Here is a 115343-nt window from a genome sequence, read left to right on the forward strand (position 1 = left end):
ATCGCTCGCGCCATGGGCGAAGCTGCGCACCAGCAATCCGTGGTAGCCGGCGGCCAGAAGCCTTGCGGCGAAGGCCTGCGTCGGGGCTTCGCCGGCGGCCTTCATCCGGTCGCGCCAGGTGGGGTCGGCAAGGGCTTGCAGGGTCATACCTTCGGCCCGCAGGGCGGTGGCGTCCCGGCTGTCGAAGACATTCCCGATGTCCGCCTCATAGGCGACGAGGGTGGTCGGTTGCAGCGAGCCGACCTGATTGGCCTCGCGCAAGGCCGTCATGATCGACAGCGACGCATAGAGGGCCGGCGTTCCCTTGCGGTTGAAACGGCCGCCATAAAGCTCGGCGCCGCGCCCGGACAAGGGCTCGCGCGCATAGATCGGGTTCAGCGCCCGGTAGAGTGATCCGCGATACTCCATCTGCGCTTCAAGCGTGCACGCCGGCGTCGACCGCGTCGATATAGTCGAGCACCTCGTCGGCCCGGCCGTCGCGCACAAGCTGCATGGCCGTGAGGCCGGAGAAGCCCGGCAGCGGTTCCGACCGGTACCACGCATAGGCCATGAGCGCCGAGCCGAACCGGGGCTCGACTTTGTTGACGATCTCGGTCATCTCGCGCAGGCGCCGCTGCGTCTTGTCCGAACGGATGCGGTCCTTGCGCTGGATCGCATCCTTGCCGAGCCCCGCCGTGCGCGCGATCTCCTCGCTCGTCGTGCGCAAGGCGCTGGCGATCTTGCGTGGCGAGAACAGTCCGTCATCGGCATATTGAGCCAGACCCATCTGCTTGCCTCCATTCGGGAATGCCAATTATTATGACGCAATATAGCGTCAGAATTTCCGGATTTCAATGGTTCGTGGCGGACGGCTTCGGCAACCCGCATATGCGCTGTCGTGCAAACAATCGTTCCCTGCCGGCAAAGACAAGCTTTTACACAGGGCCTAGCTTTCCGGCTGCACGGTGCAAAAGACACCGGCAGTCCGCTCCGCAAGAAAGAGCGGGCCGTGTCAACGAGGCTCGGGAACGTCTCGGAAGCGCACATATCGCGACGAGGCTTCGCGCTGCGAGGGGAAAAACCCATGTCCGGAAAGATTTCGATGGAAGAGGTCGATACGCTCGACTTCTCGACGACGGCTGTGCCGCCGAATGCGCGCATGCCGAAATTCGGCCTGACCATGGCCTGGTGGGCCGTGTGCAGCGCCCTGTTCTATATCGTCGTCGGCGCGGCGCTCGCGCTCGGCTTCGGCAGCAAAAATGCCATCATCGGCATGGTGCTGTCTGTGATCGCCTATTCGGCGGTCAATGCGGTGCTGAGCCGCTATGCGATCAGGACCGGCCTGTCGGTCGCCCTGTTCTCGCGCGTGCTGTTCGGCAATGTCGGCGCGGGCATCGCCACGCTCATCTTCTGCGCCACGGCCATCTACTATGCGGTGTTCGAGGGCTCGGTGATCGCGGTCGGCATCAACACGGTGTTTCCGTCCGTCGCTTATCCGGCGGCGGCGCTGATCGTGGTGCTCTACAGCGTGCCGCTGATCTTCGGCAGCATCCAGAGCTGGCTCGACAAGTTCAACGGCGTGCTGCTGCCCTTCTACATTCTTGGCCTGATCGTGGCGGTGGCGCTCGCCATCGGCGAATATGGCTACAGCGACAAATGGCTCAATCTCGGGCCCGAAGGCGGCGCGCCCGCTTCCGGCTGGTGGTCCTGCTTCGTCGCCTATATGGGCGTGTGGGTGCTGATGATGTTCACCTTCGACTATGCCCGTTTCGGCCGGCAGGAGGATGCGGACTATCACGCCTGGTTCAACTTCGGCACGCCCTTCTACCTGATGGTCTTCGTGGTGAGCGGGCTGTTCGGCATGTTCATGGTCGCCACGGTGCCCGATGTCGGCGCGACGGAGGTTTCGGTGCTGCTGGCGCTTCTCAAGCTGATGGGCATCTGGGGACTGGCGTTCGTGTGGATCACCCAGACCCGCATCAACACCGCCAATTATTATCTGGCGGCGGTGAACATGGAGGCGCTGGTCGCGGCCTTCGGCAGAATGCCCTTCGGCCGGATCGGCTGGGCGATTGCCGTCGGCGCCATCGTCTATGTGCTGATGCTGGCCGACGTCTTCGCCTATCTGCTTCAGGCACTGGCCTATCAGGGCATATTCGTCGTCGCATGGGTGGCGGTCGCCATGGCCCATATTCTCAGCGATCGCTACGACCGGCTTTCCGGCGGCACGGTGGAGTACAGGTCCGAACAGGTGCCGGCCTTCAATCCGCTTGGCCTCACCGCATGGTTCGGGGCGGCCGCCATCGGCATCCTGCTCCACGTCTCGGGCGGAAGCTACGCGGATTTCTCCGCTCCGGCCACGGCAGTCGTCGCGTTCGCGATCTACGCGGCGGGTCTGCGCAGCGCCAGGCGATCCTGGTTCTTTGCGGCAGGATGACAACACACCGCACCTGCCGGTTCAGGCCGGCGGGTGCGCCCGGGCACAAGACAGGGTGCACACAGATGCAAGACTCGGCAGCATGGCGAAACTAGCGTATTCCTATGACGAGACTATTGCAGGAGACGATAGCTCGGGGTTCCGGGGAAATTTGTTCGACGGCGGCGCGATATTGCGCCTGACCACGGAATGGGAGGTTCGAATGGACATCAGATATTCCACCGCCGATGCCAGTCCTGCCGCGCGCAAGCGTTACTGGAACGAAGCCGTATCGCAGACCTATTTCTCGCTCGACCTGACCTTCAGGAACGAGCCCCGCTTCGACGGCTCCCTCAACAACTGGAACCTCGGCACGCTGTCGCTGTCGCGGCTGGCATCGGACGGCCTGCTCTACCGCCGCCACAAGCACCATCTGCTGCACGAGCGCGACGAGAGCTATCTGATCACCGTGCCGGAACGCGCCGACGTGCATTTCCTGCAGGATGGCCGCGAGGCGCATTGCAAGCCCGGCCAGATCCTGGTCGAGCGCAGCCATCTTCCCTATGATTTCTCCTATGCCGAGGCCAATGCGCTGTGGGTGCTGAAGGTGCCGGGCAGCGTGCTGCGCTCGCGCGTCGTGCTGCCGGAGCGGCTGGCGTCGCTGAGCTTCGACGCCACCTGCGGGGCGGGCGCATTGTTCGTCGACATGATGCGTCTGGTCGCCGCGCGGCTGGAGGAGATGGACGATCAGGCGCGCACCATGTCCGGCCGCCATCTGGTCGACATGCTGGCCATGGCGGTTTCCGCCGACGAAAAGATGCTCAACGCCAACGCGTCCTCCGTGCAGATGGCGCATCTGTATCGCGTGGAGAATTTCATCCGTCTCAATCTGGCTTCGCCCTCGCTCAGCCCTCAAACCATCGCCGACGCCTGCGGCATTTCCGTGCGCTATCTGCACCAGCTTTTCACCGGCTTTGGCCGCTCGGTCAGCGAATGGGTGAAGTTGCAGCGGCTGTTGATGTGCCGGCAGATGCTGTGCGATCCCGCCTGCCGGAAGAAGGTTTCGGAGATCGCCTATGAATGGGGCTTCAGCGATCAGGCCCAGTTCAGCCGGCTCTATCGCGCCGAGTTCGGCGAAACGCCAAGCGGGACGAGAGAGCGAAGCCGCATGACATCGCCCTGACTGACAGTGCCGGCATAACCAGCTGAGAGCGCTGCCGGCGCGCCCTTCCCATTACATTGCCAAAAAGGAGAACACGATGCCCAGCTTGCGTGTGGCGGTCGACGTCGGAGGTACGTTCACCGACGTCTGTATCATGGACGAGAAATCCGGAAGCATCCGGATCGAGAAGACCGCCTCTACCCCCGATCCGATCGACGGCATCCTCGGCGGCGTGGCCAAGGCGGGCGTGGACATGGCCGATGTGGCGCTGTTCTCGCACGGAACCACGGTTGCCACCAACGCGCTGATCACCCGCCGCCTGCCGCGCGCGGCCATGGTCTGCACCGAAGGATTTCGCGACGTGATTGAGATCCGCCGCGCCAACAAGGAAGACCTTTGGGACACCTACAAGGACGTGGTGCCGCCCTACATTCCGCGCCGCGACCGGCTGACGGTTCCCGAACGCGTCGATGCCGCCGGCAAGGTGGTCAGGCCGCTCGATGAGGCAGCCGCCCGCGAAGTCGCCCGCATCCTGAAGCGCCGCAACGTTGCCGCCGTGGCGGTGTGCTTCATGAACGCCTTCGTCAACGGCGCCAATGAAAAGCGCATGAAGGAAATCCTGCAGGAGGCAATGCCGGACGTTCCCGTCTCGACTTCGTCCGAGGTGCTGCCGGAAATCTTCGAGCATGAGCGCTTTTCCACCACCGTCGCCAATGCCGTCCTGACCCCTGTGGTGGTGGACTACACCAGACGGCTCGGCCAGCGCCTGCAGGAGGACGGCTACACCCGCGACCTGCTTCTGCTGCACACCGGCGGCGGCGTGATGACGCCGAAGAGCGTCGAGGATTTCGCCGCCCGCCTCGCCGGGTCGGGCATCGCGGCGGGCGCCATCGCCAGCCGCCAGATCGCCATGCTGTGCGGCTTCCGCAACTCCATCGGCCTCGACATGGGCGGTACCTCCACCGACGTGTCGCTGGCCTATGACGGGCAGTCGCGCGTCACCAAGGACTGGTTCATCGAATATGGCTATCCGATCCGCTTTTCCTCCATCGAGGTGCTGACCATCGGCGCCGGCGGCGGCTCGCTGGCCTGGCGCGACGAGGCCGGCTCGCTGCGCAACGGCCCGCAATCGGCGGGCGCCAATCCGGGACCGGCCTGCTATGGCAACGGCAACAGGCAGCCGACCAACACCGACGCCAACGTGGTGCTCGGCCGTCTCGGCACCAGCCTTGCCGGCGGCAAGATCACGCTCGATCCGGCACTGGCCGCGCAGGCGGTGACGGAAGGCGTCGCCGAACCGTTCGGCCTGTCCATTCATGCGGCCGCCGACGCCGTCATCAAGGTCGCCAACGCCAACATGTCGGACGCCGTGCGGCTGATCTCGATCAGCCGCGGCTACGATCCGCGCGACTTCGCGCTGGTCGCCTTCGGCGGTGCGGGCGCGCTGCATGGCGCCGCGATTGCGAAGGAACTGTCGATCCCCGCCGTGATCGTGCCGCCCAATCCCGGCGTCACCTCGGCGCTCGGCTGCCTGCTCGTCGACATGCAGCACGACTTCTCCGAAAGCTACATCAAGGCGGCTTCCGAAGCGGATGCCGCGACCATCGAGGCCGATTTCGCCCGCATGGAGAAGGATGCGGTGGAGCGGCTGGTGCATGAGGGCGTCGAGCCCGGCGACATCGTGCTCCAGCGCAGCGTCGACATGATGTATCAGGGCCAGTGGCGTTCGCTGGCGGTGAATGCGCCGACCCCTGTCACCAGCATCGCCGATCTGGTCGAGGCGTTCCATCGCGAGCACAAGCGCGAATACAATTTCCGCCGCGACGAAACCCCGGTCAGCCTCTACCGCCTCAACCTGAAGGCCACCGGCATCGTGCCGAAGGCCGAACTGCCGAAGCATGAGCCGACCGGCGTCACACCCGCGCCGCTTCATCGCCGGCCGGTCTGGTTCGGGCCGGACGAGCCGCATGACACGCCGGTCTATGACCGCGACGACCTGCCGGCGGGCTTCAGCTTCGAAGGACCGGCCATCGTCGAGCAGCTCGACTCCACCGTGGTGGTGCCGCCCGGCACGAAGGCGGAAGTCGACCAGTATCTCAACATCATCATCCGCGTCTGAGAGGAACCAAGATGCTGACCAAGCCAACTCTCGATCCCGTCACCTTCGAGGTGCTGAAGAACTCCTTCATCACCTCCGTCGACCAGATGGCGGAGCAGATCCTGCGCACCTGCTATTCCTTCGTCATCTACAATCGCGACTTTTCGAGCGCCCTGCATGACGCGGAAGGCAACTGCGTGGCGCAGGGCAACCAGGACATCGCCGTGCATGTCGGCACGCTCCACTTCACCTGCAAGGAGGTGATCCGCGCCTTTGCCGGCGACATGCATCCGGGCGACGTCTACGCCATCAACGACCCCTATGCCGGCGGCACCCACTTCAACGACGTGCGCCTGATCCGGCCGATCTTCCACGATGGCGAGGTCATCGCCTTCTCGCAGTCGAACGGCCACTGGTCCGACCTCGGCGGTTCGGTTCCGGGCTCCTTCGACGTCAGCGCCACCGACATGTTCAGGGAAGGCATGCGCATCACCCCGGTGCGCCTGTTCGCAAAAGGCCGCTTCTGCGAGGACGTCGCCCGGATGATCGCTTCCAACACCCGTGACCCGGCCTCGATCATCGGCGATATCCACGCGCAGGCACAGGCCACGCAGGTGTGCGAGCGCGAAATCCTGCGCCTTGTCGCCAAATATGGCGTCGACACCATAAAGCTCGGCATGGCCGCCGTGCAGGATTATGTCGAGCGCGCCATGCGCCAGCGCATCGAAGCCCTGCCGGACGGCGAGTGGGAAACGCAGGATTTCATCGATCAGGACCCGGCCGGCGAAGAGGGGCTGATTCCGATCAAGGTGAAGCTGACGATCAAAGGCGACCGCGTCAGCTACGACTTCAGCGGCTCTCACGCCACCATCGGCTCGATCTACAATTCCGCCTTCGGCTCCACCTTCTCGGCGGTGGCGGCGGGCATGAAGACCTTCTTCCCCGACCTGCCGCTGAACAGCGGATTCTACCGCCTGTTCGACATCACGGCTCCCGAAGGCTCCATCGTCGATGCCAGATGGCCGGTGGCGGTAACGGGCTTCCTGATGCCGTTCGAGAAGATCATGAACGCCATCTACGAGATGTGGTCCAAGATCCTGCCCGAGCGCGCCATCGCCTGCGCCTTCAACCTCGAATATCTGCTGACCGGCGGCCGCGATGCGCGCAGCCCCGAAAAGCCGATCTTCATGTTCTACGACTGGCTGCCGGGCGGCTGGGGCGGGCGCAATGGCCGCGACGGCTGCAACGTCACCACCGCCTGCTTCGGCACCGGGCTGATGGCGCAGCCGGTGGAAGGTCAGGAGCGTGCCAACCCGATGATGACCACGCGCTTCGAGGTGCTGACGGATTCCGCCGGCCCCGGCAAATGGCGCGGCGGTGCCGGCGTGCAGAAAACCTCCGTCATGCTGGAGGCCGAGAACACGGTGATCTCCTACATCTGCGACCGCGAGCGCGCCGTGGTGTGGGGCATCGAAGGCGGCCTGCCGTCCATGCCGCACGGGCTGACGCTGCGCCGTCATGGCTCGGACAAGCCCGAATGGCTGGGCTCGGTGTTCTCCAACGTCGCCATCGGGCAGAACGACGAGTTCGGCCGCCCGACCGCCGGCGGCGGCGGCTTCGGCGATCCGCTGGAGCGCGATCCCGAGCGCGTGTTGCAGGACGTCATCGACGATTATGTCTCGGTGGAGCGCGCCGCGCTGGACTACGGCGTGGTCATCACCCCGGTCGATCCCGAAATCTGCGAATACGAGATCGATGCGGAGGCGACGAAGAAAGAGCGCGAGCGCATCCGGGCCGGACGCAGCGGCTGGATCGCAACCCCGCCTGAAGAGGTGGCGGCCCTGTTCCAGGCCGGAAAGATCAATGCGCTCGATGCGGTGCGGCGCTATGCGGTGATCCTCGACTGGGACAAGGGCACGCTTCTGCCGAAATCCACGGAGCAGTTCCGCGAGATGTACCACAAGCGCACCGCCTCCCGCTGGGCGGCAGCCTGAAACAGCCTCTCTCCATTCCGCCGGACTTCACGGTCCGGCGGCAGGATTTACGGGCGGCAGGGATGCCGCCTGCCGCGTCGGGGACGCCGCTCCGGAGTTTCCCCCGACCTGCGCCAGCAGATCAGGTCTGCATGCTCTTATCCTGCATGATGGAGACATGTTTCCCTGCGGTGAAGCTGTCCTTGCGGAGGAGGAAGCCAGCCCCGTCACCGGCGGCGCATGCCACCCGGTACGATCGCTGCCCGACGGTTTTCTTTTCCGCCGTCGCTCTCGCCGCCATCGTAATCTTCTGGCTCTGATCAACGGGTCATGACCCTACGCTGAACTATCTCGGCCTCAGCGCCGCAACCCCGCCGCCAGATGCAAGGCTGGGCCGGGACGGGTGCGTTCCGCATGAGGAACAGCACACACGAGATGTGAAGCCCATGCAGCGGCTGGCGGAGTTGGCGATTGTCACTCTCAGCTAGCGGGGCAACAGCGCCGCGCTGGCGTCGCGCCTCGGTGATCCATGTTGCGGCCGCTCATCGGAAACAAGGGCAAAATCACGCCCTTTTGAAAAAATGAAACTTTACATACATTCTTGTTTGTATATAAGAGCGCCCGAAAGGTGTCGTCATGCGCAGGACCAAGGAAGACGCGGAACAGACCCGAACGGCCATCCTCGATGCCGCCGAGCGCGTCTTCATGGAGCGCGGCATCGATGCCGCGACGCTGGACGGCATCTCACGCGCTGCAGGCGTCACGCGCGGCGCCTTCTACTGGCATTTCAAGGACAAGACCGATCTTCTGAGCGCGTTGCAGGCGCGCAGTTCGCTGCCGCAGGAAGAACTGCTCGCTTATGACGAGACCAGCAGCACCGACGATCCGTTCGAGTTTCTGGAAGCTGCCGGCATCAAGGCCCTGACCGTCTTCGCGGAAGATGAAAGCTGCCAGCGCCTGTTCAGCATTCTCTCCAGCCATACCGGCCGGGGGCAGAGCGCCGACTGGATGGACGATGCCAATTGCCGCCTGTTCAGGCTGATTTCGCGCCTGACGCGCATCGCTGCGGATCAGGGCAAGCTCGGTCCCCACTTCACGCCGGACGAGGCGGCATGCGTGCTCATGGCCAGCATGAACGGGCTTCTGGGCGAATGGCTGCGGGCCAAGAAAGTCTTCCCGCTGAAGGAGCTTGGCTCCAAACTGTTGCGCAGTCAGCTCGCCATGCTGAGGGCATCCGAATGATCCCGCTGATCTTCTCGCTACCCCCTCCGCCGGCATCGGATCTGCCCGGCTAGCCGGAACAAAAGGCGCTGTCGCCAGCGCAAACACATTCTCCCAAAAACGGTTTCATCAGAGAGTTCCCATGCGAAACAGGCTCACAGGAAGCGCTGCAACGGGTGTCTTCGCTTTGGTTCTGAGCGGGCTTGCCCCGCTTGCATCCATGGCGCAGGAGCAACCGCCGGCGACGGTAACGGTCATGAAAGCCGAACCGCAGGATTTCACGGTGACCGCGCGGCTGCCCGGCCGCGTCAAGGCATCCACGGTCGCGGAGGTGCGCCCGCAGGTGTCCGGCATCATCCGCGAGCGGCTGTTCGACGAAGGTGCGCGGGTCGAGGCGGGCCAGCAGCTCTACAAGATCGAGGACGACACCTATGTCGCCGCCGTAGCCGCGGCGAAGGCGACTGTCGCGCAGGCCCAGGCCAACTATGATCTGGCGGTGCGTGAAGCCCGCCGCGCCGACGAACTGTTTCAGGCAAAGACCGGCTCCGAACAGCGCCGCGACAGCGCCAACGCCACGCGCGATGCCGCCGACGCCGCGCTGCAGCTCGCGAAGGCGCAACTGATGAGCGCCGAGATCGAACTCGAACGCACCAATGTGCGCGCGCCGGTTTCCGGCGTTATCGGACTGTCGCAGACGACCACCGGCGCACTTGTCGGCGCACAGCAGGCGACTGCGCTGGCCACCATCCGCACGCTCGACCCGATCTATGTCGACGTCACCCAGTCGGCCAACGACCTGATGCGCTGGCAGGGGTCGCGCAAGTCTGAAGAGCCCGGCGCGGATGCCGCAACCCTGATCCTGCCGACCGGCGGCGCGTTCCAGCACAAGGGAAAGCTCAGGGCGGCCGAACCGCAGGTGGAGCCGATGACGGGCATGATCACCCTGCGCGTCACCTTCGACAATCCCGAACACACGCTGCTGCCCGGCCTGTATGTGGAGGTGGAGCTGCCGCAGGCTGTCGCCGAAGGTGCCTATCTGGTGCCGCAGAACGCCGTGATGCGCGACACGACCGGCGCCGCCCATGCCTGGGTGGTCGAGGACGGAAAGGTCGCCGTGCGCAATCTCGCGGTGCTGACGGCTTCAGAAAACCGCTGGGTCATCACCGGCGGCCTGAAGGAAGGCGATGAGATCATCACTTCCGGCTTCCAGAAGATCGGCCCCGGCGCGCCCGTGGAAATCGTGCGCGAGAAGATTGAAGCAGCCGTGCAGCCGGCCGAAGGAAACTGACCCATGGCCCGCTTCTTCATCGACCGGCCCATCTTTGCATGGGTCATAGCCATCATCATCATGGGCCTTGGCCTGCTTTCGGTATCGCGGCTTGCGGTGTCGCAATATCCCTCGATTGCCGGCCCCTCGATCGTCATCAGCGCGGTCTATCCCGGCGCCTCGGCGGAGACCGTCGCCGATACGGTCGTCCAGATCGTCGAAAAGGAAATGACCGGCCTCGACGGGCTGCGCTACATCAAATCGAGCACCACCTCGACCGGCACCGCCTCGATCACGCTGACCTTCAACATCGGCACCGATCCCGACATCGCGCAGGTTCAGGTGCAGAACAAGCTCGCCCAGGCGGAAGCCAACCTGCCTGAAGCCGTGGTGCGCCAGGGTGTTACGGTGGAGAAGTCGGCGACCGGCTTCCTGATGGTGATTGCGCTGATCTCAGACGACGGCGCGCGCCGCGACGTCGATCTCGCCGACTATCTGAACTCCTACATGGTCGAGCCGATCGCCCGTCTCACCGGCGTCGGCAAGGTTCAGGTGTTCGGCTCCGAATATGCGATGCGCATCTGGCTCGATCCGCAGAAGCTCAAATATTACAATCTGGCGCCTTCGACGGTGGTTGCGGCCATCAACGCCCAGAACGCGCAGATTTCGGCGGGTTCCTTCGGCGCCATGCCGGCGCCGGAAGGCCAGCTGCTCAACGCCACCATCACCGCCCAGTCGCTCCTGAAAACGCCCGAGGATTTCGAGGGCATCGTGCTGCGTGCCGATGCCGATGGCGGCCTCGTGCTGCTGCGCGACGTGGCGCGCGCCGAACTGGGCACCGAGAATTACGAGATCACCGGTTTCTATAACGGCAAGCCTTCCTCCGGCATGGCGATCCAGCTCGCTTCCGGCGCGAACGCGCTGGATACGGCCGAACTGGTCAAGGCCAAGATGGAGGAGCTTGCCGCTTCGCTGCCGGCGGGCGTCAGCTACGTCATCCCCTACGACACGACGCCATTCGTTCTGATTTCGATCGAGGCGGTGCTGCACACGCTGGGTGAGGCGATCATTCTCGTCTTCTTCGTGATGCTGCTGTTCCTGCACAATTTCAGGGCCACGCTCATTCCAACGCTCGCCGTTCCGGTTGTGCTGCTGGGAACCTTCGGCATCATGGCGGCGCTGGGCTTCACCATCAACACGCTGACCATGCTGGCCATGGTGCTCGCCATCGGCCTTCTGGTGGACGATGCCATCGTGGTGGTGGAGAACGTCGAGCGCATCATGCGCGACGAACATCTGGGGCCGGTCGAAGCCACGCGGAAATCCATGGACGAAATCACCGGCGCCCTGGTCGGCATCGCCATGGTCGTGTCCGCGGTGTTCGTGCCGATGGCATTCTTCGGCGGTTCCACCGGCGAGATGTACAAGCAGTTCGCCGTCACCATCGTTTCCGCCATGGGATTGTCGGTGCTGGTGGCGATCGTGTTCACGCCGGCCCTGTGCGCCACGATGCTCAAGCCGCATTCGCATGCGCCGCGCAAGGGAATGCTGGCCCGCATGGGTGGCGCGTTCAGCGATGGTTTCGAGCGGCGCTTCTCGCAGGTGACGTCGGGCTATTCCGGCATCGTCCGCTTCGCGACCCGCGGGCCGCTGCGCATGCTGGTGGTCTATGCCCTGATCGTCGGCGGCATGGTCATGCTCTACCAGCGCACGCCTCCCTCCTTCCTTCCTGATGAGGATCAGGGCGTGCTGATGGCCATCGTCCAGCTTCCCTCCGGGGCCACCGCCGGACAGACGGAAGAGGTGCTGCACAAGGTGGAGCAGTACTTCATCAGCGCCGAACCGGAGAATGTGGCGTCGGTGTTTTCCGTTCGGGGCTTCTCGTTTTCCGGTCAGGGACAGAACATGGGCATGATGTTCATCAAGCTGAAGGACTGGTCACTGCGCACCTCTCCCGATGCCTCGGCATCGGCCATTGCCGGACGCGCCTTCGGCCCGCTGTTCGGCGGCATCCGCGAGGCCATGGTGGTGCCTTTCGTGCCGCCTGCTGTCATGGAGCTTGGCACGTCGAACGGTTTCACCGCCTTCCTTCAGGCCTCGGCGGGCCAGAGCCATGAGGAACTGCTGAACGCCCGCAACATGCTGATCGGCATGGCGTCCGACGATCCGATGCTGACGGCGGTGCGGCCGAACGGCGTGGAGGACGCCACCCAGTTCCGCCTGAACATCGACTGGAAGAAGGCCGGCGCCGTGGGGGTGACGGCGGCGGATGTCGGCACCTTCCTGAACACCATCTGGTCGGGCGCCTATGTCAACGACTTCCTCTATGAAGGCCGCGTCAAGCGCGTCTATGTGCAGGGTGAGCCTTCGGCACGGACCAAGCCTGAAGACATGGCGCTGTGGCGCATCCCCAACGTCAATGGCGATTTCGTGGACCTGACGACCTTCTCCGAGCAGCAATGGGTGTTCGGGCCGCAGCAGGTGACGCGCTACAACGCGCTGCCGGCCATGGAACTCGAAGGTTCGGCCCGCGACGGCTTCACCTCGGGCGAGGCAATTTCCGCCATGGAGCGGCTCGCCGAAAAGCTGCCCCCCGGCTACAATCTGCGCTGGACGGGCATGTCGCTTGAAGAAAAGGAAGCCGGTGCGGGTGCCATGATCCTGTATGGTCTGGCGCTGGCCACCATGTTCCTGTGTCTTGCGGCCCTCTACGAAAGCTGGACCATTCCGATCGCCGTGCTGCTGGCGATGCCGGTCGGCATTCTGGGCGCGCTGATCGGCGCCTGGATCGGCGGCCAGTCCAACGGCGTCTACTTTCAGGTGGGCCTGCTGACCGTCGTCGGCCTGACCGGCAAGAACGGCATCATGATCGTGGAATTCGCCCGCGACCGCATGGCCAAGCTCGGCGAGAGCGCGGTCGAAGCGGCGCGCGAGGCATCGAAACTGCGCTTCCGCCCGATCCTGATGACCTCGCTGGCCTTCGGCCTCGGCGTTCTGCCGCTGGTGGTGTCGTCGGGCGCCGGCGCGGGCGCGCGCCAGGCCATCGGCTTCGCCACCTTCTTCGGAACCATCACCGGAACGCTTCTGGCTCTGGTGTTCGTGCCGGTGTTCTTCGTCGTCATCAACCGGCTGTTTTCCCGCCGCCGGACGGAAGATCGGGCGGTCACCGCCTGATTGCGTGCGTAGCTGAGTAAACTCGTACCGCGTAACGGCCCTGCCGCCCGTGTCAAAACCGGCGGCAGGGCTTTTTTTGAAGCAGGGCTTGCGCATTCCTGATCATCAGGAACGGTTGAAAGGGACACCGAAGCGATGAGCAAGACGGAAAATCCGAAACGCCCGAAGGAAGGCGTTTCCGTCATTCCGGCGGCGCAGAGCCGGCAGCGCGACCGCGTTTTCTGTGCCGTCGTCGCGGTTGCGCTCGATCAGGGATTTGGCCACGTCACCATGGATGCGGTGGCGAGGCAGGCAAAGCTGAGCAAGGGCGGCCTGCTCTACTACTTTCCCAACAAGGCTGAACTGATCCAGGCGATGCTCGCCAGATATTCAGGCTGGGAAAACACCCCGCAATGCAATCCGGACAAGGGCGGCAGCGCAGGCGGCGTCGACCCTTTCGCCGTTGCCGTCCTGGTCGCCGCCGCCGAAGATCCCTCCTTGCTTGCCTGTGCTGCCGATTGCCCCGGCCAGGAAGCCACCGGCGACGACAAGGCTGCATTTTCGGCAAGATGGCGTCTTTTCTGCCATCTCCTCGCCAACCGCCTTTAGGGTCGGGGCTGAATGCTTAAGTGACGGCCATTATTGAGAAAATGGCTGCTGGCCAAGCGTGGCTGCGATGCAAACTGATTTCGTGACGCTTCATGGGCAAAGGGATCACAGACGGCATTCAATTCCCTTTGCCTTCCTGCCATGCCGCGCAAGCCCCTGACGATCGGCGTCGATTACGCCCTGAGCCGGGTAAGGACCATATATCCGCAGCCGCACGACATCCCGATGGACGTCATCGTCACCGACTGACCGCGGAGGCATGGGCCTTGACCCCGACCGCGACCGCGTGACGCCGACCCTTCCGTGACTGCTGCTTGCGCGCATAGGCAGAGGTGCTTGCCGTCACCTTCGGATGCATTTCCGCACGGATTTCATGAAGGGCGCCCCTGAAATGGGGCCTTGCCGGAGTGTCTGAGAATGAGCCGGCGCCTGCTGCGACCATATCGCACATTTGTTGTCGGGGGAGTTTGCGCAAAAAGATTATCTGAGATACCTCTTTTAGGAGGAGCACGAATTTCGTGCAGGAGAGCCCGATGCCATCCGTTTCCGATTTGCGTCTGACAGCCCTTGTCAGGCCCGTTTTCATCACAGTCTCCGGCTTCCGTATTGCATGGGCGCTGCCATGCGCCTGACGCTGCATACCGACTATGCGCTGCGCATGCTGATCTACGCCGCGACACGGCCCGACCGGGCGTGCACGGTGAGCGATGTGGCCGAAGCCTACGGGTTGTCGCGCAATCACCTGCTCAAGGTAGCCCAGACGCTGCGCGAGCATGACTTCATCGAGACGGTGCGGGGGCGCTCCGGCGGCATAAGGCTGAAGCGGGAACCCGCCAGCATCGGCATCGGCGCACTGGTGCGCACGATCGAGGAAGATCTCTCGCTTGTGGAATGCATGCAGAAGCGCGGCGGGCACTGCGTGATCTCGCCCTGCTGTGAGCTCCGGAACATGTTTTCCGAGGCGCTCGCCGCCTGGCTGGCCGTCCTCGATAAGTACACGCTCGCCGATATCGTGCGCAACAGGGCACAGCTCGGCATCCTGCTCGGCATCGAGGGCATCGCGGCATAGCCGGCAAACAAGCGAGGGGAAAGCCAGATGGTTTCAGGATTGACGGTCTCCGAACGCCAGCTTTCGCTGGCCGTGCTCACGATGCTGGCGCTGTGCGGGCTTGCCATGGCCGCTGCCGGCCGGGCCGATGCGCTGGGCGTTCACGGCTTCATCGTGCTTGCCTTCAGCCTTGGGCTGATCTTCCTGGTGATCTCGCGCTACAACGATCCCGAACCGCCTGCGGAGCGGCTGGCGCACTATTACGACGACCCGACGAGGGTCGGCATCGTGCTCACCATGATCTGGGCCGTGGCCGGCATGTTCTTCGGTGTGTGGGTGGCCGCGCTGCTGGCGTGGCCGGATCTGACCTTCGACGCCGGCTGGGCGAGCTTCGGCCGCCTGCGGCCGGTGCATACCTCCGGCGTGATCTTCGGCTTCGGCGGCAATGCGCTGATCGCCACCTCCTTCCACGTTCTCCAGCGCACCTCGCGGGCGCGCCTGCCCGACCAGTTCAGCCCGTGGTTCGTGCTGATCGGCTACAATCTGTTCTGCGTGCTGGCCGCCAGCGGCTATCTGATGGGGCTGACCCAGTCGAAGGAATATGCCGAGCCCGAATGGTATGCCGACATCTGGCTGGTGATCGTGTGGGTGGTGTATTTCCTCATCTACATCCGCACCCTGCAGCGGCGGAAGGAACCGCATATCTACGTCGCCAACTGGTACTACATGGCCTTCATCCTGGTCGTGGCGGTGCTGCACATCGTCAACAATCTCGCCGTGCCGGTCTCCTTCGGCCATGCCAAGAGCTATTCGCTGTTCTCCGGCGTGCAGGATGCGATGACGCAATGGTGGTACGGCCACAACGCGGTCGCCTTCTTCCTGACGTCCGGCTTTCTCGGCATGATGTATTACTATCTGCCCAAGCGCGCCGAACGGCCGATCTTCTCCTACAGGCTTTCCATCATCAGCTTCTGGGGCATCACTTTCATGTATATGTGGGCGGGCTCGCACCACCTGCACTATACGGCGCTGCCGCAATGGGTGCAGACGCTGGGCATGACCTTCTCGCTGGTGCTGCTGGTGCCGTCATGGGCCTCGGCCGGCAATGCGCTGGCGACGCTGAACGGCGCATGGGACAAGGTGCGCACCGACGCCACGCTGCGCTTCATGATGGTGGCGGCCGTGTTCTACGGGCTGTCCACCTTCGAGGGCTCGTTCATGGCCATCCGCGCCGTCAACTCGCTGTCGCACTATACCGACTGGACCGTCGGCCACGTCCATGCGGGCGCGCTCGGCTGGGTGGCGATGATCACCTTCGGCTCGCTCTATGCGCTGGTGCCGTGGATGTGGAAGCAGCAGCGCATGTATTCGCCGAAGCTGGTCGAGGTCCACTTCTGGCTCGCGCTCACAGGCACCGTCATCTACGTCTTCGCCATGTGGAACTCGGGCATCATCCAGGGCCTGATGTGGCGCACCTACAATGACAGCGGCACGCTGGCCTATTCCTTCATCGACAGCCTCGTCGCCATGCATCCCTACTATATCGCGCGCACCGTCGGCGGCCTGTTCTTCCTTGCCGGCGCCATCGTGGCCTCCTGGAACGTGTGGATGACGATCCGCATGGCCCGCACCGGCCAGCATCAGGAGGGCGGCGCCGACGTGCCGCTTTACGGCAGGGCTGACGCCGTGCAGGCAGGTGAATAGCGATGAAGGAGTTCTTCCACCGCAAGATCGAACGCAACGCCATCGGCTTCGTTCTGGCGATCGTCGGCGTCGCCTCCATCGGCGGCATCGTGGAGATCGCGCCGCTGTTCACCATCAGCGAGACGGTCGAGGAAGCGCCCGACATGCGCCTCTACACGCCGCTCGAACTGGCCGGGCGCAACATCTACATCCGCGAGGGCTGCTATGCCTGCCACTCGCAGATGATCCGCACGCTGCGCGACGAGGTCGAGCGCTACGGGCCGTTCTCGCTGGCGGTGGAGTCGCAATACGACCACCCCATGCTGTGGGGGTCGAAGCGCACCGGGCCGGACCTCGCCCGCCTCGGCGAAAAATATTCCGACGCCTGGCATGTCGCCCACCTCATCAATCCGCGTGACGTGGTGCCGGAATCGGTGATGCCGAAATATGGCTGGCTGATGCGCAATGAGCTGAAATACGACGATCTCGGGCTGCATCTGGCGGCCCAGCGCAAGGTGGGCGTGCCCTATACCGACGAGATGATCGCCAATGCGCAATGGGACGCCTACGGGCAGGCCAACCCTGACAGCAATCAGGCGCAGGGCGTGGCCGGGCGCTATGGCGAGGCCACCACCATAAGGGTGTTCGACGGCGATCCCGCGCGCATCACCGAGATGGACGCGCTGGTCGCCTATCTGCAGATCCTCGGCAGACTGACGGATGCCGCGCACCAGAGCGCGGCCGTGGAGGAGTGAGGCCATGGACCACGAGACGCTCGTCGCCTTCTCCAAGAGCTGGGGGCTGTTCTATCTGATCATCTTCGCCATCGGGGTGCTGGTCTACGCCTTCTGGCCGGCCAACAGGAAGCGGTTCGACCGCGCCAAGAAGAGCATTCTCGACGATGACGACCGGCCGGGGAAGGGGGAGTAGGCGCATGGCAACCGAACGACACGACCCCATCACCGGGCGCCCGACCACCGGGCACGAATGGAACGGCATCGAGGAACTGGAGACGCCGGTCCCGCGCGTGGTGTTCTTCTTCCTGATCGCCGGCACGCTGTTTGCGGTCGGCTACTGGCTGCTGATGCCGGCATGGCCGCTCGGCTGGACCTACACGAAGGGCCTGCTCGGCATCGACCAGCGCACCGTGGTGACGCGGCAGGTGGAGCAGGCCGCCGTCTCGCGCGCCGTCTGGGCCGACCGCATCGCCGGCGAGGACTTTGCCGCCATTGCCGCCGACGAGGAGCTGATGCGCCATGTGCGCGACACCGGCCGCACGCTGTTCGTCGACAATTGCGCCGTGTGCCATGGCGTGCGTGGCACCGGCGGTCCGGGCTTTCCCAATCTGGCGGCTGGCGCGTGGCTGTGGGGCGGCGACCCCGAGACCATCGCCGAAACCATCAGCGTCGGCATCAATTCGACCGATGACGATACGCGCATCTCGCAGATGATGGCCTTCGGCCGCGACGGCGTGCTCGAAATCGGGCAGGTCAGGGCGGTGGCGGCCTATGTGCGCTCACTGTCCGGCCAGCAGCTGGGCGAAACCGATCAGGCCCGGCTGCCGGAAGGGCAGGAGGTGTTCGCGGCGAACTGCGCCGCCTGTCATGGCGAGGAGGGCAAGGGCATGGCCGAGGCCGGCGCGCCAGACCTGACCGACGAGAACTGGATCTATGGCGGCGACGCGCAGTCGGTGTTCACCACCATCTATTCGGGCCGCCAGGGACACATGCCGCACTGGCAGGACCGGCTGTCGCCGGTCGATATCAGGATCCTCGCCCTTTATGTCGGCACGCTCGCGACCGACGGAGGCACGCAATGAGCGCCGCGCCTCCCGCCACGCGCCCCGGCCGGCTCAACTGGCGCCTCATATCGGCGCTGATCGTCGCTGGCGGCGTGCTGCTGTTTGCCGGCGCCAATGCCCATCTCGTCTATGTCGCGCTCGGCTCGCAGCCCGATTGCGTGCCGCATGAAAAGACGGCCGATGGCGCGGGAACCTACCGCGCCGCCAGATCGTCCTGCTGAGGAGGAAGTTCATGGGACGCACCGAAAGCACGCCGCTTCCGCTGTCCCGGCAGCGCCGGCGCAATCTGCCGGCAAGCGCCGCCTTCGGCTGGCTGGGGGCCGGCTGGCGCGACCTGTGGCGCAATCCCCTGCCCAGCCTCGCCTATGGGCTGGTTGTGTTCGTGTTGTCGCTGGCGGTGGTGACTTGCCTGTTCAGGCTGGAGCTCGACTACATATTGTTCCCGGCGCTGGCCGGCTTCATGGTGGTCGGGCCACTGGTCGCCATCGGCCTCTACCAGAAAAGCCGCGATCTGGAGGAGGGCAGGCCGGTGAGCCTTGCCCGCATGATCTTCGTCCGGGCGGAATCGGGCGCGCAGGTGTGGTTCACCGGCGCCATCCTGTGCCTGCTGATGCTGGTGTGGATGCGCGCCGCCGTCATCATCTATGCGCTGTTCTTCGGCCTTCGGCCTTTCCCCGGCCTCGACCACATCGCCGCCATGCTGTTCACCACGCCCGAAGGCTGGGGCATGCTGGTGGTGGGCACCGTGGTGGGCGGCCTGTTTGCCGCCTTCTCCTTCGCCATCAGCACCTTCTCCATACCCATGCTGCTGGCCGAGAAGGTCGATGCCTTCACCGCCATGGGCACCTCCATCTCCTTGGTGTTCAGGAACCTGCCGGTGATGCTGGTCTGGGGCGCCATCGTGCTTGCGCTGTTCCTGATGTGCATCGTCACCGGCCTTGTCGGCCTCGTCGTCATCTTCCCGCTGCTCGGCCATGCGACGTGGCACAGCTACAGGGCGATCAGATGAGCTGCCGCACCACATGGCGGCATCGGGCCTGCGGATGACGGGCAGCCTCCTCTATCTCGTTCCGCTGGCGCTGATGCTCGGCGCAGTCGCGCTCGGCGCTTTCCTGTGGTCGCTGAAGAGCGGCCAGTACGAGGACCTTGAGGGCGCTGCGCAGCGCATCCTCATCGATGCCGAGAGCGACCGTATCGACGGCCATCCGGAGCCTTCGTCCGGCGAGGCCACCGAACCGCGCGAGAAGCGCGGCCAGAGCATTTTGCAGCCAGATGGAAACATCTGGCGTCGCAACTGTTTGTGATTGCGCAAAGTCCGTTCCGCGCGGCCCGGATAGATTCCGTCTGAAATCATCGACAAAGGAGTTTTCCCGATGAACAGAGGAAGCAGGGCCGGGCCGGACATGGTTCGCAGACACCCGGCGCGGTGGCTGGCGGCGATGACGGGTGCCGTGATGCTGGCGATGGCTCCCGCGATGGCGCAGGAGCATAACCACGCCACGGGCACGGATTCGTCGCAGGCGACCACTGCGCAGCCTGTGGCAACACCCGCCGACGGCACCAGCACGGCTGCCTCGCCGGCCGTCAGCTACCACAACGCCACCATCTTCACCCTGAAGACGGGCATTGCCGGCGGGCGCATGGTCTATATCGGCGTCGGCGGCGATATAGACGGCCAGACCAATCCGACGCTGATGGTGCATGAGGGCGAACTCGTGCAGATCAACCTCATCAACGGCGAGGGCGCCGAGCATGATGTGGTCATCGATCAGTATCCCGCCCGCTCCTCCATCGTCGTGGGCATCAACGCGTCCTCGACCTTCTCCTTCATCGCCAACAAGGTCGGCGAATTTACCTATTTCTGCTCGATCGCCGGGCATCGCGAAGCGGGCATGGAAGGACTGATCAGGGTCATGCCCGGCCCGCGCGAGGCCATGGACACGGACGCGGCGGACATCGTGCATGATCCGGCGGATCTGCCCGGCCCCATCGGCCAGCGCGCCCCTCAGGTGGTCAAGGTCGAGATGGAGACGGTTGAGCTGAAGGGCAAGCTCGACGACGGCACGAGCTATGTCTACTGGACGTTCAACCGCAAGGTTCCGGGGCCGTTCATCCGCGTGCGCGTGGGCGACACGGTGGAGGTCCACCTCAAGAATGCGTCCGACAGCGTGATGCCGCATTCGGTCGATTTCCATGCCGCGACGGGTCCCGGCGGCGGCGCCGACTTCACCCAGATCGCGCCGGGCGAGGAGGCGGTGGTGACATTCAAGGCCCTCAAGCCGGGGATCTATGTCTATCATTGCGCCACGCCGAGCGTCGCCCACCACATCACCAGCGGCATGTACGGCCTCATCCTCGTGGAGCCGGAAGGCGGATTGCCCCAGGTCGATCGCGAATTCTACGTGATGCAGGGCGAACTCTACACCGTCGAGCCCTTCGGCACGCAGGGCGAGATGGAGATGGACTATGACAAGCTGATCTCCGAGCGGGCGGAATACTTCCTGTTCAACGGCTCGGTCGGGGCGCTCACCAAGTCGCATCCGCTCTATGCCACGGCCGGCGAGACGGTGCGGATCTTCTTCGGCGTCGGCGGGCCGAACTACACCTCGTCCTTCCATGTCATCGGCGAGATCTTCGACCATGTCTACACGCTGGGCAGCGTGACCTCGCCGCCCGTCACCGGGGTCCAGACGGTCACCGTGCCGCCCGGCGGCGCCACCATCGTCGACTTCAGGATCGATCGTGGCGGACATTATGTGCTGGTCGATCACGCCCTGTCGCGCGCCGAGCGCGGGCTGGCCGGCTACCTGATCGTGGACGGCCCGGTGGATGACGAGATCATGCATTCCGGCCCGGCCGGAAGCCTCGGCAAATAAACCGGGGGCAGGAACGGGCGCGTCTGCGATGCGCCCGTTCTTTTTTCCATTAAAGCATGTTGCCCGGAAGCGGGGACCGGTTTCGGGACAACGACATGCGTAAAAACAACGGCTTAAAGCGTAAGGAGCGCATCTGAAGGATTGCGGCGCGCTTTAAGTTCTCCGGCTGGAAGGGCCAGCGCTGGCCATGCCCACCAACAGGCAGTACCGGGACGACATGAGCATGGATGAGATCATGCGGCTGTGGCCGGCGACCATCCGTGTCGTGCTCGACCATCGCCTGCTGTGCGTCGGCTGTCCGATTGCCCCTTTTCACACGGTGGAGGACGCGATACGCGCCCACAAGATCGACGGCGACGATTTCCGTGCTGCCCTGATGAAAGCCACAGGCGGCAGCCGGCAGGGCTGAAAAGCTTCAGGCGCGGCCGGTCCTGCCGTCGGCCAGCAGAAGCAATCCGTGCGGATCGGTGATGCAGACCTGCATGCGGCCGGAGCCGACCAGCCCCTTTTCCTCCCATGCGGTCAGCAGCCTGCTTACCGTGTGCAGGGTGGTGCCGGTCATTTCGGCGATATCCTGCCGCGACAGCGGAAAGTCGATCAGAATGCCCTTGTCCGTCTTGCGCCCCGATTGATGGGCGAGCCGCAACAGGGCATGGGCGACGCGGCGCTCCACCTGCTCTGTGGCCAGTTCCATGACCTGCGTCTGCATGTCACTGAGGCGGGCGCCCACCGTCCTGTACGTGGTCGTGCCGAAGGTGGGAAAGGCGGCGGCGAACTCGGACCAGAGCTTGCCCGGCCAGCTCAGCAGCACGCAATCGACGACGGCTATCGCGCTGGCCGGATAGGTGCTGCGCGCCAGAGCCTGCGCGATGCCCAGCAGCTCGCCGGGAACAATGTAGCGCACGATGATCTGCTGGCCGTCGACGGTGGATTTCACCACCCGCACTTTTCCATCGAGCAGCACGAAGAAGGAATGTGCCTCGCCATCCTGCCCGAAGATCGCGGCATCCTTCTCCACCCGCAGCGACCGGGCGCTTTGGAGAACGGCGTCCAGATCGGCGGCATCCAGACCCTCGAACGGAGGCAGACCTGAAATCAGGGAACGGTCGAGTCTGCTCACATTCATCGGTCCCTGGATTGTCTGCGTACGGGCGGATTCCTCCATACCGACTTTCACATGAACGCGATATGTCGGGCAAGCTTGTCTCGCGGCATGATGATCTCTGCTTTTCCTGTTCTGTTTGCGTTTTTGCAAAGTCACGCGGAGCGCGCGCGCCTAGAAACAGCACAACGTCAGACGTTGGAAACAGAGTGAAAGGCAAGAAAAATGAAATGGACGCTCACGATCGCGGCAGCACTCGCAGGCATGCTGCTGGGTGGCGGCGCGCAGGCTGCGGACCATCAGGTGCAGATGCTCAACAAGGGCGACAAGGGCGCGATGGTGTTCCAGCCCGACTTTATCGCGGCGGCTCCCGGAGACACGGTGACCTTCCTGCCGACCGACAAGTCGCATGATGCCGAAAGCGTCAATGGCATGCTCCCGGAAGGGGCGACGCCCTTCAAGGGAAAGGTGAATGAGCAGATCACCGTTACGTTCGACAAGGAGGGCGTCTACGGCATCAAATGCACGCCTCACTACGGCATGGGTATGGTGGCGTTGATCGTCGTGGGCAATGCGGTCAATCTGGAAGAGGCCAAAACCGTCAAGCATCCCGGCAAGGCCAAGAAAGTGTTCGCCGAACTTCTGGAACAGGCTGCGGCGAACTGACATCGGAATGAAGTCAGACGGTTTGCCGGGGACGGCTGCGATGCAGCCGGTTCCCGGCGGCTCTGACGGCAAGTCTTCAGCCGAACACCTGCCGTCGGCGCCTCAGTCCCGCCCGGCCCATGGCACCAGCCTGCGCTCAAGATTGCGGATGGCGAATTCCAGCAGGAAGGCGATGGCCGCGATGACGAATATGCCCATGATCACCACGTCGGTGACCAGAAACTGCGCCGCCGACTGGATCATGAAGCCGAGCCCCTCGGTCGCGGCGATCAGCTCGGCGGCGACCAGCGTTGTCCATCCCGTTCCGAGCGCGATGCGCAAGCCGGTCAGGATCGAGGGCAGGGCGTCCGGCAGCACCACATGGCGGATCACCTGGGCGCGCGAGGCGCCGAGCGTGCGCGCCGCATTGACGCGGTCGCGGCTGGCGCTCTTCACCCCCGAAGCCGTCGACAGCGCGATCGGCGCCAGCATGGCGATGGCGATCACCAGCACCTTGGACGGTTCGCCGATGCCGAACCAGATGATGATCAGCGGCAGATAGGCGAGCGGCGGGATCGGCCGCAGGAACTCCAGCAGGGGATCGAAGATGCCGCGCCCGACGGGGCTCAGCCCGATGGCGAGGCCAACCGGAACGCCGACGGCCAGCGCGCCGACCAGCGCGGCGAAGACGCGCCCGAGGCTGGCGCCCAGATGGGTCCAAAGCGAGGCGTCGGCGAAACCATTGGCGGATACGGTGACGAATTTCCCGGCCACCGCGGCAGGCGAGGGCAGGAACACCGGCGACACCAGCCGCAACTCCGCGACGAGCGCCCACAGCGCGATGAGTACGGCAAGGGTCGCGAGGCTGATGCGCTGCGAGGTCCAGAACCGCTTCCTGCGCGTCGGCGGGGCCTGTCGTGCGGCGGCGGCTCGCGGCGCGGCGGGCGCCGGTTTGGCGAGCGTGCCGGATACGGTGCTCATACTGTTTCTCCCTCGAAGATCGCGGCCGACAGCTCGGCCCGGGCGGCGATGAATTCAGGGTCGGCCTTGATCGAGGCGATCGGCTCGCCATCGGCGTAGCGCCGGCCGAATGCCGCCTTGCGGCTCCACACGATGCGGCCGGGGCCCGGCGCCATCACCACGATGCGGGTGCCGAGCAGCAGGGCTTCCTCGATGCCGTGCGTGACCATCAGCACGCCGGCCTCCGCCGAGGCCCAGATGTCGAGCAAAAGGCTCTGCATGCGCTCGCGCGTCAGCGCGTCCAGCGCGCCGAGCGGTTCATCCATCAGCAGGAAGTCGGGTTCGGCGGCCAGCGCGCGTGCCAGCCCGACCCGCTGGCGCATGCCGCCGGAAAGCTCCCAGATGCGCTTGTCGCCGCTGTTGTCGAGCCGCACCTTTCGCAACAGCGCGTCGGCCTGCGCCTGCCTGCGCCCGGGCGCCACGCCGCGCATGCGCAGCGCGAAGGCGACGTTCTCGCGCACGCTCAGCCACGGAAACAGGGCATCGTTCTGGAAGACCACCGCCCTGTCGGCGCCGGGCGTGGTGATCGGCCGGCCGTCTATCGTCGCCGAGCCGGACAGCGGCTCGACCAGGCCCGCCGCGACATTGAGCAGGCTGGTCTTGCCGCAGCCGGAGCGGCCGGTAAGCACCACGAACTCGCCCGTGGCCACGGCGAGCGAGGTTTGCGCCACCGCCACATGCGGCTGGCCGTCATAATGGATGGTGATGTCGTCGAGCGACAGTTGCGGCATGTCGGAGATCCTTTTTGCCACGAAGCCCGCCCCACGCCACGGAGGCGATGGAGCGGGCCGGCGAGCGCGTCCGGTATGGGCGTCAGGGGAGGATGACGCGTCAGTTGGACAGGGCAGCCTGTTCGACATATCTGGCGGAGACGTACTTGCCGTAGTCGGGCAGCACCGCGTCGATGCGCTCCTGTTCTTTCAGGAACTGCGACGTCGCGGTGAGCGCCTGCGTGATGGCGCCGCCAAGGAACTTATCCGAGGCCTGTTCCGCCAGCGACGGAAACACGTAGCCGCCGAGCAGAAGCTCGGTGTCGTCCTGCTTCGCGCCGGTCAGCCTGCTGATCTTGGCCGCGTTTTCGGATGAATTGTTCCAGGCGGAAGGGTTCTTCAGGAAATCGTCGTAGGCGGCGCCCGTCACCCGCGCGAAGCCTGTCACCGCGTCGGGGTTCTTCTCCGCGAATTCGGTGCGCACGATCCACGCGTCGAAGGTGGGCGCGCCCCATTCCGCGACCTTCGCGGAATCGATGATGATCTCGCCCGAGGTCCTGATCTGGCCGAGCGCGGGGTCCCACACATAGGCGGCGTCGATGTCGCCGCGCTCCCATGCCGCCGCGATTTCCGGCGGACGCAGGTTCAGGATCTGCACGCTCTTCGGGTCGACGCCCTCGTGCTTGAGTGCGGCGAGCAGGGAATAATGCGTGGTGGACACGAAGGGCACCGCCACCTTCTTGCCGGCAAGGTCCTTGACCGAGGCGATGCCGGAGCCGTTGCGGGCCACCAGCGCCTCCGACTTGCCGATCAGGCCGACCACGAAGATGGTCTCGATCGGCAGCTCGCGGCTTGCCGCGGCCGCCAGCGGGCTCGACCCGACATAGCCGATGTCGATCGCGCCGGAGGCGATGGCGGCGATGACGTCCGCGCCGGAATCGAATTTGCGCCAGTCGATGGTCGCGCCCAGCGCCTTTTCATAGTCGCCATTCGCCTGCGGAACCTTGGAGGGCTCCACCACGGTCTGGTAGCCGATGGTCAGCTTGAGGTCCTGCGCGGCGGCCGGCCATGCCAGCGAAGCGGCAAGCAGGGCGGTCGAAGCCGCGATGACGGCGCGGCGGGTGATCGTTGGCCGGAAAATCCTGGACATGGGGCTCGTTCCCGTTCGTGTTGAACCTGAGTGCCCGTCTACGATGCAGAATCCCGCCTTTGCTGTAGAGCCAACCCATGCCAAGTTTTCCGGAGGCAGGGGAAATTTCATTTCATTCTCCGGTTGCCGCCGTCGTGCGCGTTCGGCCGGCGGCGGCAACCCGGCTGTGGGTCAGACAGCCGATATAGTCAGGCGACCTGTGGTCAGACAGGCGATGATCAGGCAGCCGACGGATAGTCGATATAGCCTTTGGCCCCGCCGCCGTAGAAGGTCGTATTGTCGGGCGTCGCCAGCTCGGCGCCCTTCTTCAGCCTCTCGACCAGATCGGGGTTCGAGATGAACAGCCGTCCGAAGGCGACGAGGTCGGCAGTGCCGTCCGCCACCGCCTTTTCGGCCAGTTTCGCGTCATAGCCATTGTTGACCAGCCACGCGGCCTTGCCGCCGGCATCGCGATAAGCGGTCCTGAAGGCAGCGTAATCGAAGGGCTGGCCGCCCTGCCGGAAGTCCCGGTCGCCGCCGGTCGCGCCTTCGATCACATGCACATAGGCAAGGCCGTAGGGAGCCAGATGCGCGGCGACATGTTCGAACAGGGGCTGCGGATCGGGATCGGAGGCATCGTTGGCGGGGGTCACGGGCGAGAGCCGGATGCCGGTGCGCTCGCCGCCCACCGCAGCGGTGACGGCCTTCGTCACCTCGAACAGGAAGCGCGCCCGGTTCTCTATGGAGCCGCCATAGGCGTCGGTGCGATGGTTGGAGCCGGCACGCAGGAACTGGTCGATCAGATAGCCGTTGGCGGCGTGGATCTCGACGCCGTCGAACCCGGCTTCCTCGACGGCAGCCTTTGCGGCGCGGCGATAATCCTCCACGATGGCGGGGATCTCGTCGATGTCGAGCGCGCGCGGCTCAGACGTCTCGTCGAAGGCGCCGCTGCCGTCCTCGTTGACCAGATAGGTCTTGGCCGCCGCGCGGATGGCCGACGGCGCCACGGGCTTGCCGCCGCCCGGCTGGAGCCGCACATGCGAGATGCGCCCCACATGCCACAGCTGCACCACGATGCGCCCGCCGGCGGCGTGAACGGCATCCGTCACCTTCTTCCAGCCGGCGAGCTGGTCGGGCGCGTAGAGGCCGGGCACATTGGCATAGCCCTGCCCCTGATGGTTGATCGCCGTGGCCTCGGTGATGAGCAGCCCGGCGCTGGCGCGCTGGCTGTAATAGGTCACCGCCAGTTCGCCGGGAACCGCACCCGGAGAGCGGTTGCGCGTCAGCGGGGCCATCACGATGCGGTTGGGAAGATCGAGGGCGCCGACCTTGATCGGGTCGAAGAGCGTCGTCATTGCGGAAGCCTTTCTCGAGTGTGGAACCGTGGTGATAGATCGGCTCTCGCGGCTCGCGAAACAAGGCAAATGATTCCACTTTTGCAGGCGTTCGCGAAGCGGTTTCGCCTGCGCGGTGGTCCGGCGGCGCGCAAGCCTGTTCCGGGATCGCGTGCATTATTGGAACGCCCTTTCTCGCGCCGGCCGCTGCTTCCGGCAATGTTTGCGCGACCATTCCCATCCGCAAAAGGCACGGACAGCGCAGCCCCATGAGCATTCACATTCACTGGTATCTGCCCACCAATGGCGACAGCCGCGAGATCGTGGGCTCGGGCGACGATTCCCATGTCATTGAAGGGGTCAGCCGGCCGAGCTTTCGCGAGCCGAGCATCGGCTATCTCGCCGACGTCGCCCGCACGGCGGAGCGGCTGGGCTATGAGGCGGTGCTGACGCCGACCGGCACTTGGTGCGAGGATGCGTGGATCACCACCGCGGCGCTGACGCAGGCGACCGCGCGGCTGAAGTTCCTCGTCGCCTTCCGGCCGGGCCTCGTGACCCCGACGCTCGCCGCCCATCAGGCCGCAACCTTCCAGCGCATATCGGGCGGGCGCCTGCTTCTCAACATCGTGACCGGCGGCGATCCGGTGGAGCAGCGGCGCTTCGGCGATTTCCTCGATCACGACCAGCGCTATGCGCGCACCGGCGAATTTCTGGAAGTGCTGCGCGGCGTCTCGAAGCCGGCGCATGAGCCCGGCGAGTTCGACTATGACGGCCGCCACTACCGCATCGAAGCGGCGCGCATCGATTTCGGCGGCTATGAGCTGCCGCAGATATTCTTTGGCGGGGCGAGTGCGGCGGCCGAGCAGGTCGCCGCCCGCCATGTCGACACCTACCTGACATGGGGCGAGCCACCCTCGGTGGTGGAAGAGCGGGTGCGCCGCGTGCGCGACCTTGCCGCCTCGCATGGCCGCACCGTGTCCTTCGGCATCCGCCTCCACGTCATCAGCCGGGATACGGAAGCGCAGGCCTGGGCCGAGGCCGACAGGCTGATCGAGCGGATAACGCCCGAGCGCGTCGCAAAGGCGCAGGCCGTCTTCGCGCGCACGGAATCGACCGGGCAGCAGCGCATGACGCAATTGCAGGAGGGTTCCGGCATCGCGGCCGTGACGTCGCGCAATGCGCGGGCGCTCGAAGTATCGCCCGGCCTGTGGGCCGGATACGGGCTGGTGCGCGGCGGGGCCGGCACAGCACTTGTCGGCAGCCACGAGCAGGTCGCCGACCTCATCGGCGAATATCATGAGCTCGGCTTCGACCACTTCATCCTGTCCGGCCAGCCGCATGTGGAGGAAGCCTATCATTTCGCCGAGGGCGCCGCCGCCGTGCTGCGCGCGCGCAGGCTGATCGCGCAGACCCACGGCTAGTGCATTTTGCAGCCGGATGGAAACATCTGGCATCGCACAAATGCGGGCAAAACAAGGAAAGGCTCCGGGTGAACCACAAGCGCGGCGGGGATCGCTGAGCAATCGGCGGGACCGGTATCGTTGCCACGAACCACACCCGCCGGCACGGCAGGTTTTGCCCGACCGGGCCGGATACCAGAAGCGTGATCAGAAGGGCGCGATGGCCATCGGGGAAACCCGCAGCACCGAAGCTGCGGGTTCCGGGTTCGTCAGAACATCAGGTCGGGAAGGAACGTCACCAGCGCCGGCACATAGGTCAGCAGCATCAGCACGCCAAAGGACGCGACCAGAAAGGGCAGGGACGCCTTCGTAAAATCCTCCACCGAACACCGGGTGATCGAGCAGACGGTGAACATCACCGTGCCGACAGGGGGGGTCATCGAACCAATGGCAGTGTTGAACACAAGCACCACGCCGAGATGGACGGGATCGACACCCAGACCCTGCGAAACCTGCATGAGCAGGGGCCCGAGGATCACGATGATCGCCAGCCCTTCGAACACCGTTCCGAGGATCAGCAATGCGATGTTGATGATCAGCAGCACGACATACTTGTTGTCCGATACCGAAAGCAGCGTGGTGATCAGGTGCTGGGGAACCTGTTCAAGGCTCAGGATCAGCGAGAACACCGAGGCCGACGCGACAATGAACATGACGCCGGCGGTGGTGAGCGCTGACTCCGTCAGCAGCGACATGGTTTCTCCGGCCGTCAGGCCGCGATAGACGATGATGCCGACGAGAAACGCATAGACCGCCGCCACCGCGCCAAGCTCGGTGGGCGTGAACCAGCCGCTGCGCAATCCCAGCAACAGCATCACCGGCATGGCCAGAGCCCACAGGGCGGCACGGCCATTGGTCAGGATCTCGGCAGGTTTCGCCCGGCTTTCACGGGCTGGCGCGAGGTTCATGCGCACTGCCGTCCAGCGCACCGTGAGCATCAGTGCAACCGCGATGACCAGTGCGGGAATTACGCCGCCAAGAAACAGCTTCCCAATCGAGGTGTCGGTCAGCAGGCCGTAGATGATCAGCGCGATGCTTGGCGGCATGATCGGAGCAATCAGCGACGAGGCCGCGCTGACGGCCGAGCCATAGGCGTTGGAATAGCCGCGCTTGCGCATGACCGGCACGATGGTGCGGGCATCGATGGCCGCGTCGGCATTGGCCGATCCCGACATGGCGCCCATGAATACGGAATTCAGCACCGCGATCTGGGCAAGCCCGCCGCGCCAGTGGCCGACCAGCGTTTCGCAGAAGGCATAGAGGCGATCCGCGATGCCGCCCCGCGCCATGGCCCCGCCGGCAACCACGAAAAGCGGTATCGCCAGCAGCGGAAAGGATTCCAGCCCGGAAGACATGCGCTGAGCGACGAGGCTGGTCATCATGGGGTTCATGGCGAAATAGGCCATGGAAGCGCCCAGCATGACGAAACCGACCGGCAGCCCGAGTACAAGAAGAACGACGAAAACAATGGCAACGACGGTCACGGACGTTCCTTCCTTAAATCCTCGGCCATGTTGAGAAGAAGACCGGCCATCACGAGAATCATGCCTGTGGCCAGAAAGGCCGCGACGATCCATTTCGGCCACCCGAGCGTGAGAAAGGTCGTGAACCTTGCGGTGGCGATCTGCGCAAATGCGGCGCGGATCACCTGCGCGCAGATGAGAAGCACGAGGATGTTCGCCAGCAGCCGCGCGAAAGGCGCATATCGCTCCGGCAACCTGTCGACGAACAGGGAAATGCCGAACAGCTGCCCGTTCATGGACGCGCCGACCAGACCCAGCCAGACCGTGGCGGCCATCAGCACGACCGCGAGCTCCTGCGCCCACATGATCGAGGTCGCAAAAAAGTTGCGTGCTATGACGTCGGACAGGACAATGACGACCAGCGCCGCAAGCAGCAGCGCGGGCACGGTCACGCCCAGAAATTCGATAATCGAGCGCAGCGCTTTCATCGCCATCGTCTCCTCCCTGTGGGCGGAGGGCCGGGCTGATCAGGGGTCAGCCCGGTCCCTCGCGCTGATCAGTTTCCTGTGGCTGCCGCCCGCACCTGGTCATAAAGGCCCTCCGGCCAGTTCGGGAAGCTGGTGTAGAAGCTTGCGGTTGCCTGACGATAAGCCTCGATATCGGCTTCGTGGAACGTCACACCCTGCTTCTCGAATTCCTCACGGATTTCTTTTTCGAGGTCGGCGGACACTTTCGTCAGGTCGCGGCCGCCCTGACGGAATTCCTCAAGGAGAATGCCACGATCCTTATCGCTCATCTGCCGGAACACGGCCTCACTCATCACCCAGCCGGTGAAAAGATTGAAATGGCCGGTCAGCGTTATCTCCTTGGCGGCTTCCTGCCAGCCCGAGGCCCGCAAGCCGGTCAGCGGGCTTTCGGCAGCCGTAACAACGCCCTGCGAAAGGGCCGAGTAAACTTCAGCCGCTTCAACCGTCGTGGCCACGACGCCGAGAGGCTGGAAGGTTTTCAGCCACGTCTCCACCGGCGGAACCCGCATGCGCACGCCCTTCAGGTCCGCCGGCGATGAATAGCTGGCAGTCCCGATCATGTGGCGGGGTCCGTCGAACCAGTTGATGGCGACGACGCGAATGCCGGCTGTCCCGGCGAGCTTGTCGTAATAGCCCTGCATCAGCGGCGAGAAGGCCAGCTTATCGGCTTCATCCGTATCGGAGACGATGAACGGGCCTTCCAGAATCGACAGTTCGGGAACGCCGAAGGATGCCAGGAATGAAGCCGAGGTGAAGGTCATCATGGGCAGACCCTGGCTCGCCTGCTCGATGGAATCCGTGGTCGTGCCGAGCTGGCCGGAAGGGAACCCTTCAAATTTCACCCGTCCGTCGGTGCGCTCCGTAACCCGCTTCGCGGTTTCCATCACGCCCTTCCAGGATTCGCTGGTTGGCGAATTGACCGATGCAATGCGAATGGTCACGTCCTGCGCCAGCGCCGTTCCGGCCAGCAGAACAGACAGGGATGCGACAGCGGCGAACATGCCGGGAGATGAATAGTGGCGTGTCATTGAGTTCCTCCTGAGATCTATGCCTAACCCACGTTCGGACGCAGCGGCACCGTCATACGGGCATCACCTTGTGAGAACGATTTCCTTCATGTCTGCCGGCCCGGCGACAGGCCTCGTGTTCCGGTAAATTTCATCGAGCGTGAGCATCGTGGTCAGATCGATGTCCATCGCTGCGCCATGCCCGAAGGCGCCCGGCGAGAGGCAGGTTTCCGCGGCGGCCGTGGCGGCTTCGCTCAGCAAAACATCCGGCGCTTCGTCGCGCAGCAGCCCGACCAGCGTGCGGGCGATGAACGTGTCGCCGGCGCCAAGCGTGTCGACAGGCACGACGGGCGCCGCAGGCACTTCATATATCCCGCCACGGCCGACCAGCATGGCGCCATCCTCGCCACGTGTCGTGATCGCCCATTGAGCGCCGTTGCGCAGCGCCGCTTCGCCAAGGGCGAGGGCTTCTTCACGGCTCAGGCCGCCACCGGAAAACCCGGCGAGAAAGCAGTGAGGCGCGAGGCGGGCGATATGTGCTTCATCGCGGATGGTGGCGAAATCATAGGACACGCGGGTCAGCGAGGCGAAACGGGGCAGCCAGGCATCGATGTGGCTTGAGCGGCCCGTATGCACGGCGTCCGCCCTGCTCATCCGGTCGAGATCGCCCTGCGAAGGCGCAATGATCGACACGCCGAGATTTGCGCCCACGAAAACCCGCTCGCCATTCTCATTGGCGATGACGCAATAGGCCGTCTGCCCGGGCATGAAACGCAGCAGCGAGACATCCACCCCCTCGGCGAGGCAGGCATCGCGAATGGCCCGGCCCGCCGCATCGTCGCAGACCGCGCCGGCATAGGCGGCTTCTGCGCCAAAACGCCGGGCAAACACGGCGTGATTGACGCAGTTCCCACCCGGAAACATGCGCTTCTGGTCGCGGTAGCAGTCCACGACATTGTCGCCAAAGGCGATAATTCTGGGGGCCTTTCGTGACACGGATATGTCGTCTCCTCATCAATGTGAGAACGTTCGCAATAAATCGTCCGGCTTGTCAATGGCTGCTTGACACTCTCCAGATAAAATTAATATGTCTTATGTCATCTTATCGAAAGGTGATAGCAGATGACACTCCCAGATCGCTTCCATCCGGCTGTTTCGGCCGCCCTGTCGGCCATCGATGCCGATGGTCTGCGCCATGTGTTCTTCGTGGCCTGCGGCGGCTCTCTGTCGATCATGCATCCGGCCAAGTTCATGCTCGACCAGCATGGAACGGTGGCCTCCGATGTCTACAACGCAGCCGAATTCGTGGCGCGCGCGCCGAAGCGGCTCGGTCCCGGCACGCTTGTCGTTCTGTGCTCCATGACCGGGACGACGAAGGAGACCGCCGCCGCCGCGAAGTTCGCGCGCGAAAAAGGGGCGACCACAATCGGCCTCACCGTGGAGCCGGAATCGCCGCTGGGCAAAGCGGTCGATTTTGCCGTGAAATTCGAGGCTCCTTACACGACCGGAACCCCGATCGATGCCCGCGACAGCAACTACTCGATCATCTACCAGATCGTCATGGGGCTTGTGGCTGCAACCGGCGGAGAAAATCTCACCGGACCGCTGATCGACAGCCTGTGCAATCTTCAGGCGGCGATCGACAAGGCGCAGGAAACCTATGCGCCGCTGTGGGACCGCTATGCAAGGCACTTCGCCGCGCAGGACGTGATCTACACCATGGCCTCCGGCGCCAGTTACGGCGCGGCCTATTCCTTCGCCATCTGCGTGCTGATGGAGATGCAGTGGATCAACAGCCAGGCCATCCACTCCAACGAGTTCTTCCACGGACCGTTCGAGGTTCTGGACGAGACGCGCTGCTTCGTGCTGATGAAGGGACTGGACTCCACCCGTCCGCTCGACGAGCGGGCCGATGAATTCCTGCACCGCTTCGGCAAGGCTGAGAACATTCTCGTTCTCGACGCGGCAAAGCTCGATCTGTCGGGGATCGACGAGCGCTTCCGGGGCAATGTCGTGCCGCTGATCTTTTTCGACACGCTCTGGCGCTTCATTTATAAGGTTGCCGACTTCCGCCAGCAGGTCATGCTGGACGGACGCCGCTACATGAAGAAGCTCACCGACTATTGAGGCAATGATGACGCAGGACGGCTTGCTCCCCCTCTACGAACAGGTGCGACGCAGGCTCCTGTCGGAGATCGAGACGGGCCGTCTTGCCGAAGGCAGCTTCCTGCCGCCGGAGTTCGAGCTGTGCGCGACCTACGGCGTCAGCCGCATAACGTTGCGGCGGGCTGTTGGTGAACTGTGCGCCGAGGGCGTGCTGATCCGCCAGCAGGGCCGGGGCACGGTGATCGCGCCCCGCAAGCTGCAGCAATCGATCTCGCTGTCGGGATTCGCGGATGTGGTGGAAGGCAGGGGGCACAAGGCCGGCCATCGCATTCTCGGGCGCGAGGATGGCGCCGATGCGCCTGCCGCTGCCAGCCGTCTGCGCGCGGAGCGGGTCGTGCGGTTTGTGCGCCTTCTCGAAATCGATGACCGGCCGATGACGCTGGAGACCCTGTTCTTCGACGAAGAGCGTTTTGCCGATGCTGTCGGGCCGGTCGGAACCGGCGAGAGCTTCTTCGCGACCCTGCGGGCAAGTTATGGCGTCGAGCCGGAACATGCCGAACGTGTCATCGACGTCGGGTTCGCCCGCGCTTCCGAGGCTCAGTCGCTGGGTGTCTCCACCACGGAACCCGTCTACCGAATCGAGAAACTGGTTCTTGGCGCCGGTGGTGCCCCGATAGCCCTGTCCCATACAATCACGCCCTGCCGCCTGGTCACGCTTGCCGTGAAGAACTGAGCGGGCGGATGCGATGCCATAAGGAAATGCGATGAAGGTTTATGACGCTGCCGCGGTTCGTGCAGCTTTGCCGTGGCCCGTTCTCATCAGAGCCTTGTCGGAGGCGCATCGCGGGCCAGTTCCGGCCTCGGACGTCGTGGTGCAAGGCGATCCTGCCGGCAGCGGCAACCAGTTCATCACCCTGCCCGGCTGGCTTGCCGGAGGGCCGGTTGCCGTCAAGATGGTGGGCGTGTTTCCCGCGAACGAGAAGCTGACGCCGCCCCAGCCCAATGTTCAGGGGCTGGTTGCGATGTTCGACGGCTCGACCGGCGCACCGCTTCTCGTCGCTGACGGGGCCGCTATGACCGAGCGCAAGACGGCCGGCGATTCCGCCCTTGGCGCTTCGCTTCTGGCGCGCGACGATGCTGAAATGCTGCTGATCGTTGGTGCCGGCGCTCTGGCGCCGCATTTCGCCGAGGCGCACATGGCTGCGCGGCCCTCCCTCAGACGCGTCATGATCTGGAACCGCACCGCGCACAAGGCCGTGGCCGTGGCCGCACAGCTTCGCGCCGGCGGCATCGATGCCGGGGCGGTGAGCGACCTCGATGCGGCGGTTCGTCAGGCCGACGTCATCAGCTGCGTGACCATGTCCGACCGCCCGCTGGTGAAGGGCGCGCTCCTGAAGCCCGGAACCCATCTGGATCTCGTTGGGGCTTACATGACGGAGTTGCGCGAGACCGACGACGACGCTCTGCTCAGAAGCCGGATCTTCGTCGACACGCGCCGCGGCATGGAAAACACCGGCGATCTCGGACAGGCGCTCGCGTCGGGGCTCATATCGCCTGACGCCATCGCCGGTGATCATTTCGATCTCGCACAGGGCAGAGTTCAGGCCCGCCAGTCCTCTGAGGAAATCACCATCTTCAAGAATGTGGGCGGCGCGCATCTCGACGTGTTCACGGCAATCGCGCTTTTTGAAGCCGGCTGAAATCCGGACCGGCCGGGAAGACCGGCCGGCGGCGCGGCGGTGAACAGGGATCTGGTGGAGGGACGTACAGTGGCGAAGAACCCGAAGGCGACGATTGCCGATGTGGCGCGGCTTGCCGGCGTTTCGACCGCCACGGCCGGACGCGTGCTCGGCCGTTACGGCTACACGAAGGAAGAAACCCGCAGCCACGTGCTGGAGGCGGCGCGCAAGCTTGGTTATCGCACCAATGCGCTGGCGCGCAGTCTCATCACCGGAAAGACCCGCACGATCGGCGTCGTTGCCGGTGACATCCAGAACCCGTTCTACGCCTCGATCCTGCGCGGCATCGCCGATGTCGTCGAAAACCGCGAATTCGGCCTTTTGATCATCAACTCCGATGAGAGCCTCGAAAAGGAAATCCGCGCTGTCGATCTGCTGAGGGAAAAGCAGGTGGACGGGATCATCGTTTCGCCATGCGACACGCGCGATTCCCGCCATCTTCGCGATCTTCATGCAGAAGGCCTGCCGCTGGTGCTTCTCGACCGCACCGTGGCGGGGCTGGATGTGGATCGGGTCGCCATCAACAATATCGACGCTGCCGAGCGTGCGGTCGCCGCCCTGATTGCAGCCGGTCACAGACGCATCGGCCTCGTCGGAGAGCTGCTTGAAGGGGCCGGCGACGATCTTGAGGCATTTGTCCGCCGCGCGCTTTCCGGCAATGTCCTTTCAACCGACACGCTCTATCCAAGCTGGCAGCGGCTGCTCGGCTATCTGCGCGCCCACCAGAGGGCGGGGCTCGATGTCGATCTGTCCCTGATATGCCGGGTCGGGGCCTATTCGGCAGCACGGGCGGTAGCCGCAGCATTGCCGCTGATCAGCCGGGCCGATCGGCCGACCGCGGTTTTCGCCACCGACGGCACGATGTCGGAAGGTGTCGTGCGGGCAATCGCGCAATCCGCGCTTCGGATGCCCGAAGACCTCTCCATCGTTTGTTTCGATGATCTCGACTGGATGGATTTCGTCGCGCCCGGCATATCGACCATGGCCCAGCCCAGACTGGCGATGGGGGAGGCGGCTGCAACCATGCTGCTGGAACGCATCGATGGTTCGGACCACCCCGCAAGAGCGATCGAGATGCAGGCGGAGTTCATCTCGCGCGGGTCCATTTCCACCCCCGGCCAGACCATCGGGGGCCAGACCAGAGGGAAAAAGCCATGACGCTCGCCCAGACCCATATTTGCGGCATGAATTTTCATTACTTCCGGCATGGCCTCGATCGCTTTCTGGATGACGCTGAAACGCTTGGCCTGCCACTGGTGGAAATCTGGGGCGCGGCGCCTCACTTCTATCTGGGCGACAGGACGCTTGCCGATGCCCGGGCGCTCGGCGCAAACATCCGGGCGCGGGGAATGGCGATCAGCTGCTTTACCCCGGAACAATGCGTGTATCCGATCAACCTCAGCTCGCCTCAGGCAGAATTGCGCGACCGATCGATCCGGTATTTTCTCGAAAGTCTTGAAATGTCCGTGGAAATGGGCAGCCCCGCGCTGCTCGTCACACCGGGATCAGGCTTTGCTGACCAGCCCCGCAGCGAGGCTTTCGAGCGTTGCGTGGCGGGACTTCGGCTTCTTGCCGATCGCGCCGGCAAGCTCGGCCAGAAGCTGTTCCTCGAAGCGCTGCCGCCGGCCTGGTCCAACATCGCGGCAACCGCAACGGAGCTTCGCACCCTCCTGGATGCCGTGGGTTCGAACGCACTCTTCGGCATGCTGGACACGGCCGGAGCCCTCGGCACCGGCGAAACCGTGACCGACTATGTCAACGCTCTGGGTGACAGGCTGGCGCATGTGCACATGATCGATTCCGATCCGGCCGGCAGCCATCTGTCATGGGGCGATGGGGTGCTTTCGGCACAGGCGATCGTCTCCGAACTGCAAGGCGCCGGATATGGGGGCGCCCTGTCGATCGAGATCACCAGTCCCCGCTATTATCTCGATCCGAAAACCGCGATGGCGCGCTCGGTGGCCGCGCTCCGCAGCGTGCTGCCGGAAGGCTGAGACGCCGGAGCGCATCCGGGTAGGCTTGTAAGGGCAGCACTTCTGCCGGCGGGGAGAGCCGGCCTTCTGAAGATGATCACCGGCCGGCCGGGCGGTTTACGCTGCCGGTTCTCTGCTGGCTGAAGCCTGCATGGTGACGCTGCCGGTCTGCGAGCGGACCCAGAGCGTGTGATCCTGTGCGCTGGCTGCGGCGTTCACGGTGAAACTGCCGCCGTCAAACAAGGGCGCAATGCTGCGAAACGCGAAACGGGCAGGCATGCGGCCTTCATTCATGCGGCAGACAAGCCGCAGAAGATAGGTTGCCTGAAGCGGGCCGTGCACCACGAGACCCGGATACCCTTCCTCCCGCTGGCAATAGTCACGATCGTAATGGATCCTGTGTCCGTTGAACGTGACCGCCGAATAACGGGCCAGAAGAACCGGGCTCGCCCCGACCTCATGCGAGGCGTCGGGCGACGGCTGCGGAATGTCCTGCGCGGCTCCGGCCGATGCCGTCCGGACCGGCCGGTAGACGATATCCTGACGCTCGCTCAGCACCTGCCCACGGGGACCGGAATAGTCGTGAGTGACCGTGACGAAGCACAGCATGCCCGTGCGGCCGGTCTTCAGCGCCACATCAGCTATGCGGGAACGCCGGATCATGGCGTCGCCGACCCGGAAGTCCCCCGAAAACACCAGCTCCCCACCCGCCCACATGCGGCGGGGCAGGGCGACCGGCGGCAGGAAATCGCCGCGCGCAGGATGGCCGTCCGGCCCGAGGCCCGACATCGGCGCGATATCCGGTGACAGGCACCAGTGGATGCCGGCGGGCGCCGGATCACCTTCCCCGAGACGCGGCGCCTCGTCCAGCACGGCGGCGAGGCCGTTTGCGAGACGCGGCGAGATCACGTCCCGGCTTTCGCGGGTGGTGCCGATCCAGCTTTTCAGATGGTCCAAATCGAGCAATGCAGGATCCTCTTTTTTCGCCTGAGCCGTGACGATGCGCCGGCTTCAGAAAGAGCGGGGAAGGCCAAGAATATGCTCTGCCACATAGGACAGAATGAGATTGGTCGAAATCGGAGCCACCTGATAAAGGCGGGTCTCGCGGAATTTACGCTCCACATCATATTCGCAGGCGAAGCCAAAACCGCCGTGGAACTGCAGGCAGGCATTGGCTGCCTCCCAGCTTGCCTTTGCCGCCAGATACTTCGCCATATTCGCTTCGGCTCCGCAGGGCATGCCGGCGTCGAACTTGCGGCAGGCCTCGTTGCGCATGAGGTTGGCCGCCTCGATTTCGATATAGGCCTCGGCAATCGGAAACTGCACGCCCTGGTTCTGGCCGATCGGGCGGCCGAACACCACGCGATCCGATGCGTAAGCGACGATCCTGTCGGTAAACCAGTAGCCGTCGCCGATGCATTCGGCGGCGATCAGCGCCCGCTCGGCATTGAGGCCGGTCAGGATATATCTGAAGCCCTGTCCCTCTTCGCCAATCAGGTTTTCTGCCGGGATTTCGAGGTCATCGAAGAACAGCTCGTTGGTCTCGTGATTGACCATGTTCAGGATGGGGCGCACCTGCATCCCCTTCTTCATCGCCTCCTTCACGTCGACCAGGAAGATCGAAAGTCCCTCTGATTTCTTCTTCACCTGATCCAGCGGCGTGGTGCGGGCAAGCAGGATCATCAGATCGGAATGCTGCACCCGGCTGATCCATGTTTTCTGCCCGTTGATGACCCAGCGGTCGCCTTTCCTGACCGCCGCCGTCTTCAGTTGGGTGGTGTCGGTCCCGGTTGTCGGTTCGGTGACGCCCATGCTTTGCAGGCGCAACTCGCCGCTCGCGATCCTTGGCAGGTATTTCCGCCGCTGCTCGTCCGACCCATGCCGGACCAGCGTGTTCATATTGTACATCTGCCCATGGCAGGCACCCGAATTGCCGCCGGCGCGGTTGATCTCCTCCATGATGATCGCCGCTTCGGTCAGGCCGAGACCCGAGCCGCCATAGGCTTCCGGGATCAGCGCCGACATCCAGCCTTCCTTCGTGAGCGCGTCGACGAATTCTTCAGGATAGGCACGCGCCTCATCCACCTTCCGGTGATACTCGGCCGGGAAACCGGCGCACAGCGCGCGGATGCCTTCACGCAGTTCGGCATGGGTTTCGTGCTGACTGTTTATGTCTTTCAAGGCAGGTCTCCGGTGGAAATGCGGGCGCTGGCGCGATCAGCCGAACCAGCCGCGCAGCGAAGGGGCTTGCGGCAGTTCGCCAAGGCGGGCCAGCAGGGCGTCGGCGCCATGGTTGAGCACGGGGCCGGCAAGTGTCCTGAACTTCGTTGCCATCGCTTCGCGGTCCGGGAAACTGCCCGGCTCGCCGGATGGGTCGGCAATGCGAAGACGGTGATCGACATCGCCTGTGCGCAGCGTCAGGGTCGCGCCGAATGGATGGCGCAGCCCTTCGAGCGTTTCGTCGCGCACCACATCGACGCGATCGGCCAGCGCCTCGACCTCCGCTTTTCCGAGCAGGTCGTAATCATCCCAGCCGAAGCGCCCGCGCAACAGGGCGACGGCTGCGGCGAACGGCATCGAGAACTGGCCTTCGACCACGCTGCGGGCCCGCCGCTTTTCCTCAAGCGGCGCGCCGACAAGGGTAATGCCGTTGCGGTGCAGCCCCACGGTGATTTTCTGCACATCCTCCGGTGCAAGGCCCAGTTCCGCCCTCAGGGCGAGAATGCCGTCCACGGCGGCGTGGGTATAGCGGCAGGCCGGGTAAGGCTTGACGCCGATGCGCATGGTTTCCCAGACGCCGCCAAGGCCCGCAACAACCCGGGACGGTTCTGCGCCGTCGCTGTAGCCGCCGAGAAACCCGTGCTTGCCGTCGATCGCGTCCTCGGCGCCGACAAACCCGGAATCCGCAAGGGTGGCGGCCATCAGCCCCTTCATGGCCGCTTCGCCCACCTGATATCGCTTGTTCCATGCGCCGTTGACGAGGAACTGAAGCGATCCGGACGCCTGGCTGGCGGCGACCCCGAAGGCGGAGGCCATGGCGTCTCCATCGAGGCCGAGCAAACGCCCGGCGGCGGCTGCCGCGCCGAATGTTCCGGCGGTTGCGGTGGGATGAAAGCCGCGCGCGTAATGCGCAGTCGGGTCCAGTGCCATTCCGAGCCGGCAGCAGACCTCGAAACCGACGACCACCGCGGCAAGAAATTCCGCGCCCGATGCACCCGTCATCTCAGCCGCCGCAAGAGCTGCCGGAACCACCGGCGCGCTTGGGTGCAGGGAACTGTCGGCGTGGGTGTCGTCGAAATCGAGACTGTGCCCGAGGGTTCCGTTGAGCAAGGCGGCAGCCGCCGCGCCATAATGGCGGTTGAGGCCGAAAACCGTGCACGGGCCTTCGCCGTCCATGCCAAGCCGCCCAAGCATGGCAAGAACCGCCGGCGTTGAATCCGCTTCATGCGCCGCCCGCAGGACCGACCCCGTCAGGTCCGTCACCAGTGCAAGCGCGCGCGCCGTGACTTCGGCCGGAATCTCGTTCGCAGCGAACCCCGCTGCGAAATCGGCCAGAGTTCTGGTCACTGACATATGTCGCTCCTCCCGGCCGGCATCGCGTGGCGGGCCATGATCTGCCGGGCCCGTTGCACCACAGGCGCATCCACCATCGCCCCGTCGACCCGAACGGCGGCACCGCCCGCCTGCGCCGCAAGCACGCGCTTTGCCCAGCCAAGCTCATCCTGCGATGGCGCAAAGCCTCGTCGGGCGGGGGCGATCTGGGCGGGATGGATCAGCAGCTTCCCGGAAAAACCCAGCTCCACCGCATGCGCGCAATCCTCTGCGATGAGACCGGCATCGTGGATGGCGGTGGTGACGCCGTCCAGAGGGGCGGCCTTTCGGGCGATGCGCGCCGCCATGACAAGGGTTGAGCGTGCCATCAGCAGCGACTGGCGCGTATGGGCCATGGCAAGGTCGGCGGCGAAATCGATGGAGCCGAAGGCTATGCGTTCCGAAGCCCCCGCAATCCCCACCGCCCGGTGCAGGCCGGCAGCTGATTCGATCAGAGCGATCACCGGACAGCCGCAGCGATCTGCGACCCGATGGAGATCTCCGGGTTCTTCGGCTTTCGGCACCATCACCGCGGCAAGAGGCAGGCGACGGGCAGCTTCGATGTCGGCTTCGTGCCATTCCGTGTCCGTGCCATTGATGCGCAACAGGACGGGCATCGCCCGCGGCATGGCCGCCAGCCCTTCGACGAGCAGGTCGCGCGACGCGGCTTTGGCCTCCGGCGCTACGGCGTCTTCCAGATCGACGATCACCGCGTCGGCGCCGGCTGCGGCAGCCTTGAGGAACCGTTCCGGCCGGTCGGCCGGCACGAAAAGCGGCAATGTCAGACTGGCGATTTCCCCTGGCATCGGATTTTCCGGCTCCCCTCTGGCCCGGGGATGATGGGGACAGAGGGGTATAAAGGGAAATATATTTTTTATCTCAATTCCATAACGCAAATGTATCTCGACGCGCGCCGGAGCCATCTGTTTTCGTTATGCCCGATGGAGAAAGCCGTTATTTGATGTGATGGCTGCTTTCGTCAATTCTGCCGCCGGTACGAGGATGCCCCAACCCACCCCGGGGGTCATCCGAAACTTCTGACGGGAGCAGACATGACCAAAACCGACCTTGCCGGCCTGCTCGTGGTGTCGGTCGAACAGGCCGTGGCCGCCCCGCTGGTTTCTTCCCGGCTGGCGGAGGCAGGCGCGCGCGTCATCAAGGTCGAGCGACCGGAAGGCGACTTCGCCCGCAACTATGACCGGCTGGTGCATGGTGAGAGCGCATATTTCGTGTGGCTGAACCGGGGCAAGCAATCCGTCTGCCTCGATTTACGCGAGGAAACTGCGCGGGCTGCGCTTCAAAGGATGATCGCACGTGCGGATGTCTTCATTCAAAACCTGGCACCCGGAGCGATCGACAGGCTGGGCTTCGCGCCCGAGGTGCTGCGCAAGCGCCATCCGCGCCTGATCACGGTTTCGATCTCCGGCTATGGCGAGGACGGACCGTACAGGAACCTCAAGGCCTATGATCTGCTGGTGCAGGCTGAAAGCGGTCTTTCCTCCATCACCGGCACACCTGAGGGCATGACCCGGGTCGGCATCTCGATCTGCGACATAGCTGCCGGGGCAACGGCACATCAGGCGGTGCTTCAGGCGCTCTATGCTAGGGAGCGCACGGGGGAAGGCCGGCACATCGCCATTTCGCTCTTCCATGCGCTGACCGACTGGATGAACGTCCCCTACCTGCAATATGTCTATGGCGGTCAGGTTCTGCCGCGCAACGGCCTGACGCATCCCACCATCGCTCCCTATGGCGCCTATGCCGACCACTCGGGGCGGGAAGTGCTGTTCTCCATTCAGAACGAGCGGGAATGGGCGCAGTTCTGCGCCGAAGTCCTGCTTCTGCCCGATCTGGCCTCCGATCCGCGTTTCCACGACAATTCCGCGCGGGTGGCCAACCGCCCGGCTCTCAACACCATCATCGAAAGCGAGTTCGGCAGGCTCCACCGGGACGAGATCGTCGCAAGGCTGGAAAAGGCGCGGATTGCCTATGGACGGGTGTCCACGCTGCAGGATCTCGCCGCTCACCCGCAGAACCGCTACGTGCAGGTCGAAACCCCCACCGGACCGGTACGCATGCTGGCGCCGGGCACGGTGGTCGACGGCATGACGACCGAGCTGGGGCCGGTCCCGGCGCTCGGCGCGCATACGACCGAAATACTCGACGAGTTCGGCGAGGCCAGAGCTGCCGAATGAGGGGCGCTGCCGATGCCGGGCTGAGCTGACAGGCACATCGGGCGCCTGGCCACATGATCCATGGCTGAAGGCAGAACGCACTATCAGGATGCGAAACCGCACCCGTTGTTGTAGTCATCCGGCATGGACATTCGCCAGCTTCGATACTTCATCGCCATCGTTGAGCAGGGCTCGTTTTCGCGGGCGGCACAGATTCTGCACATAGCGCAACCGGCGCTGTCGCTGCATGTGCGCAACATCGAGGCGGATCTCGGCACGCAATTGCTGTTTCGCAGCCCGCAGGGCGTGGTGCCGACCGAGGCCGGCGAGATCCTGCTGAGGAATGCGCGCATCATTCTCGACCAGCTCGTCGTTGCCGAAGAGGAAATCCGGGGCCACAGGAACGATCCTTCCGGCGTGGTGCGTCTGGGATTGCCGGGGACCGTCAGCGAAATCCTCTCCGTGCCGCTGATCACCGAAGCGCGGCGGCGCTATCCGAAAATCCAGCTTCGCATCGCCGAGGCCATGAGCGGGTTCGTGCTGGAATGGATGCGTGACGCGCGCATCGATCTGGCGGTCATATATCGCAAGGTGTCGGATGCGGGACTGGCGACGGTCGAACTGCTCGAAGAGGAACTTGTATTTTTCGCGCCGCGCCGCGGTCTTGGGGAAGAGATCGCTCTGCCGCCGTCGGGCAAGCCTCTCCGCCTTGCCGATGTGGCGGGGCTGCCGATGATCCTGCCGGGGGAAGACCACGGTCTGCGCTCGCTTCTGGATCAGCATGCCAGGGCCGCCCGCGTGGAGATGAACGTCAGCATCGAGGTCGATTCCTATTCGAACATCAAGGAACTGGTGGCGGCGGGCTTCGGCTGCTCCGTACTGCCTCTGAACGCCGTTTCACGGGAGGTTCAGGCAGGTAGCCTGCGCAGCTGGAGCATCACCGACCCGCCGATCCGCCGCTCTGTTCATCTGGCCTCGTCGGTCGAACGGCCGATGACGAACGCCGTCGCGGCCATACGCGATCTGGTGCGCGAACTGCTGCACGAACTGTCGGAAAACGGCCGTTGGGCCGGCGCCACGGCCGTTCGGGAAAGCCGTTCCGACAGCAAGGGCGTGGTGTAGGCCCCATATAATTTGACGCGGCACGCCCGAGCCGATGTCAGAACATTTACATATGGGGGGTGACGAATTTCTGAATTTGTCCTCCTGCCGGCTTAGCTGCCACTATCGCCTCAACCGCCCCGCTACGGCAGACCGTCGCGAAGGCGCCGAGGAGGTTTTGGCCTGTCAGGTTTCCGTCCCGCCGCATTGGGCGGGATGGCGGCGGGCCTGTCAGGGAGGGCAGCCGCGTGGCTGAAAACTATCCGCGTGAGGCCGGACTGCGGCCCGCACAGGGCTGCTTCATCAACAATCGCTGGGAGCCGTCCTCTTCGGGTGCGGCGCTGCCCGTCATCGCGCCTGCCGAGGGCGTCATTTTCGCGGAAATCGCCGCCGGCAATGCACAGGATGTGAACCGTGCCGTGGCTGCGGCCCGCGCTGCCTTCGAGGGCGGCCCGTGGTCGCGCCTGACCGCCACCGAGCGCGGACGCCTGCTGATGCGGCTCTCGCAGCTTGTCACCGACAACCTTGAGGAACTGGCCGCCATCGAAGCCCGGGACTGCGGCAAGCCTTTGCGCGCCGCCCGTGCCGATATTCAGGCGACGGCCCGCTACTTCGAGTTCTACGGCGGCGCTGCGGACAAGTTCCACGGCGAGCAGATCCCGTTCATGAACGGCTACTACGTGACCGGCGAGCGCGAGCCGCTGGGCGTTACCGGCCATGTCATTCCCTGGAACTATCCGGCGCAGATGACCGGGCGCACGCTGGGTCCCGCACTTGCCATGGGCAATGCCACGGTGCTGAAGCCGGCCGAAGACGCCTGCCTGACGGTGCTGCGCATTGCCGAACTCGCCGCCGGGGCGGGCTTCCCGGAGGGGGGCCGTCAATGTGGTGCCGGGCCTCGGCCACGAAGCGGGCGCGGCGCTGGCGGAGCATCCCGGCATCGATTTCATTTCCTTTACCGGTTCGCCGCAGGTCGGCACGCTGATCCAGACCGCTGCTGCACGCAACCATATCGGCTGCGTGCTCGAACTGGGCGGAAAAAGCCCTCAGATCCTCTTCGACGATGCCGATCTCGATGCCGCCGTCCCGGTCGTCGTCGCGGCCATCATACAGAACGCCGGGCAAACCTGCTCGGCCGGCGCGCGCGTGCTCATCCAGCGCCCGATCTGGGACAGGACGGTTTCGCTCATCGCCGAAAAATTCTCGATGCTGAAGGCAGGCCTGCCGGACGACGAGCCCGATCTCGGGTCGATCATCAGCGCCCGGCAGAAGGAGCGTGTCGAAGGCTTCATCGCCCGCGCGAAGGAACAGGGCGTTCCTGTCATCGCGGAAGGCGGCATTGATCCGAACGCGCCCGCCGGCGGCTTCTATGTGCCTCCCGTCGTGTTCGGCCCGGTGCCGCGTGACAATGCGCTGGCTTTCGATGAAGTCTTCGGTCCGGTTCTCGCGGCGATCCCCTTCGAGGATGAAGCCGATGCCGTCGCGCTCGCCAATGGCACGGAATACGGGCTGATCGCCGGCGTGTGGACCCGCGACGGCAGCCGCGCGCTGCGCGTTGCGCGGCAACTGCGGGGCGGTCAGGTCTATGTGAATGCCTACGGCGCCGGCGGCGGCATCGAGCTGCCCTTCGGCGGCACCCGGAAATCCGGCCATGGGCGCGAAAAAGGGTTTGAGGCTCTCTACGAGTTCTCCGCGCTCAAGACCATTGTCATCAAACACGACTAGGAGAGAAAGCCATGGCAGCAGAACAGGGCCGTCTGGCGGGGAAAATCGCCGTCATAACCGGAGCCGGAGGCGGTTTCGGTGAGGGAATCGCAAGGCTTTTCGCCGCCGAGGGCGCAAAGGTCGGCGTGCTCGATCTCAGAGGCGAGGCAGCGGAAAGAGTGGCCGCCGACATCGGCGCCAACGCCGTCGCCCTGACCGCGGACGTCACCTCCCGCACGCAGATGGAAGAAGCGGTGCAGAAGGTGGTCGATACGTTCGGCATTCCCAATGTCTTCGTGAACAACGCCGGCTGGACGCATCGCAACAAGCCGATGCTGGAGGTGAGCGAGGAGGAGTTCGACCGCGTCTATGCGATCAACGTGAAGTCGATCTATCACATCACCAACATCATCGTGCCCCTGATGCGCAGCATTGGCGGCGGCTCGATCGTCAATATCGGCTCGGTTGCCGGCATCCGGCCACGGCCGGGCCTGACCTGGTACAACTCCACCAAGGGCGCCGTGAACATCCTGTCGCAGTCGATGGCCGTGGAGCTTGCGCCCGACAAGATCCGCGTCAATGCCATCTGCCCGGTCATGGGCGAGACGGGGCTTCTGGAAGCTTTCATGGGCGTTCCCGACACGCCGGAAAACCGCGCCCGCTTCGTGGCGACGATTCCGATGGGACGCATGTCGCGCCCTGAAGATATTGCGCGGGCAACGCTCTATCTGGCCTCCGACGACGCCGAGTTCATAACGGGCGTGCTGCTGCCCGTAGACGGTGGGCGAACCGTCTGAATTCTCCCGGCCGCCTTTCCCCCAACACACCCCCCGGGGGCGGCCCCTTTTTCCTCGGGAACCCGTGTCCATGAAGATTCGCGCTGCCATTCTGAAGCAATCGCCGGCTGCCGCACCCTTTGCACAAAGCCGGCCGTTGTCGATCGAGGAGATCGAACTCGATCCGCCCGGTCCGGAAGAGCTGCTGGTGCGGATCGGCGCGGCCGGGCTGTGTCACTCCGATCTGTCGGTGATCAACGGCAACCGTCCCCGGCAGACGCCGATGGTGCTTGGCCATGAGGCTGCGGGCACGGTCGTCGAGGTGGGAGCCGGCATCCGGGATCTGGCTCCCGGCGACCGGGTGGTGATGACCTTCCAGCCGAGCTGCGGCCATTGCCTGCCCTGTGCGGAGGGGCGTCCGGCGCTCTGCATTCCCGGTGCCGAGGCCAACGGCAAAGGCGTCATGATGGCGGGCGGGGTCCGCCTGCATGATGAGCACGACCACCATGACATCCACCATCATTGCGGCATTTCCGGATATGCCGATCACGCGGTGGTTTCCCGCCATTCGGTGGTCAGGGTCGATGCCCCGGACGTGCCGTTCGCCGAGCTTGCGCTTTTTGGATGTGCCGTGCAGACGGGCGTCGGCGCAATCATCAATACCTGTCGCGTTCAGCCCGGCCAGAGCGTTGCAATCGTCGGGCTGGGCGGGGTTGGCCTTGCGGCCCTGCTGGGCGCGGTGGCGGCCGGAGCGACCGAGATCATCGCCATCGATCTTTCTCAGGAAAAGATGGCAATCGCGCGCAGCCTCGGCGCGACGAGAACCTACAACGCGTCCGGCGAGAACGTGATCGAAGAGGTGCGCAAGGACACAGGAGGTGGCGTCGACCACGCCGTGGAGGTTGCCGGAGCAGCGCCCGCCTTCGATCTCGCCTATCGCATCACACGCCGCGGCGGACAGACCGTTTCTGCCGGACTGGCCTCCCCGACCGCCGAATTCAGGATTCCGGCCGTGAATGTCGTGGCCGACGAGCGCACGGTGAAAGGCAGCTACATGGGTTCCTGCGTGCCGCAGCGCGATATTCCGCGCTTCATCAGCCTCTACCGGGCCGGGAAGCTGCCGGTCGACCGCCTGCTGACCGACGTGCTTTCCCTGGATGACATCAATGAAGGTTTCGACCGGCTGGATCGCGGGGAAGCCATCCGTCAGGTCGTCCTGTTCGACCCGCAGGAGATCACGGCGTGGCGGAGCAACAAGGGCGGACGCGTCATAAAATGATTATTGACTCAAGAATCATTAAAGTGTCTTCTCTGCGTGGGAGATTGCGGTGCGCGACCACCGGGGCGGAGTTGGTGGCACCTGTAACATGCAAGCAGGCCGGGCGCGTGAAAGCGCATAAAGAAGCGACTGTGTCACCAGTGCGGTCTCCAGGCCTTTAGGGAGGGAAGTCCATGAAAACCCCTGTCGAGGGTCAGACGGCTGGCCGGCCGGCTTCGGTTGCCGCTCTTCTCAGCGGATCGGGCAAGACCGGTTTCGACCAGCTGAAGATCGTCACCCTGCTGTTCATCGTCATCTTCGTGATCTATTCGCTGGTGCTGCCCGGCTTCTTCAGCCTTGGCAACCTGCTGACGCTGATGCGCACGGTCGCCGTGCTCGGCATTCTTGGCCTTGGCATGGCCATCGTGGTGATCGGGCGCGGCATCGACCTGTCGATGATCGCCTCGCTGGCCGTGCCTTCGGCGCTGGTTCTGATGCTGGCATCCAAGGGATATGGCGTGGCTCCCGCACTCGCTGCCGGTCTGCTGATGGCGGTCGCCATCGGCGCTCTCAACGGCGTGCTGGTGGCTTACGCCGAAATCCCCTCGCTGTTCACGACGCTTGCCGTGGGCATTGGTGTGGCCGGTATCGGGCAGATCGGGCTCTTCGACTATGAAATCGTTTCATGGCCGGCCCAGCTTGACGTGATCGCCTGGATCGGACGAGGCAGCATATTGGGAATTCCATATTCCGTGCTGGCTTTCGCCGTGGTCGCGGTACTGGTCGGGATCTTCCTGAACCGCACCCGGCCGGGCATGTTCGTTTATGCTTCGGGCGACAATCCGGGCGCGACCCGGCTGACCGGAATTTCGCTGCGCCCGGTGCTCGTCATGCAATACATCATCGCTTCCTGCGTGGCCTTTTTCGCCGGCATGGTTCTGGCCGCCTCATCGGCCAGCATGGATACCCGCATCTTCAATCTCACCTGGATTTACGACGTCATCCTGGTCGTCGTGCTTGGCGGCATCGGCCTTTCGGGCGGACGCGGCGGCGTCGTCAACGTCATCATCGGCACCCTGCTGATCGGCACCATCATGAACGGGCTCACCATCATGAACGTGTCTTTCGAGATGCAGAATCTGGTGCGCGGTCTCGTGCTGCTGCTGGCGGTTCTCGCCGACAGCATCATCAACCCCCGCAACGAGGAGACCTCACAGCAGGGCGATATCTGAACCCGTCACCGCCGGCATCAGGCCGGCATGGCGGACAACGTAATCATCGGGAGGATTAGAATGAACAGACTTTCCAGATTTGCCTGCGGCCTCGCCATGGCGGCCATGCTCGGCGGCGCAACCCACGCCGTCGCCCAGACCAGCATGGGCGATCCCTTGCGGGAAAGCTATTACACGAACCTCAAGGACCGGAAGGTGGTGTTCGTACCCGTGTTCATGGGGCTGGACCTGACCGAGGGCTGGTCCAAGATCATGTCCCGTCAGGCCAGTGAGCTTGGCTACAGCTATGAAGTGCGCAATTCAAACTTCAACACGGCGGCCGGCGCGCAGACCATCACCTCGCTCATCAGCGAGAAGCCCGACGTCATCGTCGTGCAGAACCCCGACGTTCAGTCCTATGCCAAGCTTCTCCAGCAGGCCGAGAAGGCCGGCATTCACGTCATTCAGCTGAACATGAAGACCAACTACCAGACCACCGGGTTTGTCGGCGCCGATGTCGAGCTGATCGGTGAGAAGCAGGCAGAGGCCGCGGTGGCCAAATGCGGCGGCGGCGATCAGCCCGGCAAGGTTCTGGTGCTGGCAGGTCCTCCGACCAGCCCCTTCTCGGCATATATGCTCAAGGGCTACGAGAATGTGCTGAACGACAATGCCAAGATCCAGATCGTTTCGGTGCAGTCCACCGGCGATTATGAATCCTCCAAGGCCAAGTCGATCACCCAGGTGGTGCTGCAGCAGCATCCCGATCTTTGCGCCATTCTCGGTGTCTGGGACAATGCCGATGTCGGCACCGCAGCGGCGCTGCAGGAAGCCGGCAAGAAGCCCGGCGATATCCTCGTGACAACCTCCGGCGGTGGCGGCGAACTGGCCTGCCGGGGACTGCGTGAAGGCCTCTGGCAGTATTACGTCAGCTACGACGTTCCCGGGCAGGGCCGCGACCTCAACGCGCTGATCCTCGCGGCACTTCAGGACAAGAACGAGGTCGGCTCGACGCGAACCGTCATCTACACCCCGCTGGTGACCTATACCCCCGAAACGCTTGGGGACGAGCGGTGCTGGACGCTGGATACCCTGCGTTAAAACCATCTTCCCGGGAAAGACTTCCCCCTCCCGCCACAGGGAGGGGGAAGCGCGGCCCAGGTCGCGCAACTGTCAGGGTCAGAGGCAACGGATCATGAATACACTCGTAAAACTGCGCTACCGCTTCTGGCCGGACAAGATTTTTGGCGAACTCCTGCAGAAGCCATGGATGGAAACGGCGGTGCCGCTTCTGGTTCTGCTGGGCGTCGTTGCCTTCTTCAGCGCGCGGATCGACAATTTCATTTCCGTCGCCAGCATGTCGGATACGCTGCGGCAGGCCTGCGAACTCGGCTTTGTCGTTCTTGGAATGTCCATCGTCCTGATCGTCGGCGGCATCGACCTGAGCGTCGGCTCCATCTATGCGCTGTGCAATCTTCTGGCGCTCTACTGCGTCAACGTGCTTGGCCTTGGCATGGTGCCCACAGTTGCGATCACCCTTGTGGCGGGCGGGCTTCTGGGCGGCGTCAACGGCGTGCTGATCGGCTATTTCCGCATGCGCGCCTTCCTGACCACAATGGTCACGCTCATCGTCTACAAGGCTGCGAACGATATGCTGAACGCCAGAATCGGCGTTGAAATCTCGGCCAATTTCCCCGACGCCCCGGCCTGGGATTATCTCGGCATGGGCACGTTCCTCCACATCCCCGTCATCGTCTGGGTGTTCGGTGCCGTGGCCATTGCCGGACACATCTTCCTGACGCGTCTCAGAGCAGGCTGGCATGTGCTTGCAATCGGCGGCAATCGCCGCTCCGCCTACAATACCGGCCTGCCCGTGAAGCGGGTGGTGGCGCTTTCCTATGTCGCTTCAGGCGCCTTCGCCGCACTGGCCGCGATCTTCTATGCCTCGCGCCTGGCTTCGCCGGGTGCCGATACGGGCAAGGGTCTGGAAATCGTCGTGCTGACGGCGGCGATCCTCGGCGGCATTCGCCTCGGCGGCGGCAAGGGTTCGGTGATGAAGGCGATCCTCGGCACGCTGATCGTCCTTCTGCTGACCAATGGCATGTTGCGGATGGCGATGTCGGCAGGCACGTCGCGCGTTATCCTTGCCTCCATTCTGCTTCTGGCCGCGCTGCTCGACATCCGCTGGTTCAAGAACCGCCACAAGGCTGTGCAGGAACTGTATGTGAGCCCCGGCTACATGGAACTGCCGCCGCCGCAAACCACCGGGCGCGACAGCGGCTCTCCCTATGCGCTGAACGACAAGCTGCGCGGCGTGGAGACCATTGGTCTGGGTGAAGTCGAAGCGCCCGAGGACGTGGTGCTGGACCTCGACAACAATCTCTACTGCGGCAACCGCCACGGCGACATCATCCGCTTCTTCGCGCCCGACTATAAGCGGCAGGAAGTGTATGCGCATATCGGCGGACAGCCTCTCGGCATGGCGATGACGGAGGACGGGACGCTGTTCGTGTGTGTCGGCGGCATGGGGCTCTACAAGGTGGGGCCAGACAGAAGCGTCGCCAAGGTAACGGACGAGACGAACCGCTCGCTGCTGTCGATCATCGATGACAGCCGCCTGCGCCTTGCCGACGACCTCGACATCGCACCTGACGGCCGCATCTTCTTCTCCGAGGCCACCGTTCGCTACGAGATGCATGAATGGCCCACCGACAGCCTTGAGGCGCGGGGCAACGGCCGCATCATCTGCTACGACCCCGCAACCGGCAAAACGACGACGGTGCTGCGCAACCTCGTCTTTCCGAACGGCATCGTCATGGCTTCCGACGGGCAGTCGCTGCTTTTCGCGGAAAGCTGGGCCTGCCGGATCAGCCGCTACTGGTTCGATGGACCGAAGAAGGGCACGGTCGAAGTCATCATCGATGACCTTCCCGGCTATCCCGACAACCTCAACCGGGCTTCCGACGGCCATTACTGGCTGGCGATCATGGGCGTGCGCAGCCCGGTCTTCGATCTGGCGATGAAGCGGCCGGCCTTCCGCCGCCGCATGTCCAAGAAGCTGCCGGGCGACGAATGGCTGGCGCCCAATCTCAACACCGGCTGCATCGTCAAGATCAGCGAAACCGGCGAGATTCTCGATGTCATGTGGGACCTCGGTGGCGAGAACCATCCGATGATCACCTCCATGCGCGAACATCGCGGCCATCTTTACATCGGAGGCATCCACAACAACCGCATCGGGCGGCTGAAGCTGGACAATGTCGCCCCCGATTTCGTCGACCTGAAGGTGTCCCATGCTTGAGTTTGTCGGACAGATGATCGGCGGTCTTTTCGGCCGCAGCGGTTCAGGCCTTTCAGTGCCGATCCTCGATGGCGCCTTCAGGCCGAACAACCTTCTTGAAGAAGCCGAGGTGCTGTTTGAACGCCCCGGCCTCGAAGACATGGCCGTTGCCCCCGACGGCACCCTGCTGCTGGCGGCCGGCAGCGAAGTTCTGGTTGCCGGAGCTCCGGGGGCAGGGGGACTGGGGGCTGGTGGACTGGGGGCTGGGGGCGACGGATTGCGAATGGCGGAGCGCCATGACGGCACGATCACCGCCCTGACCGTCCTTGCCGATGGCCGCCGGGTTGTCGCACTGGGAGACCGCATCGTGATCGAAGGCGGGGCTGCCCCGATCGCCGAGGCATGCGGGCGGCGCTTCAGGGCGATCACCGCTCTTTCGGTCATGACCGACGGGCGCATTCTGGTTTGCGATGCTTCCGCGCGCTACGAAGGCGCGAAGTGGCAGTATGACCTGATGATCCGCGGAAAGTCCGGGCGTCTCGTGGCGCTTGAGCCGGCCACCGGCAAGGCTGAACTGCTCCAGAGCGATCTGTCCTGGGCCTTCGGCGCGATGGAGAGCGACGACGGCATCCTGATTTCCGAAAGCTGGCGCCACCGCCTGCGCCGTGCCGGGAAGGGCGATGCCACCGGCGAGCTTCCCGGCTATCCCGCCCGCATCACGCCAACAGCCGATGGCGGCTTCTGGCTGTCGCTGTTTTCGGGGCGCGCGCAGATCGTGGAATTCGTGCTGCAGGAGAACGCGTTCCGCCGCGAGATGATGGAAACCATCGACCCGAAATACTGGATTTCTCCGGCGCTTTCGTCGGGAGAGGATTTTCTGGAGCCGCTGCAAAGCGGTGGCGTCAAACACATGGGCATCCTGAAGCCTTGGGCGCCGCCGCGCTCCTACGGCCTTGCCGTGCGCTGCGACGCCAGCCGCAATCCGCTGATGTCCGTTCACAGCCGGGTCGGCGGCATGAACCACGGCATCGTGACCACGCTCGAACGCGGCGACGAGGTTCTGGCCCTTTCGAAGGGAGCGGGGCGTCTGCTGCGCATGAAGCTTCAGGAAATCCGCGCGGCAAACGGCGTGACCGGAGGTGTGGCATGACCCCTGTTCTGGAACTGCGAGGCCTCACCAAGCTCTATGCCCGCGTGCCTGCGGTGGAGAACATCAATTTCACCCTGATGCCGGGTGAGGTCCATGCCCTTCTCGGGGAGAACGGTGCCGGAAAATCGACCCTCACGAAGATGATCGCCGGGGTTGTCGATCCCACCTCCGGAGAGATTCTGCTCGACGGAAAGCCCGTTCATCTGCGCACCCCGGCAGCCGCCCTTGAAGCGGGTATCGCCATGGTGTTTCAGGAGACGAGCCTCGTTCCCTCGATGACCGTGGCGCAGAACCTGTTCATGGGCAACGAGCAGTTCTTCAATCGCCTGCGCGGCATCAATATCGCCGCGCAGCAATTCATGCAGGCTCTGAACTTTCAGGTTGACCCGACCGCCATGGTCCAGACGCTGGGCGCGGCCAAGAAGCAGATGATCGAAATCGCCCGGGCCATGCTGTCGAATGCAAGGGTCATCGTCTTCGACGAGCCGACCGCAACGCTGACGCCGGAGGAAAAGAAGCACTTTTTCGACCTCGTGCGCACTCTGCGGAGCAGGGGCGTCGCCATCATCTTCATCAGTCATGCGCTGGAAGAGGCACTGGCTATCTCCGACCGCATCACCATCCTGCGGGACGGGCAGCATGTCGTCACCGACGACACCGCCAGTTTCGACCGGGCGCGCATCGTGCAGTCGATGGTGGGACGAAGCCTGTCGGAAGAGCTTTATGGCAAGCGCAAGGATTTCGTCCGTCCGCCGGGCGAACGAATTCTCCAGGTCTCCAATCTGCGTGTCGGCAACATGGTCCGCAACAATTCGCTGTCGGTGTTCGCGGGACAGGTGACGGGTGTGTTCGGCCTTGTCGGCTCGGGCCGGACGGAAACCTTCAAGGTCGTGTCCGGCGCGATCAAGCGCAACTATCTCAACGGCGGTGAGGTGTTCATCCGCGGCAAGCGCGTGCGCTACCGCGTGCCGGCGCAAAGCCTGCGCGAGAGGGTCGCCTACATCACCGAGGACCGCAAGATCGAAGGTTTTTTCGAGACCATGTCGATCAAGGCCAACATCTTCATGGGCAAGCTCGCCAAGGCGGGATGGCGAAAGTTCTGGCTGCGCCGTTCGGAAATGAACCGCATCGGCGAAGAGTGGGGCAAGTCGCTGCACATCCGCGCCGTCAGCAAGGATGCAAAGGTCATCGAGCTTTCAGGCGGCAACCAGCAGAAAGTGGTGATAGCCAAGTCGCTGATTCAGGAGCCCGAACTCATCATCTTCGATGAACCCACGCGCGGCGTCGATGTGGGGGCGATCGCCGAGATTCATCAGATGATCAACAGGCTGGCCGATGAAGGCAAGGCGGTGGTGGTCATCTCCTCCTATCTGCCGGAGGTCATGCAGCTGTCCGACCGGCTGCTGGTCGCCCGGCAGGGCAGGGTGGTCGAGGAGTTTTCGCCGCTCGACGCGACGGAAGAAAACCTGATGTACGCAGCCGTTCACTGAATTTCGGGCCACCACGAAACAAGAAGCCCCCGGATCGGAAGATGCGGGGGCTTCTTGTCAGGCGACCGTCAGCGGCGGATCAGTGGGCGCGCACGCGCAAAAACGTCATTCAGGAAGGCAATGCCTGCACCCTCCGGATCCCGGCAAAAAGTGCTGAGACCGGCGATGCATGAGGCCGGCAGTCCTTCCTGCGCTGCGGTCCGCGTCAGGCGGTCCTGCAAGTCGCCGAAGCTCCAGGCGTAGTCGGCAGGGGTCATGTTGCAAACCTCGGACAGGATTGCGCCACCTGCGAGTTGCAATTCGATGCGGCAGCACAGAACGGGCACTTCGGCGTCTGCAACCAGATGCACTTTTTCGACCAGCGCATTGATTTCGGCGTCGTCATATCTGGTCATCATGGCCATCGAGGGCGCGCCGCGCAGAAGGGTCTGGGCGATGCAGAAGGGGATGCTCATCAACGTGCCGCCGATCGTCGAGAAGGGGCCCTTGCTGTCCATTCCCGCATAGCCGCATTCATAGGGGTTCATGCGCACCACGACGTTTTCGATGCAGAGCCCCGCCAGTTTCTCACGCAGGGACAAGGCCGCTGTTACCGGCGTCTGGTTGAACGCGCAGACCGGGAACGGCTTGAAGGCAACGCGCAAGGTCTGCCAGTCGCGGCCGATCCTTGCGACCGTATCTTCGGTATCCAGCGGCCGCCCCGCGAAGGCCCGGGCCAGCCCCTTGGCTCCCTCATATGCCTCACGCAGGCTGACGGAGCCCGCCCTTGCAAGCTCAGCCGCGGTCCAGCCGGAATGCGCGGTCACGCCAACCTGATAGCGCCATTCGTCGGTTCCCTCCGCAAAGGTCTGGAGAAGCCCGCCTGAAAAGGAAACGGCATTTCCAAGGGCCGCGCATGTCCGTTCGGCATCCATCCGCAAAAGCCGCGCGACCGCCGCTGCGGCAGCACCTGTTCCGTAAAGGGTGGTGGCGCGAAAACCCTTTGGCGTTGTGTCGCCGGCCAGCAGTTCCTCGAACAGCCCGCCCACTTCGTAACCGGCGACCATCGCCGGTATCAGATCGGTGATGCTGGCCCGCCCGCTCTCAATGAGGGCCATCAGAAGCGGGATCATCACCGCTCCCAGATGCGCCGCACCGCAGGTGTCTTCCTGCCCACGGCCATGGAAAAGCGCGCCATTGGCCATGGCCGCCCCGGTTACGCTGCTCATTTCGCCGCTGCCAAGCAGCGTCGCCTCTCCAGCCCCGCCATACATGGCAAGGGCCGCCTGACGGGCTACGGGCTCGTAGTGCGTTGCGAGGCCGGCCATGGCGATGCCATAGCCGTTGAGAAGGCACGCATGGGCCTTCTCCCGGACGTCTTCGGGAATGTTTTCCCGCGTCAGCGCTGAAGTGAATTGCGCGAGCTCCTGCGCGATCGTCATGGCTTTCCTCCACCGAATTGTGGCCCGCAGGCTAGAGCGGCCGCGCCTGTCATGTCAACAAAATGATAATTGACTCATAATTCATTTATGTTACGTTGCCGCCATATTCGAGGGAGGAAACCATGTCGCAGCAGGCTCAGCTTGCAGACCGCATCATTGCCATCACAGGCGGCGCCAGCGGCATTGGTGCGGCATGCGCGGAGGTTGCAGCCTCACGCGGCGCAAAGGTCGCCATACTGGATCGCAACATGGATCAGGCCCGCAGCGTCGCGGAGCGGATCGGCGGAAGAGCTTTTGAGCTCGATGTCGCCGAGGAGCAGAGCGTCATCGATGCCGTTTGCGCCGTGGAGCGCGATATGGGCCCCATCTCGGGTGGCATCACGTCCGCCGGCATCGTCCAGACGCCGAAGCCGCCGGCCGAGCTGGACATGGAGGTTTTCGACCGCATCTATGAGATCAATTTCCGCGGCACCTTCCTGTCTCTCAGGGAGATGGCGCGCCACATGATCCCGCGCCGTTCCGGCAGCCTTGTGGCGCTCAGCTCGATCACCGCGCGCCGCTCCACCCCGCTTCATGCCTATGGCCCCGGCAAGGCGGCCGTCACCAATCTGGTGGAGGGGCTTTCGGGCGAGTGGGGCCGGGCCGGCATCCGCATCAATGCCATCGAGCCGGGCTATACGCGCACGCCGGCACTTCAGGCCCAGATCGATCTCGGCCATCGCGACATATCCCTGATGAATGCGAATTCGACGCTTGGCCGCATGGTCGAGCCGTCGGAAATCGGCACGGTCGCCGCCTTCCTGCTGTCGGATGACGCCTCGGCCGTCACCGGCGTTTCGATGGCGGTCGATGCGGGCTTTTATCAGGTGGGCTCCTGGGCGCCGTATGGGGGCGTCCGGGAATACTGACGTCCGGCATCGGCCGGCCTGCCGCTCCGGGAGAGGGCGGCTTTCAACAATGGAGGAATGAATGACCGTATCCCATCGGACCGGATTGTCCCGGCGTAGCTTTTTGTCAGCGGCAGGCGCCCTTGGTGCGGCGACGCTCGCCGCACCGTCCATCCTGCGGGCGCAGGGTTCCACCATCCGGGTCGGTGTTCCGACCATCCTGTCCGGCCGCGTCGCCATCCTTGGTGAAACCGCCTCGATCGGCGCGAAAATGGCGGTCGATGCGGTCAATGCCGCCGGCGGCATCGACGGGCGCATGATCGAGCTGGTCATCCGTGATACGAAGGGAAAGCCCGACGAGGCGGCCCGCATCACCCGCGAGCTGATCAGCACCGACGGCTGTCAGATCATTCTCGACGCGGAAGCCTCGGGAGGGGCCTTCGCGGTGCATGAGGTCGTGCGCGATACCGGCACCTATTGCGTCCACTCCATCTCCGAAACCTCGTCCCTGACCGCCGATCCCGCCAATGCGGCACACTGGATCTTCCGGTCTGGCCGGCAGGGCATCCATGACGCGATTGCCGGCGGTCTTTATGCCTCGGAACTGGCAAAGGGGGGCGTCAGGCGCTGGGCGACCTGCTCGCCGGATTACGCCTATGGCCGCGACACCACGGCGGAGTTCATGGAGTTCCTGACCATCTTCGCGCCGGATGTAAAGCTTGTCGGCGAGACGTGGCCGAAATCCTTCCAGCCGGACTATACCGAAAACATCACCAATCTCCTGAACCTCGCTCCGGAAGCGCTCTACACCTGCCTGTGGGGCGGCGATCTGGTGGCGTTCTTCGATCAGGCCAGCCTCTACGGTCTTTTCGACCAGTTCCAGACCGTGGCCGTCAACATGGGCGACGCTCCGGTTCTGGAAGCGATCAAGAACCTGCCTGCGGGCATCCATTCCGGCAATCGCTACCACAAGGACATTCCCGACAGCGAGGCGAACGAGAACTGGAACGAAGCCTTCCGCAAATCCGGCAAGCTGCCAACCAACTGGGGCTGGCAGGCCTATACCGGCGCCTGCTTCGTCATCGAGGCCCTCAGGGCGACCGGCGGCGGCATCGACCGCGACAAGCTGGCGGAGGCAACCAGGGGCCGCACCATCGACAGCCCGCTCGGCGTGAGCGGCACCGTCACCATGCGCGAAAGCGACAACACGCTGGTCGACTATGCGCTCGGCTATGGCAAGACGATCTCCGAAGCGCCTTATCTCACGGACTTCCAGCCCATGGCCTGGGACGTGATCGTCGAACACGAGACCGAGTGGAAGAAGCGCAAGGGCTTCATCTGATCCTCACCCGCCGCGCGGCGCCTGTGCCCGCGCGGTCCCCTCTCTAAGGAAAGCCGCCGCAGATGCTCGATCTCGATGCATTGCTGAACTGTTTCAGCGCGACGTCCTGTCTGGTCACGCAGACCTCCACCGGCATCATCATCGGGATGCTGCTGTTTCTCGTCGCCTCAGGTGTGACGCTGATCTTCGGTGTTCTGCATGTCGTGAACTTCGCCCACGGCGCCTTCTACATGATCGGCGCCTACACCGCATGGTCGGCCTACACTGCGACCGGCAGCTACTATCTTGCCGTTCTGGCCGGCGCGCTTTCCGCTGCGGTGATCGGCATCGTTTTCGAGCGGCTGGCCATCAGCAGGGTCTACAAGGAAAACCTGCTGATGCAGCTTCTGGTCTGCTACGCCTTCGTGCTGGTCGCGGACGACGCCGTGAAGATGATCTGGGGCGCGGAATATCTCGCCATGGGGATTCCGGCGGAATTTCGTGTGCCGCCATACCGGTTCGCCGGCGGCGTGGTGCCGCCTTTCTATGTGTTCCTCGTCGCGACATCGCTGGCGGTGGCGATAGCCTGCCTGCTGCTGATCCGTTACAGCCGGTTCGGCAAGATCGTGCGGGCGGCGGCCCAGAATGCCTCCATGGTGTCGGTGCTGGGCATTCGCGTGCCGGTCTATTTCGCGGCGCTGTTCGGCCTTGGCTGCGCGCTTGCCGGCATGGCGGGCGCTCTGGCTGCGCCGGTCCGCTCGATGACGCCGGGAATGGGGCTTTCGATCCTGATCGACAGCTTCATCGTCACCGTCATCGGCGGCATGGGGTCCATCCCCGGCGCATTGCTCGCAGCCATCCTGCTCGGGGTCACGCGGTCGTTCGGCAGTCTCGGCTTTCCGCTCTTCGTCGACGGCGTGATGTTCATCATGATGGTCGCCATTCTCGTCTTCCGCCCGCAGGGGCTGCTGGGTGAAAGGGCGCCGCGATGACCCGCTTTCATCCATTCGCCCATCCATTCGCCCGGGCCGCGCTGCTGGCATTCGCCGCCTTTTGCGGTTTCCTTCTCGTCGGAGCGATCAGCCCCGGCACATGGCTGCTCGATACGCTGACAGGCCTGTTCGCGGCGGGGCTGCTTGTGATGTCGCTGCATCTGCTGATCGGCTACACCGGGCTGATATCGTTCGGCCATGCGGCTTACTATGCCAGCGGCGGCTACATCTTCGGGATGGTTCTGCAGACACCCGCCTTCGTGGCCGCCTGCGGTGCGTGGTCGGTGCCGCTTGCCACGCTGCTTGCCTTTTGCGGAACGGGGCTCTTCGCGCTGGTCGTCGGATCGATCTGCGCGCGGCTGTCGGAAATCTACTTTGCCTTCCTGACACTCGCGTTCCAGATGCTGTTCGTGTCCATCATCCAGGGTCTGGTGCACTATACCGGAGGCGATCAGGGGCTGATGGGCGGCATTCCGCGCCCGGCTTTCCTCGGGCTCGATCTGGTGCAGGCGCGGGATCGCTATGCGTTCTCAGCCTTCCTGTTCGTCGCCGGCGTGCTGGCCGTGCGCCTGATCACGCTGTCATCTTTCGGCGCGAGCCTGCGCATGGTGCGCGACAATGAACGCCGCGCCGCCTTCCTCGGCGTGAACACCTATCTCGTGAAGGTTCTGGCTTTCACGGCGGCCGGATCGATCGCCTCGCTGGGTGGCGTCGTCCTCGCCGTCTTCACCTCGGCCGCCTATCCCGAATGGGCAAGCTGGTCGGTTTCGGGCGAAGCGATCTTCATGATCATGCTCGGTGGCCTGCACAGCTTCTGGGGGCCGCTGGTGGGTGTGGTGGCCATGCGGATCATCAACGACCTGACGCTGCTCTACACGACCCATACCGAAATGGCGAAAGGGCTGGCGATCCTGTTCGTCGTTCTGGTCCTCAAGCGCGGCATTCTCGACTGGCTGGCCGACTGGCGAAAGGCGCGCCACGCCGCCCCTTCCGCAAAGGAGCAAGACCATGCTGCGCCTTGAGCATCTCGTGAAACGCTTTGGCGGGCTGACGGCAACGGACGACGTTTCGCTGAACTTCCCCGCCGGCTCGCTCTCGGCCATCATCGGGCCGAATGGCGCGGGCAAGACCACGCTGTTCAACCAGATCACCGGCCACCTCGTTCCGACAAGCGGCAGGATCCGGCTTGAAAATGAGGATATCACCGGCCTCAAACCCGCAGCCATCGTGCGCAAGGGGATAGGCCGCGCGTTCCAGATCGCCAGCATCTTTCCCTCGATGACCGTGAGGGAGGCGCTTGCCGCCGCGGTGACGGCGCATCGCCGCGCCACCTTCAGTCTGGGAAGTGCCTTTCCCCGTCGCGATATCGCAGATCGCACGGACGAGCTTCTCGGCCTTCTGGGCATGGAAGACGTCGCGGAGCGCATATCCGGCCAGATTTCGCACGGCGATCAGAAGCTGCTGGACGTCGGCCTTGCCCTGGCGCTTGAACCGAAGGTGCTTCTTCTGGACGAACCGGCCGCCGGCATGGGGCCTGAAGAGCGCTGGCAGATGATGGCGACGGTGCAGCGTCTGTGGAAGAGCGCCAACATGACGCTCATCTTCATCGAGCACGACATCGAACTGGTGTTCCGCACCGCCGAAGTCATCCACGTCCTGCGCTACGGAGCCGTGCTCGCGTCCGGCACGCCGGATGAAATCCGCGGGCATCCCGATGTGATCGAAGCCTATCTCGGCCGCGAAACCGTGGAGGAAACGGCATGAGCGACGTGGTGCTCGATCTTCGCGGGGTCAACGTTTTCTACGGGGCGTCCCACATCCTCTTCGACATGGGGTTCCAGGCGCGCAGGGGACGCACGCTCGCTCTGCTTGGCCGCAACGGTGCCGGCAAGTCGACAACCATGAAGGCGATCATGGGGGTTGCGCCCGCCCGGTCAGGCGAAATTCACTATGCGGGCAGCCGCATCGACGGGCAGGCGCCGCACGCCATCGCCCGGCGCGGCATCGGACTTGTGCCGGAAGACAGGCAGGTCTTCTCCCGGCATTCGGTCGACGACAATCTGCGCATCGCCGCCAAGCCGGGCGCAGATGGCCAGACCAGATGGACGATGGACAACATCTACGATGCGTTCCCCATTCTGGCGAAAATGCGCGGCCGTGCAGCGGGCATGATGTCGGGCGGCGAGCAGCAGCTTCTGTCCATGGCGCGCTGCCTGATGGGGAACCCGGATCTCATCCTGCTCGATGAACCGTCGGAGGGGCTTGCGCCGATTATCGTGCAGGAGATTGGCCGTCTCATCCGGAGCCTGCGCAGCACCGGCGTGACGATCGTTCTGGCCGAGCAGAACATGCATTTCTGCCTCGGCATCTCGGACGACGCCGTCGTCATCGACAAGGGCCAGATCGTCTATCGCGGCACCATCGAAACCTTGAAAGCCGACAAGGACATCACCGGCCGCTACCTGGCCATCTGAACGCAAAATCATGACCAGCACCAACATGAAGAGGGCCGTGCCATGAGTCGCAAGACCGCCCCCAACAACCCGGCGGAGGCGCTGAAGAGCATCTATCGCCGCGCCATGATCATTCGCGAGGCGGAAAAGACGCTGCAGCAGCTGTTCGTCGACGGCAAGGTTCCGGGCTTCCTGCACCTGTCCATCGGACAGGAGGCGGTCGCTTCCGCGATCTCGGAATTCCTGACACCCGGCGACACGGTTTCCTCCAATCACCGTGGCCATGGGCACACGCTTGCCAAGGGCGTGGACCTGACCGGCTTCTTCGCCGAGATTCTCGGCCGCGCCACGGGCATCTGCGGCGGCAGGGGCGGGTCGATGCATGTCGCCGACCTGCGGCTGGGCATGCTCGGCGCGAATGGGATCGTTGCTGCCGGGCTGCCGATCACGACCGGATCGGCGCTCGCGCTGAAAGGGCGCGGAAAAGGCGAGATCGCGGTCGTCTATTTCGGCGACGGCGCGCTGGCCGAGGGGCTGGTGCACGAATGCCTGAACATTGCCAGCCTCTGGTCGCTGCCGGTTCTGTTCTGCTGCGAGAACAATGGCTGGTCCGAATTCAGCCCGACGGAAAAGCAGCTTGCGGTGAAGCTGAAGGATCTGGCGGCGGCCTTTGGCATCGCCTATGCCGAAGCGGACGGCAACGACATGCTGGCCATGCATGATGTGGCGCGCGATGCCATCGGGCGCATGCGGGCGGGGTGTATTCCCCACATTCTGGAATGTCACACCACCCGGGTTCGCGGTCATTATGAGGGCGACAGGCAGGACTATCGCCCGGAGGGCGAGGCAGACGAAATGTCGGCCCGCGACCCTGTCGCCATCGGCCGCCGCCGCCTCGCCGAGGCCGGCGTGGAGGGCGACTGGATAGAAACCACCGACGCCGAAGTGAAAGCCGCCAATGCGGCGGCGCTTGAGGCGGCGCTGGCGGCGCCGCTGCCGGATGCCGCCACCCTGCTTGCCGATGTCTATACCGAAGGGGGTCTCCGTCATGGCTGAAAGCCGCTATGTCAGGGCCGTCACCCGCGCCATGCAGGATGCGATGGCCGCCGACGCTTCCGTCATCCTGATCGGGGAGGACGTCGCCGCTGCGGGCGGTTCGTTCAAGGCCACGCGCGGGTTGCTGGAAGAGTTCGGGCCGCAGCGCGTCTATGATGCGCCCATTGCCGAAGCCGCGATTGCGGGCATGGCGGTGGGGGCCGCCCTTTCAGGCATGCGCCCCATCGCCGAAATCATGTTCATGGACTTTGTCACGCTGTCCATGGACATGCTGGTCAATCAGGCGGCCAAGGCCCGTTACATGTTCGGCGGGCAGGGCTCGGTGCCCATGGTGTTGCGGACGCCTCATGGCGGCGGGCTCTCCGCAGGGCCACAGCATTCGCAATGCCTCGAAGCCTGGTTTGCGCATATTCCCGGCCTGAAGGTCGTGGTGCCGGCGACCGTTGAAGACGCCTACAGTCTCCTGCGCGCCGCCATCGATGATCCCGATCCGGTGATCGTCGTGGAAAACAAGGCGCTCTACGCCCTCAAGGGAGACCTGCCGGACGCGCCGGCGTCAGCCCGTATCGGTGAGGCGCTGGTGCGCCGCGAGGGCACGGACGTGACGCTGGTCACCTATGGCGCGACGCTGTGGACGGCACTCAAGGCTGCCGAAATCGCGCAGGCGGAAGGCATTTCGGTCGAAGTGATCGACCTGCGATCGATCCAGCCGTGGGACGAGGCGGTGGTGCTCGCAAGCCTTTGCCGGACGCACCGTCTGCTCATCGCCCACGAGGCTGTCGAAGCCTTCGGCGTTGGCGCCGAAATCGCAGCGCGCATGGCCGACATCGGGTTCGATGAGCTGGATGCGCCGATCCTGCGGGTCGCGGCGCCCTTTTCGCCGGTGCCGTTCAGCCCGGCGCTGGAGGGCGAATGGCGGTTGAACGAAACCAAGATCATGGCGGCGTTGCGTCGCCTGATGGCCTGAGGGAGCATCTCATGAGCACCGAACAGAAAACCGCCTGCGTGCGTCTGGAAATCGAGGACGCGGTGGCGATCGTGACCTTCGATCGTCCCGAGAAGCTGAACGCTCTGGACATGGGCGTTCTGGCTGAACTCGATGGCATCCTCGACCGGATCGAGAACGATAACGCCATTCGCGCCGTGATCTTTACGGGCGAGGGGCGCGCCTTCGTGGCCGGCGGCGATATCGCCGATCTCGGTTCGCGGGATGCTCTGGCGCATTACAATGAATTCGCCGAAACGATCCACCGCACGCTGCGCCGCATCGAGATGCTGGACAAGCCCACCATCGGCGCGATCAACGGCTTTGCGCTGGGGGGCGGCACGGAGCTGCTTCTGACGTTCGACCTCAGGCTCCTGTCGGACAAGGCCAGGCTGGGCCTGCCCGAGATCAATCTGGGGCTTTTTCCCGGCGCCGGGGGCACCCAGCGCATCCTTCGGCAGGTTCCTTCCTGCCGTGCGCGCGAGATCATGTATCTCGGCGAGATGATCGCGCCGGATGAGGCCGTGCGGATCGGCCTCGCCAACCGTGTCGTGCCTCACGACCAGCTGATGGAGGAAGCGCGCGCCATGGCGGCGAAGCTGGCGGCGAAATCTCCGCTGATCCTGAAGCTTCTGAAGCGGACGCTGATCGACGGCGCCGATATGCCGCTTTCTGCAGCATTGCGCCATGAGCAGGCTGTGATCGGGCTCGTTCTCGACAGCCACGACGCGCATGAGGGCTGCGCTGCTTTCATCGAGAAGCGTCAGGCCGATTTCCGGGGAGAATGAGATGTCCGAGATCGTGATGCCCAAGTTCGGGCTGACGATGACCGAAGGCCTGATCACGGTATGGCATCGCAAGGTGGGCGAGGCGGTGAAGGCCGGCGATCTGCTGTTCGAGGTCGAGACCGAAAAGGTCACCAACGAGGTGCCGGCTTCCGCTGACGGCGTTCTGGAGGAGATCCTGTTTGCCGAAGGCTCCGTGGTGCCCGTCGGCCAGCCGATCGCGCGTCTTTCGGGTGGCGGCGAGGCAACGGGTGTTTCGCCGGTTCCTTCGGTTCCGGCCGGTGCCGATGCCCCTTCAGCCCGCAAGCTCATGGCCGAGCACGGCCTCGATCGCGAAAGCGTGACGGGGACGGGCCGCGGCGGGCGGGTGATGAAGGAGGATGTGCTGCGCGTCGTGGCAACCCCTCTGGCACGCCGGATCGCACGTCAGGACGGAGTGGATCTTTCAGGCGTGACGGGATCAGGTCCGAACGGCAGGATCAAGGCAGCCGATGTGTCGGCCATCAGAGGGACAGGAGCAGGCACAGGGACAGGCACGGCGCCCGCGCTTCCCGCCAGCGGGCTGGTCCAACCGGATGCGGTTCGCGCGGCGACTGCCCGTCGCGTGCAGGCTGCCAAGCGTGACATCCCCCATTTCTACGTGACCCGCCATGTCGACATACGCGCGCTCAGCCGCCTGCGCGCCGATCTCAACGCGGCCGCTTCAGGACACGCACGGCTTTCGGTCACCTATCTGCTGGTCAAGGCAACCGGCCTGGCGCTGGCCGCGCACCCACACCTCAACCGCGTCTGGTTGCCGGACGGTATTCTGGAGCTGGGCAGCATCGGTGTCGGCATCGTGACCGAAACGCCGCATGGCCTGCGCATTCCTGTTGCCGATCGCGCCGACCAGCTGCCGCTCGATGAACTGGCCGACCACTGCGCCGGCCTGTTTGCGCGCGCCCGGGCGGGGTTGCTCACCACGCAGGATGTCTCGGGAGGAGCCATTTCGATTTCCAATGTCGGGATGTTCGGCGCGGATTCACTCACTCCGATCATCAGCCCGCCGCAGGCGATGATCCTCGGCGTTGGCGCCGAGCAGACCCTTTTCCGTCCTGACGCCGAAGGGCGGCCGGAAGCCGTGCAGGAGATCATCCTCACCCTTGCCGCCGATCATCGCCTGATCGACGGCGCGGAGGCTGCGCGGTTCATCGCCACTCTTTCCAGCCTGCTCGAAGCACCGCTGGCGCTGCTGCGCGCACCTGGCCCGGCCGGCCACTGATACTGAGGATTAACAGATGAACTTCGACATTACCGAAGAACAGAAGATGATGATGGAAACCGCGCGCCAGATCGGCGAGCGGTTCGGCCTTGAATACTGGCGGCAGAAGGACGGAGCCAAAGAGTACCCGCACGAAGTTTGGCAGGCGATCTGCGATGCGGGGATCGCGGGCATGATGGTGCCCGAGGTTCATGGCGGTCTCGGTCTGGGGCTGATCGATCTGGCGCTGTGCATCGAAGAACTCTGCAAGGGCGGGGCGGGCTCCACGCTGTCCCAGATGTTCATGCTGAATCCGGTCTTCGGCGGTGTCGCTCTGGCTCTCTACGGAAGCGACGCCATGAAGCGCGAGCTGCTGCCCGGCCTTTGCGATGGCAGCATGACGTTCAGCATGGCGCTGACGGAACCGGATGCTGGCACAAACTCTCTCGGCATGAAAACCCAGGCGACACGGGTCGATGGCGGCTGGTCGATCTCGGGCCAGAAGATCTGGATCACCGGGGTCGCAGCCTCGAAGAAGATGCTGGTGGTCGCGCGCACCACGCCGCTTCAGGATGGTGTGAAGAAAACCCACGGCATCAGCCTGTTCATGATCGACACGGATCGCGAAGGGGTCAGCCATACCGAGATCGACAAGCTGGGCACCAACACCCTGCCGTCCTCGGTCGTCTATCTCGATCGCGCGTACGCATCTGATGACGAGGTTATCGGCACGGTGGATGGCGGCTGGCCGGAATTGCTCGACATCCTCAATTGCGAGCGCATCGTCACGACGGCCGGGCTGGTCGGCGCCGGTGCGCTGGCGCTCAGGCTCGCGGTGGACTATGCGCGGGAGCGCAAGGTCTTCAACGGGCGGCCGATCGGCAGCTATCAGGGGCTGCAGTTCCCTCTGGCACAGCAATGGGCGGAACTGGAGGCAGCGCGCCTGCTCAACCTCAAGGCGGCCTCGAATTTCGACCGCAACCTGCCCTTCGGATCGGAAAGCAATGCAGCAAAGCTGATTGCCTCGCAGGCAGCTTCCGCGGCGGCGGAGCAGTCGATGCAGGTGATGGGCGGCATGGGTTATTCCAAGGAGTTCCATGCCGAGAGATTGTGGCGCGATGCCCGTCTTTTCCGCTTTGCCCCGGTTTCTGAAGAAATGATCCTCAATTACATCTCGACGGTGAATCTCGGTCTGCCAAGATCCTACTGAGACCGGGGAGGAGAGCCGATGTTCAATCTGTCCCGATATCTGGCGGTCAACGCAGGCCGCAAGCCGGCCGGTGAGGCGCTGATCTACGCAGACCTGCGCCTCGATTGGCGCACGCTCGAAATGCGCGTGCATCACCTTGCCGCCGCGCTTTCCGCGCGCGGCATAGGGGAAGGCAGCATCGTCGCCCTGATGATGAAGAACAGTCCCGCTTTCATCGAGCTGATCTATGCGGTCAGCCATCTGGGCGCGGTGATCCTGCCGCTGAACTTTCGCCTCTCAGGCGAGGAAGTGGCATATATCACGGGCCACGCCGGAGCCGTCATGATTGTCGCCGACGATGTGTTCGAGGCGCAGGCGGCCGGCGCCGGCCTGCCGACTGTTCTGCTCGGCACGGATGGCCAGATGGACATCGGGGCGACGCTTCTCGATGCATCCGGCGGGCGGCGGCAGGCAGCGGCCGTGCCGCGCGGCCGCGACGATATCTTTCGCCTGATGTACACATCCGGAACCACGTCGCGGCCCAAGGGCGTGGTGCACAGCTATGACAATTTTTACTGGAAGTGCTTCGATCACGCCCTTTCGCTGGGTCTGAACGAAAACACCCGGCTTCTGGTCGTCGGCCCTCTCTATCACGTCGGAGCCTGTGACCTGCCTGGTCTTGGCGTGCATCTGGCCGGCGGCGCGCTGGTGCTGTTGCGCGACTACGAGCCGCGCGCCGTGCTCGAAACGATCGAACGCGAGAAGACAGACGGGATCTGGCTTGCTCCGGTCATGGCAAATGAAATCCTGAACCTTCCGGCCCAAGGATTGCCGGATGTCTCCTCGCTGCGCTGGTGCATAGCCGGCGGCGAGCGGACCCCGGAAACGCGCATCCGCGCCTTTTTCGACCGCTTTGCGAATGCGCGCTATGTCGATGCATATGGCATGACGGAAACCGTTTCGGGCGACACGCTGATGGAAGAGGGGCGCGAATTCGACAAGATCGGTTCCGTCGGGCGGCCCCTGCGCTTTGTCGAAATCGAGATACGCGATGACAGCGGCCAGCGCCTTGCCGCAGGCGAGGTCGGCGAGATCTGCATGCGTGGCCCCAAGGTCATGCGGGAATACTGGCGTGATCCGCAGAAAACGGCGGAAGCCTTCTTTCCCGATGGATTTTTGCGGTCCGGAGATGCAGGTTATCTCGATGAAGACGGGTTCCTGTTCATCACCGACCGCCAGAAGGACATGATCATTTCCGGCGGCGAGAACATAGCCTCTTCAGAGGTGGAGCGCGTGATCTACGATCATCCTGCCGTGCGCGAAGTGGCCGTTTATGCCCGCCCGCATCCGCGCTGGGGGGAGGTGGCGATCGCAGCTATCGTGCTTGCGGACGGCCAGACGATGACCTATCAGGAACTTCTGGATCATTGCCGCGCAAGACTGGCAGGTTTCAAATGTCCGAAGGATATGGTTGTTGTAGAAAGCCTGCCGCGCAACCCTTCAGGGAAGGTACTCAAGCGCACGCTTCGTGACATCGACGCCGCCCGTTTGCAGGCGTCACCAGAGAGGATGGACTAGAGTGTCTGTCGAAAGTCCTTCAGCCGGTATCCGCAGAGCACCCCGTCGGCGCATGAGCCGGGAAGAAAAGGCCCGCGCGACGCTGGACAGTCTGCTCAATGCCGGCTGCGCGGTCGTCGCCGCTGAGGGATATTCGGATGCTTCAGTGGCCAAGATCGCCGATCTGGCCGGTGTCGCCCATGGCACTTTCTACAATTATTTCGAAGACCGGAAGGCTCTGTTCAACGCGCTTCTGCCTTATGAAGGGCTGAGGATGCGCGAGAAGATCGAACAGATAGCGCGCACGGCCCCTCCGGGCGTTCAGCGTGAGATCGTCCGCTTCGAGGCGTTCCTCAATTACGTGATCGAGAACGAGGGTTTCTACCGCATTCTCTACGAAGCGGAAATATTCGCCCCGGAAGCCCACCGGGAGCACATGGACAATATCGTCAACGGCTATCTCGGCACGTTCCGGCGGGCGATGGCTGAAAACCGGATACGGCGCTTCGACGATCAGCAGTTGCACTGTCTTATCTACCAGATCCTTGGCATGCGCGCCTATGCAGCCATGCAGATCCATTATGCGGCGGACCAGTCCGAGAAGCTCAGGATCCGGGACTGTTCCGTCGAGATGTACGGCCTGTTCTTCGGCCAAAGCCTTCTGCAAACCTGAACCGGTATCTGATGCCGGCCGCCCTCAGGGTGCCGGGAGCGACCGGGCTCTCTGTGGACACGTTTCAGGTAATGTGATCGCGCGCTTCTCCCTGTATCCTTCGATAAGCACAGAGGCGGGCGTCAGGCCTGCGCCTTCAGCATTTTCAGAACGGTTCGGGAGGCGATTTTTGCGCTCTCGTCATCGGTGAAGCCGGCTTCATCCAGCGCCGCGAACAGGCGGCCTGCGATCGGGCCGGTGCTGACGATCGGCCAGTCGCTGCCGGCAACGAGGTGGTCGGGCCCCAGCGTATCGGCAAGGGCGCGCAACAGCACCGCATCCAGCCCCATGGTTTCGGCATAGACCTGACGTTTCAGCAGTTCGCGGGCCCTGGGGCGTCCCTCTTCGCCCTTATCGAATGTCGAGGACAACAGGATGCCGCCGACCGCCAGCGCCGTCACCACGACATTGAGGCGCGGCAGCGCTTCCAGCACGCCGCCTTCTATCAGGGCGATCAGGCTGGCGCCGTTGATGGTGCCGCGCGCCTGCAGGATGCCAAGACGCGGATATCTGGCAAGCTGCGCCGTCAGCCCGGGCGGATTGACGGGATGGACGAACACGGGAACGCCCAGCCCTGCCGCCGCTTCCAGCACGGGGCGTGCCTGTGGCGCGTCAAGCAGCAGATCGCCTTTGGCGCTGTCGACGAACACGCCTTGCAGGCCGAGCTGGCGCACGGCGTGTTCGAGCTGGCGGGCGCCTGCTTCACCGCCGAACGTGTCGACGCTGGCCAGACCATAGAGCCTGCCCGGATGGGCTGAGACCAGTTCGGCCAATCCCTCGTTCAGCCTCTCGTGAATGCCATCGGCAAGCGGTGCCGCTCCACCTTCCAGAAGGGCCGTCGGGCTGTTCACGACCCGGCCGGCGAGATCCCCGGATTCAATGTCTTCAAGCAGGGCCTGCCGGTCTGAAATGCGGCTGGCGATCGCTTCCCAGCGGGCCCGGTTCTGCAATGATCCCTGCCCGATGGCGCCGATGGTGAAACCCGGCGGCAGGTAGTGCGTGTGAAAGTCGATGACGGGATGACGTTGGGCCATGTGACGATCTCAGATGTAAGTGCGCGGGCCGGGCACCACGCCGTTCAGGTGATAATTTCCGAGGTGGTAGAGCTTCCAGCGGAAGGGGTCGTGCAGCGAATGGGTGCGGGCGTTGCGCCAGTGACGGTCGAGACCGTATTTGTCGAGGGTTGCGCGCGCGCCGGTCAAAAGGAAGAACTCGTCGGCAACCTTCGTGGCGGCGGCGCCGCAGTTCAGCCGGGCATCGGCGATGGCCAGCCGCGCTTCCAGCACATCGTTTTCCGTGCGGGTGGAATGCGCGATGTCGACCAGATCGGCCGCATGCCGCAACGACAGGCCGGCCGTGCGTATGGTGACGGCCAACTCGCCGAATTCCTTGATGACGAAGGGCTCCTTCGCGTGCTCGTCATACGGATTGTCGATCCACGGACGGTTGTGGTTGAGAATGTAGTGCCGGGCGTCGGCCAGCGTCGCTTCGGCGATGCCCTGATCGATGGCTGCATGGATGAGGCTCGCCAGCAGCATCCGCCCGCGATTGCCGGGCTTGTCCGAGGCAAAGGGAAAGACATTGGCGTCGGGCACGAACACGTCGTCGAAAATGGTGGTGCCGCTGGCCGTGGTGCGCTGGCCCATGCCGCGCCAGTCGTCCACCACGGTCACGCCGTCGCTGGATGCATCGACGAAGAACATCAGCTGGTTGTTCTGCTCGTCCTGACCGATGAATGGGATCCACTGGGCGAATATCGCGCCGGTTGAATAGTATTTGCGGCCGGTGATGCGCCATCCGCCGGGCACGCGGGTGAGCTGGTGCTCGTAATCGCCGGGCCGCTTGCGGGTGTCCTCCGAATGGGCATTGCCGATCCGGTCGCCGGCAAGGATGCGGCCATAGAAGAAGGCTTCCTGTTCCGGCGTGCCGTTGGAGAACAGAGGCAGCCAGCAGAAATGGTTCTGGGGGATCTGTCCGATGCTGGGATCGGCATCGGACAGGATCCTGAATATATCGGCGATGGTGCGGGCGGAAACCCCGGCGCCGCCGAAATCCTTCGGCACGGCAACCCCGAAGATGCCGTTGCGGGTGAGCTCCCCGATCTCGTCGGCAGGCAGGATGCGGTTCTGGTCGCGCGCCTGCGCGCCCTTGCGGAACTCCGCCGCAAGGCGGGTTACGATCTCCAGCGCCTCGGCATCGGAGCGGACGATGTGGACGGATGTGTCGGCAGGCGCGGCGGCCCGCACGGCTGTTGTGGATGTCAACGAAATCTCCTGTTCCTGAAAGGGGCTGGCGGTCTTCAGCTGGCTTTGGCAAGCGCCTGGCTCGCCACCAGCGCGCGGGCCCTTGGAATGACGTGTTCGGCAAAGCGTTCCTGCTCGGCGATCAGCGGGAAGAAGGAGAGCATGAAGGTCGAGATGCCGATGCCGTGGAATTCGGCGAGGCGCTTCGCCACGGTGTCGTAGCTGCCGACGAAGCCGGGGAGCGTCCCGCCATTGGCGCCGATCATCGGCTTGTCGGGATATTTGAAACCGACCTTCAGCGCCTCGGCCTTCTCGTCGATATTGCCTTTCATCTTTTCGCGCCGGGCGGCGAAGAACGGTTCCTGAATGTCCAGCAGCCGCTGGACCTCGGCCTCCGCCTCCGCATCGGTCTCGCGCGCCAGAACGAAGCCGGTGACGCCGATGCCGAACGGTGGCCGGCCGGGCGCGCGCCGCGACAGGATGTTGTCGACCAGCGGCACCACATCCTCCAGCGGGCGGCCGTTGATCAGCCAGTGATCGGCCAGTTCATCGACCAGTTGCAGGCCGGGCTCGGATTCACCGCCGGCATAGATGACTGGACGGTCGCGGTAACGCGAGCGTGGCGACAGCCGGAAGCGGTCGAGCCTGAAGTTGGGCCCGTCGGCGGTTACCTCTTCGCCTGCGATCAGCGCCCGGACGATGCGCAGCCATTCGCCGCCATAGGCATAGCGCTCGTCATGCTCGGGAAAGCCGATGCCGGAGCGTTCCAGCTCGGGTTTGAACCATGCGTTGACGAAGTTGATGGCAAAACGGCCGTGGCTGATGTCCTCGATGCCGAGCGCCATCTTGGCGAGAACAGCGGGATGGTAGAGCCTTGGCTTGATCGCCGCGATGATCTCGATGCGCTCGGTGAGTGCCGCCGCCGCTGCCGCTGCCGTCCACGCTTCGAGTATTTCCTCGGCCTGATCGATCGGATTGATGGTGTGCTGGGCGATCAGGACGGTATCGAAGCCGACTCGCTCCGCACTCTGGATGACCTCGCGATTGAAGTCGAAGTCGGCAACGAGGTGATCATTCTCGCCGACGACCCACTGGCCGCGATACGGGGCCCATATGCCGAAGCGCAGCGGATGGCCGGTCCGCACAGGCCGCCGCGAAAATGTACTGGAACCGGACATCTGTGTTCTCCATAGGGACAGCGGTCGCGGACGGGGGCTCCCATCCGCGACGGCGCCTGTCACGGGATGTATTTGTTGAATTCGTAGTTGAAGCTGGAATCGACCCTGATCTCTTTTTCGATCACCTTCTGGCGAAACAGCTCATCGGCGATCGCCTGATTGCTGGGGATCAGCTCCGGCCGGATCTCCTGCAGCTTCTTTGGCCGGTTGCGCTCGACGGAGAGCGTGACTTCCGGCTCGATCCCGAGCAGCTCCGCCACGAAGCCGGCATGCTTTTCCTGGTTCTCGCTGGCCCATGCCAGATGCTTGCCGAGCTGGTTGACGAAGGCGCCGATGGCGTCCTTCTTCTCCGCGATCGCCTTGTTGGAGGCGATGAAGAACAGGGCGTTGTCGACATCGACATCGCCGGCATTGACGAGACGGCGCGCGCCCTGCGCCTCATAGGCCGACAAGGTGGCATCGATCGCCACCGCGACATCGATCTGGCCGGCCTCAAGCACGGAAAGCGTGTTGGTTCCCGCGGGCAGGAACACGGATTCGACATCGGTGATGTCGAGACCGGCCTTCTGGAGCGCCTTGTTGACGACCCACTGGCCGTTGGTGGCGCGCGCATAGGAAATCTTCTTGCCCTTCAGATCCTCCAGCGTGCGGATGGGGGAGTCGCCGGCAACGACCAGCGCTTCTCCGATGCGCCATGGCTCCGTTGCCGCGATGATCTGCGCCTCGACATCGGCCGACTGCGCCACCACGGGGCCAACCTCGCCCATTTCGGCAACGTCGATCTCGCCCGCATTGATTGCGGCAATGAGGCCCACGACCCCCGACGTGAAGGGAATGATCTGGAACGTTATGTCGCCGGCCTTGTCATGGCCCGCCTGCTCGAAGGTGGATGCAACGCCGAAAAGATTGATGGTTCCGACGCGAAGCGTCTTCGCATCGTCGGCGGATGCCGGCACCGGGAGGGAAAGCGACAGCGCAAGAACGACAGCGGCGGTGGCGCTGCTCAGCAGCCTGGGAAGTCTCATGGAAATCTGCTCCGTGTGATTTGGAGCCGGATTAAGCCATGGCAGTGCGCGGGCTTGGGAGGCACTGGTTTTCCAAAAAAACCTAATGTCTATAAAAATACTCTACTAAAGCGGGGAAAGGAAAGGCCAGCCGCCCTTCAGGCATGGCGCAGACCCCCTTAGGCTTGCCGGCATCATTCAATGAACGTGAGCCGCATGTCCCTCGCAACTGTTTCCACCCCATCATCGGCCGCCGATCAAAGTGCCGCCGGCACATGGCAGGTGCCGCGCTTCGTGCGCCGGCTGATCGTGCCGGTGTCTCTTCTGGTGATCTGGCAGGTTCTTGCCAGCTACGGCATCATCAACCGGCGCTTCAGCTCGTCTCCGGTCGACATCATCGCGGCCCTGTGGAAGCTGGCCGTCAACGGGCAGCTCTTCGACAGCCTCTGGATTTCCCTCGTGCGCGCCTTTCTGGGCCTTGCGCTGGGCGGCTCGCTCGGCCTGCTGGCGGGCCTTGTCGCTGGGCTGTCCCGGCTTGGCGAGGATGCGCTGGATTCCACCATTCAGGCTATACGCACGCTGCCCTTTCTGGGGCTGGTGCCCTTGTTCATCCTGTGGTTCGGGCTGGGGGAGACGCCGCGCATATTGCTGGTGGCGCTCGGCACCTTCTTTCCGATCTATCTCAACGTCTTCAAGGGAATACGCGGCGTTGAGGAACGGCTGATCGAGCTTGGCCGCAGCTATGGCCTCAACCGCTGGGAACTGATCCGCGACATCATCCTGCCGGCTGCCCTGCCGAATGCGCTGGTGGGCCTGCGCTATTCGCTCGGCATCGCCTGGCTGGTGCTGGTGATCGCCGAGCAGATCAACGCCACCTCGGGCCTCGGCTGGCTGATCATCAAGGCAAGTGAGCTGGCCCAGACCTCCGTCATCATGATGGTGCTGGCCGTCTACGCCCTTATCGGCATTCTCGCCGATGCCATCGTTCGTCTCATCGAAACCCGGGCGCTGCGCTGGCAGCGGTCGTTCCAGGGAGCCTGATCATGCCAAACCTCGCCTCTTCGGGTGTCGCGCTCAGAAATGTCAGCCGCACCTTCGGGACCCGCAGGGTTCTGTCCGACATCGATCTTGAGATCGGCGAAGGTGAATTCCTCGTCATCGTGGGCGCCAGCGGTTGCGGGAAATCCACATTGCTCAAGATCATCGCCGGGCTCGATCGCGGCGCCGAGGGCGAAATCCGGATCGAGGAAAACCGCTCGATCGTGTTTCAGGATTCGCGCCTGCTGCCATGGAAGCTTGTCTGGGAAAATGTCGTGCTCGGCCTGCGCGGCAACCGGGCGGAACTGCGCCGTCGCGCTCTGGCAGCGCTGGATGAGGTCAATCTGCTGGCCCGGGCCGATGCCTGGCCGCTGACGCTTTCCGGCGGCGAGGCGCAGCGTGTCGCCATCGCGCGCGCTCTGGTGCGAACGCCGAAACTGCTGCTGCTGGACGAGCCCTTCGCCGCGCTTGATGCGCTGACGCGCCTGAAGATGCAGCAGCAGGTGGCGGCGCTGGTCGAACAGCACCGGCTGACGACGCTTTTCGTCACGCATGACGTGGATGAGGCCCTTTTGCTGGCAGATCGCATCTTGCTGGTGGAGGCGGGGCGGATCGCCAGAACCTTCGATGTTGGCCTGAACCGTCCCCGCAACCGGGCGGATGCCGGTTTCATCAGTCTGAGGCGTGAACTGCTGGAAGGGCTGGGGGTCAGCGAAGAAGACGGTTTCGCGGCCGCAGCACAGCCTCCGAAACAACCCCGCCAGACCCGCCCCCTCGAAGTTGCCGTCGCAGCAGAATAACGCAGAACGAAGGTTTCCATCATGAGTGACAGAATTCCCCATATCGTGGTTCTCTCCGGCAGCACCCGGCGGCCTTCAAGGTCGCTGGCGCTCGGTGAAGCGGTGGCGCAGGTCGCCAGCCAGAAGCTCGACGTCGTTGTCACGAGCTACGATCTGATCGATGCCGGCCCGGGCCTCGGTGCGGCCTTCACGCGCGATGCGCTTTCAGAGGAGGCGCTGGCGGTGATCGAAGCCGTCGAAAGTGCGGATGCCCTCATTGCCGTTTCGCCGGTCTACAAGGGGTCCTATGCGGGGCTGTTCAAGCACCTGTTCGATTTCGTTTCGCCGGAGGGGCTCGCCAACAAGCCCGTCGTCGTGGGGGCCACGGGCGGCGGTCACAGGCATGGCCTTGTCGTGGAGCACCAGCTGCGCCCGCTTTTCGGTTTCTTCTCCGCCCTGACGGTGCCCACCTCCGTCTATGCCAGCGACAATGAATTCCTCGATGGCAAGGTCGTCGATCTGACGGTTCGTGAACGCATCGAACAGGCCGGCGCCCAGCTTGCCCACCTGCTTTTCGCCTATAGCGGCAGGCAGGAGGAGCCGGCGCCGGAGGAAGTGACCGCTAAAAGCGCCACCGCTGCCTAGGGCATTTTGCAGCCGGATGGAGACATCCGGCGTCGCATGAATGCGGCCAGAACAGGGACCTGAAGCGCCAGCAGCTCATCTGAAAGATCGCGACACGCTTCAGGGGCAGCCCGGTGTGGTGAACGGAAAGCAGCACCATGTCCGTGCTGCATTTCGCGCGCTCCCCGACCCTGTCGATGCCTTGTCAGGCGGGGTCTTTCTCCTGCGCTGCCATGCATTTGTCCAGCCACATGTGGATGGCTTCCAGCGCTTCCGGCTCATCGAGAAATGGAATATGGCCGCGATTCGGCACCTCGGCGCGGATCAGGCCGGGGCTGTGACGCTGCATTTCGCGCGCGGTCTCCAGCGTCAGCAAGTCCGAATTCGCGCCGCGGATCAGCGCCAGCGGCATTCCCGCACATCCCTCGAACAGGGGCCAGGCGTCGGCCAGCGGCCCGGTCATCGCCCGGTCGAAGCCGATGCGCAGGGCGGGATCGTAGGGCAGGTCGAGGCCGTCTTCGGTCTGGATGAAGTGGCGGACCGTCTCTTCCTCCCATCTGAGGGCGGGAACGTTGCGGAAGCCGGGGTTGGCGGCCGGGCTGCGGTCGACCACCTCCTCCAGCGTGCGAACGGCAGGCTTCACGCCCAGATAGGTGCCGATCCGCGCCAGCCCTTCTTTTTCCAGAGCAGGCCCGACATCGTTGAAGCAGATGCCGGCTATGCGGGAGGGCGCGATGGCGGCCATCACCATGGCCAGCAGCCCGCCGCGCGACGAGCCGATGATTGCCGCCCGCGCGATGCCCAGATGATCGAGAAGCGCCAGCGCATCCTGCGCTTCCTGCGCGACGGTATAGGTTTCGGGATCGGCCCGCCCGGAAGCGCCGCGCCCGCGGCTGTCCAGCCGGATCAGGCGCACGCTGTCCCTGATATGGCGTGCCAGATAGTCGAAGTCGCGACCGTCCCGCGTCAGTCCGGCAAGGCACAGCACGGGCAGGCCGCTGCCCTCGTCGCTATAGGCAAGCTGCGTGCCGTCTTCCGCGCGGAAGCTTCCCCTTGTCATGGTCCGGCCGCTCCTCTTCAGCCCGGATAGTCGAAGAACCCCTTGCCGGTCTTGCGGCCCAGCCAGCCGGCATGGACCATCTGCTTCAGCAGCGGGCTTGGCCGGTACTTCGGATCGTCGAACCCCTGACAGAGAGTTTCCATGATGTTCAGCACCACGTCCAGCCCGATGAGGTCGCCCAGCGCCAGCGGTCCCATCGGGTGATTGGCGCCGAGCTTCATCATGGCGTCGACATCCTGCGGCGTGGCGACGCCTTCATGAACGCAGTTGATCGCCTCGTTGATGAAGGGGACGAGCAGGCGGTTGACGACGAAGCCATAGCTGTCGCTGGAGGCGTGCGGGCTCTTGCCGATGGCGCGGGCGACTTCGGTGACGGCCTGTGCCACCTCGTCGGTGGTCTGCAGCGCGCGGATGATCTCGATCAGCTGCATCATCGCTACGGGATTGAAAAAGTGCATGCCGATGACGCGGCCCGGATGAGCCGAGGCGGCCGCGATCTGGGTCAGCGAGATCGAGGAGGTGTTGGAAGCAAGAATGGTCTGCGCGCCGCAGATCGCATCGAGCTGCTTCAGCACCTGCGTCTTGACCTCCAGCCGCTCCACGATCGCCTCGACCACGAGGTCGCGGTCGGCCATGGTGGTGAGCTCCGTCGCCGTGGTGATCCGCGACAGCGCATCGGCGGCTTCCGCCTCCGTCAGCGCGCCCTTCTTCACCTGTCGGGCAAGGCTGGTTTCGATGGCGGCGCGCCCGCGTTCGAGCGCGGCTGCGGACAGGTCCTGCATCACCACCGCAAAACCCGCCACGGCAAAACATTGTGCGATGCCGTTGCCCATGGTGCCGGCGCCGATCACGCCGATCTTCTCTATTTTCATGATCTCTCCGCTTTCAGGATGGGAAGCGCTCAGGCAAAGCGCATTTCGGCCAGATCGTCGGCGACGATCAGGGTTGCGGCGGTGGCCGCGCGTATATCGTCCACCGACACGCCCGGCGCATGCTCGCGCAGGAGCAGGCCGTCTTCGGTGGGCTCGATCACCGCCAGTTCGGTGATGACCAGATCGACGCGGCGCGCCGATGTCAGCGGCAGCGTGCATTCCGGCACGATCTTGGAGACGCCTTTCGCCGCATGCTGCATGGCGACGACGACACGGGCGGCACCCGTCACCAGATCCATCGCCCCTCCCATGCCCGGCACCATCTTGCCCGGCACCTTCCAGTTGGCGAGGTGGCCGGCTTCATCCACCTGAAGGCCGCCCAGAACCGTGACGTCGAGATGGCCGCCCCGGATCAGGCCGAAGCTCATGGCGCTGTCGATGGTGGCCGCGCCCGGCACGGCGCTGACGTAGCCGCCGCCGGCGTCGGTCAGGTCGGCATGCTCCATTCCTTCGGGTGGGCGGGCGCCGAGCCCGATGATGCCGTTTTCCGCCTGAAAATACACGCCGGCATCGGCGGGCACGTAATTGGCCACGAGGCTGGGCAGGCCAATGCCGAGATTGACCAGCGTGCCGGGCCTAATTTCCAGCGCCACGCGCCGGGCAATCAGTTCCTTGGCGTCCATCAGTGCCTCCCTCAGCGGTGAACGAGAAGATGATCGACGAGCGCGCCGGGCGTATGCACCGCATCGGGCGCGATCACGCCGACAGGCACGATCGAATCCGGCTCGGCAATCACCGTGCGCCCCGCCAGCGCCATCACCGGATTGAAGTTTCGCGCCGTCAGCAGATAGAACAGATTGCCCACGTAATCGGCCTGCCAGGCGCCGATCAGCGCGAAATCGGCCCTGATCGGCGTTTCGACGAGGAAGGTCCGGCCTTCGACCTCTATGGTCTGCTTGCCGTCCTCGACCTCGGTGCCGAGGCCGGTCGGGGTGAGGATGCCGCCGAGCCCCATGCCGCCCGCGCGGATGCGCTCGATCAGCGTGCCCTGCGGCACGAGTTCGCAATCGATCTCGCCGGAGATCATCTTCGCCTGCGTTTCGGGATTGAGCCCGATATGGGAGGCGACCACACGGCTGACCGCGCCGGCGCTGATCAGCTTGCCGATGCCGCGTCCGGGCAGGGCGGTGTCGTTGGCGATGACGGTGAGGTCGCGGGCATTGCGGGCGACGAGGGCGTCGACCAGCCGCTCCGGTGTGCCGACGCCCATGAAGCCGCCGATCAGCAGGCTCGCACCGTCGGGTATCAGGGCGGCGGCAGCCTCCGCCCTCAATGTACTCTTCATGCCGCAACCCCCTCATTGATGCCAGCGGCGGCACGGGCTGCCCGGGCAATGACCAGATCCTCACGCGTTGTCACGATCATCACCGTGGTCCGCGAAAACTCGGAAGACAGAACCGTCGCGTTGGCGGCGTTTCGGCCGTGGTCGATCTCTATTCCCATCCAGCCGAGACGTTCGCACACGCGACGACGGATGACACGCGAGTTTTCACCTATGCCGCCGCAGAAGACAAGCGCGTCAATACCGCCCATCACCGCCGCCATCGCGCCAAGCTCGCGCTGCACGCGGAAGACGAAATAGTCGATGGCCCGGTGGGACTGCGCGCTGTCGGCCTCCTCCAGCGTGCGCATGTCGTTCGACAGCCCGCCGGACAGGCCCAGAAGCCCGGATTCATTGTAGAGAATCTGCCGGATCTGCGCCGTATCGAGATGTTCCCGGTCGAGCATGTAGAGCAGCACGCCCGGATCGATCTGGCCGCAGCGCGTGCCCATCGGCAGGCCGTCCAGTGCCGAAAAGCCCATCGACGAGGCAACGGAGCGGCCCTTGTAGATGGCGCACATGGAAGCGCCGTTGCCCAGATGCGCCACCACCACGCGCCCCGCCATCAGATGCGGCGCGATGCGCTCCAGCTCGCTCGTCACGTAATCGTAGCTGAGCCCGTGGAAGCCATAGCGGCGCACGCCTTTCTCGTAATAGCGGTGCGGGATGGCGAAGGTGTCGTTGACGAAGGGCTGGCCGCGGTGGAAGGCGGTGTCGAAGCAGGCGACCTGCGGCACGCCCGGAAACGCCGCCATCGCCGCCCGGATGCCGGCTATGTTGTGGGGCTGGTGAAGCGGCGCGAAGGGCTCCAGTTCGGCGAGCTTCGCCAGCACCGCCTCCGTCACCGTGACCGGTTCGGCATAGTCGAGCCCGCCATGCACCACGCGGTGGCCGACGGAGGCCATGCGCAGGCCGGGAAAGGCCCCCTTGACGGTGGCGATGATCGCCGCCAGCGCGCCCGCGTGGCTGGTGAGGTCACCCCCGGCCACGGTCAGTTCGGCGCCTGATGCATCCTTCAGCTTCAGCGTGCCTTCCGGCCCGATGCGGTCGGCCTGCCCGGTCACCAGCGGCTCGTCGCCCTCAGCGGGGAACAGCGCGACCTTCAGCGAGGACGATCCCGCATTCAGCGCCAGAATGCCGGTGTTGCGGTCTGCGGACGTCATCGGTTGCGTTCCCCTGCGAATGCGTGATGCAGCGAGGCGACCGCGCAGGACGCCAGCCGCGACATCGGACTGTCGGAGCGCGAGTTCAGGATGACAGGAACCCTCGCGCCCAGAACCAGCCCCGCGCCCTCGGCATGGCTGACGAAGGACAGTTGCTTGGCAAGCATGTTGCCGGCATCGATACCCGGCACCACCAGGATGTTGGCATGGCCGGCGACGCCGCCCTTCAGCCCCTTGGTGCGCGCGGCCGACAGGTCGACCGCATTGTCCATGGCCAGCGGGCCGTCGACCAGCCCGCCCGAAATCTGCCCGCGCTCTGCCATCTTGGAGAGCAGCGCGGCATCGATGGAGGACTGGATGGCGGGATTGACCGTCTCCACCGCCGACAGCACGCCGACGCGCGGCTCGATGCCCAGCGAAAGCGCGAGGTCGATGGCGTTCTGGGTGATGTCGACCTTGGTGGCGAGGTCGGGTGCGATGTTGATCGCGGCGTCCGTCACCATGACCGGCTCCGGCCGGCCCGGCACGTCCATGACGAAGACATGGGTGAAGCGGCGCCCGACCCGCAGCCCGCCAGACTTGTCGAGCATGGGCTTCAGCAGGTCGTCGGTGTGGAGGTGGCCCTTCATCACCGCCCCGGCGCGGCCTTCGTGCACGAGCCGGCAGGCCGCGGCGGCAGCGGCCTGATCGCCGCCCTGATCACGGGGCATGCCGATGATCTCGAAGCCGGAAAGATCGGAACCGAGTGCGGCGCCTGCCTCGCGGATCGCCGTCTCGTCGCCGACGAGCAGGGGAACGATCAGCCCTTCCTTGGCCGCCCGCAGCGCGCCGCCCAGCGAATTGCCGTCATCGGGGCAGACGACGGCCACCGGCAGCGGGGCCAGCGCCTTGGCCCGCTCGACCAGCGCTTCGAAATGCCGATGGCGCTGCACCAGCAGGCCCGGAATCTCGATGTCGTCGCGATCGTATTTTTCCTGCGGGGCGAGCACCCGCGCCGTGCCCGAGACGATCAGCGCGCCATCGGCGGGCCGCGTCACCTCGGTATCCAGCGTGACCGTGCCGTCTTCGGATTTCTCCACCATCCGCACCCGGCACAGAAGCTCGTCGCCGGCGCGGGCGCGGTCGTGGAAATCGGTCACCTGCCGCAGATAGAGCGTGCCCGGCCCGGGCAGCAGCGTGCCGAGGACGGCCGAGATCAGCGAGGCCACGAACATGCCGGGGGCGATGTTTTCGGGCCGGCCGTCGCCGTCCACATCGGCCGATGGCAGGTGCATGGGATTGTAATTGCCGGAAGCCGCGGCGAAGACGTAGAGGTCGTCGGGGGTGACGAGACGGCGCAGTTCTGCCGTCTCGCCGACGCTGAGTTCGGCGAAGGTGCGGTTGACGAGATGCATGTCAGCTCTCCGACTTCGTCCGGGCGGTTGCCCTTTGCCGCCGCGCCACGGCCGCCGCATGGGCGATCTCGGCATTGGCGGCCGCCGCTGCGGCCTGCTCTTCCTGCACCTGTGCTTCCTCCAGCGGGTCGTCCGGCATGTCGCCGAGGAAATGCGGCAGCCCCAGCACCTCGTGGAACCTTTGCAGAAGCTGGATGGTTTCGGGCAGCATCTCTTCCGTAGAACCGGGCACGTAGCGCACCACGCGCAGCGCCAGCTCGCGCTCGGCGGCATCGGGAAGCAGCGCCGGCAGGGTGCGGATCGCCAGATCCGGCTCGTAGGTGGCGATCAGCGTCTGTTCGTGGATGATCAGCGCCCGGCGCTCCGCCCCCAGCGAGCGGAACGGCTCGTCCTGCGTCAGGATTTTCGAGGATCGCTCCAGCCGGTCGCGGCGCACGCCCTTGCGGTTCTCGGCCAGCAGCACCAGCATGCGGATCACCGCTTCCGGAAAACCGCCGCGCTCGATGTTGTGCAGCGCCGCCGCGACTTCCGGCAGGCCGCGCAGTTCGTCGGTGTTCTTCAGCGTGCGGCGCGCCTCATGCGTGCGGCCGAAGACGCGCATCCAGGGGTTCGACCAGACGTTGAAGAAGGTCAGTTCGTAGAGCATGTCGCGGGTGTCGCGGGTGAAGTCGATCATCTGCTCGACGCCCTCCACCCACAGCGCTTCCATGGCGAGGAAGGGATTGTCCGCCGCTGCTCTGGTGCGGTTTTCCCGCACATTGGCGGCCATGCCGGAAACCGCCTCCATCAGCGGGTTTTTGGACGAGGCCAGCGCCCGTTCCAGCCTCTTGGGATGCAGCGCGCGCGACAGCTCGGCGCTGGTTCCCGTCACCGTCGCCCGCACGAAGGGGCGCAGCAGCGTGTCATAGACCTGCGCCTGCACCTCGGAGGCACGCGCCACCGCCGCGAAGGGCTGCTCGTCGGCAAAGCCGTCGTCCAGCGCGCGGATGTCATCCAGCGTGCGTTCGGCGAAGCCGACGGTGAAATGCTTGCGGCCGTCGCGCTCCTCGATGTCCTCGATGCGCATCTCGTAGAGGCCGGGGGCCAGCGCCTCGATGGTCTTCAGCGTCGAAGTCACCTCGGCATGTTCCTTGCGCGCGATCTGCGAGGACACGAAGATTCCCAGATGCCCGACCTGATCGTGGACCATGTAGACGATGCGCTGGCCGCGGATGCGGATTTCCTGCACATCGGCATAGGTCTCGGCGATCCAGTTCAGCGCCTGCTGCGGCGGGGTGATGTTGTCGCCATGGCTGGCGAAGACGATGATCGGGGCGCGGATCGCCTTCAGGTCGACCGGGCGGCCTGGCTCCAGCCGGGCCTCGTTCTTCGCCAGCCGGTTGCCGACGAAAAGCTGCTCGACGATCCAGCGGATTTCCGGCTCGGTCAGCATGAAGAAGCCGCCCCACCACTTCTCGAATTCGAGGAAGGTCCGGTCGCCCTTGTCGATGTCGCGATAGAGATCGGTGTATTTGCGGAACAGGGTGCGGCCCGGATTGAGCAGCTCGAAATTCAGCACCAAATGCGCGCCGTCGAAGATGCCGCCGCCGAGATCCGACAGCATCATGGGTATCCACGTTCCACCGAGCACGCCGGCATTGTAGCGCATCGGGTTCTCGCCCACGCGGCCCGACCATGGCGCGACCGGCGCGCCATTGACGACGATGGGACCGGTCAGGTCGGTGTTGGTGGCGGCCAGCAGCAGGGTGGCCCAGCCGCCCTGACAGTTGCCGGTGACGACCGGGTTCGACGCCTGCGGATGGCGGCGCATCACCTCGCGCACGAAGGCGGCCTCGGCGCGGGTGACGTAGGACAGATACTGGCCGGGCTCCGGACGCGAGCGGAAGGCGACGAAATAGACCGGATGGCCCTCGCGCAATGCGACGCCCACCTGGCTGTCGGACTTGAAGCCGCCGATGCCGGGGCCATGGCCGGCGCGCGGGTCGATGATGATGTAGGGGCGGCGGGTATCGTCGATGACGACGCCCTCGGGCGGCAGGATCTTCAGCAGCATGTAGTTGCTGGGATAGGGCAGGTCGCGCCCGTCCATCACCACTTCGTAATCGTAGATCAGCACCGGCGGGCAATCGGCCGCCTCGTGCTCCAGAAAGATGTCGCCGCGCTTGCGCAGCGTATCGGCGGTCAGCACGGCCCGTTCAGCCGCATCCCGCTGATATTCGAGCAGGCTGCCGATCAGGCCGTGCTGCGCCTGCGACCTGTGCAGCCCGGAGATCAGGTCGGCGCCGGCGTCCATCAGGCGGCGGGTGCGGGCCGAGTGGCTTTCAAGGATGCGGTGCGCATGGCTGGCGGCCGCCATGGTCTGGATTTCTCCGGTTTGCGAGGCGGCGCCGACCTCGGCGCGCGCGCTGGCCATGCCGGCCTCCATGATGTGGAGCGCATCGCTCCGGGCGCGGGGAACGCCGGGCTGAAGCTTCGGGTCGAATATTTCGAAGACGCTTGCCATGATGATTGATCCTTCAGGCGACAATCGAGAAGCCGCCGTCGATGTCATGGACACCGCCGGTCAGGTTGCGGGCCTCGTCCGAGGCGAGATAGACGGCCAGCGCGCCGACATCGTCGACGGTGGCCAGCCGGCGCGTCGGTGCGCGGGTGGCGGCGTGATCGAGGAGCGCGTCGAAATGGTCGATGCCGGAGGCGGCGCGGGTTGCCAGCGGTCCGGGCGACAGGGCATGGACGCGGATGCCTTTGCCGCCGAGTTCGGCGGCGGCATAGCGGGTGGCGCTTTCCAGCGCCGCCTTGACGGGCCCCATGACATTGTAGTGCTCCACCACTCGCCGCGAGCCGAGGAAGGAGACGGAAAGGCAGCATCCGCCCCCCTCCATCAACGGTTCCGCCAGCCGGATCATGCGCAGGAAGGAATGGACCGAAATGTCCATCGCCAGACTGAAACCCTCGGCCGAGCAATCCACCACCCGCCCGTGAAGATCGGCCTTCGGCGCGAACGCGATGGAATGCAGCAGGATGTCGAGCCGGCCCCAGCGTCCGGCGATTTCCGCGAACACCGCCTCGTCAGAGCCCGGCACGGTCACGTCGAGCGGCATGAGAATTTCGGCTTCCAGCTCCTCGGCGAGGGGCCGGACGAACTTTTCGGCCTTCTCGTTCAGCCATGTCACGGCGAGATCGGCGCCCTGCGCGCGAAAGGCCCGGGCGCAGCCCCACGCAATCGATTCACGGTTGGCTATGCCGACGATGAGCGCCTTGCGGCCTTCGAGTGAAAACACGATGCCCCTCCGGTTTCATCGCTATTCAGGCACTCTTGCGATTCCTTTTGATGACGGAGCGATAATGGTTTGCTGACATTTTCGCCGCCGGGGCTGCGGGCGGATGGGGCATGAGCGATGCGCCATGCATGCGCGAGGCATACCCGGCCGCGGTCACGGCTTCAGCCAGTTGCGGATGAGCGCTGCGTCCGGATCGGAAAACTCATGGCCGCAGTCGACCGCATGAGCCTCGACCCGCGCGCCGGCGCCGCGCAGCTGCTGCGCCAGCGGCGCGGCATAGGGGCCGTAGGTCGCGTCTCTCGTGCCCGAAAGCACCAGCGCCGACACGGCGGAGAGATCGGCAGGCGGCGGTGCGTCCAGCACCGGCATGGCGCGCAACAGCACGGCCCGGCGCACCAGTCCCGGATGCAGGAACAGCAGGCTGGACAACAGATTGGCGCCGTTGGAATAGCCCAGAAAAACCGCATCGGCAGGATCGAACCCATGTTCGCGGCCCGCCTGCGCAAGGAAGCGCGCGAAAGCCTGCGCCTCGCTGCGGATGCTGTGCTGATCGAACGCGACCGGCGTGAGGCGGGTAAACCAGCGCCGGCTTTCCTCCTGCACGATGCGCCCGCGCACAGCCATCAGCCGCGCCTGCGGAAAAACCTGCGCGGCGAAGGGCACAAGCACCGTCTCGTCCGTGCCGGAGCCATGGAGAAGAATGACCCATGAACCGTCCGGCGCATCCGGTTCATGCAGCCGGTAGCCGAAGGCAAGCTCTTCATGAAGTTCCGAGGTTCTCGGCATGTGACGGTCCTGCGTGGGCTTCGGCGGGTTTGCCGGCTTCAAAACGAAATGTTTTCAAGGCTGTCCAAAGTTGAACGATGCCGGTCCTGTTTTAGGTCCGATTTCTCCGGTTTGTCATGGATGCCTGCAAGCAGTGTGGCAAAGCGCCGTCGAACATATCGGGAAGGACAGCTCATGAAGACCGGCATGACGGCGCACAGGGATGCGCGCATAGACATGGTGCGGGCGCTGGCTTTGCTGACCATTTTCATCAACCACGTTCCCGGCAACATTCTGGAGCGCTTTACCTACAAGAATTTCGGTTTCTCTGACGCGACCGAGATCTTCATGCTGGTGTCCGGCATTTCGGTCGCGCTTGCCTATGGAGCGCGATTCGTGTCCGGGCAGCGCGCCACTCTGACGCTGAGAATGTGGCGGCGGGCAGGCGTGCTCTATGTGTCCCATATCGTCGTCACCATGGCCGGCATCGCGCTTTTCTGCCTCGGCGCAGTGTACGCAAAGCGCCCCGAACTTCTTTCGCAGATCAATATCGGGCCAGTGATGGAGCGTACGCCGGAGGCGATGATCGGCATCATCACGCTCGGCCATCAGATCGGCTACAACAATATCCTGCCCGTCTATGCGCTGCTTTTGCTGGCGGCTCCACTGATGATCCACGGCGCGCTGCGCTGGCCGGGCACGACGCTCGGTGCCTGCGGCGTGCTGTGGCTGGCTGCCGGCCTGTGGCAGATCGCGCCGCGCAATTATCCGGAAGCCGGCCAGTGGTTTCTCAATCCGCTGTCGTGGCAGTTTCTGTTCGCGATCGGCATCATCGGCGCGATCCATGTGCGCAGGGCGGGTGCATTTCCCGTCAGCCGCTGGGGCGTCGCACTGGCAGGCGCCTATGTGATCGCGGCGCTGGCGTGGGTTCACTCGCCCCTGTGGGGACAGGTGACATGGTTCGGCCTCTCGCCGGTCCTCGGCGGCTTCGACAAGACCTATCTGTCGCTGGCGCGGCTGCTGCATATTCTGGCGGCGACCTATCTTGTGCTTGCCCTGTGTTCGGCGGTTCCCGTGCGGTTCCGGGCCGACAATCCTCTGGCCGTCCTTGGCCGCCGTTCACTGGCGGTTTTCATCGCCGGGACCGTGCTGGCGCTGGCAGCGCAGATGCTGCGCATGGTCCATGCCGGCGGCGTCGGTTACGACCTTTGCCTGCTCGTGCTCGGCATCGCGGCCCAGTTCGGGCTGGCATATTATCTCGACTGGGTCGACAGGGTGAAAGCCGCCGCCAGAAGCGATACCCCGGTCCGCCACAGAGCCCCGGCCCTGAACGCAGGGCGGGTGCTGGCGGGGCATGGCGCGTAAGGGCTGTCTCTTCCTTCCCGTCGATCCCGAAGAGCTATCGCCAGAACCGCTTTGCATCGACGAAGGCATCGTGGGCTTCCGCCGCTTCGGTCAGGCCTTCTTTCCCGGCCGGGGCCAGCATGCCGGCCACCTCGTCAGGTGCGAGGTCCAGGCGTTCCAGCAGCCGGGGCAGGACGGCAAGGTCGTTCAGGGTGCCCAGCCGGTCCTGCATCACCTCCAGAGCGTCGACGAAACGCCGAAAGCGGCGCTGCTGGCGGCGGGTGTCGAACAGGGAGCCGAAGAAGCCGGCCGCATAGCGCAGCTTCTTGGCATCTTTGCGCACTTCGTGCCGGGTCTCGTCGTCAAGCTCGGCAAGGTCCCTGCCGCCCTTTTTGACCTTGCGGCGAAACCGGTCGAGCGCGGTGGCCGCGAAGTCGCGCACCGGTTGCGCGCGGATTGCCGCGCCGGCTTCCGCGGTCCGCCATTCGCCGAACGCCAGCCATTCGACAAGATCGAGCATCAGCAGCCGTGCGCGCGGTGAGTTCAGCGCCTCCATGGCCCGCTCATAAGCGCTGGTCCGCGCCACCTCGATCCGGGCGCGCAACACGTCTTCGGCACCGCGCGCAGCCAGCACGTCGAGATCGCGGGCGTCGCCCGTACTGCCGGCCAGCCAGCGCAACTCGTCCCGCAAATGGGCGAACCGGCTATCCTTCAGCATCTCCCTGTAAATCGACAATGCCGAGCGCAGACGGCGCAGGGCCACGCGCGCCTGATGCAGCGCTTCGGGATTGCCGGGCGACAGCAGCGGCTCGTTCAGGAGGAAGTGACGCAGGCAGGATGCGGCGATCTCCTGGAAGGCATCCTCGGCGCTCATCCCGGCGTGCAGCGTCACGGCCTCGGCCTTTAGCGCCCGCGGCGCCTCGGCAAGCAGCCTGTAGCCGCGCGCGGCCTTGTTGAGGACGCCCGGCCGCAGTGGCACCAGATCTCCCAGCCGCCGGGCGAGGGCAAACAGCGCGGCCGGGTTCCCCTTTTTAAGCTCAAGCTCGATCTCGCACAGTGAGGAGCGGCGGTCCGCGGCCATGACCTCGCCGCGATCCAGCACGACCTCGATCGTCGCGTCATCCTGAACGACGTTCCAGACCATGCGTCCGACATGGACTTCGAAAACTGGACGAATGTCCTGCACTTTCGCGCCCAGCATGGAGAGGAACGGCAGGGTGTCATCGAAGACCGGCCGATCATCCGGTACGGACCGCTCCCACTCCCGGCGAACAAACATGCCAGCCGCCGGACCTCCGGCCTTCACCGTCTGGATACGCGCGCCGTTCGCCTCCCTGACCCTGAGCGTGAAGCCGGCCGCTGCAAGGTCGTTTCGGGGCGTGTCGAAGTAGATGGCCCGCTGCCGCAGCAGGGATGCCTCCTCTGCGAACGGATCGCAGGCCAGGAAGGCGTCGGCGTTGTCCGGCGTCAGTTCGAGCTTGAGTTCAGTTTCCGGCATCATGCGAGCTGCGCCTTGCTTGACTTGGGATATAGCCCGGACGACAGGCACTGTTGGCGCCCCCACGGGCGGGGCTGCCGCATTATGGACAGGGCCCGGGGCAGGGCGTCAACAGGCGTCGTCCTCCCGGCGCTGACCCCAGCCCCCGGCTTCGCGGTCAGTACTTCTGCGGAACGTAGAGTTCGCCCGGCAGCGTGGCGCGTTCATATTCGGGATTGAACACGCGCTCCGGCAGGCTGATCTCCTCGTGCGGCACCGGCTGATAGGGGATCTGGTTGAGCAGATGATCGATGCAGTTCAGCCGCGCCCGCTTCTTGTCATTGCCTTCCACGATGTACCAGGGCGCTTCGGGAATGCTGGTGCGCTCGAACATCTCTTCCTTGGCCTTGGTGTACTGTTCCCAGCGCACGCGCGACTGCAGATCCATCGGCGACAGCTTCCACTGCTTCATCGGATCATGGATGCGCATCATGAAACGCATCTGCTGCTCTTCGTCGGTGATCGAGAACCAGTATTTGACCAGCCGGATGCCCGAGCGCAGCAACATGCGCTCGAATTCGGGAACGTCGTTGAAGAAGTCCTCGACCTGTTCCGGCGTGGCAAAGCCCATCACCCGCTCGACGCCGGCCCTGTTGTACCAGGAGCGGTCGAAGAGGACGATCTCGCCGCCGGCGGGGAGGTGCGGCACATAGCGCTGGAAATACCACTGCGTCTTCTCGCGGTCGCTCGGCGCCGGCAGGGCCGCCACCCGCACGATGCGCGGGTTGAGCCGCTGGGTGATGCGCTTGATGACGCCGCCCTTGCCGGCGGAATCGCGCCCCTCGAACAGCACGACGATCTTCTCCCCCGAGTGCGATACCCAGTCCTGCAGCTTGATGAGCTCGGACTGAAGCCGGATCAGCTCCAGGAAATAGGTCTGGCGATTGAGGGAGTCGGGGTGCGCCTTCCGGTAGATCTTCGCCAGTTCGGCCGAAAGCGCGGGTTCGGACAGTTCGAGTTCGTAATCCTCGTCGAGGGCGTCCTCCATCTCGGCTCTCAGCCAGGATACCGCGCTGCTGTTGTCGAAATCCATGAAACTCTCCTGGTCCGGATTGGAACGCGATCCGTGCGTGAAGCTCCACCCTGCACCGGATGTCGGAATCTCGCACCTACCGTTCCGGGCCGACTATCATCAGCTGGTTACATGCATATGACGGCTGCGGCCGCCCGCATCGCTGCGGCCGCATTGCGGAGAGAAAGGTCCTCGCGGCTGCGTTGAGCATTTCTGCTTCTCCCAGAAATGCTCTGTCTCTTTGTTTGGGCATGCATTCATGCGACGCCGGATGTCTCCATCCGGCTGCAGGATGCTCTACGCGATGTTCCGGTTGGCGGAACGCTGCTCCAGCTTCGTGGCGCGCAGCAGTTGCTTCGTGTAGGGCTGGGTGGCCTGACCGGAATAGATCTGGTCGCGCATCAGGGTTTCCACCAGCTCGCCCTTGTTGAGCACGATCACACGTGCGCACATATGGGCGATGACGCCGAGATCGTGTCCGACAAACAACATCGTCAGGCCGTGTTCACGGTGGAGTTTTGCGAGCAGGTTCAGAACTTCGGCCTGCACCGATACGTCAAGCGCCGAAGTCGGCTCGTCGAGCAGCAGCACTTCGGGTTCGAGAATGAGGGCGCGCGCAATGGCGACGCGCTGACGCTGCCCGCCTGACAGCTGATGCGGATATCGGAAGCGGAAGCCGAGCGGCAGGCCGACGGAGGCCAGGCTGGCGCGGATCTTCGCCTCGCGGTCGCCTATGCCCTGTATCGCCAGCGGCTCCTCCAGAATCCGCTCGACAGAATGGCGCGGATGCAGCGCCGCGTAAGGGTCCTGAAAGACCATCTGCACACTGCGCGTGTGCCGCTTGTCTCTGGCCCTTGCGGAGGCCGGCATGCCGAGGATTTCCATCATGCCGGCGGCCGGAGCGGTTCCGGTGAGGGCTTTGAGGATCGTGCTCTTGCCGGAGCCGGATTCTCCGATGAGGCCCAGGCATTCTCCGTGTGCGACCGAGAAGCTGACATCGTTCACGACGCGTGCCGAGCCATAGGTGACGCAGAGGTTCTTTACGTCGAGCGCGTTCGCCGGCGCGTTTACAGGGACTGGTCTTGCGTGTTTCATGACAGCCATGCGGGATCGCGTTTCAGGACAGGCAGGGTCTCCACCCTGTGGTCGAGAGGTGGCCGGCAGCCGATGAGGCCGCGCGTATAGGGGTGGGAAGCCTTTGCCAGTTCGGAGGCCGGCAGGGTTTCCATCACCCGGCCGGAATACATCACGACGACCCTGTCGCTGTAGGCGCTGACCAGATCGAGATCATGGCTGATCAGAATGAGCCCCATTCCCCGTTCGACGACGAGGCTTTCGATCAGATCCAGCACTTCGGCGCGCACCGAAACGTCGAGCGCCGAAGTCGGCTCGTCGGCCACCAGCAGGTCGGGTTCGGCGGCGAGCATCATGGCGATCATGATGCGCTGGCCCATTCCGCCCGAAACCTCGTGCGGATAGAGACCGAAGACGCGCTGCGGATTGTCGATGCGAACCTTGTGCAGGAGTTCCAGCGCCCGCTCGCGCGCGGCGCGGCGGGAATCTCCCAGATGCAGCCGGCAGCTTTCGACGATCTGCTGGCCGGCGGTCATGATCGGATTGAGGGATTGCTTGGGATCCTGAAGGATCATCGCCATGCGCTTGCCGCGCAGCCTGGCGAAATCCTTCTCCCTGAGGCCGCGCAGATCGTCGCCCTGAAGGCTGAGCCGGTCGGCCGTCACCTCCGCGGCTTCGGGCAGCAGGCCCATGATGGTGCGCGCCGTCAGTGACTTTCCCGAACCGCTTTCGCCCACGATGGCGAGCTTTTCGCGCCCCATGGAAAAGCTGACGCCGGCCACCGCGGCCACCGGCCCGCGACGGCCCGGAAAGCGTATCCAGAGATTTTCGACCGCGACCAGAGGTTCCGCGGCAGCAGGTGTTTCGCGGTGGCTCATCAGTTCACCCTCCGGTCGAACACATCGCGCAGACCATCGCCGAGCAGGTTGAAGCCGAGGCTGACCACGAAAATGGCGGCGCCCGGCAATGTGGCGACCCACCATTTGTCGATGAGATAGTCGCGTCCCGCCGCCACCATGGCGCCCCATTCGGCCGCCGGCGGCTGGGCGCCAAGGCCGAGGAAGCCCAGTCCGGCGGCGATCAGAATGATGCCGGCCATGTCGAGGGTCAGGCGGATGATGGCGGATGGTATGCAGAAAGGGGCAATGTAGCGGATCAGGATGCGCACCACCGACGCACCCTGCAACCTTGCTGCCACCACGAATTCACGCTGCCGCAGCGAAAGGGTTTCCGCGCGCGCCAGCCGTGCATAGGCCGGCCAGCCGGTGATGGCGATGGCGATGACGGCGTTTTCCAGCCCCGGCCCCAGCACCGCAACGAAAGCCAGTGCAAGGATGAGACGCGGGAACGCCATGACGACATCGGTGACGCCCATGAGAAAGCGATCCGTCGTTCCGCCGAAATAGCCGGCCACGATGCCGATGGCCATGCCGATGGGGCCGATCAGAATGGCCACGAGCAGGACGATGGTCAGCGTGACCCGGCTGCCGGAAATGACGCGTGAGAAGATGTCCCTGCCAAGATGATCCGTACCGAACCAGTGACTGGCCGAAGGCGGCAGGAGGCGGCTGCCCAGATCGGTCGCCAGCGGATCGTATGGCACAAGCAGCGGCGCGAAGATCGCAAGGCCGACAAGAATGGCCACGATAACCAGTCCGCACACGGCAAGAGGATTGCGCACGAAGCGGTAGAACGTCTGATAGGACTGGGCGAGCCTTCCCTGCAGCCGGCTTTCGGGTGCATCGGTGGTCAGCCAGTCCAGCCATGTCGAAACGATACGCATCAACGGATCCTCGGGTCGAAGATACGATAGAGAAGATCGGCGCCTCGGTTCAGGAACACGAAGCTGATGCCGATGACGATGGTTCCCCCAACGACGGCATTCAGGTCGGCGGAAAAGAGCGCCTGCGTGATGTAGAGGCCGATTCCGGGCCAGGCGAACACCGTTTCGGTCAGCACGGCACCTTCCAGCAGATAGGCGAAGGTCAGCGTGATGACGGTGATCACCTGAACGATGACATTGCCGAAAGCGTGCCTCCAGATCACCGTGGAGGCCGGAACGCCCTTGGCGCGCGCGGCCAGCACATATTCCTGCGACAGCTGCTCGATCATCAGGGACCGCGTCATGCGGGCAATGAACGCCATGGAGACATATCCGAGAATGCAGGCCGGCAGTATGAGATGGGAAAATGCATTGCGGGCCGCAGCCCATTCGCCGGCCAGCAAGGCGTCCAGCAGAACGAAACCGGTTCTGCCGGGGACGCTGTACTGATAGGCAATTCCGATCCGCCCCGGCCCCTCGACCCAGCCGAGCCGTGCATAGAAGACGAGCAGTGCCACCATGCCCAGCCAGAACACCGGCAGGGAATAGCCGATCAGGGAGATGATGCGCACGAGGTGATCGCTGGCCCGCCCCCGGCGCACGGCCGCAAACACGCCGGCAGGTACGCCGAGCACCGCCCCGATGAGCGTGGCGGCCAGCGCCAGCTCAAGGGTCGCGGGAAAGGCCCGCAGCGTATCGGAAAGCACGTCGCGTCCGGTCATCACCGAGCGTCCGAGATCGCCGACCACCACTTGTCCGAGATAGTCGAGGAATTGCCGGTACACGGGCTGGTCGAGGCCCATGGCCCGGCGGGCCTGCTCATATGCTTCGGGAGAAGCGCGGTCGCCCACCATCACCAGAACGGGATCAATCGGTACGACCCGCGCTATCAGGAACGTCACGAGCACAAGGCCGAGCAGGGTCAGCGCAAGGCTGACCGCAAACCCGAAGGTGTTTTTCGCAAACGTTCCCAGCGCCTGGTTTTGCAAAGGACCGTTCGCACCGGTGGGCGAGGCTGAACTCATTTCGTTATGCCACGGAAGACGTAGGTGTCGAAGGCAGGGCCGGAAACCCAGTTCTCGACATTGCTGCGCATGGCAACCGGCTCGGTCTGCTGGAACATGACGACGAACGGGCTGTCCGTTTGCAGGGAGCGCTGGATATCGGCGTAGATCGCTTTGCGCTTTTCCGTGTCGCTTTCATGAATGGCCTTGTCTGCCAGCTCCTTCAGTTCCGGGTCGAACCAGGAATTGCGCCAGGCAGCCGTTTTGGCGGTGCCCGCATCCGAATTGTCCGGATTGCTGAGGAAGAAATCCATGGTCGAATGCGGATCGCCGTAATCCGGCGACCACACCATCAGAACGGCCTGATGGTTGCGCGCCCGATACTTGGTCAGAACCTGCCGGCGATCGGAAGCTACGACCGAAACTTTGATGCCGGCCTGCGCGAAGTTGGCCTGCAGCGCCTCGCCGATATCGCGGTATGGCGCACCGGCGAAGACGTCGAGTTCAAGGTTGAAGCCGTCAGGATAACCTGCCTCGGCCAGCAGCGCCTTCGCCTTTTCCAGATCCTGCTTGTAGGGCAGTTCCTCAAGCGCGGCGAAACCACCCTTGGCCAGAACCGACTGATGGACCCGGTACTGATGCCTGAGCATCGTTCCGCCGATCCCGTCATAGTCGACAAGCAGGCGTATCGCCTCCTGCACCTTGGGGTTCTGCAGCTCGGGCTTCTTTTCGTTCAGGCCGATATAGAGAACCGTGGCTTTCTCATCGATCTCGACCTTCACGTCCGAATTGGACGCAAGGGAATCGATCTGCTCGGCTCCCAGCGACCGCGCCATGTCGACATCGCCGCGCTCAAGCATCAGGCGCTGGGCGGTGGCTTCCGGCACATGGCGGTAGATGACGCGGTTGAGCTTCGGCTTCCCGAGATAGAAGGATTCGTTGGCCTCCAGAACGATCGCCTCGTTTGGCTGCCATGCCCGCAGAACGAATGCGCCCGCGCCGGCCGAATTCGAGCGGAGCCAGTCATATCCGAGATCGCCGTCTTTTTCGTGAGACAGGGCCACCGCCTTTTCCACCATGGAGCCGACACCCGACGACAGAGCGTTGAGAACGAGGGTCGGGGCGAAAGCTTCGGAAATGCGCAGAACGAGCGTCCTGTCATCCTGCGCCGTCACGTTTTGCTCGACATTCTCCGGGGTCCAGCCGAACTGGGTGAGGATAAAGGCCGGGCTCTTGCCGAGCTTGACGACGCGCTGCAGCGAAAAAGCCGCATCCTGCGCCGTGACCGGGGCTCCCGAGGCGAAAGTCAGGCCATCGCGCATCGTGAACGTATAGGTCAGGCCGTCTTCGGAAATCTCCCAGCTCTCGGCCGCCCCGCCGATGACCTCGGAGAAATCCGCCTCATTGCGCACAAGCAGGCGCAGATAGACATTGTTGCTGATCTCGCCGCCGACAAACTCAAACACCTCCGCCGGATCGAAGCTCGTAACGCCGTCGATGGACGTCGCCATGACAAGCGTGTCGGGCGGTGTGTCGGCGTATGAGGGGGCCATGCTTGCAAAACTCAGCATGACGACTGCCGTGGTCATGCGCAGAACCGATTTCAGTCCCATGTTTTTCCTCCCGTTGATTGTCGACAGAACAAGCCGCTTCCATGCCGGGCCGCGAATTTTGGCCCGTCTCTCAGGGCCAGGGCCTCGTCCCGGCGGCGTGTCCTTCATCCCTGTCTTCGCCGGCGTCACCATGAAAGGGCAGAGTATTTATTTGTTCTAAATAATGAAACTATGTTCCATATATCGATAACATCAGCATGACTGGCGGATGTCAACCCGACCGGTCCAAAAAAGTCACGTCATGCAGGGCGGCTCGGGACTGCTTTGCGGGCGTCGCCGCGGTAGCCTATGCTGCGGGAGATCTCATCGGCCGCGCGCATGACCATTTCGGCAAGGCTCTCGCAGCGCCCCTGTTGATTCAGATGATATTCCGGACCCGAAACGCCGATGGCGGCGACAACCTGCGAGGACGGCCCGCAGACTGCCGTGGCTATGCCCCAGACGCTTTCGCGCCATTCGCCCCTGTTGATCGTGTAGCCGCGCTGGCGGGACAGTTCCAGCTCCTCGCGCATCTGCTGAGGATCGGTGATGGTGTTGCGCGAATGAGGTTCAAGCCGGGCGAGTATCGGGGCAAGCTCCTCCTCGCTCAGATGGCACAGAAGCGCCTTGCCGGTGGCAACGCAATAGGCCGGAGCCCTGCCGCCAATGCGCGTGTAGGCGCCCACGGGCTCGGGACTGTCGATCTTGTCGATGTAGATGACCTGCCCCCCTTCAAGCAGGGAAAGGTGCACGGCCTCCCGGGCCTCGTTGGCAAGGCGGCGCAGGATGTCTGCCGCATGCGTGCGGATGTCGAGGCGCCCGACCAGTCCGGAACCGAGTTCCCATAGCTTGAAGCTGGCGGCGTACTCCCGCGACCTGGGATCCTGACGAAGATAGCCGGCATGTTCCAGGGTCTTGAGCACGCGATGCGCGTTGCTTTTGGTGATGCCGAGCGCGGCGGCGATGTCCGTGATCCGTGACGGCCCGTCCGCTTCGGCCACAAATTCCAGCACCTGCAGCCCCTTGAGCAATGTTTTGTCCATTTGTTTTCAGGCCCTCTCCCGGCATGCGCATGAATTCTTGACGGCGACACTTGACATGATGTGCCGCGGGTGATCACATTCGTATCATTATTCGGTACAGAGTTCTAAATATTAGAATACATTGCTTCTCGGCCGAATGAAAGAGGTTTTTCCACCGTCTGCATGAAAATGCCGTGCCCAAGGATTTCACTATGAATGCGCGCAGCAATTCCAACGCCGTCAACGATGTAGCCAGCCTGATCCATCCCTATACCAATCTGGCGCGGCACCCGGAGGCGGGGCCTGTGGTGATGACCCGGGGCGACGGCGTCTATGTCGAGGATGAGCATGGCCGGCGCTACATCGAAGGCATGTCCGGCCTGTGGTGCGCCTCGCTTGGCTTCAGCGAGAAGCGGCTGGTGGAAGCTGCGACAAGGCAGCTGGAAACGCTGCCTTACTACCACCTGTTCAATCACCGCTCGGTGGAGCCGTCGATTGAGCTGGCGGAACGGCTCCTCGACATCGCGCCGGCCGGGCTCGGCAAGGTTCTCTTCGCGAACTCCGGTTCGGAGGCCAATGACCAGGCGATCAAGCTCGTCTGGTATTACAACAATGCGCGCGGCCGGCCGGAAAAGAAGAAGATCATTTCGCGGTGGCGGGGCTACCACGGCGTGACCATCGCTTCAGGAAGCCTGACCGGGCTTCCGGCCAACCATGCGGATTTCGACCTGCCGATCGCGAATATCCTGCACACCGACATGCCGAGCCATTTCCACAATGCGAAGCCGGGTGAAAGCGTGGCGGATTTCACGCGGCGCATGGTGGACAATCTCGAACAGCTCATTCTCAGGGAAGGGCCTGACACCATTGCCGCCTTCATCGCCGAGCCCGTGTGTGGATCCGGCGGTGTCATCGTTCCTCCGGAAGGCTATTTCGCCGGCATTCAGGCCGTGCTTCGCAAATATGACATCCTTTTCATCGCTGACGAAGTGATCTGCGGCTTTGGCCGCACCGGTAACATGTTCGGCTGCGATACATACGACCTGAAGCCGGACATCATGACGATGGCCAAGGCGTTGTCGGCTTCATACCTGCCCATTTCCGCGACCATCGTCAGCGATGATATTCATGAGGCGATGATGGAGCAGAGCCGCAAGCATGGCGGTTTCGCCCATGGCGTCACCTATTCGGGACATCCGGTCTGCGCGGCCGTGGCCGTCGAAACGCTGAAGATCTATGAGGATCGCAACATTATCGGCCATGTGCAGGAGGTTTCGACGCGCTTCCTCGAACGGCTGCATGCTTTGGCGGAGCGCCCCTATATCGGCGAGGCGCGTGGTGTCGGCCTCATCGGCGCGGTTGAACTGGTCACCGACAAGGCGAGCAGGACGCCGTTCGCGCCGGCTCTCGGCATCGGGCCTGGCATACAGGCGAAGGCGATGGAAAACGGCGTTATCGTGCGTGCCCTGCGCGATGTAATCGCGTTCTGTCCGCCGCTCATCATCGACCGTCAGCAGATCGACATGATGTTCGACGGCGTCGAGAAGGCGCTGGACGCCATGGAACCGTCGATGCAGGCGAACTGAACGGTCGGGAGTACAGCCTATGATCGAGCATGGTTTGTTCATCGATGGTCGCTGGCGCGCCGGCAGCGGCGGCAATCTGATCGATGTGGTCGACCCAGCGACGGAAGCCGTCGTCGCGACGGTTCCGGTTGCCGGGATTGGCGACCTCGAAGAGGCTGTGCAGGCTGCTTCGCGGAGCTTTCCGGACTGGGCAGCGCGGCCGGCTCCCGAGCGTGGGAAAATGCTGCGCGAGGCCGCCCGCCTCATCCGTGAGCGTCGCGATGCGATCGCGCTGCTGCTGACGGGTGAACAGGGCAAGCCGCTGCGGGAGGCCGTTGCCGAAGTCGACAATGCGGCCGACATCATGGAATGGTATGCGGAAGAAGGGCGCAGAGCCTATGGCCGCATCATTCCCGCCCGGCTGCCGGGCGTCAGCCAGCAGGTCGTGCTTGAGCCTGTCGGCCCCGTCGCCGCTTTCAGCCCATGGAATTTTCCGGTCTCTCAGGCGGTGCGCAAGATTGCGGCCGCACTGGCGGCCGGCTGTACGATCATCATCAAAGGTCCGGAGGAAGCGCCCGGTGCCGTGTGCGAGGTCGCGCGCTGCCTGGCGCAGGCCGGCTTGCCCGGCGGGGTTCTCAATCTGGTGTTCGGAGATCCGCCGGCAATCTCGGCTCAGCTGATCGCAGCGCCGGAAATCCGCAAGATCTCGTTCACCGGTTCGGTGGCGGTGGGCAAGCACCTGGCAGCTCTGGCCGGCGCTCTCATGAAGCGCACGACCATGGAGCTTGGCGGCCATGCGCCGGTGATCGTTTTCGATGATGCGGATGCTGTCGCCGCGGCCACCCAGCTTGCTGCGTTCAAGTACAGGAATGCGGGGCAGGTCTGTATTTCGCCGACGCGCTTCTTCGTCCAGTCGGGGTCTTACGAGGCGTTTCTCGATGCTTTCGTGCGCAAGGCGAATTCCCTGAGAGTGGGCGCCGGTGCGGACAATGCGGAGATGGGCCCGCTTGCGACCAGCCGGCGCGCCGATGCGGTTTCCGCACTGGTGAGCGAGGCTGTAGCCGATGGCGCGACCCTTCATGCAGGCGGCCGCAAACTGGGCAATGCCGGATATTTTTACGCGCCCACCGTGCTTGGCGATGTTCCGCAGACAAGCCGCATCATGAAGGAAGAGCCGTTCGGGCCGGTCGCTCTGATCAATCGTTTCGGGGATGATGACGAGGCCATCAGGCTTGCCAATGCTACCGCTTACGGGCTGGCCGGCTACGCGTTCACGCAATCGTCGCGGCGTGCCGCACTGGCTGCAAGGGGCGTGAAGGTCGGCATGCTGTCGATCAATCATTTCGGTCTGGGGCCCATCGAAACACCGTTTGGCGGGGTGGGCGACAGCGGCCATGGCCGCGAAGGCGGCAGCGAAGGGCTGGACGCCTATCTGGATACGAAATTCGTGAGCCAGCTGTCGGCCTGACCGGATCGACCACACATTCCGCGCAGCCCGCGAAATCGGGATGTGCAAACCACCATGCTGCCACGGCCTTACGGCGATCAGGTGCGAAGCAGAACCAATTCGGGAGAGTTCAAGTGTCGGAAACCAAGTCCAGCGCCACAGCGCCGCTAGCCGGGGTCAAGGTCGTCGAGTTCTGCCATGTCGCCGCCGGGCCTTTCTGCTCCATGCTGCTTGCCGACATGGGGGCCGACGTCATCAAGGTGGAATCGCCCGATGGTGATACAATGCGTCAGTGGCCACCTCACAGCGACGGCTTCAGCGAGAATTTCGCTTCCCTCAACCGCAACAAGCGTTCGATCGCTCTCGATCTCAAGAACCCCGCCGACAATGCCATTGCCGTACGGCTGATCGGGGAAGCGGATGTCGTTGTGGAAAACAACCGGCCGGGCGCGATGCAGCGTCTGGGGCTCAGCTATGACAGGTTCGCGCAGGAGATGCCCAGCCTGATATACTGCTCCCTGTCAGCTTACGGGCAGGACGGGCCCCGTGCTGGAGAAGGCGGTTTCGATCTCACCGTGCAGGCGATGTCGGGCATCATGAGCGTGACCGGCAATGAGGGAGGCGAACCTGTCAAATGCGGCATCCCGATCTCGGACTTCGCAACCGGGCTTTATGCAGCCTTTTCCATCGCCTCACTGCTGACGCGGGTCAGGCAGGGCTGCAAGGGGGGCTATATCGACGTGTCCATGCTGGGGGCCAGCCTCGCCATAGCCGCTCTTCAAACCAGCGAATATTTCGCCAGCGGCCGGGATCCGCGCGCGCTGGGCGCGGCCCATCCCCGCAATGCGCCTTATGAAGCCTTCACCGCTTCCGATGGCAGCTTCGTGCTGGCGGCCGGCAACGACCGGCTGTGGCGCAGCGTGTGCGAGGTCGTCGGCCGCCCGGACCTGTTTGAAGACGAGCGTTTTGTGACCACGATCGACCGCGCGCGGAACCAGAAGGAACTTGCCCGGATTTTGAACGGCGAGTTCGCGCGCCGTACAGTTGCCGAACTGCTGGAAGATCTGAGACGTGCAGGGGTGCCGTGCAGTTCCATCAACAGCTATTCCCAGGCCCTGTCGGACATTCAGGTCGAGCACATGGGATGGGTCCGGGAAATGGCTCTGCCAAATGGTGTGCATACACGCACCTTTGCAAGCCCGGTGAGGATCGATGGTCAGTCGCCGCCGATTTACAAGGCGCCTCCTGCTCTCGATGAGCACGGGGAAAGCATTCGCCGGTCCCTGCTGACCCCAGCGATATGAAACGAGTTCGTGAGGAGAACAAGATGACGACCAACACCAAAAGGCTTCGGACCTTCCTCTCCCAGATGAGCAGGCTGGTTGAAGAGGCCGATGGCAACGAGCATGTCCTTCTGGAAAGGGGCAAGACCTATCTGGAAGCGCTGGTGGCGCATGATGACTGGCTGCCGGAAGAATGGGCCGCGGCCAATCCGGACCGCTACCAGCAGCACCTGCTTTACTGCGATCCGCAGGACCGCTTCTGCGTGGTCAGCTTTGTCTGGGGACCGGGGCAGCAGACGCCCATCCACAACCACACGACCTGGGGGCTGGTGGGAATGCTGCGCGGAGCCGAAATCTCGGAAGCTTACGAGATGCAGGATGGCAAGCCGGTGGCTGGTGAAACCGAACGTCTTGACCCCGGTCAGGTCGTGATGGTGTCGCCCGATGTCGGCGACATCCACAAGGTCTGGAATGCGTGCGACGATCGCGTCTCGATCAGCATTCATGTCTATGGCGGTGATATCGGAGCGATCGAGCGCAATGTGTTTCCGCCAGAGGGCGGCATGAAGTCGTTCATCTCAGGCTATTCCAACTCGGTCATGCCAAACATCTGGGGCACTCAGGCCTGAAATGCCCCTGACCATCCACAAAGCAGATGTCCGCATGACGCTGACTCTTTCGCGGCCGGAACAGGGCAATGCCCTGTCGCATGATCTTGTCGAGGCTCTGCATCGCGGGCTCGATGAGGCCCTCGGCAACGGAACGAGAATGCTGGTCATCGAAGGGGAAGGGCGCAATTTCTGTACCGGCTTTGATCTTGCCGGCATCGAGGAGGCACCCGATGCTGACCTGCTGATGCGCTTCATCAGGATCGAGCAGCTTCTGGCGCGCCTGTGGTCGGCGCCCTTCGCAACGCTGGCAATCGCCGGAGGCCGCTGCTTTGGCGCCGGAGCGGATCTTTTCGCCGCCTGTTCCACGCGGCTTGCGCTTCCCGATGCGTCCTTCAGCTTTCCGGGTGCTGCCTTCGGGCTCGTTCTGGGAACCCGCCGGCTGGCGGCGCGGATCGGGGAAGACGAAGCACTTTCAATCATTGCCTCCGGCGAGACTGTCGATGCAGAGAAGGCGCTGGAAATTGGGCTTGCGACCGGCCACGTGACGGAAACCGAACTGGAAATGATGGTGGAGAAGGCCACGGCCGCCGCTGTCCGGCTCGATCCCGAAACCTTCGCCGCAATTCGCTGTGCGGCAGGCGATGACCCGGCCCTTCTCGACCGGGATCTGGCGGCGCTGGTGCGCTCCGCGGTGCGGCCCGGTCTGGCGCAGCGTATCTGCGACTATCGCGCGGCCATGAAACGCAAACACATGCAGGACAAGTCCGCACGGCCTTCGTCCACTCATTGAAACAAGCCAAGCATACGGAGCAAACAGGATGACTACGCTTTCTGGTGGCGCAGCGCAGCCACGGGGAATACTCGCGCCGCGATCAGTCGCCGTCATCGGTGCCTCGGAAGACCTGACCAAATTCGGTGGCCGCATCTACAAGAATCTGGTCCACCATCGCTTTTCGGGCGCCATCTATCCGATAAACCCGAAGCGGGAGCAATTGCTTGGCATCAGGTGCTATCCCTCCATCGCGGATACGCCAACCCCGCCGGATATGGCCGTGATGGCGGTGCCGCGGGATGCCGTCAAGGATGCGGTGGAGGCCTGTGGTGCGGCCGGCACGCGGGCGGCGATCGTCATCACCGCCAAGTTTTCCGATGCGGGCCCGGAAGGCGCGGAACTGGAGCGTCAGGTCGTGGCGGCCGCCAACCGCCACAACATGCGCATCATCGGTCCCAACTGCCTTGGCATCATCAGCCCGGCGAACGATCTCGTCCTGTGCGCTTCGCCAGCCCTGTTCGTGGATGAAATGCCGAAGGGCGACATCGGTCTGGTGAGCCAGAGCGGTGCTTTGATGGCCACCATATTCGACAAGGCCATGGCCCGGGGGCTGGGCTTTTCGCACTGCTTCTCCATCGGCAATCAGGCCGATATGGATATGTGCGATTTCGTCGACTATCTGATCGAGGACGAGCGCACGCGCGTCATATGCAGCTATATCGAAGGGATCAGGGATCCGGCGCGCTTCATCGAGGCGGCCCGGCGCGCCCATGCCGCCGGCAAGCCATGGCTCGCCGTCAAGGCGGGGCGCACGGCCTTCGGCGCAGCCGCGGCCTTCTCGCACACCGCCAGTCTGGCCGGCAGCTATCAGGCCTTCGAGGCCGCCTGCCGGGATTGCGGCGTGCTGACGATGGACGACCCGGATGCAATGGTGCTGCTGGCTGCATCGCTGGCACGCTTCCCGCAGGCCCGGCCGAAGCGCGTCGCCATTGTCACGACGTCCGGTGGCGGTGGCGCCGTTACGGCCGACCGCCTCACCGATCACGGCATAGCGCTGGCGCAATTCAGCGCCGAGACGGCCAGTGAACTGTCCGAAATCTATCCCGCCAATGTCGCGGGCTCCAATCCCGTCGATCTCGGTTCCGCAAAGCAGGGTGGCTCGCTGGTTGTCGGGGCATCGACGCTGAAGCCGATCATTACCGACACCGGAAGCGATCTCATCCTGTCGGCGATCACCACGGCCCCGGATGTCGAGCTTCTGTGCCGCAGGTTTGACGAGGCCACCGTCGCTGCCCGGGACGAGGGCCATGTCAAGCCGCATATCATCGTGCTTCAGCAGGGGCAGTCGGCCGATGCGGCCAGATCGTTCCTTCGCTCGCAGAAGATCATCTACACGGACAGTCTCGATGACGCCATCCGGGCGACGGAAGCATGGGGCCGGCTTGCAGATACGAAGCCTGCCACGGCGCCGGCGCGCCCGGCGGCCATGGAGCCGGTAAGCCTGCCCGAAGGCTTGTCCGGAAGTGTCGGTGAGGCGGAAGCAAAAGCGTTCCTTGGCGAAAACGGCGTGCCCGTCAATCGCGGCCAGATCGTCGGCACTGCGGAGCAGGCGAGCGAAGCTGCGGCGCTGCTGGACGGCCCCTTCGTGGTGAAAGTGGTGTCTCCTGACATCGTGCATAAATCGGACGTCGGCGGTGTCGTGCTCGGCCTCGAAACGCCGGACGATGTGGCGCGGGCCGTAACCCGGATGGGCGCATCCATCGCGCAGAAGCTTCCCGATGCGCGTATCGAGGGTTTTCTGGTTCAGGAAATGCGCACCGGCAAGGTCGAACTGCTGGTGGGCGCCCGCAACGATCCGCAGTTCGGCCCGATGATCATCGTCGGCGCCGGCGGCGTTCTGGTTGAGCTGCTCAGGGATGTGGCGGTGGCGATGGCCCCTGTCTGCGAGAAGAAGGCACGATCGATGATCGAAAGCCTGCAGATCGCAAAGCTGATGCAGGGCTTCAGGGGCAGCGCGGAACTCGACATCGATGCCGCTGCGCAGGCCGTGTCGCGGATCAGCTGGATCGTATCGGACATCGGCCCCCGCTTCTGCGAACTCGACGTGAACCCGCTTCTTGTTGCAGAAGCCGGAAAGGGTTGCGTGGCCGTCGACGCCCGCATTCTGCTCGACGACAACTGATATCCGGCGGCCGGAGCGGCCCGGACGGACATGCACAGCACTGGAGGACTTAATGTCAGCACTGGACGTAAGACTGGATGGCAGGACGACCATCTTCACCATCAACCGCCCGGAGAAGATGAATGCCATCAATGCCGAGGTGGCGAATGAGATGCAGCGGCGCTTTGCCGAATTTGACGGCTCGGATCAGCGGGTCGCGATCATCACGGGCGCAGGGGAAAAGGCTTTTTCTTCCGGCGCCGATGTCTCGGACATTCCCGAACTCTGGCGCTGCATACCAACGATCGGCATCGTCACGGAAAAGCCTGTCATATGCGCTGTCCATGGCTGGTGCGTCGGCGGGGCGCTGGTGATGGCCGCAATGGCGGATCTGTGCGTGGTGACCGAGAACACCCGTTTTTCCTATCCCGAAGGTAAGGTCGGGCTGACAGGCGGCATGATTGCCACGCTGGCAGGGCGCATACCGCATAAGATGGCCATGGAGATCATGCTGCTTGGCCGAACCGTTTCCGGCCGCCGCGCCTGCGAGATCGGACTTGCCAATGAGGTGGTCGAAGACGGCAGGCATCTGGAAGCCGCGCTGGCGATGGCGCGCGAGATGGAAGATATGGCGCCGCTGGTGCTGAAGACGCTGAAGCGCTTCGTCGTCGAGCATACGCTTATCCAGACACCTTCGGAAAAGCTTGCGCGCGCCCAGCGCGACCTTGCCGTCGTCCGCACCAGCGCAGACCTGAAGGAAGGCGTTGCGGCGTTCCGGGAAAAGCGCAAGCCGGTGTTCAACGGCAGATAGAACCGATCCGCCATTTCCCGGCCGCCTTCAGGCCATGGACTGCCTGTGGGGCCGGTCCGCGCCGGCCGACGTCATTGCTGTGTCGGTCAAAGGGGCATCTTGCCGGCGGCTGCCACAGCCTCTGAACCTCCCCGCACGGCCGCCGGCGCATCGTTGCGGCGAGGTTTGGCGCAGGCGACCGGACCTGAAGCGTGTCGCGATCTTTCGGATTCGCTCCTTCCGCTCTAAGCCGTTGTTTTAACGCATGTTACTATCCCGAAACCGATACGCTCTTTCGAGCGGGATGCTTTAACTGTCCGGCGGCAATTGACTTGCCGGGCGTCCATGTTATCGGGAGCGCGGTTATGGTTCTTTCGTTGTCTCCGGAGAGCGAAAGCTAAGAGGGAATCCGGTGAAAATCCGGGGCTGCCCCGCAACTGTAAGCAGAGAGTGCGCCGTCGCTCATTGTCACTGGCTTTGCCGGGAAGACAGACGGTGCATGATGACCTGTGAGCCAGGAGACCTGCCTGACCATGGAAGTTCGGTGGGCGGGGTGGACCACTGGAATGTGCGGCATTCGGTAGAGGAAACCGGACGCGGCATCCGTCTTGCGAACCCCGTTGTTAAAGAGAGGGGGAGCAATGGCTGTCTTCACATATTCTACCACAAACAATACGGGTCGCCGCAGGCCGGGCTTTATCGCATGGCTTGGCCTTGGGGTGGCAATGATCGCTCTGGCAGGTCCGGGAAATGCTTTCGGGCAAACGAGAGCCGAGCAGAGCACGGAGGACATTGAAGGGGCGCGGGCTCCTCTTTTGACGCCCGAAGAAACCATTCTTCTGGAGCGCATAACCGTCACTGCCCAGCGCGGCCCGAACGAACTGTTCAACGTCGCGCAGAACGTCACCATCCTGACCGGCGAACAACTCGACAGCAGGGCCGTTCGCGATATCGACGACATGGTGCGTTATCTTCCCGGTCTGAGCGTCGACCGCGAAACCTCCCTCAACAATCCCTATGGCCAGCTTGGTTCGTTCAGCATCCGGGGCGTCGGCGGCAACCGGGTGCAGATCCTTGTCGATGGCGCGCGGGTTCAGGAACAGACGATCTACGGCAGCCGCGACTTCGCCGATCCCTTCAACATGAAGGCGGTTGAAATCGTTCGCGGTCCGTCTTCCGTGCTGTGGGGGGCGGATGCGCTGGGCGGCGTCGTTTCGTTTCGCACTCGCGATCCGCAGGATTTGCTGGATGGTTCCGACAAGCCATGGGCGGGTGAAATCAAGAGCGCCTATGACAGCTTCGACGGCAGCTTCCGCAAGCAGTTCACGGCGGCGGCCTCGCAGGGCGATTTCCAGATGCTGGCGAGTTTTGGCCACCTGTCCGCCCATGAGCCACGGCTGAGGAATGCGCGCGCCGACGGCGGCATCTGGGGATGTCCGCGTCCGGCCTCTTTCGGCTGTGACAAGCTGTTCGATGCCGACACCTACGCATGGAACGCGCTCGGCAAGCTGATCTGGACCCCCGAAGATCACGAGTTCAGGCTGACCGGGGAGTTCTTCAGGCGCCACACCGAAGTCGATCAGGTGTGGGACGCTTTTGCCGCCTCCAGCGGCTATGCCAGCGCCAGCTATCCGCGCGAGCTGGACATGCAGAGGACGCGTCTGGCGCTGGAGCACAAATGGACGCTCAACACGCCGCTGCTCGACGAAATCAAGTGGCAGCTGTCCTATTCACCGCAGAAGCGCGACACATCGGGCACGCAGACACGCATCTTCGCCACGCGTACGGACACATACACGCCCGTGCGCAATTATGGCGAAACCTTCCTTGAGGCGGATGTGCAGCTGACCAGCCGTTTCGCCACCGGCGGCATCGCCCACAAGCTGATCTACGGTTTCGACGGCGATCTGACGGATTCCTCCTATGACGGCTATAATATCGTCCACCGATCCGACACCGGCGCGACGACGATCCAGACCAATCAGGGCTACAACTTCCCCGAAGTGAAGACCCGCCGGGCGGACTTCTACATTCAGGATGAGATGGAACTGCTGGACGGGCGGCTCAGGATCACGCCCGGCGTTCGCTTTGCGACCTACAGGATCGATCCCACCGGGGACACGGGATACAAGCCCCTTCCCGGCAACGAGCCCGAGGTGACGAGCAACACGAAGCTCATCAAGAAGCTCGGCCTGATCTACGAGCTGGACGACAGCTATTCAGCCTATGCCTCCTATGGTGAAGGCTTCAAGATGCCGACGTCGCAGCAGATGTTCGTTTCGGCCAGCGACCCGTTCATCGGCGGCATCGTTCTGCCAAATCCCGGTCTGAAGCCGGAATCGGTCAGGAACTACGAGATCGGCCTCAGAGGGCTGTTCGATCGCGGAAGCTTCAGCGCCGGTGTCTTCTATGCCGACTATCAGGATTTCATTCGCGGGCCGATGAATCTCGATCCCACGCGGCCCAATGTCTGGACCTATGACAATGTCGAGGATGTCAAACTGTGGGGCATCGAGATCGCCGGCGAATATGAGTTCCATGCCGACTGGTGGGCATCTGCGGCGATCTCCTACCAGCATGGCACGCAAAGGGTGGCGGGCGGAAAGAAGACGCCCTTCGACGGGGCCGTGCCGCTGACGGCGGTGCTTGGCCTGCGCCATTTCATCGCCGACTGGAATCTGGAAGCGGAGGTTCTGGGCACCTTTGGCGCAGCGGTGACCCGCCGCGCCAGCCCGAACGCCTTCCTGCCGGGTGGCTATGCGGTGTTCGATGCCTATCTGAACTGGAAGCCGCGCAACAATCTGGAGCTCAACGCGGGCATCCAGAACATGTTCGACACGCGCTACTTCCGAAACAGCCTCTACGGTTACGATGTCACCCCTGCCTCCGCCGCCACGGCGGGAGCGCGCCCGCTTGAGGCGCAGGTTGCGCCGGGGCGCACCTTCAAGCTGGGAGCAACGCTGCGCTTCTAGCAAACAGCAGCAGACAAGCCGTCATGGGTGACGGCCTGTCTGCTCTGTCCGATGGTCGTGTCGAGAACGGAACCTGACGATGATTGAGATACTGCGCCATGTCTCGCGGATCCTGAAGCTGTGTACCAGCGGCAGGGGCGGCAGGATTACGCTGCTGATCTATGGTGTGGTTCTTGTTCTGGAACTGGCTTCCATCGTCGTTGCCCTGCGGGTCATCGACTGGACCAAGGATTTCTACGACGCGCTCCAGCAGATGAACGCGGCCGAAGCGCTGCACCAGACCTGGATCTTCGCGGCCATCGTGGTGGCGGAGGCGTCGAGAAACCTCTGTTCCATCTATTTCCGCAAGATGCTGGAAATACGCTGGCGCGAGGCGCTGACGGCGCGCCTGCTCGACAAATGGCTGCAAGGGGGCCACTACCACCGCATACAGGAGTTCACCGAAGGCGGCCTTCTGGACAATCCCGACCAGCGTATCGCGGAAGACAGCCGGATCTTCATTTCCGGGAATGTCGCCGACAGCACCACCGCTTCCGGCTTCGTTCCCCTGTCGCTCGACATCGTCACGCGCATGGTGGGGCTCATATCCTATGCGAGCGTCTTGTGGGGGCTCTCCGGCTTTGCGCTCGATCTTGGCGTGCTCGGCGTCGACTGGTCGCTGCCGCGCTACATGGTCTGGTTCGCCTTTGCCTATGTCATTCTCGCCATCGCAATCACCCATCTGCTCGGGCGGCCGCTCAAAGAGCTGTATTTCAGGCAGCAGCAGCGTGAAGCCGATTATCGCTTCGGGCTCGTTCATGTTCGCCGCAATGCCGATCAGATCGCGCAGCTCGATGGCGCCGCTGCGGAACGTCGCGAACTCGACAGGCGGTTTGGCCGGATCGTGGCCAACTGGCGGCGCCTCATCGGGCAGGAACTGCGGCTGAGCTCCTTCACCTATCCCTATTATTACACGGCGCTGCGCATCCCCACTTTCCTTGCCATGCCGGCCTATTTCGCCGGTGCGCTCACCTTCGGCGGCATGATGCAGATCAGCTCGGCCTTCGCGAAGGTGGTGACGACCCTGTCATGGTTCATCTTCTCCTATCGGCCGCTTTCGGAACTGGCCGCCGCCGCGAAGCGCCTGGGTGGGCTGATCGAATTTCTGGACAGGCCTCCGCAAGCCGTCGCACCCGCCATCTCGGCAGGGTCATCGCCCGACGGAGTTTTTCGCGCACAGGCGCTGGAACTGGCCGCTCCCGGCACGAAACCCTTTCTGGCTCTGCCGGAACTTCGTCTCAACCGGGGCGAGTCCATCTGGCTGAGCGGGCCTTCCGGGGTCGGCAAGACCACGCTGGGCAAGGCCATCGCCGGTTTGTGGCCACATGGACGCGGTGAGGTGCTCTTCCCGGCGTCCGGCTTCTTCGTCATTCCCCAGCACCCCTATCTGCCGCTGGGCGATGCGGTGGAAGCGGTCTGCTATCCCCTGCCTGTTTCGGCTTTCAGCGATCAGGAGATCGACGCCGCACTGGAGGATGTCGGGCTGAAACCTGACGTCATCCGGGCCATGGGACCCGAGGATCTGACCACGCTTTCAGGCGGCGAACTTCAAAGGCTGGTTCTGGCCCGGCTCTTCCTGCACAGGCCGCAATGGGTCATCATGGATGAGGCGACGAGCGCGCTGGACCGGGCGGCGGAAGAAAAGATCTTCCTCCGCCTGAGCCGGAAGCTGGCAGACACCGGGTTCATCGTCATCTCGCATCGCCGGCCGGAGGGGTTGGGGCATGTCAGCGAAGTCGACCTTTCCCTGCACAGCCTGAAATCCGATCCGCAGCCCGGCCTCCCGCACTTGCAGGAGGCAAGCGCATAGCGCTTTTTATCGGCGGGATGTCGTCCTGATGAACCGCGTCAGGCCGGGATTGCCACGGGCGTTCTTCCGCAAATCCGGTCGAGCAGGGCATGCCAGGAGTGCGCCTGAGCGCTGCCGGGGCGGCGTTCGCCGAACACCCATGCGATCTGATCGCCCTGATCGTCAAACAGCTCGATGGACCTGATTTCGCCATCGATGGTCGGCTTGGACACGAGCCAGCAGCTCGCTGCATGGGATCTGGCGATCTCAAGCCCGAAGGTCTCGTCTTCCACCGAAAGGCGCTTCGCCGTTACGCTGACAGTGTTCACCTGTCCGATATGGATCTGCACGTTGCCCGGCGAACCGACGAAGATCATGACGCCTTCGCCCTGTCTGGCTGCTTCCTTCAGCACCTCGAAGAACAGCTCGGTATCGACCTGCCAGGCCAGATCGTCCGGCACCAGCCGGTAGCTCTGGGTGCGCTGCGCGCCGTGGCGGCGGGCCAGCGCGAAAATATCATGGGTGTCGAGCATGGAGCGCCACTGCGCGGCCAATGCCGCCACATCGATTTCGGCGTCGTCGGGTGCAGCCGGGGGCGGGGAAGGGCGGTGCACACCAATCCGGGGGTTCTGATCGCTGTCCCTGAAACGCTGCGCAAGCTCGCGCAGCTTTTCACCGCCGGCCGGCGTGCACGCAAGAACATGCAGGACAGACCGCCCGCAGGAATCGAATATGTGCAGCCCGTCAGCGTCGTATCCGGCTATCTGTGCGCCGGCAAAGAAGCCGTGCGTCCAGCTTTCCAGTCTGATGCGCAGGTTGATGTTGCGGTCGAGAACGACGGGGCGTTCCTCATTCCACATGATCCGGTCGAAGACGCCATGCTTGCGATGGGTTGCGGCAGGATTGCGGGTCACGACGGTAACTTCCCCCGCTTCCGGCAGGGCCTGCACAATGCCTTCCCAGTCGGTATCCAGCCGTATGACGCTTTCTCCGACCAGAGCCGCCATCAGGTGCGCTTCGGTGACAGCGTGCGCGGCTGCGAAATCGGGTACGCCAGACGGGGTCCGATCCGCCAGATTCCGTCGCCACAGCGCGGCCAGACCTTCGGTGTCGACCGGCTCGAAAAGTTCGGCCGGGGTGGGGCGGGCGAGCAGCTTCACCTCGGTGCGCGTCTGTTTCGCGGCGTTCCAGTAGGGCGCTACGTGGATGCGACTTTCATCGATGTGACCGAGCTTGCGCCAGTGAGCGCGGGCAATCTGGAAGGCGGTCAGTTCAGCGCCGAGCCAGCAGGCGACACGGCCCGTTTCGGGAACGGGCGTTTCCACCACCGCTTGCGCCAGCAGCCGGCCATGCGGCAGGCCGGGCTCGCCATCGCGCTGAAGCCATCGTATTTCCATGCCGGCCGGCGCTTGCAGAACCTGCCGCTCCTGCGCATTGGCGATTTCGATCAGCACAAGCCCGCGGGCATCATGAGGCAGATTTTCCAGCATGCGCGCGATCGGGGGCAGGGAAGATTCATCGCCGGCAAACAGATACCAGTCGGCTTCATCGACAGGGCGGCCAATGGGGCCGATGATGCCCAGAAGAGCATCCGCCTTCACATTTTTCGCCCATGAAGCGGCGACCCCGTCCCCGTCATGCAGGAAGAAGTCGATGTCGACTTCACCGGCATCGGCACGAATGTTGCGCAGGGTGTAAGCCCGTATCGGCATCCGCGCCTGTCCCCGGTTCCAGACCGGGCGGCCATCGGCGCTGACATGCGGCCATTGTGGCTGGTCGTCTTCGGGAAACAGCAGCCTTGCGTGCAATCCGCTGCCAGCCAGCGGCCCGACGTCGGCTCCGGCAAGCGTCACCCGCCGCATGGTGGGCGTCAGATCCACCCACCGGCATACCCTCATGATGCGCAACGGGCGCTCGTCTGCGGTCCCCATCCAGTCCTCTCCCGAACACCGAAGCCTGCCTGTGGCGAGTACAGTATTCCGCCCGCGGTTGAAAGCTCGGTGAAAATCCCGGGGATGAAGGGGCCTGATACGGGGAGATTGCGGGCGCTGCCTTCGCCTTTGGTTTGCGGCGCTGCGCAGCCCCATGCCATGAGGGAAGCGCAGGCCGTCCAGCGGTGTCAGGCCACGCTATCTAGAGCTTTCTGGATATGGGAAATGTCCCGTGCAGTCGCCGCTCCTCATGATGGGCGACTGCGCGCGTGAGTGCTTCTGCCGAGAACTGGATATCGGTTGCGATGGCCTGTGCGGCCACCGAGGCATTGCGTGTCCGCAAGGCCCCGATCAGCTTCTCGTGATGAGGCAGGCCATCGGCCGGCGTGGCGAAGTCCGGATAGATGGTGACGAGGTAGGAGCCGACCGTGAGCCACAGGCTCTCGATCATCTTCAGCAGCGTCGGCATTCCCGCCGCTTCATAGAGGGTGAAATGCACCTTCCAGTTCGCCTCGATCATGGCCGTGTAGTCCTTCGCGGCGAAATGGTCGACGAGTTCGTTGTGGAAAGCCTCGATGCGATCGACGGTCTCGTCATCGATGATCGCGGTTGCGGCCTCGGTGGCGAGCTTCTCCAGCGACAGGCGGATGGCCGTGATCTCTGCCACGCGCTCCGGCGTCAGGGCGGGAATGCGCACCGTGCGGTTCTGGTCGAGTTCGAGAATACCCTCGGCCACGAGGTTGAAGAGCGCCTCGCGCGCCGGCGTCATGCTGACATTGAGCACGGCGGCGACGGCCCGGATGGTGATTTTCTCGCCGGGACGGAAATTGCCGGCCATCAGCGCGCTGCGCAGGCTGCGATGCGCCATGCCGCCCAGCGTTTCCTGCCGGTCAATCGGATCGATAGCCTTCAAGCCGGACACTGCATTCTCCGTCAGCCCCTCACCGCGACCGCGCTGATTTCAACCAGAACACCGGGCACCGGAAAACCCACGACCACAACCGTATTGGCCGGCCGGATGTCCCCGAATGTCTCGCCGAGCGCCGCCCCCACGGCCGGCATCAACTCTGCGCCGGCAATATAGGTGGTGAGCTGGACGATGTCAGCCCGCCTGAAATCCGCCTGTGCAAGGGCTGCCTCGATATTGGTTACGATCTGGCGCACCTGCATGGCCGCGTCGGGATCGATCGTGCCGGTGGCGTAATTCATGCCCACCGTGCCGGAAACGAAAGCCTGGCTCCCGGTCACCACGGCTCTGGAATATCCATAGGCCGCCTCGAAATGCGAGCCGGAGGAGATGTTACGACGCGTCATGGCCAGCTTCCTGTTCGTCGGGATCCATGCCGAGATAGGCGATGCCTATGCGGCGGTCGTTGAGGATATCGGCCGCGGAGCCGGAAAACTCGTTCTGGCCCATTGCCAGCACATAGCCGCGGTCGGAGATTTCGAGCGCGCCATAGACGTCCTGCTCCACCATCAGCACGGTGATGCCGAGCTTCGCGGGCAGTTCCTTCACGCTGGCAAACATGTCGGCCGTGGCGGAGGGCGACAGCCCGGCGGACGGCTCGTCGAGCAGCAGCAGGCGGGGGCCGGCCATCAGCGCCGAAGCGAGCGCCACGGTCTGGCGTTCGCCACCGCTCATGGTGCCCGCCTTCTGGCGCATGCGCGGAGTCAGTATGGGGAAAATGCCGACCAGTTCCTCGATGCGCCGCGACACCGCCGCTCGGTCGAGCGTATAGCCGCCCAGCTCCAGATTCTCGCGAACGGTCATGCCTTTGAACGTGTTGGCAAGCTGGGGAACGAACCCGAGCCCGAGCCCGACCAGCTCTTCCGTCTGCCTGCCGAGGATGCTGTGGCCTTCAAGGCGCATTTCCCCCTTCGACCACGGCACGTAGCCCATGATCGACTTGAGCAGCGTGGACTTGCCGCAACCGTTCGGTCCGATGATCGATACGATCTCGCCGGCAGAAACCGACAGATCCACCCCGTGCAGCACCTGTGCCGGACCGTAGCCGGCGCGCAGGTTCGCGACTTCAAGCAACGGCTGCATGGCGCTTCCCCAGATAGACCTCCAGCACGCGCGGATCGCGCTGCATCTGCGCCGGCGTGCCGGAGGAAAGATTGCGGCCGGCGCTCAGCACGAACACATGATCGCAGGCCCCGCTGATGAACTTCATGTCGTGCTCGATGATGAGGAAGGTCTTGGCCGACCGGTCGCGCAGATCGCGCACCATGGAGACGAATTCGCGCACCAGCGTGGGGTTCACGCCGGCCGCCGGCTCGTCCAGCATGATGAGATCCGCGTCGCACATCACCGCGCGGCCGAGCGCCAGAAGCTTCTGCTGGCCGCCGGACAGATTGCCGGCATATTCGTTGGCGACCCGCGTCAGCTTCAGCGTTTCGAGGATTTCGCGCGCCCGGCCGAGCTGAGCCGTCTGCTGCGTCCTGATCGCGGCGCGGCGCAACAGCGCCTGCAACGGCAGCTCGCCGGTCTGACCGGCTGCCGCCATCAGCATGTTTTCCAGAACCGTCATGCGTTTGGTGGCATGGCCGTTCTGGAAGGTGCGCACCAGCCCGAGCCGCGCGATCCGGTGCGGAGCCATGCCGCCGATCTGCTCGCCCCTGAAACGGACCTGCCCGCTGTCGAACGGCAGGAAGCCGCTGACGCAGTTGAACAGCGTGGACTTGCCGCAGCCATTGGGGCCGACCAGCCCCACGATGCTGCGCTCGGCGACTTCCAGCGAAACGTCCTGAAGCGCGTGGAAGCCGGAAAAGCTCTTGGACAGGCGCTCAACGGCCAGCAGGGGTGTCGCCATCTGCGAACTCCTTCTTGCGTTCGGGGAACAGGCCGTCGGGGCGGTAAACCACGATCGCCATGATCAGCAGGCCGATCACCACCATGCGCAGGCTGGCGATCATCTGCGGGTCGAGCGCGATGACATCCTTGAGGAAGCGCGTGCTGT

Annotated in this window: 102 protein-coding genes, 4 pseudogenes and 1 riboswitch (1 of these 107 running past the window's edge); of the genes and pseudogenes, 63 read left to right on the top strand and 43 right to left on the bottom strand. The window is 64.1% G+C overall.

All coding sequences use genetic code 11. The features are described 5' to 3' along the window. Positions 1–408: RES family NAD+ phosphorylase (locus HNR59_RS15690; protein ID WP_183831984.1), on the bottom strand; the 408-nt coding region annotated here is incomplete at its 3' end. A 7-nt stretch (positions 409–415) separates the two neighbouring features. Then, a complete protein-coding gene (locus HNR59_RS15695) occupies positions 416–766 on the bottom strand; it encodes an MbcA/ParS/Xre antitoxin family protein (protein WP_151654462.1) in 351 nt (116 codons plus the stop codon). Positions 767–1063: 297 nt separating this feature from the next. Between HNR59_RS15695 and HNR59_RS15700 the strand changes: the two genes are divergently transcribed. The 20 genes and pseudogenes from HNR59_RS15700 to HNR59_RS15795 all read left to right on the top strand — a co-directional run bounded on the left by HNR59_RS15700 (position 1064) and on the right by HNR59_RS15795 (position 21695). Further along, positions 1064–2416: a purine-cytosine permease family protein gene (locus HNR59_RS15700; RefSeq protein WP_183831985.1), complete on the top strand. Its 1353-nt coding sequence runs from the start codon at positions 1064–1066 to the stop codon at positions 2414–2416. 202 nt (positions 2417–2618) lie between these two features. Continuing rightward, complete coding sequence (locus HNR59_RS15705) at positions 2619–3578, top strand: AraC-like ligand-binding domain-containing protein (RefSeq protein WP_183831986.1); 960 nt, start codon at positions 2619–2621, stop codon at positions 3576–3578. A 76-nt stretch (positions 3579–3654) separates the two neighbouring features. Continuing rightward, positions 3655–5676 carry a hydantoinase/oxoprolinase family protein gene (locus HNR59_RS15710; RefSeq protein WP_151654468.1) on the top strand — a complete coding sequence of 674 codons (2022 nt, stop codon included), beginning with the start codon at positions 3655–3657 and terminating at the stop codon, positions 5674–5676. A gap of 11 nt (positions 5677–5687) precedes the next feature. Further along, positions 5688–7649, top strand: a complete 1962-nt coding sequence (locus HNR59_RS15715; RefSeq protein WP_183831987.1) for a hydantoinase B/oxoprolinase family protein — start codon at positions 5688–5690, stop codon at positions 7647–7649. A 221-nt stretch (positions 7650–7870) separates the two neighbouring features. Then, positions 7871–7948: pseudogene (locus HNR59_RS20630) on the top strand (transposase); the annotation flags it as partial. Positions 7949–8264: 316 nt separating this feature from the next. After that, positions 8265–8870, top strand: a complete 606-nt coding sequence (locus HNR59_RS15725; RefSeq protein WP_183831988.1) for a TetR family transcriptional regulator — start codon at positions 8265–8267, stop codon at positions 8868–8870. A gap of 121 nt (positions 8871–8991) precedes the next feature. Continuing rightward, positions 8992–10137, top strand: a complete 1146-nt coding sequence (locus HNR59_RS15730; protein WP_183831989.1) for an efflux RND transporter periplasmic adaptor subunit — start codon at positions 8992–8994, stop codon at positions 10135–10137. Positions 10138–10140: 3 nt separating this feature from the next. Next, the gene (locus HNR59_RS15735; RefSeq protein ID WP_183831990.1) at positions 10141–13290 is read left to right on the top strand and encodes an efflux RND transporter permease subunit; all 3150 of its coding nucleotides are present in this window, start codon (positions 10141–10143) and stop codon (positions 13288–13290) included. Between the two features lie 135 nt (positions 13291–13425). Further along, entirely contained in the window at positions 13426–13878 is a 453-nt protein-coding gene (locus HNR59_RS15740; RefSeq protein WP_183831991.1) for a TetR/AcrR family transcriptional regulator, read from the top strand. A 132-nt stretch (positions 13879–14010) separates the two neighbouring features. Next, positions 14011–14127, top strand: a pseudogene (locus HNR59_RS15745) (5-formyltetrahydrofolate cyclo-ligase); the annotation flags it as partial. A gap of 373 nt (positions 14128–14500) precedes the next feature. Then, a complete protein-coding gene (locus tag HNR59_RS15750; RefSeq protein WP_183831992.1) occupies positions 14501–14947 on the top strand; it encodes an Rrf2 family transcriptional regulator in 447 nt (148 codons plus the stop codon). Positions 14948–14974: 27 nt separating this feature from the next. Continuing rightward, complete coding sequence (gene ccoN, locus HNR59_RS15755; RefSeq protein ID WP_183831993.1) at positions 14975–16630, top strand: cytochrome-c oxidase, cbb3-type subunit I; 1656 nt, start codon at positions 14975–14977, stop codon at positions 16628–16630. Positions 16631–16632: 2 nt separating this feature from the next. After that, positions 16633–17364, top strand: a complete 732-nt coding sequence (gene ccoO, locus HNR59_RS15760; RefSeq protein ID WP_183831994.1) for a cytochrome-c oxidase, cbb3-type subunit II — start codon at positions 16633–16635, stop codon at positions 17362–17364. Positions 17365–17368: 4 nt separating this feature from the next. Beyond that, complete coding sequence (locus HNR59_RS15765; protein ID WP_183831995.1) at positions 17369–17539, top strand: cbb3-type cytochrome c oxidase subunit 3; 171 nt, start codon at positions 17369–17371, stop codon at positions 17537–17539. A gap of 4 nt (positions 17540–17543) precedes the next feature. Continuing rightward, positions 17544–18428: a cytochrome-c oxidase, cbb3-type subunit III gene (gene ccoP / locus HNR59_RS15770; RefSeq protein WP_183831996.1), complete on the top strand. Its 885-nt coding sequence runs from the start codon at positions 17544–17546 to the stop codon at positions 18426–18428. Beyond that, positions 18425–18631, top strand: coding sequence for a hypothetical protein (locus HNR59_RS15775; RefSeq protein WP_183831997.1), 207 nt, complete (start codon positions 18425–18427; stop codon positions 18629–18631). The genes ccoP and HNR59_RS15775 overlap by 4 nt, the downstream gene beginning before the upstream one ends. Before the next feature lie 11 nt (positions 18632–18642). Continuing rightward, positions 18643–19419 carry a DUF2189 domain-containing protein gene (locus HNR59_RS15780; RefSeq protein ID WP_183831998.1) on the top strand — a complete coding sequence of 259 codons (777 nt, stop codon included), beginning with the start codon at positions 18643–18645 and terminating at the stop codon, positions 19417–19419. A 34-nt stretch (positions 19420–19453) separates the two neighbouring features. Further along, positions 19454–19597, top strand: a pseudogene (ccoS, locus tag HNR59_RS20810) (cbb3-type cytochrome oxidase assembly protein CcoS); the annotation flags it as partial. A gap of 186 nt (positions 19598–19783) precedes the next feature. Then, complete coding sequence (nirK, locus tag HNR59_RS15790) at positions 19784–21286, top strand: copper-containing nitrite reductase (protein ID WP_210307382.1); 1503 nt, start codon at positions 19784–19786, stop codon at positions 21284–21286. Between the two features lie 187 nt (positions 21287–21473). Continuing rightward, positions 21474–21695 (top strand): DUF1858 domain-containing protein, encoded by a 222-nt coding sequence (locus HNR59_RS15795; protein ID WP_183832000.1) that lies wholly within the window; start codon positions 21474–21476, stop codon positions 21693–21695. 6 nt (positions 21696–21701) lie between these two features. On the opposite strand, the gene HNR59_RS15800 is transcribed toward HNR59_RS15795, so the two are convergent. Further along, a complete protein-coding gene (locus tag HNR59_RS15800; RefSeq protein WP_183832001.1) occupies positions 21702–22406 on the bottom strand; it encodes a helix-turn-helix domain-containing protein in 705 nt (234 codons plus the stop codon). A 207-nt stretch (positions 22407–22613) separates the two neighbouring features. Between HNR59_RS15800 and HNR59_RS15805 the strand changes: the two genes are divergently transcribed. Beyond that, positions 22614–23054, top strand: coding sequence for a pseudoazurin (locus tag HNR59_RS15805; RefSeq protein WP_183832002.1), 441 nt, complete (start codon positions 22614–22616; stop codon positions 23052–23054). A gap of 102 nt (positions 23055–23156) precedes the next feature. Here the strand turns inward: HNR59_RS15805 and tauC are convergent, their stop codons facing one another. The 4 genes from tauC to HNR59_RS15825 all read right to left on the bottom strand — a co-directional run bounded on the left by tauC (position 23157) and on the right by HNR59_RS15825 (position 27247). Continuing rightward, complete coding sequence (gene tauC, locus HNR59_RS15810) at positions 23157–24014, bottom strand: taurine ABC transporter permease TauC (RefSeq protein WP_183832003.1); 858 nt, start codon at positions 24012–24014, stop codon at positions 23157–23159. Continuing rightward, complete coding sequence (locus HNR59_RS15815; protein ID WP_183832242.1) at positions 24011–24784, bottom strand: taurine ABC transporter ATP-binding protein; 774 nt, start codon at positions 24782–24784, stop codon at positions 24011–24013. The genes tauC and HNR59_RS15815 overlap by 4 nt, the downstream gene beginning before the upstream one ends. A gap of 100 nt (positions 24785–24884) precedes the next feature. Continuing rightward, positions 24885–25913: a taurine ABC transporter substrate-binding protein gene (tauA, locus tag HNR59_RS15820; protein WP_183832004.1), complete on the bottom strand. Its 1029-nt coding sequence runs from the start codon at positions 25911–25913 to the stop codon at positions 24885–24887. Between the two features lie 218 nt (positions 25914–26131). Beyond that, positions 26132–27247 (bottom strand): alkene reductase, encoded by a 1116-nt coding sequence (locus HNR59_RS15825; RefSeq protein WP_183832005.1) that lies wholly within the window; start codon positions 27245–27247, stop codon positions 26132–26134. Positions 27248–27495: 248 nt separating this feature from the next. On the opposite strand from HNR59_RS15825, the gene HNR59_RS15830 reads away from it, so the two are divergent. Next, positions 27496–28647 carry an LLM class flavin-dependent oxidoreductase gene (locus HNR59_RS15830; protein ID WP_183832006.1) on the top strand — a complete coding sequence of 384 codons (1152 nt, stop codon included), beginning with the start codon at positions 27496–27498 and terminating at the stop codon, positions 28645–28647. A gap of 248 nt (positions 28648–28895) precedes the next feature. Here the strand turns inward: HNR59_RS15830 and HNR59_RS15835 are convergent, their stop codons facing one another. The 4 genes from HNR59_RS15835 to HNR59_RS15850 all read right to left on the bottom strand — a co-directional run bounded on the left by HNR59_RS15835 (position 28896) and on the right by HNR59_RS15850 (position 32679). Continuing rightward, on the bottom strand, positions 28896–30170 hold the full coding sequence (locus tag HNR59_RS15835; protein ID WP_183832007.1) for a TRAP transporter large permease subunit: 1275 nt from the start codon (positions 30168–30170) through the stop codon (positions 28896–28898). Beyond that, on the bottom strand, positions 30167–30643 hold the full coding sequence (locus HNR59_RS15840; RefSeq protein ID WP_183832008.1) for a TRAP transporter small permease: 477 nt from the start codon (positions 30641–30643) through the stop codon (positions 30167–30169). Before HNR59_RS15840 ends, HNR59_RS15835 begins: the two co-directional genes overlap by 4 nt. A gap of 62 nt (positions 30644–30705) precedes the next feature. Then, a complete protein-coding gene (gene dctP, locus HNR59_RS15845) occupies positions 30706–31704 on the bottom strand; it encodes a TRAP transporter substrate-binding protein DctP (protein WP_183832009.1) in 999 nt (332 codons plus the stop codon). A 63-nt stretch (positions 31705–31767) separates the two neighbouring features. After that, the gene (locus HNR59_RS15850) at positions 31768–32679 is read right to left on the bottom strand and encodes a PfkB family carbohydrate kinase (protein WP_343060846.1); all 912 of its coding nucleotides are present in this window, start codon (positions 32677–32679) and stop codon (positions 31768–31770) included. Between the two features lie 126 nt (positions 32680–32805). Here HNR59_RS15850 and HNR59_RS15855 point away from each other — a divergent pair, with 126 nt between their 5' ends. Genes HNR59_RS15855 through HNR59_RS15875 form a run of 5 tightly spaced genes read left to right on the top strand, consistent with a single transcriptional unit; the run spans position 32806 to position 37522 of the window. Beyond that, on the top strand, positions 32806–33810 hold the full coding sequence (locus tag HNR59_RS15855; RefSeq protein WP_183832010.1) for an SIS domain-containing protein: 1005 nt from the start codon (positions 32806–32808) through the stop codon (positions 33808–33810). Between the two features lie 7 nt (positions 33811–33817). After that, positions 33818–34522, top strand: coding sequence for a GntR family transcriptional regulator (locus HNR59_RS15860; protein WP_246374770.1), 705 nt, complete (start codon positions 33818–33820; stop codon positions 34520–34522). Between the two features lie 31 nt (positions 34523–34553). After that, positions 34554–35489 carry an ornithine cyclodeaminase gene (locus HNR59_RS15865; RefSeq protein WP_183832012.1) on the top strand — a complete coding sequence of 312 codons (936 nt, stop codon included), beginning with the start codon at positions 34554–34556 and terminating at the stop codon, positions 35487–35489. Between the two features lie 39 nt (positions 35490–35528). Continuing rightward, positions 35529–36686, top strand: a complete 1158-nt coding sequence (locus HNR59_RS15870) for a LacI family DNA-binding transcriptional regulator (RefSeq protein ID WP_343060847.1) — start codon at positions 35529–35531, stop codon at positions 36684–36686. Next, a complete protein-coding gene (locus tag HNR59_RS15875) occupies positions 36683–37522 on the top strand; it encodes a TIM barrel protein (protein ID WP_183832013.1) in 840 nt (279 codons plus the stop codon). Before HNR59_RS15870 ends, HNR59_RS15875 begins: the two co-directional genes overlap by 4 nt. Positions 37523–37618: 96 nt before the next feature. Here the strand turns inward: HNR59_RS15875 and HNR59_RS15880 are convergent, their stop codons facing one another. The 4 genes from HNR59_RS15880 to HNR59_RS15895 are packed head-to-tail and all read right to left on the bottom strand — an operon-like array spanning position 37619 to position 41898. Next, positions 37619–38467 carry an HTD2 family dehydratase gene (locus HNR59_RS15880; protein ID WP_183832014.1) on the bottom strand — a complete coding sequence of 283 codons (849 nt, stop codon included), beginning with the start codon at positions 38465–38467 and terminating at the stop codon, positions 37619–37621. Positions 38468–38512: 45 nt separating this feature from the next. Then, entirely contained in the window at positions 38513–39673 is a 1161-nt protein-coding gene (locus HNR59_RS15885; RefSeq protein ID WP_183832245.1) for an acyl-CoA dehydrogenase family protein, read from the bottom strand. 45 nt (positions 39674–39718) lie between these two features. Beyond that, positions 39719–41074, bottom strand: a complete 1356-nt coding sequence (locus HNR59_RS15890) for an MmgE/PrpD family protein (RefSeq protein ID WP_183832015.1) — start codon at positions 41072–41074, stop codon at positions 39719–39721. Next, positions 41065–41898 carry an HpcH/HpaI aldolase/citrate lyase family protein gene (locus HNR59_RS15895; protein ID WP_183832016.1) on the bottom strand — a complete coding sequence of 278 codons (834 nt, stop codon included), beginning with the start codon at positions 41896–41898 and terminating at the stop codon, positions 41065–41067. Before HNR59_RS15895 ends, HNR59_RS15890 begins: the two co-directional genes overlap by 10 nt. A 246-nt stretch (positions 41899–42144) precedes the next feature. Here HNR59_RS15895 and HNR59_RS15900 point away from each other — a divergent pair, with 246 nt between their 5' ends. From HNR59_RS15900 to HNR59_RS15945, 10 genes and pseudogenes are all read left to right on the top strand, one after another. Continuing rightward, positions 42145–43287 carry a CaiB/BaiF CoA transferase family protein gene (locus HNR59_RS15900; RefSeq protein WP_183832017.1) on the top strand — a complete coding sequence of 381 codons (1143 nt, stop codon included), beginning with the start codon at positions 42145–42147 and terminating at the stop codon, positions 43285–43287. A 123-nt stretch (positions 43288–43410) separates the two neighbouring features. After that, the gene (locus HNR59_RS15905) at positions 43411–44388 is read left to right on the top strand and encodes a LysR substrate-binding domain-containing protein (RefSeq protein ID WP_183832018.1); all 978 of its coding nucleotides are present in this window, start codon (positions 43411–43413) and stop codon (positions 44386–44388) included. A 257-nt stretch (positions 44389–44645) separates the two neighbouring features. Further along, a pseudogene (locus HNR59_RS15910) lies at positions 44646–46092 on the top strand (aldehyde dehydrogenase family protein). Between the two features lie 11 nt (positions 46093–46103). Next, the gene (locus HNR59_RS15915) at positions 46104–46868 is read left to right on the top strand and encodes an SDR family oxidoreductase (RefSeq protein ID WP_183832019.1); all 765 of its coding nucleotides are present in this window, start codon (positions 46104–46106) and stop codon (positions 46866–46868) included. A gap of 70 nt (positions 46869–46938) precedes the next feature. Further along, on the top strand, positions 46939–48126 hold the full coding sequence (locus tag HNR59_RS15920; protein ID WP_183832020.1) for a zinc-dependent alcohol dehydrogenase family protein: 1188 nt from the start codon (positions 46939–46941) through the stop codon (positions 48124–48126). 173 nt (positions 48127–48299) lie between these two features. After that, positions 48300–49337, top strand: coding sequence for an ABC transporter permease (locus HNR59_RS15925; protein ID WP_183832021.1), 1038 nt, complete (start codon positions 48300–48302; stop codon positions 49335–49337). A 60-nt stretch (positions 49338–49397) separates the two neighbouring features. Beyond that, positions 49398–50414, top strand: a complete 1017-nt coding sequence (locus tag HNR59_RS15930; RefSeq protein WP_183832022.1) for a sugar ABC transporter substrate-binding protein — start codon at positions 49398–49400, stop codon at positions 50412–50414. A gap of 94 nt (positions 50415–50508) precedes the next feature. Then, positions 50509–52614, top strand: coding sequence for an ABC transporter permease (locus HNR59_RS15935; protein ID WP_183832023.1), 2106 nt, complete (start codon positions 50509–50511; stop codon positions 52612–52614). Then, positions 52607–53743 (top strand): hypothetical protein, encoded by a 1137-nt coding sequence (locus tag HNR59_RS15940; protein ID WP_183832024.1) that lies wholly within the window; start codon positions 52607–52609, stop codon positions 53741–53743. Before HNR59_RS15935 ends, HNR59_RS15940 begins: the two co-directional genes overlap by 8 nt. Then, on the top strand, positions 53740–55233 hold the full coding sequence (locus HNR59_RS15945; protein ID WP_183832025.1) for a sugar ABC transporter ATP-binding protein: 1494 nt from the start codon (positions 53740–53742) through the stop codon (positions 55231–55233). Before HNR59_RS15940 ends, HNR59_RS15945 begins: the two co-directional genes overlap by 4 nt. 68 nt (positions 55234–55301) lie before the next feature. Here the strand turns inward: HNR59_RS15945 and HNR59_RS15950 are convergent, their stop codons facing one another. Next, a complete protein-coding gene (locus HNR59_RS15950; protein WP_183832026.1) occupies positions 55302–56654 on the bottom strand; it encodes an MmgE/PrpD family protein in 1353 nt (450 codons plus the stop codon). Between the two features lie 122 nt (positions 56655–56776). On the opposite strand from HNR59_RS15950, the gene HNR59_RS15955 reads away from it, so the two are divergent. From HNR59_RS15955 to HNR59_RS16015, 13 genes are all read left to right on the top strand, one after another. Next, a complete protein-coding gene (locus tag HNR59_RS15955; RefSeq protein ID WP_183832027.1) occupies positions 56777–57562 on the top strand; it encodes an SDR family NAD(P)-dependent oxidoreductase in 786 nt (261 codons plus the stop codon). A 61-nt stretch (positions 57563–57623) separates the two neighbouring features. Beyond that, positions 57624–58883, top strand: coding sequence for an ABC transporter substrate-binding protein (locus HNR59_RS15960; RefSeq protein ID WP_183832028.1), 1260 nt, complete (start codon positions 57624–57626; stop codon positions 58881–58883). 62 nt (positions 58884–58945) lie between these two features. Next, on the top strand, positions 58946–59854 hold the full coding sequence (locus HNR59_RS15965; RefSeq protein WP_183832029.1) for a branched-chain amino acid ABC transporter permease: 909 nt from the start codon (positions 58946–58948) through the stop codon (positions 59852–59854). Beyond that, positions 59851–60876, top strand: a complete 1026-nt coding sequence (locus HNR59_RS15970) for a branched-chain amino acid ABC transporter permease (protein WP_183832030.1) — start codon at positions 59851–59853, stop codon at positions 60874–60876. Before HNR59_RS15965 ends, HNR59_RS15970 begins: the two co-directional genes overlap by 4 nt. Further along, positions 60863–61618, top strand: coding sequence for an ABC transporter ATP-binding protein (locus HNR59_RS15975; RefSeq protein ID WP_183832031.1), 756 nt, complete (start codon positions 60863–60865; stop codon positions 61616–61618). The genes HNR59_RS15970 and HNR59_RS15975 overlap by 14 nt, the downstream gene beginning before the upstream one ends. Beyond that, on the top strand, positions 61615–62328 hold the full coding sequence (locus tag HNR59_RS15980; RefSeq protein ID WP_183832032.1) for an ABC transporter ATP-binding protein: 714 nt from the start codon (positions 61615–61617) through the stop codon (positions 62326–62328). The genes HNR59_RS15975 and HNR59_RS15980 overlap by 4 nt, the downstream gene beginning before the upstream one ends. A 42-nt stretch (positions 62329–62370) precedes the next feature. Beyond that, a complete protein-coding gene (locus HNR59_RS15985; protein ID WP_183832033.1) occupies positions 62371–63363 on the top strand; it encodes a thiamine pyrophosphate-dependent dehydrogenase E1 component subunit alpha in 993 nt (330 codons plus the stop codon). After that, complete coding sequence (locus HNR59_RS15990; RefSeq protein ID WP_183832034.1) at positions 63356–64330, top strand: alpha-ketoacid dehydrogenase subunit beta; 975 nt, start codon at positions 63356–63358, stop codon at positions 64328–64330. The genes HNR59_RS15985 and HNR59_RS15990 overlap by 8 nt, the downstream gene beginning before the upstream one ends. 11 nt (positions 64331–64341) lie before the next feature. Then, positions 64342–65136 (top strand): enoyl-CoA hydratase/isomerase family protein, encoded by a 795-nt coding sequence (locus HNR59_RS15995; protein WP_183832035.1) that lies wholly within the window; start codon positions 64342–64344, stop codon positions 65134–65136. Position 65137: 1 nt separating this feature from the next. After that, on the top strand, positions 65138–66394 hold the full coding sequence (locus HNR59_RS16000; protein WP_183832036.1) for a dihydrolipoamide acetyltransferase family protein: 1257 nt from the start codon (positions 65138–65140) through the stop codon (positions 66392–66394). A 16-nt stretch (positions 66395–66410) separates the two neighbouring features. After that, positions 66411–67583, top strand: coding sequence for an acyl-CoA dehydrogenase family protein (locus HNR59_RS16005; RefSeq protein WP_183832037.1), 1173 nt, complete (start codon positions 66411–66413; stop codon positions 67581–67583). A gap of 18 nt (positions 67584–67601) precedes the next feature. Further along, a complete protein-coding gene (locus tag HNR59_RS16010; protein WP_183832038.1) occupies positions 67602–69140 on the top strand; it encodes an AMP-binding protein in 1539 nt (512 codons plus the stop codon). 52 nt (positions 69141–69192) lie between these two features. Continuing rightward, complete coding sequence (locus HNR59_RS16015) at positions 69193–69792, top strand: TetR/AcrR family transcriptional regulator (protein ID WP_183832039.1); 600 nt, start codon at positions 69193–69195, stop codon at positions 69790–69792. A gap of 122 nt (positions 69793–69914) precedes the next feature. On the opposite strand, the gene HNR59_RS16020 is transcribed toward HNR59_RS16015, so the two are convergent. The 4 genes from HNR59_RS16020 to HNR59_RS16035 are packed head-to-tail and all read right to left on the bottom strand — an operon-like array spanning position 69915 to position 74277. Further along, entirely contained in the window at positions 69915–70865 is a 951-nt protein-coding gene (locus tag HNR59_RS16020; protein ID WP_183832040.1) for an amidohydrolase family protein, read from the bottom strand. Positions 70866–70874: 9 nt separating this feature from the next. Further along, positions 70875–72095: an SfnB family sulfur acquisition oxidoreductase gene (locus tag HNR59_RS16025; protein ID WP_183832041.1), complete on the bottom strand. Its 1221-nt coding sequence runs from the start codon at positions 72093–72095 to the stop codon at positions 70875–70877. A gap of 35 nt (positions 72096–72130) precedes the next feature. Continuing rightward, positions 72131–73252 carry an LLM class flavin-dependent oxidoreductase gene (locus HNR59_RS16030; RefSeq protein WP_183832042.1) on the bottom strand — a complete coding sequence of 374 codons (1122 nt, stop codon included), beginning with the start codon at positions 73250–73252 and terminating at the stop codon, positions 72131–72133. A 59-nt stretch (positions 73253–73311) separates the two neighbouring features. Then, on the bottom strand, positions 73312–74277 hold the full coding sequence (locus tag HNR59_RS16035; RefSeq protein WP_183832043.1) for an ABC transporter substrate-binding protein: 966 nt from the start codon (positions 74275–74277) through the stop codon (positions 73312–73314). Positions 74278–74472: 195 nt separating this feature from the next. Here HNR59_RS16035 and HNR59_RS16040 point away from each other — a divergent pair, with 195 nt between their 5' ends. From HNR59_RS16040 to msuE, 3 genes are read left to right on the top strand one after another with little or no spacing between them, the layout of a single operon-like run. After that, positions 74473–75297 carry an ABC transporter permease gene (locus HNR59_RS16040; RefSeq protein ID WP_183832044.1) on the top strand — a complete coding sequence of 275 codons (825 nt, stop codon included), beginning with the start codon at positions 74473–74475 and terminating at the stop codon, positions 75295–75297. Between the two features lie 2 nt (positions 75298–75299). Next, positions 75300–76094 carry an ABC transporter ATP-binding protein gene (locus HNR59_RS16045; RefSeq protein ID WP_183832045.1) on the top strand — a complete coding sequence of 265 codons (795 nt, stop codon included), beginning with the start codon at positions 75300–75302 and terminating at the stop codon, positions 76092–76094. Positions 76095–76115: 21 nt separating this feature from the next. Further along, entirely contained in the window at positions 76116–76718 is a 603-nt protein-coding gene (gene msuE / locus HNR59_RS16050; RefSeq protein WP_210307386.1) for an FMN reductase, read from the top strand. Positions 76719–76902: 184 nt separating this feature from the next. On the opposite strand, the gene HNR59_RS16055 is transcribed toward msuE, so the two are convergent. The 9 genes from HNR59_RS16055 to HNR59_RS16095 all read right to left on the bottom strand — a co-directional run bounded on the left by HNR59_RS16055 (position 76903) and on the right by HNR59_RS16095 (position 86634). Continuing rightward, on the bottom strand, positions 76903–77757 hold the full coding sequence (locus HNR59_RS16055; RefSeq protein WP_183832046.1) for an alpha/beta fold hydrolase: 855 nt from the start codon (positions 77755–77757) through the stop codon (positions 76903–76905). A 17-nt stretch (positions 77758–77774) separates the two neighbouring features. Continuing rightward, the gene (locus HNR59_RS16060) at positions 77775–78629 is read right to left on the bottom strand and encodes a 3-hydroxybutyryl-CoA dehydrogenase (protein ID WP_183832047.1); all 855 of its coding nucleotides are present in this window, start codon (positions 78627–78629) and stop codon (positions 77775–77777) included. Between the two features lie 29 nt (positions 78630–78658). Beyond that, a complete protein-coding gene (locus tag HNR59_RS16065) occupies positions 78659–79312 on the bottom strand; it encodes a 3-oxoacid CoA-transferase subunit B (RefSeq protein ID WP_183832048.1) in 654 nt (217 codons plus the stop codon). A gap of 11 nt (positions 79313–79323) precedes the next feature. Then, positions 79324–79974, bottom strand: a complete 651-nt coding sequence (locus tag HNR59_RS16070; protein ID WP_183832049.1) for a CoA transferase subunit A — start codon at positions 79972–79974, stop codon at positions 79324–79326. Next, positions 79971–81173 carry an acetate/propionate family kinase gene (locus tag HNR59_RS16075; protein WP_183832050.1) on the bottom strand — a complete coding sequence of 401 codons (1203 nt, stop codon included), beginning with the start codon at positions 81171–81173 and terminating at the stop codon, positions 79971–79973. The genes HNR59_RS16070 and HNR59_RS16075 overlap by 4 nt, the downstream gene beginning before the upstream one ends. Continuing rightward, positions 81170–82567 carry a bifunctional enoyl-CoA hydratase/phosphate acetyltransferase gene (locus tag HNR59_RS16080; RefSeq protein WP_183832051.1) on the bottom strand — a complete coding sequence of 466 codons (1398 nt, stop codon included), beginning with the start codon at positions 82565–82567 and terminating at the stop codon, positions 81170–81172. The genes HNR59_RS16075 and HNR59_RS16080 overlap by 4 nt, the downstream gene beginning before the upstream one ends. 1 nt (position 82568) lies before the next feature. After that, on the bottom strand, positions 82569–85070 hold the full coding sequence (locus HNR59_RS16085) for a DUF3141 domain-containing protein (protein WP_183832052.1): 2502 nt from the start codon (positions 85068–85070) through the stop codon (positions 82569–82571). A 13-nt stretch (positions 85071–85083) separates the two neighbouring features. Then, positions 85084–85848: an enoyl-ACP reductase FabI gene (gene fabI / locus HNR59_RS16090; protein ID WP_183832053.1), complete on the bottom strand. Its 765-nt coding sequence runs from the start codon at positions 85846–85848 to the stop codon at positions 85084–85086. A 153-nt stretch (positions 85849–86001) separates the two neighbouring features. After that, positions 86002–86634, bottom strand: a complete 633-nt coding sequence (locus tag HNR59_RS16095) for an alpha/beta hydrolase (protein ID WP_183832054.1) — start codon at positions 86632–86634, stop codon at positions 86002–86004. 174 nt (positions 86635–86808) lie between these two features. Here HNR59_RS16095 and HNR59_RS16100 point away from each other — a divergent pair, with 174 nt between their 5' ends. After that, positions 86809–87978 carry an OpgC family protein gene (locus HNR59_RS16100; protein WP_183832055.1) on the top strand — a complete coding sequence of 390 codons (1170 nt, stop codon included), beginning with the start codon at positions 86809–86811 and terminating at the stop codon, positions 87976–87978. A 34-nt stretch (positions 87979–88012) separates the two neighbouring features. Here the strand turns inward: HNR59_RS16100 and HNR59_RS16105 are convergent, their stop codons facing one another. The 8 genes from HNR59_RS16105 to HNR59_RS16140 form a co-directional block, all read right to left on the bottom strand. Further along, positions 88013–89458, bottom strand: coding sequence for a CYTH and CHAD domain-containing protein (locus HNR59_RS16105; protein ID WP_343060848.1), 1446 nt, complete (start codon positions 89456–89458; stop codon positions 88013–88015). A gap of 154 nt (positions 89459–89612) precedes the next feature. Further along, positions 89613–90527, bottom strand: a complete 915-nt coding sequence (gene ppk2 / locus HNR59_RS16110) for a polyphosphate kinase 2 (protein ID WP_183832056.1) — start codon at positions 90525–90527, stop codon at positions 89613–89615. 276 nt (positions 90528–90803) lie between these two features. After that, a complete protein-coding gene (locus tag HNR59_RS16115) occupies positions 90804–91610 on the bottom strand; it encodes an ABC transporter ATP-binding protein (RefSeq protein ID WP_246374771.1) in 807 nt (268 codons plus the stop codon). Further along, positions 91598–92458 carry an ABC transporter ATP-binding protein gene (locus HNR59_RS16120; RefSeq protein WP_183832058.1) on the bottom strand — a complete coding sequence of 287 codons (861 nt, stop codon included), beginning with the start codon at positions 92456–92458 and terminating at the stop codon, positions 91598–91600. Before HNR59_RS16120 ends, HNR59_RS16115 begins: the two co-directional genes overlap by 13 nt. Continuing rightward, positions 92458–93363: a nickel transporter permease gene (nikC, locus tag HNR59_RS16125; protein WP_183832059.1), complete on the bottom strand. Its 906-nt coding sequence runs from the start codon at positions 93361–93363 to the stop codon at positions 92458–92460. Before nikC ends, HNR59_RS16120 begins: the two co-directional genes overlap by 1 nt. Then, positions 93363–94427 carry an ABC transporter permease gene (locus tag HNR59_RS16130; RefSeq protein ID WP_183832060.1) on the bottom strand — a complete coding sequence of 355 codons (1065 nt, stop codon included), beginning with the start codon at positions 94425–94427 and terminating at the stop codon, positions 93363–93365. The genes nikC and HNR59_RS16130 overlap by 1 nt, the downstream gene beginning before the upstream one ends. Next, a complete protein-coding gene (locus HNR59_RS16135; protein WP_183832061.1) occupies positions 94424–96019 on the bottom strand; it encodes an ABC transporter substrate-binding protein in 1596 nt (531 codons plus the stop codon). The genes HNR59_RS16130 and HNR59_RS16135 overlap by 4 nt, the downstream gene beginning before the upstream one ends. Positions 96020–96258: 239 nt before the next feature. Next, the gene (locus HNR59_RS16140) at positions 96259–97041 is read right to left on the bottom strand and encodes an IclR family transcriptional regulator (RefSeq protein WP_183832062.1); all 783 of its coding nucleotides are present in this window, start codon (positions 97039–97041) and stop codon (positions 96259–96261) included. Between the two features lie 191 nt (positions 97042–97232). Between HNR59_RS16140 and HNR59_RS16145 the strand changes: the two genes are divergently transcribed. The 9 genes from HNR59_RS16145 to HNR59_RS16185 all read left to right on the top strand — a co-directional run bounded on the left by HNR59_RS16145 (position 97233) and on the right by HNR59_RS16185 (position 110470). After that, a complete protein-coding gene (locus HNR59_RS16145) occupies positions 97233–98606 on the top strand; it encodes an aspartate aminotransferase family protein (protein ID WP_183832063.1) in 1374 nt (457 codons plus the stop codon). A 19-nt stretch (positions 98607–98625) separates the two neighbouring features. Then, entirely contained in the window at positions 98626–100053 is a 1428-nt protein-coding gene (locus HNR59_RS16150) for an NAD-dependent succinate-semialdehyde dehydrogenase (RefSeq protein ID WP_183832064.1), read from the top strand. Positions 100054–100166: 113 nt separating this feature from the next. After that, positions 100167–101336, top strand: coding sequence for a CoA transferase (locus HNR59_RS16155; RefSeq protein WP_183832065.1), 1170 nt, complete (start codon positions 100167–100169; stop codon positions 101334–101336). Positions 101337–101359: 23 nt separating this feature from the next. Beyond that, positions 101360–101944, top strand: coding sequence for a cysteine dioxygenase family protein (locus HNR59_RS16160; protein WP_183832066.1), 585 nt, complete (start codon positions 101360–101362; stop codon positions 101942–101944). A 34-nt stretch (positions 101945–101978) separates the two neighbouring features. Further along, complete coding sequence (locus tag HNR59_RS16165; protein ID WP_183832067.1) at positions 101979–102716, top strand: enoyl-CoA hydratase/isomerase family protein; 738 nt, start codon at positions 101979–101981, stop codon at positions 102714–102716. A gap of 28 nt (positions 102717–102744) precedes the next feature. Then, a complete protein-coding gene (locus HNR59_RS16170) occupies positions 102745–104880 on the top strand; it encodes an acetate--CoA ligase family protein (RefSeq protein ID WP_183832068.1) in 2136 nt (711 codons plus the stop codon). 52 nt (positions 104881–104932) lie between these two features. Further along, positions 104933–105670 (top strand): enoyl-CoA hydratase/isomerase family protein, encoded by a 738-nt coding sequence (locus HNR59_RS16175; RefSeq protein WP_183832069.1) that lies wholly within the window; start codon positions 104933–104935, stop codon positions 105668–105670. Positions 105671–105997: 327 nt separating this feature from the next. Beyond that, positions 105998–106194: riboswitch (cobalamin riboswitch) on the top strand. 96 nt (positions 106195–106290) lie between these two features. Next, a complete protein-coding gene (locus HNR59_RS16180) occupies positions 106291–108621 on the top strand; it encodes a TonB-dependent receptor (RefSeq protein WP_183832070.1) in 2331 nt (776 codons plus the stop codon). Positions 108622–108700: 79 nt separating this feature from the next. Continuing rightward, complete coding sequence (locus tag HNR59_RS16185) at positions 108701–110470, top strand: ABC transporter ATP-binding protein/permease (RefSeq protein ID WP_183832071.1); 1770 nt, start codon at positions 108701–108703, stop codon at positions 110468–110470. Positions 110471–110508: 38 nt separating this feature from the next. Here the strand turns inward: HNR59_RS16185 and HNR59_RS16190 are convergent, their stop codons facing one another. The 6 genes from HNR59_RS16190 to HNR59_RS16215 all read right to left on the bottom strand — a co-directional run. After that, the gene (locus tag HNR59_RS16190) at positions 110509–112380 is read right to left on the bottom strand and encodes a ChuX/HutX family heme-like substrate-binding protein (protein ID WP_183832072.1); all 1872 of its coding nucleotides are present in this window, start codon (positions 112378–112380) and stop codon (positions 110509–110511) included. A gap of 202 nt (positions 112381–112582) precedes the next feature. Beyond that, the gene (locus HNR59_RS16195; protein ID WP_183832073.1) at positions 112583–113302 is read right to left on the bottom strand and encodes an FCD domain-containing protein; all 720 of its coding nucleotides are present in this window, start codon (positions 113300–113302) and stop codon (positions 112583–112585) included. 11 nt (positions 113303–113313) lie between these two features. Then, positions 113314–113694: a Rid family hydrolase gene (locus HNR59_RS16200; protein WP_183832074.1), complete on the bottom strand. Its 381-nt coding sequence runs from the start codon at positions 113692–113694 to the stop codon at positions 113314–113316. Further along, positions 113681–114430 carry an ABC transporter ATP-binding protein gene (locus tag HNR59_RS16205; protein ID WP_183832075.1) on the bottom strand — a complete coding sequence of 250 codons (750 nt, stop codon included), beginning with the start codon at positions 114428–114430 and terminating at the stop codon, positions 113681–113683. Before HNR59_RS16205 ends, HNR59_RS16200 begins: the two co-directional genes overlap by 14 nt. After that, positions 114414–115196: an ABC transporter ATP-binding protein gene (locus tag HNR59_RS16210; RefSeq protein WP_183832076.1), complete on the bottom strand. Its 783-nt coding sequence runs from the start codon at positions 115194–115196 to the stop codon at positions 114414–114416. Before HNR59_RS16210 ends, HNR59_RS16205 begins: the two co-directional genes overlap by 17 nt. Continuing rightward, positions 115171–115343 carry the 3' end of a branched-chain amino acid ABC transporter permease gene (locus HNR59_RS16215; protein ID WP_183832077.1) on the bottom strand. It continues 742 nt past the right edge of the window, so only the last 173 of its 915 coding nucleotides appear in the window; its start codon lies beyond the right edge, outside the window — the gene reads right to left on this strand; its stop codon occupies positions 115171–115173. The genes HNR59_RS16210 and HNR59_RS16215 overlap by 26 nt, the downstream gene beginning before the upstream one ends.

It is taken from the genome of Aquamicrobium lusatiense, from assembly GCF_014201615.1.
Lineage (GTDB): Bacteria > Pseudomonadota > Alphaproteobacteria > Rhizobiales > Rhizobiaceae > Mesorhizobium > Mesorhizobium lusatiense.

What these genes read in the sequence shown, in the direction of transcription:
- HNR59_RS15695 (WP_151654462.1), bottom strand. Translation starts at nt 766, where the DNA reads ATGGGTCTGGCTCAATATGCCGATGACGGACTGTTCTCGCCACGCAAG.
- HNR59_RS15700 (WP_183831985.1), top strand. Translation starts at nt 1,064, where the DNA reads ATGTCCGGAAAGATTTCGATGGAAGAGGTCGATACGCTCGACTTCTCG.
- HNR59_RS15705 (WP_183831986.1), top strand. Translation starts at nt 2,619, where the DNA reads ATGGACATCAGATATTCCACCGCCGATGCCAGTCCTGCCGCGCGCAAG.
- HNR59_RS15710 (WP_151654468.1), top strand. Translation starts at nt 3,655, where the DNA reads ATGCCCAGCTTGCGTGTGGCGGTCGACGTCGGAGGTACGTTCACCGAC.
- HNR59_RS15715 (WP_183831987.1), top strand. Translation starts at nt 5,688, where the DNA reads ATGCTGACCAAGCCAACTCTCGATCCCGTCACCTTCGAGGTGCTGAAG.
- HNR59_RS15725 (WP_183831988.1), top strand. Translation starts at nt 8,265, where the DNA reads ATGCGCAGGACCAAGGAAGACGCGGAACAGACCCGAACGGCCATCCTC.
- HNR59_RS15730 (WP_183831989.1), top strand. Translation starts at nt 8,992, where the DNA reads ATGCGAAACAGGCTCACAGGAAGCGCTGCAACGGGTGTCTTCGCTTTG.
- HNR59_RS15735 (WP_183831990.1), top strand. Translation starts at nt 10,141, where the DNA reads ATGGCCCGCTTCTTCATCGACCGGCCCATCTTTGCATGGGTCATAGCC.
- HNR59_RS15740 (WP_183831991.1), top strand. Translation starts at nt 13,426, where the DNA reads ATGAGCAAGACGGAAAATCCGAAACGCCCGAAGGAAGGCGTTTCCGTC.
- HNR59_RS15750 (WP_183831992.1), top strand. Translation starts at nt 14,501, where the DNA reads ATGCGCCTGACGCTGCATACCGACTATGCGCTGCGCATGCTGATCTAC.
- ccoN (WP_183831993.1), top strand. Translation starts at nt 14,975, where the DNA reads ATGGTTTCAGGATTGACGGTCTCCGAACGCCAGCTTTCGCTGGCCGTG.
- ccoO (WP_183831994.1), top strand. Translation starts at nt 16,633, where the DNA reads ATGAAGGAGTTCTTCCACCGCAAGATCGAACGCAACGCCATCGGCTTC.
- HNR59_RS15765 (WP_183831995.1), top strand. Translation starts at nt 17,369, where the DNA reads ATGGACCACGAGACGCTCGTCGCCTTCTCCAAGAGCTGGGGGCTGTTC.
- ccoP (WP_183831996.1), top strand. Translation starts at nt 17,544, where the DNA reads ATGGCAACCGAACGACACGACCCCATCACCGGGCGCCCGACCACCGGG.
- HNR59_RS15775 (WP_183831997.1), top strand. Translation starts at nt 18,425, where the DNA reads ATGAGCGCCGCGCCTCCCGCCACGCGCCCCGGCCGGCTCAACTGGCGC.
- HNR59_RS15780 (WP_183831998.1), top strand. Translation starts at nt 18,643, where the DNA reads ATGGGACGCACCGAAAGCACGCCGCTTCCGCTGTCCCGGCAGCGCCGG.
- nirK (WP_210307382.1), top strand. Translation starts at nt 19,784, where the DNA reads ATGAACAGAGGAAGCAGGGCCGGGCCGGACATGGTTCGCAGACACCCG.
- HNR59_RS15795 (WP_183832000.1), top strand. Translation starts at nt 21,474, where the DNA reads ATGCCCACCAACAGGCAGTACCGGGACGACATGAGCATGGATGAGATC.
- HNR59_RS15805 (WP_183832002.1), top strand. Translation starts at nt 22,614, where the DNA reads ATGAAATGGACGCTCACGATCGCGGCAGCACTCGCAGGCATGCTGCTG.
- tauC (WP_183832003.1), bottom strand. Translation starts at nt 24,014, where the DNA reads ATGAGCACCGTATCCGGCACGCTCGCCAAACCGGCGCCCGCCGCGCCG.
- HNR59_RS15815 (WP_183832242.1), bottom strand. Translation starts at nt 24,784, where the DNA reads ATGCCGCAACTGTCGCTCGACGACATCACCATCCATTATGACGGCCAG.
- tauA (WP_183832004.1), bottom strand. Translation starts at nt 25,913, where the DNA reads ATGTCCAGGATTTTCCGGCCAACGATCACCCGCCGCGCCGTCATCGCG.
- HNR59_RS15825 (WP_183832005.1), bottom strand. Translation starts at nt 27,247, where the DNA reads ATGACGACGCTCTTCGACCCGATCAAGGTCGGCGCCCTCGATCTTCCC.
- HNR59_RS15830 (WP_183832006.1), top strand. Translation starts at nt 27,496, where the DNA reads ATGAGCATTCACATTCACTGGTATCTGCCCACCAATGGCGACAGCCGC.
- HNR59_RS15840 (WP_183832008.1), bottom strand. Translation starts at nt 30,643, where the DNA reads ATGGCGATGAAAGCGCTGCGCTCGATTATCGAATTTCTGGGCGTGACC.
- dctP (WP_183832009.1), bottom strand. Translation starts at nt 31,704, where the DNA reads ATGACACGCCACTATTCATCTCCCGGCATGTTCGCCGCTGTCGCATCC.
- HNR59_RS15855 (WP_183832010.1), top strand. Translation starts at nt 32,806, where the DNA reads ATGACACTCCCAGATCGCTTCCATCCGGCTGTTTCGGCCGCCCTGTCG.
- HNR59_RS15860 (WP_246374770.1), top strand. Translation starts at nt 33,818, where the DNA reads ATGACGCAGGACGGCTTGCTCCCCCTCTACGAACAGGTGCGACGCAGG.
- HNR59_RS15865 (WP_183832012.1), top strand. Translation starts at nt 34,554, where the DNA reads ATGAAGGTTTATGACGCTGCCGCGGTTCGTGCAGCTTTGCCGTGGCCC.
- HNR59_RS15875 (WP_183832013.1), top strand. Translation starts at nt 36,683, where the DNA reads ATGACGCTCGCCCAGACCCATATTTGCGGCATGAATTTTCATTACTTC.
- HNR59_RS15890 (WP_183832015.1), bottom strand. Translation starts at nt 41,074, where the DNA reads ATGTCAGTGACCAGAACTCTGGCCGATTTCGCAGCGGGGTTCGCTGCG.
- HNR59_RS15895 (WP_183832016.1), bottom strand. Translation starts at nt 41,898, where the DNA reads ATGCCAGGGGAAATCGCCAGTCTGACATTGCCGCTTTTCGTGCCGGCC.
- HNR59_RS15900 (WP_183832017.1), top strand. Translation starts at nt 42,145, where the DNA reads ATGACCAAAACCGACCTTGCCGGCCTGCTCGTGGTGTCGGTCGAACAG.
- HNR59_RS15905 (WP_183832018.1), top strand. Translation starts at nt 43,411, where the DNA reads ATGGACATTCGCCAGCTTCGATACTTCATCGCCATCGTTGAGCAGGGC.
- HNR59_RS15915 (WP_183832019.1), top strand. Translation starts at nt 46,104, where the DNA reads ATGGCAGCAGAACAGGGCCGTCTGGCGGGGAAAATCGCCGTCATAACC.
- HNR59_RS15920 (WP_183832020.1), top strand. Translation starts at nt 46,939, where the DNA reads ATGAAGATTCGCGCTGCCATTCTGAAGCAATCGCCGGCTGCCGCACCC.
- HNR59_RS15925 (WP_183832021.1), top strand. Translation starts at nt 48,300, where the DNA reads ATGAAAACCCCTGTCGAGGGTCAGACGGCTGGCCGGCCGGCTTCGGTT.
- HNR59_RS15930 (WP_183832022.1), top strand. Translation starts at nt 49,398, where the DNA reads ATGAACAGACTTTCCAGATTTGCCTGCGGCCTCGCCATGGCGGCCATG.
- HNR59_RS15935 (WP_183832023.1), top strand. Translation starts at nt 50,509, where the DNA reads ATGAATACACTCGTAAAACTGCGCTACCGCTTCTGGCCGGACAAGATT.
- HNR59_RS15940 (WP_183832024.1), top strand. Translation starts at nt 52,607, where the DNA reads ATGCTTGAGTTTGTCGGACAGATGATCGGCGGTCTTTTCGGCCGCAGC.
- HNR59_RS15945 (WP_183832025.1), top strand. Translation starts at nt 53,740, where the DNA reads ATGACCCCTGTTCTGGAACTGCGAGGCCTCACCAAGCTCTATGCCCGC.
- HNR59_RS15950 (WP_183832026.1), bottom strand. Translation starts at nt 56,654, where the DNA reads ATGACGATCGCGCAGGAGCTCGCGCAATTCACTTCAGCGCTGACGCGG.
- HNR59_RS15955 (WP_183832027.1), top strand. Translation starts at nt 56,777, where the DNA reads ATGTCGCAGCAGGCTCAGCTTGCAGACCGCATCATTGCCATCACAGGC.
- HNR59_RS15960 (WP_183832028.1), top strand. Translation starts at nt 57,624, where the DNA reads ATGACCGTATCCCATCGGACCGGATTGTCCCGGCGTAGCTTTTTGTCA.
- HNR59_RS15965 (WP_183832029.1), top strand. Translation starts at nt 58,946, where the DNA reads ATGCTCGATCTCGATGCATTGCTGAACTGTTTCAGCGCGACGTCCTGT.
- HNR59_RS15970 (WP_183832030.1), top strand. Translation starts at nt 59,851, where the DNA reads ATGACCCGCTTTCATCCATTCGCCCATCCATTCGCCCGGGCCGCGCTG.
- HNR59_RS15975 (WP_183832031.1), top strand. Translation starts at nt 60,863, where the DNA reads ATGCTGCGCCTTGAGCATCTCGTGAAACGCTTTGGCGGGCTGACGGCA.
- HNR59_RS15980 (WP_183832032.1), top strand. Translation starts at nt 61,615, where the DNA reads ATGAGCGACGTGGTGCTCGATCTTCGCGGGGTCAACGTTTTCTACGGG.
- HNR59_RS15985 (WP_183832033.1), top strand. Translation starts at nt 62,371, where the DNA reads ATGAGTCGCAAGACCGCCCCCAACAACCCGGCGGAGGCGCTGAAGAGC.
- HNR59_RS15990 (WP_183832034.1), top strand. Translation starts at nt 63,356, where the DNA reads ATGGCTGAAAGCCGCTATGTCAGGGCCGTCACCCGCGCCATGCAGGAT.
- HNR59_RS15995 (WP_183832035.1), top strand. Translation starts at nt 64,342, where the DNA reads ATGAGCACCGAACAGAAAACCGCCTGCGTGCGTCTGGAAATCGAGGAC.
- HNR59_RS16000 (WP_183832036.1), top strand. Translation starts at nt 65,138, where the DNA reads ATGTCCGAGATCGTGATGCCCAAGTTCGGGCTGACGATGACCGAAGGC.
- HNR59_RS16005 (WP_183832037.1), top strand. Translation starts at nt 66,411, where the DNA reads ATGAACTTCGACATTACCGAAGAACAGAAGATGATGATGGAAACCGCG.
- HNR59_RS16010 (WP_183832038.1), top strand. Translation starts at nt 67,602, where the DNA reads ATGTTCAATCTGTCCCGATATCTGGCGGTCAACGCAGGCCGCAAGCCG.
- HNR59_RS16015 (WP_183832039.1), top strand. Translation starts at nt 69,193, where the DNA reads ATGAGCCGGGAAGAAAAGGCCCGCGCGACGCTGGACAGTCTGCTCAAT.
- HNR59_RS16020 (WP_183832040.1), bottom strand. Translation starts at nt 70,865, where the DNA reads ATGGCCCAACGTCATCCCGTCATCGACTTTCACACGCACTACCTGCCG.
- HNR59_RS16030 (WP_183832042.1), bottom strand. Translation starts at nt 73,252, where the DNA reads ATGTCCGGTTCCAGTACATTTTCGCGGCGGCCTGTGCGGACCGGCCAT.
- HNR59_RS16035 (WP_183832043.1), bottom strand. Translation starts at nt 74,277, where the DNA reads ATGAGACTTCCCAGGCTGCTGAGCAGCGCCACCGCCGCTGTCGTTCTT.
- HNR59_RS16040 (WP_183832044.1), top strand. Translation starts at nt 74,473, where the DNA reads ATGTCCCTCGCAACTGTTTCCACCCCATCATCGGCCGCCGATCAAAGT.
- HNR59_RS16045 (WP_183832045.1), top strand. Translation starts at nt 75,300, where the DNA reads ATGCCAAACCTCGCCTCTTCGGGTGTCGCGCTCAGAAATGTCAGCCGC.
- msuE (WP_210307386.1), top strand. Translation starts at nt 76,116, where the DNA reads ATGAGTGACAGAATTCCCCATATCGTGGTTCTCTCCGGCAGCACCCGG.
- HNR59_RS16055 (WP_183832046.1), bottom strand. Translation starts at nt 77,757, where the DNA reads ATGACAAGGGGAAGCTTCCGCGCGGAAGACGGCACGCAGCTTGCCTAT.
- HNR59_RS16060 (WP_183832047.1), bottom strand. Translation starts at nt 78,629, where the DNA reads ATGAAAATAGAGAAGATCGGCGTGATCGGCGCCGGCACCATGGGCAAC.
- HNR59_RS16065 (WP_183832048.1), bottom strand. Translation starts at nt 79,312, where the DNA reads ATGGACGCCAAGGAACTGATTGCCCGGCGCGTGGCGCTGGAAATTAGG.
- HNR59_RS16070 (WP_183832049.1), bottom strand. Translation starts at nt 79,974, where the DNA reads ATGAAGAGTACATTGAGGGCGGAGGCTGCCGCCGCCCTGATACCCGAC.
- HNR59_RS16075 (WP_183832050.1), bottom strand. Translation starts at nt 81,173, where the DNA reads ATGACGTCCGCAGACCGCAACACCGGCATTCTGGCGCTGAATGCGGGA.
- HNR59_RS16080 (WP_183832051.1), bottom strand. Translation starts at nt 82,567, where the DNA reads ATGCATCTCGTCAACCGCACCTTCGCCGAACTCAGCGTCGGCGAGACG.
- HNR59_RS16085 (WP_183832052.1), bottom strand. Translation starts at nt 85,070, where the DNA reads ATGGCAAGCGTCTTCGAAATATTCGACCCGAAGCTTCAGCCCGGCGTT.
- HNR59_RS16095 (WP_183832054.1), bottom strand. Translation starts at nt 86,634, where the DNA reads ATGCCGAGAACCTCGGAACTTCATGAAGAGCTTGCCTTCGGCTACCGG.
- HNR59_RS16100 (WP_183832055.1), top strand. Translation starts at nt 86,809, where the DNA reads ATGAAGACCGGCATGACGGCGCACAGGGATGCGCGCATAGACATGGTG.
- HNR59_RS16105 (WP_343060848.1), bottom strand. Translation starts at nt 89,458, where the DNA reads ATGATGCCGGAAACTGAACTCAAGCTCGAACTGACGCCGGACAACGCC.
- ppk2 (WP_183832056.1), bottom strand. Translation starts at nt 90,527, where the DNA reads ATGGATTTCGACAACAGCAGCGCGGTATCCTGGCTGAGAGCCGAGATG.
- HNR59_RS16115 (WP_246374771.1), bottom strand. Translation starts at nt 91,610, where the DNA reads ATGGCTGTCATGAAACACGCAAGACCAGTCCCTGTAAACGCGCCGGCG.
- HNR59_RS16120 (WP_183832058.1), bottom strand. Translation starts at nt 92,458, where the DNA reads ATGAGCCACCGCGAAACACCTGCTGCCGCGGAACCTCTGGTCGCGGTC.
- nikC (WP_183832059.1), bottom strand. Translation starts at nt 93,363, where the DNA reads ATGCGTATCGTTTCGACATGGCTGGACTGGCTGACCACCGATGCACCC.
- HNR59_RS16130 (WP_183832060.1), bottom strand. Translation starts at nt 94,427, where the DNA reads ATGAGTTCAGCCTCGCCCACCGGTGCGAACGGTCCTTTGCAAAACCAG.
- HNR59_RS16135 (WP_183832061.1), bottom strand. Translation starts at nt 96,019, where the DNA reads ATGGGACTGAAATCGGTTCTGCGCATGACCACGGCAGTCGTCATGCTG.
- HNR59_RS16140 (WP_183832062.1), bottom strand. Translation starts at nt 97,041, where the DNA reads ATGGACAAAACATTGCTCAAGGGGCTGCAGGTGCTGGAATTTGTGGCC.
- HNR59_RS16145 (WP_183832063.1), top strand. Translation starts at nt 97,233, where the DNA reads ATGAATGCGCGCAGCAATTCCAACGCCGTCAACGATGTAGCCAGCCTG.
- HNR59_RS16150 (WP_183832064.1), top strand. Translation starts at nt 98,626, where the DNA reads ATGATCGAGCATGGTTTGTTCATCGATGGTCGCTGGCGCGCCGGCAGC.
- HNR59_RS16160 (WP_183832066.1), top strand. Translation starts at nt 101,360, where the DNA reads ATGACGACCAACACCAAAAGGCTTCGGACCTTCCTCTCCCAGATGAGC.
- HNR59_RS16165 (WP_183832067.1), top strand. Translation starts at nt 101,979, where the DNA reads ATGACGCTGACTCTTTCGCGGCCGGAACAGGGCAATGCCCTGTCGCAT.
- HNR59_RS16170 (WP_183832068.1), top strand. Translation starts at nt 102,745, where the DNA reads ATGACTACGCTTTCTGGTGGCGCAGCGCAGCCACGGGGAATACTCGCG.
- HNR59_RS16175 (WP_183832069.1), top strand. Translation starts at nt 104,933, where the DNA reads ATGTCAGCACTGGACGTAAGACTGGATGGCAGGACGACCATCTTCACC.
- HNR59_RS16180 (WP_183832070.1), top strand. Translation starts at nt 106,291, where the DNA reads ATGGCTGTCTTCACATATTCTACCACAAACAATACGGGTCGCCGCAGG.
- HNR59_RS16185 (WP_183832071.1), top strand. Translation starts at nt 108,701, where the DNA reads ATGATTGAGATACTGCGCCATGTCTCGCGGATCCTGAAGCTGTGTACC.
- HNR59_RS16190 (WP_183832072.1), bottom strand. Translation starts at nt 112,380, where the DNA reads ATGGGGACCGCAGACGAGCGCCCGTTGCGCATCATGAGGGTATGCCGG.
- HNR59_RS16200 (WP_183832074.1), bottom strand. Translation starts at nt 113,694, where the DNA reads ATGACGCGTCGTAACATCTCCTCCGGCTCGCATTTCGAGGCGGCCTAT.
- HNR59_RS16205 (WP_183832075.1), bottom strand. Translation starts at nt 114,430, where the DNA reads ATGCAGCCGTTGCTTGAAGTCGCGAACCTGCGCGCCGGCTACGGTCCG.
- HNR59_RS16210 (WP_183832076.1), bottom strand. Translation starts at nt 115,196, where the DNA reads ATGGCGACACCCCTGCTGGCCGTTGAGCGCCTGTCCAAGAGCTTTTCC.